This is a genomic window from Gorillibacterium sp. sgz306347, from assembly GCF_059735245.1.
In genome coordinates this window covers 1-111,621 of the sequence record NZ_JCAPET010000012.1, presented here as the reverse complement: position 1 = coordinate 111,621, position 111,621 = coordinate 1, and the positions used below count along the sequence as shown (strand labels likewise).

Below are 111,621 nucleotides of genomic sequence, written 5' to 3'. Positions count from 1 at the left end.
CTGCTTGCCGCGCACCGCTTCGATCTCCCTCAGCGAGCTTTTTCCTGCTTGCCATACAGCGGTTTGATCTCCTTGGGCGGCCGGTTGCGGTCGTCCTTTTTCCCGATGAACGGCAGCTTCACCGAAAACCGTTTGCAAGCAGCGCGCGACCGTCCTTCCCGGTCGAAGTGCAACGTGGCGTTGATCTCGCCGCCGAGCACAATAATCATGCTGCTCAGGTAAAGCCAGATCAGCAGGACGATGATCCCGCCGAGGCTCCCGTAGGTTTTGGTGTAATTGGCGAAATTGTTCACGTAAAACGAGAAGCCGACCGAGGTGATGATCCACCCGAACGTCGTAAACAGCGCGCCAGGCATTACCTCTTTGAATTTCAGCCGCTTGTTCGGAATATACTTGTACAACAGCGTAAAGACGGTCGCCATCACGGCGAGCGGAAGCACATATTTGGCGATGCTCCAGATGGTATCGAACCAGTCGGGCAGCATGAACAGCGCGAACAGCTGCTCCCCGATCCATTTTCCAAAAATCAGCATAAAAAAGGTCAGCAGAATGGAAACGGCCAACAGGAGCGTAGCCAGAACGGAAAGCCCTTTGACCATCCAGTACGGCCGGGTTTCCTCTTCGTCATAGGCTTTGTTCAGCGCCTTCATGATGGCGTCGACGCCTTTGGAAGCCGACCAGATCGTGGCCAGCATACCGACGGAAAGGAGCGCCTGGCTGCGCGACGCCTGGATTTCCTCCAGCACCGAGCGCAGCGAATCATGCGAGGATTGCGGGAGCACGGTCCCCAGGCTTTCGATAATCTGCTGCGGCGAAAGCGTAGTGAAGCTGACCATCGCGATCAGAAAAATCAGAAACGGGAAGATCGAAAGGATCAAGTAGTAGGTCAGCTGGGCGCCCATTGCGGGCACTTCGTCGTCCTGGTAGCGGCAGTACAGGTTTTCGGCAAAACGCTTCAGTTTTCCGCCCATTGACGGCCCCCCTCCCTTATTTGGGTCTCGCCCGGACCTCGGTCCGGGGTTCGGTACCACTACTTAACCGATGCCCAAAACCGTGAATCAAGGAAGAAGGCTCACAAAATGCGGCAAATCAGGAGAGTCTAGACTGCCGGCGGTACAAAAAAGGGGACGAATCGTATAAAATGAAGGGAGGAAAAAAGAGAGACAACCACGGACGGCAGCAAATTAGCGGAATGCGAGGGGTTATTATGGATTCCGGCAGAACGCCTACGATCTTGATCCTTTCCGGCGATCTCGGGGACGGGCACAACCAGGCTGCGGAAGCGATCGCGGAGGCCGCGCAGCTGCACGGCAACGGCACGCGAGCGGTCATCCGGAACTTTTCCGCGGTCGTTCACCCCCGGCTCCATCCTGTCGCGCGTTATGCGTATTCCAAATGGATCACGGCGTTTCCCTGGGTATACGGCTATCTGTTTCAAAAGACGCGCGGCGAAAACGCGTTTTCGCACTTGTTCAAGAAAACAAAATTCTATGCGCTGCACCGGCTGGAACGGCTGGTGCGCGACGTTCGGCCCTCCGTCGTCGTGACGACCTTTCCGGCCGCCGCCGCGGGCATTTCCATGCTGAAGGAGCACGGGCTCGCCGATCTCCCCGCCGTGACGGTGATCACCGATCACACCGATCACAGCTACTGGCTGCATCCGTACACGGACCGTTACATCGTCGCTTCCGAACAGGTCCGCGGGCACCTGCTTCACCATGGCGTTCCTGGCGCGCAGATCGACGTCACCGGCATCCCGATCCGTTCGCGTTTTGCGGAGCCGTTTGACCGGGCGAAGCTGCGGGAGAAGCTGGGGCTTGAGCGGGACCGCCCGGTCGTTCTTCTGATGGGCGGCGGACTTGGAATTATTGCAAAAGAATGTTCCGCAATGCTGTCGTCGAATGATATACTGGTAGCAGCACAGTTTGTGATGATTTGCGGCCGAAACCGCAAGCTGTACCGGCAGCTGAACCGGGAGGCTTCCGCGCAATCCGGCGGCGTCACCGTAACGGGCTTCGTGGACAATATTCACGAATGGATGGCGGCCGCCGATTTGCTGATTACCAAGCCCGGCGGGCTCACGACCTCGGAGGCGCTCGCCATGGAGCTGCCGATGCTGCTCTATAAGCCGCTGCCGGGCCAGGAACGGGACAATTCGGCCTTCCTCACGGAGACCGGAACCGCCCTTCAGGCCGACAGCGCGGAAGAGTTGACCGACCTGCTTCGTCTGATGCTCGGCAGTCCCGAGCTCCTTCGCTCCCTGCGCCGCAACGCGGCGGTCTGGCAGCGAAAAAACGCATCCCTCATGGCGCTCGACGCCATTTTGAAAACGGAGGACAGCCTTCCCCCGCATGAGCTGCAGGACGTTTTTTGCGTCCGGGCGTGAAACACTTTTTTACGTCAAGGAGGAACAGACCCACATGAAAGAAAAACTGGTTTGGGGAAGCCTGGTGTTTATCGCCATTTACATGCTGCTTCCCTGGATCTTGACGAGAATGCTCGGTTACGGCGTCATCCGGAGAGGCGGCAAGGGACAAATCGCGCTCACCTTCGACGACGGGCCCGATCCGGAATACACTCCGAAGCTTCTCGACTTGCTCCGGGAGCATGACATCCGGGCAACTTTTTTTGTTCTTGGCGCCAAAGCCGAAAAACACCCCGAGCTTATCAAGCGCATGCATGAGGAAGGGCATCAGCTCGGGATTCACAATTACAGCCATTTTTCCAACTGGCTAATGAGCCCGCGCCGGGTCCGCAACGGCCACGTCGACCGTTCGGCGGACATTGTGGAGCGGATCACCGGCGAGCGTCCGGCCTTTTACCGTCCCCCGTGGGGCATCATGAACATTTTCGATTTCCGGCTCAAAAAAAATTATCAGATCGTTCTGTGGTCGCTGATGGCCCATGACTGGAGCAGCCGGATCGGACGCACCGACCTGAAGCAGCGCCTTGCCACCCAGGTCAGCGACGGCTCTGTCATTCTGCTTCACGACAGCGGCGAAACGTTCGGCGCCGACCGGGACGCGCCCAATTACATGCTGCAAGCTTTGTCCGAGGTGCTGGGCGAGTACAAAGACAAACAGTATTCGTTTGTCCGGGTCGATCAGCTGATCCGCCAAACGCCCGCCGGCCGGTTCAAAGGACTGCTGACCCGCTTGTGGCTGCTGTACGAGAAGGGCTTCGTCAAGCTGTTCCATATCGTTCCCGTTGATCCCGACAACACCTTCCTGCAAATTCGCATCCGCGAATATACGGACAGCGAACCGCTTGCGCTCGCAGACGGGGAACGGTTTGTCAAAGGAGACCGGATCGTCGAGCTGCACCTGAACAACGACTCGTTGGTGCAGCTTGGCCGCACGAGCCGCAACTCCACCCATTTGGCCATTCAAATGATCCGGCAAATCCGGGAACTGCTTCCGCAAATATCCCGGCTGCTGAAAACCGATCCCGCTTACCGCAACGTAAAAGGGCTGTATGGCGTCACCTTGATTAACCGCGGACCGGAACAGCTCGGCTTTACGGTTTGCGACCTTCCGAAAGGGCCGTTCTCATTTTTCAGTAAGTACTACCTCCGTTTGCTGATGTATGTGATTCACCCGGAGGGCGGCAAGCGGCTGAAAACCAAAACGGACTTGCTGATCCCGAAAATCATCGCCATCTCGGCAAAAGAATTGGAAAACCGTTATGCAGCCTGAGTACGACATTCGCGGGCGGTGTTCATCCGCCTGTTTCTCTCCCCGCCCCTTCGCTTCCGCGAACGGGGCGGGTTTTTTGCGTTATCGGCTGCCGGCGGACCGGTGGATTTTTCGGCGCATTCGATCTATTCTTAAAGGAAATGCTGATGAAGAGAAAGGAAGGCAACCGATGTCCAAGGACATACAGACCGGCGGAAGCACCGCCCTTCTGTTGGGCGCGAGCGGACTGGTCGGCAGCCGGCTGGCGGCGCTTCTGGTTCGCGACGGGGCGTACCGTTCCGTTACGGCGCTCGTTCGCCGCCCTCTGTCGCCCGGCCTTCCCGGGCTGAGGGAAGTGGAAACGGATTTTAATGCGCTGGAGAAGGAGCGCCTGCATTTCGCTGCGCATGACGTGTTTTGCTGTTTGGGCACCACCATTAAGAAGGCCGGCACGCGGGAAGCCTTTTCCCGGGTCGATCTTGATTACCCCCTCACCGCAGCCCGACTTGCGGCGGAAGAAGGCGCCCGCTCGTTCCACGTGATCTCGTCTCTGGGGGCTTCCGTCCGTTCTCCCTTCTTCTACAGCCGGGTCAAAGGGCAAATGGAAGCGGGGACGGCGCAGGCCGGACCGGCCGAGGTTCACATTTACCGCCCGTCCCTCCTGCTCGGAGAGCGTGCCGATAGCCGCTTTGGCGAGGAAGCCGCGGCCAAGCTGGCCAAACGGCTGCCGTTTCTGTTTGCCGGCCCGTTTGCCAAGTACCGGGCGATTCCGGGCGAGCTGGTCGCCAAGGCAATGCTTGCGGGAGCCCTTGGGCTTGAGCTTGGGCGTGAAGGTTCGGCGGCGAGGCCGGCTGATCAAACGGGGTTGTCCACCCGGGACGTTTTGTTCGTTCACGAAGGCTTGGATTTGTTCCGTTTGGCGGAACGCTACGATGAAAACAGGAGAGAATTGACATGACTACGGAAGGCAAAGCTCCGTCCCGCGAAGGACGGATTGTGATTTTTACCGGCGGCGGACTGGGCGGCTGGGCGCTGGACCTGATCCGGCCGGATGACCGGCTGTTCGGCGCCGACCGGGGGGCCTGGTTTCTGGTCAAGCACGGCCTCGTTCCCGACCTGTCGATCGGCGACTTTGATTCGGTCGCCTCGGAGGAACGCGACCGCGTTATCGCGGCGAGCCGGCGCTACGAGGAATGCGATGCGGTGATGAAGGATTACACGGATACGGAAATGGCGGTGGAACGCGCGCTTTCGGAGAATCCGGCGGAAATTTTGCTGCTCGGGGCCCTCGGCAGCCGGTTCGATCATGCGCTGGCGAACGTTCATTTGCTCGCAAAGTGCCGGGAACGCGGCGTGCTCTGCCGCATTGCCGACAAGCAAAACGAGCTTCTTGCCATAACGGAGGGCCGCACCGCGCTTGACCGGCAGGAGCGGTTCACCCATGTTTCGCTGCTTCCGCTGACCTGGTCGGTAACGGGCATCACGCTGACCGGCTTCCGCTATCCGCTGCACGACGCCACGCTGACGATCGGCCAGTCGCTGGGCATCAGCAACGTGCTGGAGGAACCCACCGGCTTTATCGAGGTAGGCGGCGGCATGCTGCTGGTGGTGCAGAGCGCCGACTAAGGAGCCGACTTCGGAGGCTTTTTCACGCTTGGCCATGGAGGATGGCGGGAAATCGCGGGCTGCGGGTCTTCGCTTCCTTCTTCCGATCGCTGTTGTTTTCGGGGGCCTCATCAGAAAAAGACTCGGCGGATGGCCCCCGAAAACAAAGGCGAACGCTGGCGCTTCTCCAGAAGGAACCGGACCCTCCGCNGCGGGAAATCGCGGGCTGCGGGTCTTCGCTTCCTTCTTCCGATCGCTGTTGTTTTCGGGGGCCTCATCAGAAAAAGACTCGGCGGATGGCCCCGGAAAACAAAGGCGAACGCTGGCGCTTCTCCAGAAGGAACCGGACCCTCCGCCCGCTTTTCCCGCCGCTGCTGGGGCTCGGCCGCTTGACTCGCGGCCTCCTGGAAGCAAGGCGCCAATGCAAGGCCGGCGCTTCCGGGCAGAAAACACATGCGGGAAATCGCGGGCTGCGGGTCTTCGCTTCCTTCTTCCAAACTAAAAAGAACCCTCGCTCCCGCTCGGCGGCGGGCGAAGGTTCTTTTCGTTTGGGCGGCTGTCCCTGCGTTACGGTTACACCAGGTGGATGACCCGGGTGACGTTTTCGGGGTAGCTCAGCTTGATGACGTGTTTGGTTTCGTCGTAAGCAACGGCGCCTTCTCCCAGGCTGATCGAGCCTTCCGTGCCCAGCCCGTAAAAAAGATCGTCCGCCATCGTGCGGATGCATTCCGTTTGTTCCTCCGGAGCCAGCGCGTTCCATTCGTCTTCTTCCATATAGAAGAATTCGTAGCAGCCCCTTATTTCCCGGATCGCCGCCGTAAGATCGGCAATGATGTCGTTGTACTCCCGCGCGAATTTTACTCCCATGGCCATCCCTGCTTTCCTTGGCGGTATGCGTTATTCCCATTATAGCCGTTCCTCAAAGCAAAGGCGACAGCATCCGGGCAAAGACTTCCTTGGCGCGCTGGTACTTGGGGCGGCGGCTGAATTCCTCAAACAGGATTTCCGTGCTGTGGTCCAGATCCTCCAGAAAATCCTCGTCCAGCTTGCGGATGGTCTCTTTGTCAAACATAACGGCGTTCATCTCGAAATTGTCGAAAAAGCTCCGCATGTCCAGGTTCGCCGTCCCCACCGTAGCCATCGTCTGGTCCACGATAAGGATTTTGGCGTGAATGAAGCCCTTGTTGTACAAATAGAACCGGACCCCCGCCCTCATCAGCTCCTCAATATAAGCAAAAGACGCCCATTTGACCAGCGGATGATCGGAAATGCCCGGCAAAATGATACGGACCTCCACCCCCGACAGCGCCGCCGTCTTCAAGGCCATCAGAATGCTCATGTCGGGAATAAAGTACGGCGTCACGATATCGATGCGCTCCACCGCCGTGCTGATCGCCCCGAAGTACATTTCCAGGATGGTGTCCCACTCCGCGTCCGGGCCGCTCGCCAGAATCTGAATCCGTTCCTGGCCCGCGCACTTGTGCTCGGGAAAGTATACGCGGTCCGTCAGCCGCTCGCCGCTGACAAATTCCCAATCGTTCAGGAAGGTTTGCTGCAAAAAATACACCGAATCCCCGATCAGCCGCATGTGGGTGTCCCGCCAAAAGCCGAACCGGGGGTTTTTGCCCAAATACTCGTCCCCAATGTTGATGCCGCCCAGAAACCCGACGGTCCCGTCCACCACAACGATTTTGCGGTGATTGCGGAAATTGAGGTTTTTCGTAAAAAACGCCGCCCGGATCGGAAAAAAGCACCCGGTCTTCACCCCCGCCTCCTCCAGCGAGCGGATATAAGCCCGGCTGAGCTTGTAGCTGCCCAGCCCGTCGTACATCAGCCGCACTTCGACGCCCTCCCGGGCCTTTGCAATCAGAAGGTCGCGGATTGTCTCGCCGATCGCATCGTGGTGAATGATGTAATATTCCATGTGGATGTGATGCCGGGCCTTTTCCAGCGCTTCAATGATGGCATTGAAGGTGGAGATGCCTTCCGAGTAAATTTCCGTCTCATTGCATAAGGTAATCGGGGATTCCGGAATGTTCTTCAGAAGTCCAAAAAGCCGGCGCTGCTTGGCGAAATCGGGGTTGTTCAGCTCCCGCGCCTTCATGGCCACGTCGATGTGCTGGCGGGCCGCTTCGGGAAGCAGGTATTTGATTTTTCGCCCGTGCCGCCGGATAAACCGGCGGTTTTTGTAATCCTTGGCCATGAAGAAATAAAGAACAAACCCCAGGACCGGAAGCAAAAAAATGATCAGAAGCCATGCCGTCGTCTTCGAGGGGTTTTTGAACTCCAGAAACAGCACGACCCCCACCTGGATGGCAAACAAAAGCAATGCAATCAGCAAAATCCAAAGCAGCATAGGACATTCCTCCGGCAATCAGCATCGGGTTACCGCAAACAAACCGCTGGCAGTGGCAGTAGATGATATTTACCCGGTGCTATATTCGGTAAACATACCCAAAGGCATGCTTTGTTTCAACGGGTAACGTTGCGTTTAACATTATGGTATGAAAGGCATGCACGAGAAAGGAGGTGGTTGGCATGAGCCTCATGGGCTTGCTGATAAGTCTTATCATGGCCATCATTATCGGTTTTATCGGCGACGCGCTTGTCCGGGCGGATATGCCCGGCGGCATTATCGGTTCGATGATCGCAGGCTTTGCAGGCGCATGGCTCGGTCACTTCCTGTTCGGTAATTTCGGGCCGGAAATCGACCGCTTCTCGATTTTCCCCGCCATTATCGGCTCGGCAATCGTTGTTTTTCTTGTGGGCCTTCTTTTTCGGGGCATCCGAAGGGAAACCCGCTGATAAAGTGTCTCCCATACCCCATATAAAGGAGAGGATTCGAAATGGCTAAAAAAGGTACGATTCCCGGTTTGTTGATCGGCGGTGCCATCGGGGCGGTGTCGGCTCTCTTGCTCGCGCCGAAGTCGGGCAAAGACATGCGCGCTGACCTGAGCGACCGCTACGTAACGGTCAAGGACAAAACGACCGAAATGGCGGGTACGGTGAAAAACAAAGCCGTCGAAGTTGCTTCCAACGTGGGACAAATGGCGTCGGATCTCAAGAGCTCGATGATGACCAAATCCGATGTGGTGATGGAATCCGCAAAGGATACGATCGATTCCGCCCGCGAAACGGCTTCCCTGGCGAAAGAGGCTTCGCATGAAGCCGTCAATGAAACCAAGGAAAGCTACAAAAATCAGATGAATAACGGTAGCTCCACGCTGTAAGGGATTCGCTGCCATCCATCAAAAGCCGGTCCGGCCTGGACCGGCTTTTTGCTTGCGTGCGGCCGGTACGGAATTCATGGCGGCGCACCTCCTGCCGTTTTAATCCGTTCTCCGGACAGGAATTAACGTTCCCATCGAAAGGGAAGCAACCCCGGTTTTGTCGTCCTCTGTCCGGCTTTCTGCGGGCCTATTGCCTTTGTTCCCCTTCCTCTAAAGGGGGAGGGCGCATGAACGTTCCCCGGACTCCTCCCGCCCTGAAATCAGGCTCCTGAGATACCCGCCTTCCTCGTTCCGTCGTTCGGGTCGGAAGGCTTCCGTAAAGAGGGAGCGGCTGTCCCCCCGGACATGAAAAAACGGGCTTACGCCCGTTTCGGTAGCTTAATTGTCCAGCTGTCCCGCAAACTGTTCCGTTGTGATCTCGCCGGCCAGGAGAGCCGTCACGTCGATTTTTTCTTTATCCGGCTTGGTAAATGCCTTTTCTTTCAGATAGTATCCCTTTTCCCTTGCGATTGTATACAGCCGGCAAAAGCGTTCGGCTGCTTCCAGCGCCTCGTCTTCGGTTCCAAAGGAGGAAAGCGTGTTGCCAAGACCCAGCGGATTGGAGGACGATTGTATGGCCAAATCAAATGCGCCAGCTTGCTCATACACCAAAATTTCGCTGTCAAAACACTTGATGCGCTGTTTAATCATCGGATTCCACCGCCATTTCCTTCAAGATTTTGCGAGCACTTCCGTGATCGTAGTAGTAATTACCCGCTCCATATGAAGTGAATCAAACCGGAAATTTCCTTTTTTCCGGCCTGGGCCGCTGGCGGCGGCATGCAAAAAAGGCGCCATGCGGAATGGCGCCTTTACCCGGCCGACTGCCGGTCCGTCAAATGCTCCTTCAGCTTCTCGATCGCACGCTTCTGAATGCGGGACACGCTCATCTGGGAAATCCCCAGCGCCTGGGCGATCGTACGCTGGGACTGCCCTTCGCTGTACGCCATCATCAGGACTTTCTTTTCCTCTTCCTTCAGATAAACGAACGCTTTTTGCAGGTCCATGCGCATTTCGACGGAGTGGTAATCGTCCACGTCCCCGCCGATGAGATCCCCGATGGTGGCGCTCCCCTCGTCGTTGGAAAGCGGCGTATCCAAAGAGACATAGTTGTAGCATTCGCGGCCTGCCAGCACTTCGATGGTTTCCTCCTGGGAAAGATCAAGCGCGGCGGCAATTTCGTCAATGTTCGGCGAACGCTCGAGCCTCATCGTCAGCTCGTCGATGGTCTGCTGGATCAGCAGCCCTTTTTCCTTTATTCGTCTCGGCACCTGTATGTACCAGGATTTGTCCCTCAGGTAATTTTTCATGTGCCCGATAAGACTCTTCATGGCGTACGCCTCAAACTGAATACCCAGAGAGCTGTCGTAATGCTTGAACAGCCGCAGCAAAGACATCTGGCCGACCTGATACAGATCTTCATAGAGATCAGGCCGGTTTCGGGACATCTTGCCGGCGGCCATCTTGACCAGGGGCTCATATTCCAGCAGCAAAGCCGTCACGACTTCTTCGGAATTGGTGTCCTGGTATTCCTTGATCTTGCTGATCATTTCCTGATCGTGAGTGGCTTGGTTGGCCTTCATATCATCTCCTCATTCCTTTGAAGGAATTTGGTTAGAATGACCTCGGTCCCCGCGTCGGTTACGACCTTCACATCGTCCATCAGCGCCTGCATCATATAGATGCCCAACCCTCCGGCGCGGATTTCGTCCAGTTCCTTGTCGTGCAGCGCGTCGGGCTGGCCGCCCCGCTGGTTGTAGTCAAAGCTGGTGCCCCAGTCTTTAACCGAAATGGAGATGCCTTCGGCGGTGACGGTAAACGTTACGTCGATCGTCCCCGGCTCTTTGCCGCGATAAGCATGAAGCACCGCATTGTTGCAGGCTTCGGCCACCGCCACCTTCATGTCTTCGATTTCCTCATAGGAGAAACCCCATTTGGTGGCGATTCCGTATAATGTCAGCCGCACGATATCGACGTAGTTTGCATCGGCCGGCACCGTCAAACTGATCGTTTTATCCAGGGTTTGGGTTTGCATGTTCATACGATATCTTCTTTCCTTTCCTGTGGGACTGTGGATTCTTCAATGCTCAAGTGATGCGTGATGCCGGTGATATCGAACAGCTTCTTTACTTTTTGAGGAACCTTTACGATCTTAAGCTCGGCTCCGATCGCCGCCCTCTGCTTCAGGATCAGAATGATGATGCCGATTCCCGTGCTGTCGATGTAGGTCAAATGTTCCATATTTAAAACCAGCGGTGTTTCATTCTGGTTGACATACGGCTCCAGGTCCGCCCGCATTTCCGGCGCGGCCGAAAGATCCAATTCCCCGTGCAGGCTAACGATAATCGCATCAGCGGTGATTTCTTTGGTCGTGAAAAACTTGTTTTCGGTAGTCATTTCTTTCTCCTTCCCTTTCAGGCCCATTTGGTTTCCGGTCTACCAACAACTTACCCGCTTGCGCTTCCGCTGAACCATGACAGATTCTTCATACAGCAAAAGGCGGGCCCGAAGGCCCACCCGAAGGAAGAAATTTGTCACATGGTGGTGGTTTGGCGGTTTTTGTTCATCCGGTGCACCTTGATCCGCTGCCAGATGTCGTAAGCCGAGCTTACCGCATTGATCACCTTGTAAACCGGCTTCTCTTCCACCTTTTCGTTGCGCTGCACACGGTTCATGTTATGGTTGACGTTCGTCATAAAGCGGCTGGATGCCGTGCGCAGAGAAGCGGTTACGCCCTCCAGCGTGTCGCCCACATTCTCCACCGTTCCAAAAAGCGAATCAAGCGACTTCATCTTGGTGCGCAGATCCATCGTAATTTGATTGGAGTTGCGGATCAGTCCTTTGACTTCCGTGCTGACGTCGTTCAGATCCTGCTGAAGCTCGCGGACCGTGGTATTCACGTCCTTCAAGGATGTTTGAAGCGTATTCAGCGTCCGGATCAAAAAGACGACCAAAACGGCGAATGCGACGGCGATGACCGCTACACTGATTTCCCAAATCATGATGTTGTCCTCCCTTGTGGGGGGCGTTTTCCGCTGCCCCGTTATGTGTGTCCCCGCTTGGTTGTTAATGAGTTACCCGCTCCAATCGGGGGTGAATCAAAGAAAAATCTGTGAAGTAATGTTCATATTCATTGGACATAAATAAGGGTATAATATAACAGACTTCGCATAAGCAAACGAATAAGGAGGAGATCTGCATGGCAACGGCAAACAAAACAAAAACGGTTGTCGAGGTTCTCAACCAGCAAGTCGCGAACTGGACGGTCCTCTTCACCAAGCTTCACAAGTATCATTGGTATGTAACGGGCGAAAACTTTTTCGAACTCCATGCCAAACTGGAAGAATTGTACGATTATGCGGCCGAGCAGCTGGATGAGGTAGCCGAGCGCATTCTGGCGCTGGAAGGCAAACCGGTCGCAACCCTGAAGGAAAGCCTTTCGATCGCCACGATCGACGAAGCCAAGGGCGGCGAAACCACGCAGCAAATGGTTCAGCAGGTGCTGAAGGATTTTGAACAGCTGGTCGCCGAGCTGAAGGAATCCGTCAAAGTCGCGGAAGACGCCGAAGACGATCCTACGGCCGATATGTGCATTCAGGCGATCGCGAATCTGCAGAAGCATGCCTGGATGCTTCGCTCCTTCCTGCGATAAGCGAGCCGCCCTGCGGGGTGCAAAAACACGCTCTTTGGATCAACGGCCTCCCGGCCGTTCCAAGAGCGTGTTTTTTGGTGAGGTTAACCGACCGGATGAAGATACTTGGTCAGCACCAGGCGGGTTCCGTTGCTGCTTTCCACGTCGACGCGGTCCATCAAGGCCTGCATCAAGTATATGCCAAGGCCGCCGGCCGTGATGTCATCCAGCGATTTTCCATGGTGGGAGCCGATTTCTCCGGAAATTTGATCGTAGTTGAAGCTGGTTCCGTTATCGCTGACCGAAATCTGGAGTTCGGCTTCCCCCATTTCAAATCCGATTTCAATCGTCCCCTTCTCGCGCTCCTTATACGCATGCAGAACCACGTTGTTGCAGGCCTCCGCAATCGCCACCTTCATATCCTCGATATCTTCGTAGGAAAAGCCCATTTTGTTGGAAATGCCATATAAGGCCAGCCGGGCGATGTCGATGTAGTTGGCTTCCGCAGGCAAGGACAAAGCGATGTGTTTGTTTCCGTTCATACCCCGTCAGCCCTCGCCGTGTCTGTCGTCAAATGTACCGGAATAAATTTCGTAATGCCCGTCAAATCAAACAAACGCTGTACCTTGGGCGGTGTTTCTTCGATGGCAAACGCTTTGCCCGCTTCACTCCGGGCCTTCAGCAGAAAGATAAAGATGCCCATCCCCGTACTGTCAATATACGTCAGGTCGCGCAGGTTCAGAATCAGCTGCTTTTCCGACGGGATCAACGGCTCGACCACTGAGCGAAACTGGGTGGCAACCGCAAGATCAAGCTCACCGCTCAACCGGACGGAAATGCGGTCGGCTTCTTCCGCCACTTGCACGTCAAAATTTTTGCGTTCCATCAATCGTCACCCCATTATCTTTTATCGTCGAAATGTCAGGCTATGTCCCTTTTACTAGCATAACAAAAATGATGTCAAAATTCATCCGCTTACAGGTTCAAACCGCCGGGAATCGTGTAAGGAGTGGTAATCCAACAAAAAGGAGGGACGCCTCATGGATCGGCACCAGGATATCGATGTAACCCGTGAACAAAAAAACGTTGAGGAAAAGCATGATTCAAGTTTGGTCGCCTCCACCTTTATCAAGTATGCCGCTTATATCATCATTTTTTTCGGAGCGCTTTACTTTCTCGTTCGTTATGTATTTCCAATGTTTTAATAAAGGACCGGAAGCCTCCGGAGTCAGGCGCGTGAAAGCGTGCCGGCCCGGGGGCTTTTCCATCCGCCGAAACGGACAAAAAAGCCGGATGCTTCCGGCTTTTTCTTTATCCCGCGAATCACACGTTCGCCATGGAGTAATAGCGGATGGCGGCAATTTCGCGGGTTTCCATATTCAAATAAACCTTGAGGAGCGATTCTCCTCTCTGGTAGACCAGCCCGTCCTCGGCGACGAAATCCGGCTCTCCCAGCAGGCCGTGGAGCGCCTCCGGGGTTTGGATGATTTCCCGCCCGTCGATTGTGACCGTTCGGCCCGGCCCCGTCACGACGGAAAGGTTGTACACCATCTCTCCCCAAAACGAGATTTCGACATCCCCGTACCGGTAGATTTCGACATCCGGCAGGAATTCATCGTCGTAAATTTCAAGCGGCACTCCTTTGGTTTCCAGTACGTCCAGCCGGGTATCGAACAGGGAAACGCCGTTCACCGAAGCGAGGGCGGCCTGCTCCTCCTGGACCGGCACCGCGAGCGCGGTCACTGCTTCCGCCGCCGGAGCGGCAAACTCGGGTTCGGCCTTCTCGGATGCGGCCGGCCCTGCAATGCCCGGGACGGTGCCGCCGGATGGGGCGTAAACCCCGCTGCCCGTAAAAATTAATCCGAAAGCAAGAGCGCCAAGCGCCCAAATGCGATACATAAATCATCCCTCCTCACGGGTCTTTCCTTTGTTCAACCCCGCCAGGTCAGACCGGCCGGCTCGACGCGGTCCCCCTGTGACGGAGGAGTGCGTCTAGCCAAAAAGGCCTGCGTCTTGCACGTTGGTCCTACAAAGCTTGTTATTGTTTACTTACACGCAATCAGCCCCGGGTGAACCAGAAAAAGCCCGATTTATCCCGCTCCGGGAAAAGAACGGGCGCCCGTTTCACCAAATGGGCAAATGGGGTAAAAAGTGGATGAAACCGAGCATCTTACCGATAAAAGGAGGACACCTCATGGAGAAGCGCCTCGAAGGCAAAGCGGCCGTCATAACCGGCGGCGGTTCGGGCATCGGCAAAGCCTCCGCGCTCTTGCTGGCGCGGCACGGCGCCAAAGTATGTCTGTTGGACCGGGCGGCGGAAAACGCCCACCGGGTCCGGGAAGAAATTGAAGCCTTCGGAGGGGCAGCCTGCGTCGTGGAAACGGACATCTCCGACGAGGAGAACGTCCGGAGAGCCTTTGCGCATGCGTCCGGCCTGTACGGCGGGCTCGATATCGTATTCGCCAACGCGGGCATCAACGGCACCATCGGTCCGCTGGAATTAATGACGGCCGAAGATTATGACCAAACCATGAGCGTTAACCTGAAGGGGACGTTTCTTACACTAAAGCACGCTATTCCTCACCTCAAGGGCAAGGGCGGCAGCATCATCGTGACCAGCTCCGTCAACGGAAACCGGCTGTTCTCCAATGTCGGCTTCAGCGTGTACGGCGCAAGCAAAGCCGGACAGGTCGCCCTGGTCAAAATGGCGGCGCTTGAGCTTGCCCGCTACAAAATCCGGGTCAACGCCGTTTGTCCGGGAGCGATCGACACCAACATCGACAGCAACACCAACTACCAGCCGGAGCTGGAGGACATCCGCATTCCCGTGGAGTTCCCCGAAGGGGATCAACCCCTTCAGAAGGGACCGGGAAGCGCGGAGCATGTGGCCAATCTGGTGCTATTCCTGGCATCGGATGAATCGGCTCACATTACCGGCACGCCGATCTACATCGACGGAGCCGAATCCCTTTTGCGGGGCTAAAAGGCTGGGCTCCGGCAGGACAAGCGGAACGGACATTCGAAGCAAGCGGCGCTTCGGATGGTCCGTTTTTTTGCGTTTCAACCAGCCAAAAATGCGAAAAGGCCGTTCCGCCACGGACGGAACAGCCTTTTATTGCAAACGGCCTCAGCCGATTTTTTCGAGCAGGAAAGCGCTGCGCGGCGCAAAAATTTTCTGCAATTTTTCCGCTTCCTTGGCGACCACTTCTTTTTCGCCGACCACGGCGATTTCGGAGCCGTCAAATTCTCCGATAATGGCGCCGTCCCGGATCACCGTGCCTTCGCCGATAATCGCCTTGCGGATCACAACATTCTTCCCGATCTTGACGCCGGGCATAATCACGCTGTCCTTGATCAGGCTGTTCTCCCCGATCTCGACGTTGCAGAATACTACGGAATGGTCCACTTCGCCCGCGACGGTGCAGCCGTCGCTAATGACGGAGCTGGAAATCCGCGCGCTCGGGTAAATGTGCTGGGGAGACGGGCTTTCGCAAGCCGTGTAGAGCGGCCAGTCGCTTCGGTTCAGGTTCATTTCGCAGTTTTCGTCCAGCAGGTCCATGTGCGCTTCCCACAGGCTGTCGATGGTGCCGACATCCTTCCAGTAACCCTCGAACGGGTAAGCGTACAGGTTGGCGCCCCGGTCCAGCATGGCCGGAATGATATCTTTGCCGAAATCGTTGTTCGAGAGCGGATTTTTCTCATCCTGCTGGAGATAAATTTTCAAGACATCCCAGTTGAAAATGTAAATGCCCATGGATGCAAGGGTGCTTTGGGGCTGCGCCGGCTTCTCCGTAAAATCGACGATCCGGTGCGAGTCATCGGTGGTCATGATGCCGAAGCGGCTGGCCTCCTCGCGCTTCACCTCGATAACGGAAATGGTGGCCTCCGCGCCGGATTTTTTATGAAAATCAAGCATTTTGCGGTAGTCCATGTTGTAAATGTGATCGCCCGAAATCACCAGAACGTAGCTGGGCTTGTGCTGCTCAATATATTTCATATTCTGGTAAACGGCGTTGGCCGTTCCCCGATAGGCTTTGTTTTTATCCTTGCTTTCGCCGGACGGAAGCAGCGCGACTCCCCCGCGCGACTTGTTCAGGCTCCAGGAAGCGCCTGAACCGATATGACGATGCAGAACGGCCGGTTCGTACTGCGTCAGTACGCCCACGGTATCGATCCCCGAATTGACGCAATTGCTGAGCGTAAAGTCAATAATGCGGTATTTCCCGCCAAACGGAACCGCAGGTTTCGCATTGCGGGATGTCAGTGCTCCGAGTCTTTTGCCTTCTCCACCCGCCAGCAACATGGCCACGCATTCGGTTTGCTTCATAATAAATCACCTTTCGTCTATAAGATGGTTGATGCGGGCTGGTTGTTCGTGTCACAGCGAACAACATCGGACCCCAACGGACAAGTCCGATTGATTGTTAGTCTTCTTCCCGGAATGTTCGTAGTATTTAATTACACGAAGGAAGAAGGGGTGAATCAGGCAGATGATAAATATTAACATAAAAACTGTAAGTAATTTTCTGGAGAATTTAAACGAGCACGTCCGCTTGCCGGGTTGCTCCGTCTTTCACATGAGACCCGGCCCATGCGTTCTTAGTATGGCGTGCGTCGCGCCTTGCTATGCCGGGCGGAGCGTTCCCCCCGGTTATTCAGGAAGGCCGAAAACCCCAGGCGCGGAGCGCCTGGGGCGAAGGGTCCGGTATGCGGTTTTTCTTAGTTCATCAGGCCCGAGCCGCCTTTGTCAAGCCGGTTTGGATTGGTGTCCGCGCCATAGCTGTCGCCATAACGGCCCGCATTCAGCGAGTTGTAGCTGCGGAACGTGTCGTGTGCGACCCGGTCGCGGTCCGGATGCGAATTGACCAGCACCAGAATGCTCCCCTGCTCCACATAATCGTTATATTCCCGCGCCTCGTCCTCGCTGATGCCGAGTCCGACCAGACCGCCGACCAAACCGCCGGCTCCGGCACCTACCGCCGCCCCTGTAAGGGCTGCCACAATCGGACCTGCCGCGATAATAGGGCCTACGCCCGGAATGGCGAGAGCGCCCAGGCCGGCCAGAAGTCCCGTAACACCGCCCAGCACGCCGCCGGTCGCGGCACCGGTGGCCAGTCCTTCCGGCACCCGGGTGTCCGTTTCCTCGGAGATGCCGCGCACCTCCTCCCGGTCTTTCGCAATAACCGATATTTCATCCGATGTATATCCTTGTCGCTTCAGATCCTCAATGGCTTTGACTGCTTCGTCCTCCGAGTGGAATACGCCGACAATTTTCTTCTCCATGGTCCATTCCTCCCATCTGATACGATGCGTTTGCAGTATGTTCTTACCCTTCCGGTCCTTCCCTCAAACAAAAAACCCGGCGGTTCGCCGGGGGAATTCGGGTGCCTCGCAAGGCTGTTTTGCCACCTGCTGACGCGGTTCGACAGAAGAAGCAACCATCAGGCCGTCGTGCCTGAATGCGGCGCCATGGCGACCGAATGAAGCAGCTTGCGGATCGTTTCCACCTTCACCGGTTTGCCGACAAATTCCTTCATGCCGGCTTCCTGGCAGCGCTCCTTTTCTCCCTTCAGCACGTTGGCGGTCATGGCAAAGATTTGGGGGCGTTCCTCTTCCGGCTTGGCTTCCATAATTTTTTGGGCCGCTTCGATCCCGTTCATCTCCGGCATCTGCAGATCCATGAAGACGACCTCGTAAGGCTTCGCCAGCGCCATTTCAAGCGCCTTCCGTCCGTTTTCCGCCAGCTCGGTGCGGTGGCCCAGGCTCTCCAGAATGCGCTGCAGCAGTTTCTGATTGACCGCGTTGTCTTCGGCGATCAGGATGCGGAGGGGCTTGAACAAAGGCACCTCCAGCTTCCCCTGCACCTCATGCTTCGCCGGGGCCGCGTGCAGCAGCTGTTCCTCTTTCACGCACTCCAGGTTAACCGTGAACACAAAGGTGGCGCCTTGCTCGGCAGACTTGTCGTAACGGATTTTGCCGCCCATCAGCTCCACCAGGGTCTTGCAAATTGCGAGGCCGAGACCGGTGCCCCCGTATTTGCGGGTCATGGACGAGTCGAGCTGGGAGAACGGCTTGAACAGCCGTCCCGTTTTTTCGTCCGGTATGCCGATGCCCGTATCCTTGACGACAAACTCGATTTTTACCCGGTCCCCGGTTTGGCCGATCTTGTTTACCAGGACGTAGACGCCCCCTTTTTCGGTAAACTTGACCGCATTGCCCACCAGATTGACCAGTACCTGACGGAGCCGGGTGATATCCCCGACGACAAACGCCGGCAGCTTCTGATCCATGTAATATTCCATTTCGAGATTCCGCTTCCGGGATTCCGCCTTGAACAGATCAAACGTCTCGGCTACGCAATCGTTCAGGTTAAACGGATCGTGGGCCAGTTCCATTTTGCCCGACTCGATTTTGCTGAAGTCCAGGATGTCGTTGATGACGCTCAGCAGCGCGTCCCCGCTTTTGCGGATGACCTCCGCCAGCTCTCTCTGATCGGACGACAGCCCCGTCTCCAGGAGCAGGTCGGTCATGCCGATTACGCCGTTCATCGGGGTCCGGATCTCATGGCTCATCATCGCCAGAAACTCGGTTTTGACCCGGGAGGCGATCTCGGCTTCTTCCTTGGCCTGGATCAGCTCCTGCTCGGCTTTTTTGCGCTCCGTGATGTCGCTGACGGTAATGGCGAACAGAAGCTCGTCACCGACATAGGACTCCCCGATCTGGATTTCCGCCGGAAAAAAAGTGCCGTCCTTCCGCCGGGGCATCGCCTCGATCAGCTTGCCGCTGCGGTACCGGGACCCCGGGTTCTCATCCGTTGCCTCATTCTCCAGCTCGGCGATCGTCGGGATCAGCAGGTCGATTGTGGCCGTCAGCAGCTCCTGCTCCTTGTAGCCGAACATCGTTTCGGCGGCCGGATTCGCCGTCAGGATGGCGCCTTCGCTGTTGAAGGTGATCATCGTGTCGATGGAGGTTTCGCGGATGACGCGCGCCTGGGCCTCGGCCCGGGACAAGTTATGCGCCGTCAGTAGCAGCTCCCGGTTGGCCTTTTCCAGCTGGAGGGTCTGCTCGTGGAGCAGCTCCGTTTGCTGCTGAAGCATTTTGTTGGTGATGTAAATGCCGACGAAGCCCTCGATTTTGGATTTCAGCGTCTGCGGCACAAACGGTTTGACCATGTAATCGATCGCGCCAACCGAATAGCCGGTGAACACCTGCTCCGTGTCCTTGCTGGTGGCGGTGATAAAGATGATCGGGATATGCTTGGATTTTTCCCGCGCCTTGATGAAGCGCGCCGTTTCAAAGCCGTCCATGCCCGGCATCTGCACATCCAGCACGATGACCGCGAATTCATCCTTGAGCAGGCAGCGCAGCGCTTCCTCACCCGAAGATGCACGCACCAGGTTGTAGTTCTCCTCCGCAAGAACGGCTTCGATCGCGAGCAGATTTTCCGGGTGGTCGTCTACCAGCAGGATATTTATCGGGTTTTCGATCTCCACAGGGCATTCCTCGCTCTCACTTGATCTTGCGGTACAGCTTGTCGTTCTGACTCACCGTAATGTAACGATCCGCGTGATGGCTGAAGTTAATCGACTCCCGGTTGCCCAGAATCAGGTAACCGTCCCTGCACAGGCTGTCGTAAATCAGCCGGTGCACCTGGTCTTGCAGCGACTTGTTAAAGTAAATCAGCACATTCCGGCAAAAGATCACGTGAAACTCGTTGAACGACTGATCGGTGACCAGATTATGCTGAGCAAACACGACATTCTCCAAAAGCTCCGGGTGAAACACCGCGTACTCGTTTTTGACCGAATAATATTCGGAAAATTCACCCGTGCCGCCGGCCATCATGTAATTGCGCGTGTAATCCCGCATCTTGCGCAGCGGAATGAGCCCTTTGCGCGCCTGCTCCAGCGCTTCCTCGCTCATGTCCGTGGCGTAAATCCGGGTTTTGCCGGCCAGCCCCTCCTCCTGCAAAAGAATCGCCATCGAAAGCACTTCTTCCCCCGTCGAGCAGCCCGCGTGCCAGATGCGGATGGCCGGAAGCCGCTTGAGGACCGGAACGATTTCCTTGCGGACCGCCATAAACATCTCGGGATCGCGGAACATCTCCGTCACGCTTACGGACAGGCTGGAAAGCAAAAGCGCCATATTGGCCGGATCGTGCAAAATTTTTTCCTGCAGGGCCGACACGCTGCCGAGCCCGAAGGCATTGATCCGGTGCCAGATCCGCCGCCGCAAGGAAGAAGAGGCATAATTGCGAAAATCGTACCCGTACATCCGGTAGATGCCTTCCAGCAGCAGCTCAATCTCGATTCTCTCTCTCTCCTCCGCCCGCGATTCCGTCCCGGCCGGTTCGCTCTCCGAATCGGAGCCGCCGGGCGCCGTCCGGCGGACGCCTTCGTTCCCGTTTGCCGAGGGTACCCCCGCCGGGTGCAGCTTCCCGTCGACATCGGTTTTTCTTTTCGTGGTCATCATCCCCTCATGTAAGCAGCAAAGCCTTTAAAACATCCAGCAGCCTGGCGGTGTCAATCGGCTTCGTCAGATAGCCGGAGGCGCCCGCCTGAAGCGACCTCTCTTCATCCCCCTGCATCGACTTGGCCGTCACGATCACAATCGGCAGGGCTTCGAAGCCTTCCATCGTGCGGATTTCCCTTGTGGCATCCAGCCCGTCAATGCCCGGCATCATGATGTCCAACAGCACCAGATCGAACGTCCGCCCGGAGCGGAGCAGCTCCAGCGCTTCGCCTCCCGACTCCGCGAAGGCCACCTGCACGCCGTACTGCTCCAGCATGCTCGATACCGCAAAAATGTTGCGGATGTCGTCGTCGACGATCAGAATCCGTTTGTCCGCCAGCGCTTCATAGTCCCCCGAATGCTTTTCCAAAGAAGTGCCTTCGTTCCCTTCGGGACGGGACGACGCGTGTTTACGCTCCCGTATCGGGCCGACTCGTTCCCCCTCCCGGAGGGGCGTATCCGCATCCGGAACCCCGCCGTCTACCCCCGCGTTGGTTGTTCTGTCATCCGTTTGAGGGGGGCTCTTTTTCTCTTTCCCTATTCTTACCCCGATTTCATCCGTTTGCTCGGCATAATAAGGCAAAAATAATGTGAACACGCTTCCTTCGCCCGGTTCGCTTTTTACGGTGACGGTTCCGGCCAGCAGCTCCGCCAGCTCCCGGCTGATGGAAAGCCCGAGCCCCGTCCCCCCGTACTTGCGGCTCGTCGTGCCGTCGGCCTGCTGAAACGCCTCAAAGATCAGCCCCTGCTTGTCCTGCGGGATGCCGATGCCTGTATCCTGTACGGCAAAAGTGACGAATTTCCGCAAAAAACCTCCATCCGGCTGTTCGGTCAAGCCGATGCGAAGCTGGACACTGCCCGTTTCGGTAAATTTAAGGGCGTTCGCCAGCAGGTTTTTGACAATCTGCTGCAGCCGGTGCACATCGGTGCGGATCGCATCGGGCGTCCCCGGCTCCACTTCCACGGCAAAGGCCAGCCCCTTCTTGCGGGCGACCGGTTCGAAAATGCGGCGGAAGTAGTCGGCCAGATCGCCCACATAGGCGTTCGACATATGGACGGTCATCATGCCCGCTTCCATCTTGGAAAGGTCGAGAATATCGTCGATCATCTTCAGCAGGTCGGAGCCGGCCGCATGGATGGTGGCCGCGTACTCCTCCTGCTTCCGGGTAAGCGTTCCTTCCTTGTTGTCGGCAAGCAGCTCGGAGAGGATAAGCAGGCTGTTGAGCGGGGTCCTGAGTTCATGCGACATGTTGGCAAGGAACTCGCTTTTGTACTGGGCGGACAAGGCAAGTTCCTTCGCCTGCCGCTCGAGCTTTTCGTTTGTGGCCTTTAGCTCCTCCTGCTGCGAGCGAAGCTCTTCGGACTGGATTTGCAGCTCCTCCGTCAGCAGCTGGGAGACGCGCAGCAGCTCCTCGGTCCGCTTCCGCCCGGCAATCCGGTTGAGGGCGGCCGCAAGCACAGCGCACACCCGCTCCGCCAGCGAGCGTTCCGGATCGCTCATCTCGCGCATGGCGGCGAGCTCCAGAACGCCCAGCAGCTCGCCTTCATGCAGGATCGGCAATACCGAAAGGTCAACCGGCTCCGTCTGTCCGACGCCGGATACGAGTTTTACATAGCCGGGAGGGACCGGGTACAGCCGCGCGGGGCTCCGGTCAAGCGCGCACTGGCCTACGAGGCCTTCTCCGACGCGGAACGTCCTCCTGCGCTCTTCCTCCGCAAACGCGTAAGCCCCGCGAAGAACAAGACGGTCCTCTCCGCCGCGCGATTCTTTAATGTAAACCGCGCCGAAGCCGGCTCCGGCCAGCGGGACAAAGGCGCTGGCGAAGATTTGGGCCGCTTCCGCCATGCTGTCCGCATCCTGCAGCAGCGACATCATGCGGGCGACGCCCGCCTCCAGCCAGTTGCTTTCCTCGCGAGTCCGGGCGGTCTCCCGCTCCTGATCCGTCTTCCGCTCCAGCTCTCCGGCGACCGTTTGAAACGCGCGGGCCAGTTCCCCCAGCTCGTCGTGATAAGGCGTTTCCGGCAGCTTTTTGCGGCTCAGGGTTCCGTCACCGAAGGAATCGATCAAGCCCGACACCACGTTTAACCCGGCGGCTATGCTGCGGATTAGCCAGAACATAATACCGAGGCCGATCAAAACCCCGCATGCGGACAGAACGATGGTAAAGACCAGCATCCGGTTGTTGGTTTGCGTGACGTTCTCAAGGCTGCTCTGCATCCGTTCTTCGTGGTAGTTAGACAGCCGGGTCAGCGAGCCTTCCAGCGCTTCCTGATGCTGCAGGCCGATGGAAACCCGAAGCTTGACGGCGTCGTCCACCCGTCCCACAGCCATAAGCCGCAGCAGCTCGTCCTCGTAAGCGGTGAACTTCTGCCAATCCTCCTTCGCCTGATCGAGCAGCTCCTGTGAATTGTCGCTGCCCAGCCGGGCGAATTCCGTGAACTGCCCGTTAACGAGTTTCTCCCGCTCTTCCAGCGCCCGCAGCTCCTCGGACAGGTCTTCGCCGCTCGCCCCCCGGTTGAGGATGTTGGCGATGTGTTTGGCCATCTCGTTCATATTCAGCCGGGTGGAATGAGCGAGCGAAACCTTGGCGTACCGGTTTGAATAAATCTCTTCCAGACTTTGATTCAGCGTGGCCAGCCGGTTGATGCCGACCCCCGCCACCGTGAACATCAGGAGGATAAGCGCCCCGAAGCCGACGAACAGACGCGTTCTGATTTTCACTGAAACCGCCCCTCTTCCCCATGCGCTTACAGCGTGTTGGTGCTCACCATGACGATGCACATGTCATCGTGCTGATCCTTCCGTTCCTCCTCGGGAAGCAGCCGGTCGACGATTTCATCCAGGCTTCCGTCCGGTCGGGCCGTAAGCTCCGCCAGCAAATTGCGGTCGGTGGCTTCCACGGCTTCCGAAAGGCCGTCCGTAAACAGGAAAATACGCACGTCCGATTCGTACTCGATGCGGGCTTTGCGGATTTCGATCTGCTCGAAGAAGCCCACCGCGCAGGAGCCCTGGTCCAGAAGCACCGTCGAGCCGCCGTCCTTGACAACCAGACCGGGCGGGTGGCCGGCATTGACGTATTCAATGGTCTTCCGCTTGGTGTCGATGACCAAATAAATCGCCGTGAAATAATAGTGGATAAAATGCTCCAGGCTGTACAGCTGAATCATATACCGGTTCAGCTCGTTGATCACAAGCTCCGGGTCGGCGAGCCGGGTGATCGTGTCCTGCAGAACGGACGAGATGAACATGCAGACCAGCGATGACGAAATCCCGTGCCCCATCATATCGAGCAAAATCACCCCGTACCGGTTCTCGTCGATCCGGTACCAGGAATACATGTCTCCCGCCAGCTCAAAGGACGGATAGTAGTTGGCGTTAATGGCAATGGAGCCGCAGTTGATGGGCTCGCTGAGCACGCTGCGCTGCACCTGCTTGGCCAAATCGAGCTCGTTGCGGATTTTGCGGTCCCGCTCGATGTGCCAATCCATTTCCTTCTTCAACCGGAGGGCGACCCGGATGCGCGCCATCAGCTCGACCTTGTTGATCGGCTTCATGACATAATCCATCGCCCCCGCATCCAGCGCCTCGGCAAGCTTGTTCGAATCGCCAAGCGCCGTCACGATGATAATCGGCGTATCCTTCCAGTCTTCGTCCGCCTGAATCCGCCGGCAGGCTTCCAGGCCGTCGACCTCCGGCATCATCATGTCCATCAGAATAAGATCGACGGGGGCCTCCGGACGGTTCGCCGTGCCAAGCCCCAGGTAGTCAAAAAGCTCCAGGGCGGAGCCGAGGGCCACGCAGTCGAGGTACCCTTCGCTTTTTAAAATCTTCTCAATGATAATCAGGTTGACCGGGTTATCGTCTACAATCAAAATACTCATGCGAGTCTTGTCCTCCCCTTTCGGTTTCTATGCAAGCCCGCTTTCCCTTCCGTTCGCGCTTTCTCCAGCCGGCTTATTCCGGCTCCGGGCCGCCGGCCGAAGCCGTGTACTGCTGGATCAGCTCCATGAACAGCACCCCATAGCGGAGGAATTTCGCCTCCCCCACCCCTTTGACGGACAGCATGGCGCTCCGGTCGACCGGGAGGGTCTGGCTCATTTCCCGCAGCGTGCTGTCCGGGAAGACGACATAAGGCGGCACGCCCTCCCGTTCGGAGATTTCCTTGCGCAGGCTGCGAAGCTGCTCGAACAGCTCGCGGTCGCCTTCCTCCAGCCGCCGCACGACGATCCGTTTCTTTTGCAGAACCGGTTCCTCTCCCCTCAGCACGCGGCCGGCTTTCGCCTGCAGCTTGAGGACCGGAAATTTGCCTTCGGTCAGCCCCAGGTAGCCCTCCGCGCTGAGCGTATGGATCAGGTCGGTGATTTCCTTTTCGGTATAGGCGCTCATGATTCCGTAGGTCGGAAGGCGGTCGAAGCCGAACTGGCGCACCTTCTGGTTGCGCGAGCCTTTCAGCACCTGGCTGACCAAAGCGGCTCCGAACCGTTCCTTCATGCGGTAGATGCAGGAAAAGATCATCTGCGCTTCCCGGGTCAGATCGACCACCTGCACCTCGTCGCTGCAGTTGCCGCAGTTGCCGCAATCCTCCGGGGCGTCTTCGCCGAAATAGGTCAGGATCGCTTTGCGCAGGCAGCGGGTCGTGTGGCAGTAATCGACCATGGCCTGCAGCTTGCGGTATTCGTTTTTTTTGCGCTCGGGGTCGAGCAGCGTTTCTTCAATAAAAAACTTCTGGATGATCGTATCCTGGGGACTGTACAGCAGCACGCATTCGCCGGGCTCTCCGTCCCGGCCGGCGCGGCCGGCCTCCTGATAATACGCTTCCATATTTTTCGGCATATTATAATGAACCACATAACGGACGTTCGACTTGTCGATCCCCATGCCAAACGCGTTGCTCGCCACCATTACCCGGATGTCGTCGAACAGGAAGCGTTCCTGCGCTTCCTTGCGGGCGCCGTCGGATAGCCCGGCGTGGTAGCTGCCCGCGGAGATTCCTTTCTTGCGCAGAAACTCGCACAGCGAGTCGACGTCCTTGCGGGTGGCCGCGTACACGATGCCCGCCTGGTCCTTGCGTTCGCGGATAAAGTCAAGCAGGTAGTCCTGCTTATTCTCCCCTTTGACAACGGAGAACTTGAGGTTTGTCCGGTCAAAGCCGGTCAGAAACACATGGTCCCGGGGAATGCCCAGGTAATTGGTAATGTCGAGGGTAACCTCCGGCGTCGCCGTTGCGGTGAACGCCGTGACGCGCGGCCGCTCCGGCAGCTCGCTCAGCAGCTCCGAGATCCGCCGGTAGCTGGGGCGGAAATCGTGTCCCCATTGGGAAATACAGTGCGCTTCGTCAATCGCCACCATGGAAATCGGCAGCGAGCGCAGCAGCTCCCGAAAGCTTTCCAGCTCCAGCCGTTCGGGAGCGATGTAGATCATTTTATAGTCACCGCGCGCGGCTCCGCGAAGCCGTTTGCCGACTTCCGAGCCGGTGAGCGAGCTGTTGATGAATGTGGCGGCGATGCCCATGCCTTCCAGGGTATCGATCTGATCCTTCATTAAGGAAATCAGCGGGGAAACGACCAGCGTTACCCCCGGGAACAGCAGCGCCGGGATCTGGTAGCAGATCGATTTCCCGCCCCCCGTCGGCATAATGCCGAGTGCGTCTTGCCCGTCCAGAATGAAGCGGATGATGCGCTCCTGCCCCGGCCGGAACGAGCTGTAGCCGTAATACTTTTCCAACAATTGTTTTGCCTTGTCCAACACCCTGCAGGTCCCTCCCGTAAAAACTCTCTTCTACTACCATACCGCATATCCGGCCGGGAGAAAAGGCGCCTGGACCTGCGGCGGCGGGAGCGATGCGGGAGACGGCTTTCTCCCCGGCAAACCAAAAAAACTGCTCGAAAGAGAGCAGTTTTCGGGTTCGCACGGGCCGCTTACAGCTTGACTACGCCGTCCGCTTGCGGACCGCGGGCGCCTTGCACAATACTGAACTGCACACGCTGCCCTTGATCCAGCGTTTTGAAGCCTTCGCCAGTGATGGCGGAATAATGAACAAATACGTCATTGCCCTCTTCGAGGGAGATGAAGCCAAAGCCTTTTTCCGCGTTGAACCATTTCACTGTCCCTGTTTCCATGAAAACTGACCTCCGTTGGTGGCTTAAATTTAATATGTAAATGAAAAATTCACACATTATCGAGCGACCCCATAAGAAGGGTCTGGGCTGAGATCTCTGGATGAGGTGTGAATTCACCGGCCGGAGGGGGTTATGTAGAAGGCAAGGCCCGGTTTGGGGAAACCGGGCCCTGCGCCGTAAGGACCGGATCGGCTAGTTATAACGTCGTGTTGCGCATGGATGCCAGATTTCGGTTGAATGCGACATCTTCGTCGCCCGGGGCCTGAGCAAACTCGGGCGTTCCGCCCACCGCCATAACGGCGATATTCCCCCGGTCCAATTCTTCCTCCAGATGCTCCGCGTCCGCTTCGGTTACCCCGAGGGCCATCATTTTGGAGCGAAGCTGATCGCCGCGCGAGCGGAACAGATTGGCGACGGACTGGAAGATTCCTTCATCCGCCACGCCCGGCTCCCGGGCTCCCGTCGCTTCCGCGAGCTCGTCGGTTTCGTCCCGGTCGTGGGCCAAAACGTAAATGTCGTCCGGGCCGTAGCCCATTTTTACAAATTCGGTAACGGTTCCTTTGGCCTCTTGAAAGGTAGATGCGACTTTGACTTGTGTGGTCATTTGGCTTCCTCCTTCGCGAGAGTTTCCGACACCCGTTTTTACTTACCCCTCGCAAAGAAGCTTGAAACAAGCTCCCAAAACAAAAAAACGGAGGCGATAATCCTCGCTCCCGTCAACCGGCCCGGCGCACGGCAAGCAGCCGGAAAGCCGTTTGACTCCGGCTCGCCGGACGCTTGCTCGGCTTGCTTTGCTTGCTATGCTTGCTCTCTTCATACGGCGCCGTGGTTGCTCAGCCTAGACGGCGCCGGCCTTCGTCCTTGCACCGCCATTTCCGTCCGTCATGCCTAGCGCCCTGTCCACCAGTCCACCCGAGCCTGTTCTCCTCTCTCCCCGTCCCTCCACCTGTCTACCCGTCCCTGTCCACCTGTCTACCCGTCCCTGTCCACCTGTCTACCCGCCCCTGTTTTCTCGCCGCGCCCCGCCCGGCTTACCAGCCGATGGCAGCTCCGTCCGCCCGGGGATCGGCCCCTCCGAGCAGACGGCCGTTATCGTCGATTGCAATCGCACCGGCGTGGCCCATGATCCCGTCAAACGCCGCCATCTCGCGGACGATATGGCCTGCGTCGCGGAGCGCCTGCTTCACGTCCGCCGCGATCCGGCTTTCCACCCGCAGCTCCCGGGTCGGTTCTCCCCAGGTCCGCCCCCATACCCAGCGGGGCTCTTCGACCGCCTGCTGCGGGTCCATGCCGTGATCGACCATGCGGGTCAGGAGCGCCGCCTGCGTCTGCGGCTGGCCCTCGCCGCCCTGGGTCCCGTACAGGTAGGCCGGCCGCCCGCCGCGGAACGCCATCGCGGGCATCAGCGTGTGAAAGGTTCGCTTGCCGGGCTCCAGCCGGTTGATATGATCCGAGGCAAGCGAGAAAAAAGCGCCCCGGTTTTGCAGCAGAATGCCGGTGCTTCCGGCCGTGAAGGCGGAACCGAATTCGAAATAGAGGCTCTGGATGAAGGAAACCGCGTTGCCCTGGGCGTCGACCACCGCGGCGTAAGCGGTGTCCCCCTCAATGGGACCGCCTTGGCGGTCCGCCGCCCGGGCGGGGTCTATTTCCCGGGCCAGCCGGGCGGCGGAAGCGGGGCTCAGCAGCTCGGCCAGAGCGGGCCGGTAAAAACCGGGGTCCGTTAGCGCAGCGTCCCGTTCCCGGAAGGCGAGCTTCAGCGATTCGATCAGCAAATGATAATAGGCGAACGAACCGTGCGGGACCTCCGCAACGCCGGCGCTCTCCGCGATTTGCAGCGCCAGGATGCCGGCGAAGCCCTGCGAGTTCGGCGGGCATTGGTACAGCGTATACCCCCGGTACGACCCGGCGCACGGCTCGGTCCATTCGCCGCGGTGCGCCGCAAAATCCTCCAGCGTCAGCAGGCCCCCCGCCCGCCGGAGCGAACGGACGATTTCCCCGGCGAGCGCGCCTTTGTAGAAGGCGTCCCGGCCGCCGGACGCCACGGCCCGCAGGCTCGCCGCCAGCTCGCGCTGGACAAACCGCTCTCCGGCGGACGGCACGCGTCCCCCGGGCAAGTAGATGGCGGCCGTCCGTTCGTCGGCGGCAAGCGCCGGCAGCTGCTCGCGCGTCTGCCGGTGCTGGTCGGGCGACAAGGGAATGCCCGCGGCCGCATACCCGATCGCCGGCTCCAGCAGATCGGCAAACGGAAGCCGGCCGTACGCCTCATGCACGGCCGCCCAGCTGTCGGCCATGCCGGGAACGGTGATGGCGCTCTCCGCGCCCCGCAGCGGAATGGCCGCATAGCCGGCGAACCGCTCCCGGGTCGCAAGCACACCCGAGCGGCCGCTGCCGTTGTAGGCGCGGACTTTGCCGTCCTGGCTTGCGTAGGTGAGCCAAAACGAGTCTCCGCCCAGGCCGGTCATGTGCGGGTAGACGACTGCCAGCGCGGCGCTTACGGCTACAGCGGCGTCAAAGGCGCTGCCGCCGCGGCGCAGGATGCGGGCTCCCGCTTCCGTGGCGAGGGCATGGGGACTGACGATCATCGCTTGCGTTCCCGAAGCGGGCTGTCGTTTCATAGGCGCGGCTCCTTTCGTAGGCCCTTCAGCGCTTCAGCACCGCGTCAAACCAGCGGCCCGGTTGGGGCGGCGCAGGCCGGCCCCTCCGCCGCCGGCCTGCCCTGCGCCAGATCGGCGGCCAGCCGCAGCAGCTCGCGGTCGCGTCCCGGACCGGCGACGAGGGACAGGCCGACCGGGGCTCCTTCGGCCGTTCCCCAGGGAAGCGTCACCTGCGGCAGCCCGGCCAAGCCGGCGATGCAGGTCAGCTGCATGGTTCGGGCGCGCCAATCCTCCGTTACCTCGGAGGGCAGGCCGCGCAGCGGCGCCGGACCCGGGGCGGTTGGCAATACCAGAAGGGCGTCCTCGGCCAGCAGCTGCGTCAACCGGTCCCGGATCGTCCGGCGGAGACCGGTTTCGGCCGTCAGCGTCTCGGCATGGACCGTCTCCGCAAAGGCAAACCGGCTTCCGGTGGCGGGGCCGAACCGCGGACGTTCCCGCTTGATCCATTCGCCGTGCGCCTGCCAGGCATCCTTGCCCTGCAGCAGGCGGTAGACCCTCGCCCATTCCTTCAAGCCTTCCGGCGCTATGCTCGCCGCCTTCATGCAGGGAAGGATTCCCGCGAGGCGGCGGATCATCTCCCGCGTCACCCCGCCAGCTTCTCCTTCGGCGAGGGCGAGCGCCTCACGCGCCGCGTAAGCCCGGCGAAACGGACGCTCCGTTTCCCCGGCTCCAGGGCCGCCCCCCGCCGAACCGCCGCTGCCATCACCAAGCAGGACAAGGCCCGCCCGGTAAAGAAGCTCCGCATCCCGCGCCATCCAACCCACCGTATCGAACTGCGGGGCAAGCGGCACCACCCCGTCGAGCGGCACCGCGCCATGTGTGGGGCGGAAGCCGTAAAGGCCGCAGTAAGCGGACGGGATGCGGACGGAGCCGCCGGTGTCGGTTCCGAGTGCGAAATCCGCCAGTCCGGCGGCCGCCGCTGCGGCCGATCCGCTGGAGGAGCCGCCGGGAATGCGGTTCAGGGCCGCCGGATTCAGCGGCGTTCCGTAATGATAGTTCTCCCCGTTCAAGCTGAACATCAGCTCATCCGTATGCGTAATGCCCCGGAGGCTTGCCCCCTGCTCCAGCAGCCGCCGGACGGCTTCGGCCGTCCGTTCCGCCGGGCGGTGCGTCCGCTTCCAGTCCGGGCTGCCTGCGCCCGGCGTGTGGCCGGGCAAATTAAAAACGTCCTTGGCCGCAAAAACCAGGCCGGATAATGTCCCGCTGCCAAGCGGCTTCATTTCGAAGTGCTCGTCGCTGTATGCTCCCCATTCCCTTTTTTTCATAGAGCCTCCTAGCCGGCGTTATGTTGACCAGCTCCATTTTCTGGATCGCTATGTAAGTATAAATCACACCAATACCTTTTCGTCCGGAGAAAGAGCGGCAAACTTCCGTGATCTTTTCTCCGCCTCCACATTAAGAGTGTCATATGTAATATTCTATAACCGAAAACGGAAGCTGCCAAGTGAAACTCGTGTCGGCGTTATTTTGCACTTTCCGATCCGCCGAACGCCTCCCCGTAGGACCAGGAAGCAAGACTCATTTTTTTACATCCCGGCCTTTCGTTTCTCCAGCCCCTCTCTCTCCAAAATGCCGTAATCCCGGGGATTTGGAGGACCGGCGCTTTTCTTTTCTCCCACTTTTTCCACATTCACCCTTTTCTAAATTTTCTAACAAGTCAATATCTTCAGGGAAAAGTGTGTTACAATAAACGTACCGGTTTGATGAAGGCGGATTTGGTGTAATAGTTTCTAAGCATGCGGCACAATGTATAACCTAGAGAAACAGGAGTTTGACGCTTATTCATGGGAGGGAACCGTCATGGGGATAAAAACCGATGAAGTGAGACAAAGCCTGCTCGAGTTAGCCCGCATTTATCAACCCAAGGACGCACGCCGGTTCGTGAACGATTTTGTGCGCAAGTACCGCATTACGAAAGGATATGAGGATGAACTGACCCAGCTCGTGAAGGTCGAGCTCAGCAAAACTAAAATTCCGGTTTAACCGGCCTATTCTTCCAGGCTACATAACCGACCCCGGCCCAATCGGCCGGGGTCTTTGGCGATTCCTTCAATTGTCCGGCCGCCTGCGCTGTGGTACAATTTAAGGATGCTTTGATACATGAGGAGGATTCCCTTGCTTACCATCGGAATTGCCGGCGGAACCGGCTCCGGCAAATCGACCATCGCCCGTACCATCATCAGCCGGATCGGAGCGGACAACGTCGCCATCGTCACCCAGGACAATTATTACGCGGACGGCGCCCACCTTACGTTTGAGGAACGCGTTCGGATCAATTACGATCACCCCGATTCCTTCGACAACGACCTGCTGATCCGGCATCTGCTTGAATTGAAAGAAGGCCGGATGATCGAAATGCCGGTCTATGATTTTATTACCTTTACGCGTTCCGGCGAGACGGTGCCCGTCCCGCCCCGGCCCGTCGTGATTGTGGAGGGGCTCCACACGCTGTACGATCCCCGCCTGCGCGAGCTGCTCGACATCCGGATCTTCGTCGACACCGAGCCGGACATCCGTCTTCTGCGCCGGGTGGAGCGTGACATCCAGGAGCGCGGACGGACGCTGGAGTCTGTGCACGCCCAATACATCACTTCAGTCAAGCCCATGCATGAAGCGTTTATCGAACCCTCCAAGAAGTACGCCAACGTGATTATTCCGGAGGGCGGGGAAAACCAGATCGGCATTTCCCTGATCGCCGCCCGCATTCAAAGCTACCTGCAAGGAGAAGCCTGACCGGCCGTTTTCTGACGCCCGGCTTTCCCATTTGGCCGCCGCAGCGGCTGTCCGCTGACAGCGGCATCTCTCCAAAACCGAACGAGCAGCCTTTTCGTCTGTGGCGAAAAGGCTGCTCGTTGGCGTTTCAATGGCCTCCCCCGTTCAGGGCGGAGGGGAAATCAGCTTTGCAGGGGCGGGCGTTTGACGAGTCCGCCTTCTTCTTTTTTCTTCTCCTTGAATACCTCGCCGATGGCCCCCAGGCTGCCCAGCGCATCCATCGCGCCCGTCGGGACGAACACCTTGTTGGCCGGACCCTTTGCGATCTCGATCAGCGACTCGAACGATTTGTAGGCCAGCACGTTTTCGGTCAGGCCGGCCGACTGCAAAAGCTCGATCCGGTTTTTCTCGGCTTCGGCGACGGCCTTGATGGCTTCCGCTTCCCCGAGCGCTTCCAGCTCCTGCGCCTGCCGGAGCCCCTCCGCCTGGCGGATGCGCGCTTCCCGCTCGCCCTCGGCGCGGAGAATCTTGCTCTGCTTGTCGCCTTCGGCCCGCAGAATCATATCCTGCCGCGCCGCCTCGGCCTCCAGCACGATGGCGCGCTTGCTCCGCTCGGCTTTCATCTGTTTGTCCATCGCTTCCTGAATGTCGGCCGGCGGCTTGATGTCCACCACTTCGACCCGCTCGATGCGCACGCCCCATTTTTCGGTAGCCTCGTCCAGGGCCGTGCGGATTTCGCTCGAGATCTTTTCCCGTCCGGACAGCGTTTCGTCCAGCTCCATCTTGCCGATGATCTGCCGCAGAGTGGCGGTGGTGATGTTGCGCACCCCGGAGACGTAGTCGGAAATGCCGTACGTGGCCTGCTCGGGCCCGACCACCTGATAGAAGATGATGTTGTCGATCTGCACCTGCACGTTGTCTTTCGTAATTACGGTTTGCGGCGGCACATTCGCCTGCTGAATGCGCAGGTCATGGAACGTGCGGACCTGCTCGATAAGCGGGATCAAAATATTCAGTCCGGGCGTCAGCAGACGGTGAAACTTCCCGAGCCGCTCGACCACGCCGACCCGCTGCTGCGGAACAATCTTGATGGTCATCGCAATCAGAAGGATGACCAGCACCACCAGAACGATTACGGTGATTGTCGTTGCATTCATCGCTTTAAATCGCCTCCCATTTCTGTACTTCCAGAATCGCGTTGCCCCGGTTCAGTACAATTACGCGTTCTCCTTCGGCCAGCGGAGCGTCCGATTTGGCGCTCCATGTCTCGTTTCCGACCTTCACTATCCCCATGCCGTTCTGTCCAATCGGTTCGACGACGATCCCCTGCTTGCCGACGAGGTCGTCGATCGAGTCGCGGAAGCCGCGGGAGTTGTGCAGTCTCCTCGTCAGCGGCTTCGTGAAAAAGGTGAGCACCAGCGCCGTCAAGCAGGCCACCCCCACCTGAACGACGGTCGCTCCCGGCAGCAAAAGCGCCGTGGCGAACCCGGCGAGCGCGCCGATTCCCAGCCAAAGCATATAGAAGGTCAATGTGAACAGCTCCGCGATGATCAGTGCGACTCCGATCACAAGCCACCATACCCAAGGCACGGCCATCCCCCCCTTTGTAATGTGAAAGCTTAGAAAACTTATACGCGAAAGTCCCGGAAAAGTATTCAAAACTTGACGGAACCGATTCCGCTTCCGGCGCATAGGGTATCGTGCCTGCATGGCCGTCCGCCGTTTCGGGGCTTTGTCCGGCCGGACCGCCCAATTGCGCAAAAGAAAGGATATAAAAGCCATGGCTTACCGGATCATTGTCGATTTGTCCGACCGTCAGCTTTATCTCCTGAACGGAAACCGGGTCGAACGGGGATTTCCCGTCGGCATCGGCCGGATGGCGACCCAGACGCCCCAAGGGGAGTTCACGATTGTCAACAAGCATCCGAATCCCGGAGGCCCTTTTGGCGTCCTCTGGATGGGGCTTTCCAAGCCGCATTACGGCATTCACGGCACCAACGATCCCTCTTCCATCGGCCACTATGTTTCCCATGGCTGCGTCCGCATGTACAACAACGACGTGCTTACGCTTTCCCGTTATGCTCCGATCGGCACAAGGGTTACCATCCGAGCCTGAACCCGGTCCCGATCCATAGCCGGTCCTCGTCCTTCGACGCTTAGGCTTCCTCTTTCCATCCTTCGTATGTATAGAAATTACCCGTTTACCCATACTGTAGCTGTGGCCTTACAATTTGTTACAAAAGGAGGATGGCACCGTGAAAACGTTGAATGTCCTGGCGTTGACGCTGCTCATTATCGGCGGCTTGAACTGGCTGCTGGTCGGACTGTTCCAGTGGGATCTGGTGGGCGGCCTTACCGGCGGAATGGACAGCACCATTGCGCGGGTAATCTTCGTAATCGTTGGCCTTGCCGCGATATACAGCTTTGTTTTGTACGGCAAGGTAGCGGACGATGAAAATGCGCGCACCGGGGCTTAAGCTTCCGGTGAACGGCACGGATACCCGAAAAAACAGGCCGAACGAAAGCATCCGCTTTCCGTTCGGCCTGTTTGTTTGCGCCGGCGCAGGCCGGCTGCCTGATTAATCGAACACTTCCACGTACCCGTTGTTCCGGCGGATGAGGTCGACCACCTCGGTGTAATCCTCATCGCGCGCCGTTCCGGCCAGCACATAGCGGATCTCGGAGCGGTCGCCGTCGTAGAACGCGTCGGAGTCATCCTCGTGCATCCGGGTGCCGGGCGTTTCATCCGGCGGTCCGCTGGGCCGTCCCCGGTCCTGCTCGAGCGCGTACAGGGCGGCTCCTCCGGCCGGGGCAGGTCCGCCCGGGAGACCCGAGCCGTATCCGCTCGCCGCGCCGCCCACCGCAGGCCCTCCGGCGGTCGGGTACCCGGCGACAAACGGCACCAGCAGCCGGTTGCCGCGGCCGAGGCTCTCCGGCAGCTCGGACACCTCCAGGTTCTGGAGGCCGTAGCCCTGAAGCCGGGTGCTGACTTTCAAAGCGTCGTTTTCGGTATGAAAATAAGCTTGGATTTTCTTGGCCATGCTTGTCCTCTCCCTTCGCTTGATCGGATCGGTTGCTTACGATTACTTTACCCTCCGCCACCCGCAATAACGCAGCTTTTTCGTTTCCCCGGCGGGAATATTTCTCACCGCCGCCGCATTTTCGGCTTTGGTCCGTTCGCGGCGTACCGTTCCCTGTCGCTTGGCCGCTGGCCTTATTCCTCCGAAGCGGTCACTCGGTCCATCGTGGAAAAATCGCTGAACGGGTAAAACCGGCAGACCACTTTCCCCACCAGCTGATCCCGTTCCACAAACGGATTGTCCCACAGGTGCGAATCCAGGCTGACGTTGCGGTTGTCGCCCAGGAAGAAATAGCTGTTCTCCGGCACGGAGACCGGCCCATATTCGTAGGTCATCGGTTCCTTCAGGTAAGGCTCCCGGATTTTCTTGCCGTTGCGGATCAGCGTCCCGTCGCGGATCTCGATGGTGTCGCCCGGAAGACCGATCAGGCGCTTGATGTAGCGCTGGTTTTCCTTCCCTTCGATCGGCGGGTAAAAGACAACGATATCTCCAAACTCAAACCGGGTAAGCGGAACCATTTTCTCGATCAGAAAACGGTCGTTCAGCTGGATGGTCGGCAGCATAGAGCCGGTCGGCACCACAATCCCTTCGGCCACGTAATTTTTGACGAAGACCGCCAAAAAGCAGGCGGCCAAAAAGATCGGAAGCAGGCTCCTCAGCCGCTTCCTTTGCGGTTTCGCGCTTTCCGTTTCCATGAACGTCCCTCCCTGGTTCAAATTTGGAAGAAGTCCGGGCGCCTCTCGTTCCGTTCCTTGTTGTGGCGTCACTCACCAAATACCCGTTTTGCGCCGGGGTCAATCAGGCCGGGTTTCTTTCCCGAGCAGCAGAAGAACCGCCACCCCGACGGCCAGCGCGCCGGTAAAAATCGAGAAGATAAACAGGTAGGAATAGCCTCCTCCCGCCAAGGCCCCAACCAGATAAGGCGCGATGGCGCTGCCGATCCGGCCGAAGCCGGAAGCGAAGCCGGAGCCCGAAGCCCGCACCTCGTCCGGGTAATTCTCCGGCGTATAGGCGTAAAGCGCTCCCCAGGCGCCCAGATTGAAGAAAGACAGCAGCATGCCCCAGAGCAGCAGCAGCGGCGCCGTCTCGCTCGCGCCGAAGAAGGCCGCGCAGACCCCCGTCATCGCCAGAAAAAGGGCGAGCGTAGGCTTGCGTCCCCAGCGCTCGACCAGCCAGGCCGCGGCGAAGTACCCGGGCAGCTGGGCAAGGGTGATCCACAGCACGTATTTGAAGCTGTTGATCATCGTAAAGCCCTTGTCCACCAGCACCGAAGGCATCCACAAAAACATGCCGTAGTACGAAAAGGCCACCGCGAACCAGACGACCCACAAGACGGCGGTGCGCCTTCCGTGATGCCGGAAAATGGCCGAAAGCGGCACCTTGCGGCGGATTTCGGCCGGCCGCGTCTCGGGTATGCCCCGCCGGATCAGGATCGCGTAGACGAGCGGCAGCGCCCCGACCAGAATGGCGACCCGCCAGCCGTATTCCGGGATCACGAAGTAAGCGAGCGCTGCCGCAGCGATCCAGCCGACCGCCCAAAAGCTTTCCAGCAGGACGACCGTGCGGCCTTTTTTGTCGGGCGGCGCGAGCTCGTTGACCAGCGTGGAAGCGACCGGCAGCTCGGCCCCCAGACCGAGGCCCATGACTAGCCGCAGGGCGAGCATAACGGCCAGTCCCGGCGAAAAGGCGCTGGCCAGGCTGGCCGCGCCGAACACCATCAGCGTGGCCAGGAACAGCGGCCGCCTGCCCCAGCGGTCGGCGAGGTACCCGCCGAGCGGCGCGCCGATGGCCATGCCGGCCGTGGTGAAGGTGCCGAGCAGGCCTTTTTCGGTAGGCGTCAGTCCCCACTCGCTTGTTAGTTGGACGATGATAAATGAAAGCAGCCCTACGTCCAGGGCGTCAAACAGCCAGCCGAATCCGGCCGACCAAAAAACCTTGCGGTAGCTTGGAGCGGCTTCCCGCTTCATACGCCAGTCCCCTCTCTATCTGTTATCCAGGCAGGATGCCGTCAGTATTAACTATACCCATCTTGCGGCGCACAGCAAACGCATCCTCCGGGAAGGAAGCCTTCTATTCCGCCACGATCCATTTGTGAATTTTTGGACATAATCCCAAAATAACTGATATATTTACCATTCAGTATATTGACAGTAAATTATTTAGCAGTAAAATGAACTTGCAAATCCCATATTATGTAAAGGAGGGTTGAAAATGAAGGTTTATATGGCTCCTGAACTCATCACTTCTTTCCAGCAAACGGAAGTTTATAGTCCCTCTTCCTTCCTGGAGACTGTCATCAGCTCGGCCGTCGGCGGCGCCGTCAGCGGCGCGGTTGGCGGTGCCGTCAGCGGAATCATCAGCTCCGCCGGAGGCGGAGGCGCCGCAACCGCTGCGGTTGTCGTTGCCGACGCCGTTCCCGGACCCGCCGTACCGGGCTGATCCGGTCTCGCGCTTCAAGGCCAATGCCGCCTGCGGGCGGCATTGGTCCTTGAAACCGGAACGCGAAACGCATGATCGGGAGGGACCCATTAATGCATATTGAAGAAAACAGCATCGTTAAGCAGGAATGCAACAACTGGTACGTCCGCGAAGAGGACCAGCTCGTCCAAATTTGCAATCAGGACGGCGTGAAAGTAATTTTGACCGCCAAAGCATCTCTGGTATGGACGTCGATCAACTACGAAAGCTCCTACGAGCTCTTGTGGAGCAGGGTGCGGCACAGCCTGACGCAAGAGGAACTGACCGAGACCGTAAGCAAGCTGCGCGACTTCCAGCTTCTCAGCGTGGTAAGCGAGGAAAACGAGTTCGATTCCATTTTCAATTAGGCCCGCCAAAAGGAGACGCATTTATGGACCGTCTGGACGTCCTTCTTTTAAACCTGCCAACAACCAGTTGGTACAAGGATAAATTCGCCAAAGCGAACGGCATGCCCCCGCTGGGGCTTCTCTATATCGGCACCGTTCTTCAGGAACACGGTTATTCCGTCCAGGTGATCGATTTCTCGGTGGAGTCGTTCTCCAAGGAATCGGCGGCGGAAACCCTAAGGACGCTGAATCCGCGGGTCATCGGCATGAGCACCTACAACGAATCATGGAAAGCCCAACAGTTGTTGTGCCGGCTTGCCAAGCAATGCGTGCCCGATGCCTTCGTTTTTGCCGGCGGCGCCTTCGCCACCTTTTGCCACGAAGATATTTTAAAGCAGACGGAAACCGATTTTGTGATCCAGGGTGAAGGGGAGTATGCGGCGCTTGCGTTGTGCAACCGGCTGTTGCGCGGCGAAAGCAGCCCGCTGGAGGAGATCCCGGGCATCGTGCTCAGGCGGCTTGACGGCGGCATTCACGTCAACCGCTCCCATAACCGGATCACCGATCTGGATTCTCTGCCCATTCCCAACCGCGATCTTGTGAACCTGGACCGGTACCTGCTTCCGTTTACGATCAGTACGGCCCGGGGCTGCCCCGGGGAATGCATTTTTTGTTCCTCTCGCGCCTTCTGGGGCAAAAAGGTATACATGCGCTCCGCGCAAAACGTCTTCGACGAATTCATGCACATCTACCGCAAATACGGGAATGAGATCTTCTACTTAACGGACGACACTTTTACCTCCTCCGCCCGGCGGGCGCACGAGTTTTGCCGACTCGTCAAGGAAGCCAAAGTGAACTTCATTTGGGGCTGTGAATCGAGAGCCGACGTGCTGAACGACGAGCTGATGAAGGATTTGTCGGAGGCGGGGTGCCGAAAGATCCAGATTGGCTTGGAGAGCGCCGACAATGAAATTTTGCGCAAGCTCAAAAAGCGGGTCACCATCGAACAAATCGAAGCCGGAATCCAGCTGGCTGCCAAATACAAAATGCACGTCTCCGCCTCCTTCATCATCGGGCACGCTTTCGATACGGCGGAAACGGTGGAGAAAACCATCCGGTTCGCCGAGCATATCCAGAGGACTTACGGCACCTTTGTCATGGGAAGCGTCAACACCCCGTTTCCCGGCACGGAGCAATACGACCGAGCCGCCGAATTGGGCATCTCGATTCACACCGACAACTGGGATAATTTCAAGCTGAATATGCCGATTATCAGCACTGCGCACCTCAACCGGGATACGCTCCAGAAATATCACGGCGAAGTGACGGAGCTGATGAACCGGAACGATCTCGTCGGCCGGGAACTTGCCGATTTATGAGCGCAGGGGAGGATTTTATGTCCATTACCGATAAAAACCTGTATTTTGACCGGGAGGCCTACCGGGAGGAGGAAAAGGACGGCTACAGCGTCCTCATTTCCAACCGCCATTTCGTCTGGCTGAAGACGGGGCTGACCGGCAGGGACATTTTGTTCAAGCTGGACGGGACGCGTTCCCTTCGATCCGTTATTCAAGAAATCGCCCTGGAGTACGAGCTGCCCTTGCATGCGATCCGGCAAGACATTGAGGACTTCATCCGGGTTTGCATGGACCGGGGACTGGTCGCCGAAGCCGGAGACCCCTTCGAAACGGTGGAATATGATCAGCGCCTGAAATCGGTCCACCTGTCTATCACCAATGCCTGCTCCTTATCCTGCGAATACTGCAACAAATCCGTAACGGCCGAGCCGGAGCGGCAGGAGTTCTTGTCCTCCTCCGATTTGGCCGCATATTTCCGCCTCCTGTTTCCGGACGGAGACGGGTCCGCCGCTTTGGTTGTTTTAACCGGAGGAGAGCCGCTCATGCATCCCGGGCTGGAGGAGTTGTTCCGGACGATTCGAGCTTTTGGCTGCAAGGCCGCGCTGTTTACGAATGGGATTTTTTTAACCGAACAAAATGCGCCGCTCCTGAAAGAATATTGCGAATACCTCCTGCTGTCCATCGACGATGAAAATGAAGCACGCAATGACCGCATCCGGGGAACCGGGGCTTACCAAGGCGCGGTGCGGGCTGCGCAAATATGCCGGTCGTTCGGCATTCCTTTCTTTTTGGCCGCCACGCCGACGGTATCCAACATCGGCACGATCGACAAAATGCTGGCCTTTGCGCACGAAGCCGAAGCCATCGGCTTGCAGTGGAACGAACCGGTATGGGTGACGGAAGACGGAACCAGCCTTCAGGAGCATTTTGATTACGACAAAGAGACGTATACCAAGAAATTCGCTTACTTGTCCAAGCGCTCGACCATCGTCAATTCCTGGAAGAACACCAAGTTGAAGCTCGCGCAGGCCAACAAGCCGACGATCGTTTTCATGAACGACCGCACGGGCTGCATGAACCAAATCTTCGCTTTGGCTCCCAAACGGAACTGCGGGGCCGGCATCAACAAAATCAGTCTGGATTACCGGGGGGATGTTTTCCCCTGCCATAACCTGCATATAACCGAAACCCGGCTGGGAACGATCGAGGCATTCGCTTCCGGACGCTGCCGGGTTCCCCTGCCTGAAGATGTGGCGGAATGCGCCGATTGCGGGCACAAGCTGTTTTGCCTGGGCGGCTGCAAAGCGGAAACGTATTTTAAAACCGGCAGTCTGGAGGCGCAATATCCTTACTGCGCCGAAATCCGGGAGAATTACCGCGAAATTCTCTGGAGCCCCTTGCGGCCGGTCAAGAAGGGCTAGCCAATGGACGCGCTGTTCCCGTGCAAATCCCCCGCGGTATACGAGCTGATGAACGACCGGTACGGAGCGTATCTATGGGGCTTGCGCCTGGCCGCCCCGGAGGAAGCGTGGCTTTCGCTGCCGCACGAGGTGTTAAGCTCTCTTACGGTTGCGGTAATTGACTCGGGTATTGACGACACGCACGAGGACTTGGCCGGGTCGGTCGCGCCGGGCTTTAATTTTCTGGACGGCAGTTCCCGCACGGCCGATGAGCTGGGCCACGGCACCCGTGTCGCGGGGATTATCGCGGCGGAGCGAAACAACGGGCTCGGCATTGCGGGAATTGCGCACGGTGTCCGGCTTGTCCCGCTAAAGGTGATGGACAACAACGGAAAGGCGGAGATTCGGCACATCGTCCAAGCACTTCGCTGGTGCTTAGAGCATTCGGTTAGCGTGGTGAATCTCAGCATCGGCTATCCCGACCGCACCCACCTTCCCGGCGCAGCCCTTTCCTTTTATCACGACCAGGAGGAGCGTCTTATCCGCGAGCTGCTGAAACGCTCCATTCCCGTCGTCTGCGCGGTCGGCAATGACAGCGGCAGCCCGATGCAGTTTCCCGCCTGCTATCCGGGCGTCATTCCCGCCGCCTCTTGCGGCATCCGGGGCAGGCCATTCGCTCTGTACAAGGCGCCGCGGAACAACCGGACTACGTCAAGGACGCTGTTTGCCCCCGGCGAGCACATTTTGACCACGGATTTGCAAAACCGGTATGCCTACGATTTTGGAAGCTCCATGGCCGCCGCTTTTGTTTCGGGCTCCGTGGCATTAGTCAAAGCGGCCAACCCGGGCCTCTCTCCCGGCCGGATTCATCAATTGCTTCTGGAGACCGCCCGGACTGTTTTCTGCGACGGCGATCCGGTTCCGGTGAAGGTGCTTGACGCCGGGAATGCATTTGCCGAAGCAAGCCGATTAAGTGAGCCCCCATTCTCAACCCGTTTGAAGGAGTCGTTAGCCGATGGCCAAAGCTGATGTCTTGCTCATCAATATTCCCACCTACCGCAAGTACAAAAAGGACATGGCCACGGTCCTGTCCATGCCTCCGCTGGGACTGCTTTACCTTGCTTCCCATGCGAACAAAAGCGGCTACACGGTTCGTCTTGTTGACATGTCCGTCGAGTATTTCAACCAAGAAGCGTTTACCCGGCTTTTGCAGGAAACCTCGCCGCGGGCCGTCGGGCTCTCCACCTTTGTGGAATCCTGGTCGGCCATCAGAGTCTTGGCCAAGCAGATCAAGGCGGAGCTGCCCGATACGGCCCTGATCGCCGGCGGAGGCTGCGCCACTTTTTGCCACGAGGAAATGCTGTCACAGTTCGAGATTGATTACATCATCTTCGGCGAGGGCGAATATACTTTTGTTCATCTGCTCGACTTCCTCCTGCGCAAAGAAGGCTCGCTGGACGCGATCAGAGGAATCGCTTACCGGGACGCAAACCGCAGGATCGTCAAAACGGGTCCCGCCGACCGGATCCGAAACCTGGATGACCTGGAAGTACCTAACCGGGATCTGATCGATATGGACAAATACGTTTATCCGGTCACCATCTCCACGGCTCGGGGCTGTCCGGGGGATTGTATTTTTTGCTCCTCGCGGGCGTTTTGGGGAAGCCAGATCCGGTTTCGGTCCCCTCAAAACATTTTGGCGGAAATCATGGCGGCGGAAGAACGTTACCATCAGACCATGTTTTTTATCGTGGACGACACCTTTACCATGAATCCCAAGCGAACGCTGGAATTTTGCCGGCTGCTCCGGGAAACGGGGAAAAAGTTCATCTGGGGCTGCGAATCGCGCGCCGATGTGGTCAGCGAGGAGCTGCTGCGCGGCTTGTACGCAGCCGGGTGCCGGAAAATCCAGTTTGGCATGGAGAGCGGAAATAACGAGGTGCTTCGCCAAATCGGCAAAAAAGTCACGGTGGAGCAGATCGAGAATGCGGTCCGGCTGGCCTCCGATATCGGCTTCGATATCAACGTATCCTTTATCCTCGGCCATGCCTGCGACACCCACGAAACGGTTCGGGAATCCATCCGCATGGCGCTTCATCTGCGGGATGCTTACAAGGCGAACGTATTCGGAAGCATAAATACCCCTTATCCCGGAACCCCGCTTTTTGAGAAGCGCGGCGAGCTTGGCGTCGAAATACTGACCGCCAACTGGGACAAATACACGATGGACAACGCGATCATCAACACCGCTCATTTGAAAGCAGCGGATCTTCGGGAATATTACCAGAAATTTGTGGATGTGCTGCTGGGGAAAAGCAACAGCTTCGCCGGGCAGCGGCAGCCGCAATAAGGGGAACGCCATGGCGATTATCGAGCTTCATGAGGTAAGGAAGCAATACCCCGGGAACGATTACGACAGCGTGGATAACTTGACGTTTGCCTTCGAGGCCGGAAAAATTTCCGGATTGCTCGGCCATAACGGCGCCGGCAAATCCACCACCATGAAGCTTTTGTCCACGCTTTACAAGCCGACCTCCGGCTTCATTCGAATCAAGGACCGCGACTCCGTCAAGCAGGCCGCTCAAATCAAGCGGCATCTGGGCCTCGTTTACGAGCATCCGCGGCTCTATGAGCAGCTGACAGGAGAGGAAAACATCCTCTATTTCGCCGGTCTTTTCGGGATGAGCTCCGCCGCTGCGAAAAGCAGGGCCGACACGTTGTACAAGAGCCTTGGGGTGGACTTTTCCCAACAGACGGTGCGCACGTATTCCAAGGGCATGAAGCAGAAAATCGCCCTGATCCGCTGCCTGATCACGGACCCGGAGATCATCCTCATGGACGAGCCGACAAGCGGGCTCGACATCGTGGCCCGCAACGAAATCCGGGAATGGATCATCCGCCTGAAGGACCAGGGAAAAACGATCGTCATTACCTCTCATATCGCAGAGGATATCGAGAAGCTCTGCGACAAGACCGTCATTCTATATAAAGGACGCATGCTGGAGGATTGCCCGATTCCGTTGTTAAAAGAGAAATATGCGGCGGCCAGCTTTGAAGAAGCTTACATTGCCATTCAAAACCGCTATGAGATAAAGGGGCCGGACCTTCATGATCACTAGGATTGTGAAAAAGGAGCTGCGGGAAATCTTCCGGGACAAACGCGGCTTGTTCTTGACGATTTTGATGCCCGTCGTCTTCATCGGACTCGTCTCGGCGATCAGCGCCTTCTCCAGCATCTGGGCGGGCGGCGGCGGCAAGACGGTTCCTATTGCGGCGGACAGCGGCGGCGGCCGGCTGCTGGGAGAACTCGGCCCTCCGTTCACCTTATCGCTTGAGGACCCGAATCGGATCGAGTCCCTGGTCCGGTCCGAGGATGTAAAGCTCGGCGTCCTTTGGAACGCGCAGGAGAAGCAGCTGCGTTTTATCCAGAACGAGAACAGCAAGGATGATCCGGCGGTGGCCGCAGCCAGGGAAGCCATTTCCCTCAAATTCCGGCTTGCCTTGACCCCTTCCGCAAAGCTGCCGGAAATAAAGGTCCAAGTGGACGAAGTGGCAAAGGATTACCGGCCGGTCGTCCTGAAGCTGATTGCCGTCATCAGCGCTTACGTCATTTTTCTGCTGACCATCCGTCTGCACGGATCAATCTCTTATTTCCTGACTACCAAAGAGAAGTACTCGGGAACGCTGGAAATCCTGCTGATGTCTCCGGCCAGTCCGGGTCAAATCGTGCTGGCCAAGTGGATCACCTGTCTCATCACCAGCTTTGTCATGGCCGGCATCGTGGCGATCCCTTTGTATGCGGGGTTTCTTTTGGTGTTCCAGGGCGTGCTGCACGTCCCCCTTCATTTGGGCGTGCAAGTCCCCGTGCTCGCCGCAGAGCTGCTCAGCTTTTCGGCCGTTTTTTCAAGCGTCCAGCTGCTGCTCGGATTTTTGCCGCAAAACGCCAGGCAAACCCAGTTGATCGTGACGTACATTCCCTGGCTGTTCATTTTGGTGCTGTCCGTTGCGTTCGCGGCGGATTTGCGCACCCTTTCCCGCTATTCTCCCGGCCTCATGTGGCTCGATTATGTTCCGGTTGTGAATTTCTACAGCTTGATGCAGATGACGACTATGCAGGCTTTCCGCTGGAGCAAGACTGCGGTGATCCTGGCCGTCAACGGACTGGCGGCGCTGGCCTGCCTCGCTTATTTGATCCGTTTGTTTAAGAGCGAACGGGTTCTTTATTTCAAATTTTAAACGGGAAAGCCGGACGCCTTGCGGGCGCCGAATGATTTGTTTAAGCAAAGGGGATGAAGAAGATGACGGAACGCCTGATCTTTATCGGGATTGTTGCCTTGTGCACCGCGATTGGCATTCTCGGCGGAACCTACTACGGCCGCAAAGCCAGAAAAAGCCGAATGAAATAGCGGCGCTCATGGGGGCTATGATATGGGAAGCTATTTCGCCCGGTCCAAAGGGCGGCTGCTGGTTTGCGTTTTTTTCTCTCTTGTGAGCGGGGCTGCGGGGCTGGTGTATGCGCTCCTGATGAAGAACCTGATCGATCTTAGCCTCGCCGGAAATACAAACGATTACCGGTCGGTTTTATGGAAAACCGTTTTGTTTCTGGCCGTAATGGCGGCTGTCGGGTATGGGGCGAAAAGGCTCTGGGTTCATTTTTTGCGGGTGTGTCTTCTTTCAATTAAAAATGACTTGTTCTCCAGTCTGCTGAACCGGAAAGTAACCGATTTTAACAAGGAGAACAGTTCGAATTACGTGTCGGTGCTGACCACCGACGTGGGGATGCTGGAACAGGATTACTATTCCAGCGTAATCGGTTTGCTGGATAACGCGCTGACGTTTCTGCTGGCTACCGCTTATCTGATTTACCTCAACCCCTACATCGCGGCCGCAATTTTGCTGGTTGAGCTGCTGACCTTGGCGGTCCCCCAGCTTTTTCAGAAAAAGCTGAGCCTTCAGAAAGAAGCCTATTCCAACAGCCTTGCCGCCTTTATGGCAAGGAGCAAGGACTTTTTTAACGGCCATGCCGTCATTAAAAGCTTTCATGCCGAAGCGGAATTTGCCGATCGTTACCGGACGGCCAACCGAAAGGTGGAAGACCAAAAGCTGAAGCTGAGCGCAACCGCCCTGCTCGTCGAAACGCTTTGCGGGTTTACCGGCGGCATGATCTTTTTTGTCACGCTCGGCATCGGCACCTTTCTCGTGCTGCGCAGCCAAACCACCATTGGAAGCGTCATGGCCGCGACGCAGCTGATCAACAGCATCGCGGGCCCGATTGTCCAGGCTTCTTACCGGATCAACAAAATGAAGTCCGTTCGGCCTATCCGGCAAAAACTGGAGCGCATTTTACAAACTGCGGAGAGACCGGAGGCCGGATTTGAAGCCGCCGCGTTCCGTGAGAGCATTCGGCTGGAAGACGTCGGTTTCAGGTACGAAGCGGATAAAACAACGCTCCGGAACGTAACCTTGTCGTTCCAAAAAGGCCGAAAGTATGCGCTTGTGGGCGCAAACGGCAGCGGAAAATCCACGCTGGTCAAGCTGTTGCTCCGCCACTGCGAGCCGACCTCCGGTAAAATCCTCCTCGACGAAACCGACATCCGATATGTCGAGCCCTCCGATTATGGGCGTCTTCTTGCTCCGGTTCATCAAGATGTATTCCTTTTTGACGCGACCTTCAAGGACAACATAACGCTGTTTAAAGCTTACACCGATGAAGAGGTGAACCAGGCCATTCAGGCTGCCCGTCTGCACGCCGTCATGGAGGGGCTGGAGGAGAAAGAAAATACGCCGGTCGGCGAATCGGGGCATACGCTTTCGGGCGGGGAAAGACAGCGCGTCGCGCTCGCCAGAGCTTTTATCCGCAAGGCTCCGTTCCTGATTTTGGACGAGGCTTCCTCCTCCCTCGACAACCAAACGGCCCGGCAGCTGGAAGCCCGGTTGACCTCGGATGCCGAATTAACCCTTCTGACGGTCACGCACCGGTTAAACAGCAACCTGGAGCAGTACGACGAAATCATTTTTCTGGAAAAAGGGAAGGTGCTGGAGCAAGGCACTTTTGCGGAGCTAATGGAGAAAAAGGGCTCGTTCTTCCAGCTCTATGCGCAGGATCGCTTGGACGGAAAGGAGGACGCGCTGCCCTCGCTGCTTGAGACCATGTAACCCCCATTTTTACTGCATGACACAAAAAGACGGAGCCCCGGCTCCGTCTTTTCCAATGGTATCTCTTGCTTGTACTATCGCTTGCTTCCGGCTCCGCCTCCGCCGCCTTATTGCTTCGTCCGCAGAAAACCGTCCACCCCGATCAGCTTTGCCGCCAACGCGTCAACCCGCTCGACCTTCGGCTCGATCAGCGGCTGCGTCCAGCGCTTGACCGCCGGCTGCGCAAGCAGAATCGTGAGGAGCACGGCCGCCGCAATCAAGGGAAGGGCGGACCAGGGGCTGTCGATGACGCGGTAAACACCGGTCAGGCCGATCAGCCGGATCACAAAGCCGTGAATCAAAAACACGTACACCGTGCGCCCGCCCCAATCGGTCAGCCGGCTTTCGCGCAGCGGAACGAAGGCCAGAAATCCCGCCAGCCCGATAAACTCCAGCGCGTAGATGCCGAGGCGAAACGCGCCCGCATACCATTCCGTCCAGCCCAGCTCGCCAAACGTAAAGCTTCCGTACAGCCACCGGATATCCAGGTCGCCGGCGAAAACGTACAGCACCGCAAGCAGCGCCAGCGAGGAAAACCCGGCCAGCAGGCGGCGGGAGCGGGTAAACCGCTCGGCAAAGCGTTCAAACGAGAAGTAGTAGCCAATGATGAAAAACGGCAGATAAACCAGCGTGCGCGAGACGCTGAGCCAGGACCCGTCAACGCCCAGATAACCGGCCCCGATGCCGATGGCGAGCGCCAGAAGCACGGGGTGCTTGACATGAAACCGCAGCGCCAAAAGCAGCAGCAGCCGCCAAAACAGGTGGCTGAGCAGAAACCAGACCAGCAGGTACGGAAGAAAAAAGGAATGCCGGATGCCCGGAACCTGAAACACGAAGAAATCCGCCGCCGAGTACAGCGTCTGGAAAATGACATACTGGAGGGCGATCTGCTTCAGCACGCGCGTCCCCGGTTCGCCGGTAAGGCTGTATCGCGCGAAGTACCCGGTAACAAATACGAAAAGAGGCATATGAAATGTAAAAATCCAGAGAAACAGCGCCTTCATCGAAGGCAGCGCTGCGGCAAGCGGCTCGATGGCATTGCCGACGAACACCAGGGTGATCAGCAGAAAACGCAAATTGAGGCAGAACACATCGGCACGTGAACGAGTCGGATTCATCTCGGGCTCCCTCCACTGTCTGTCGCTCTCTCTTTTGGCTTTCAGCTTATGATAGCATCGCCGCACCCGCGAACCTTGTGACTCATTTCATACCGGCGGCAAAATGTTTGGCAAAATATCGAACGCTTGACTTTCCCGGCAAAATGTATATATTGACTATATACACTATATTCACTTGGCCAAGGAAGTGACCCATGAACATCATCCTGTCGCAAACGTCGGGCGAGCCGTTTTACGCCCAGATCGCCGCGCAGATTCGGCGCAGCATCCTTTCCGGCGAATCCCCGCCGGGGGAAAGCCTTCCCTCGATCCGCCAGCTGGCCAAGGATCTGCAAATCAGCGTGATCACATCGAAACGCGCCTACGAGGAATTGGAAAAAGAGGGGCTGATCGAATCCGTGGTCGGACGCGGCTCCTATGTTGCGGGGCTCGGAACAGAGACGATCCGCGAGCAGCGGCTGAAGAGCCTGGAGGAACGCGTGGCGGAGCAGATTCGCGAAGCGCGCAGCATCGGGCTCACGCGGGAGGAATTCATCACGCTCGTGCAAACCATTTTGGAGGAGGAATCTCCGTGAACCATTCCATCCGAATCACCTTGCCCTCTGCGGCCGATGCCCGGCCCGAACCCCAGACATGGGACAAAAGCGCTGTCCCGCTTTCCGGCGCTGCCGGCCTCCCGAACGCGGCCGAAGCCGCCGGTCTGCAGAAGCGGTACCGGACCTTCCAGCTGGACCGGGTGTCGTTCAATGTCCCCTCCGGCTACATCACCGGCTTAATCGGCCCGAACGGGGCCGGTAAAAGCACTGTCATCAAGCTCATGATGGGCATTTTGCTGCCGGACAGCGGCGGGCTTCGGCTGTTCGGCCAGCCTCTTCAGGGCAACGAGCAGGCCATTCGCCAGCGGATCGGGTTCGTTTCGGACGAAAGCCCCTATTACGATCACCTTACCGTGCGGGAGCTCGGCAAGATGCTCGCTCCGTTCTACGAGAAATGGAACGCGGCGCAATTTGAAGACTACCTGGACCGTTTCGAGCTTCCCCGCAAAAGCCGGTTCCGAACGCTCTCCAAAGGCATGCAGATGAAGTTCGGGCTGGCCGCCGCCCTGTCCCACGACGCCGATCTCCTGGTGATGGACGAGCCGACCGGCGGGCTCGACCCTGTTTTCCGCCGCGAGCTGCTGGATCTTCTCAGCGACTACATCCAGGATGAACGCAAGTCGGTGCTGTTCTCGACGCATATCACCACCGATCTGGACCGGGTGGCCGATTATATCGTCTGCCTGAACAAAGGGAAGCTGGTTTTCAGCGAAAGCAAGGAATCCCTGCTGGATCGGTATGTGCTGGTAAAAGGGGGACGCGAGCTGCTCGACCGGGACACGCGTGCGCTGTTTACGGGCCTCCGGGAAACGGAGCTCGGCTTTGAGGGCCTCGCGCCCCACCGGAAGCAGGCGGAGGAATGGTTCGGAAGGGATGCCGTTCTGGAGACGCCCGGCCTAGAGGACATCTTGTTTTATACGGTAAAAGGAGGCTCCGGCCATGTTTAATCTGGTGCGCAAGGACCTGTATATAAACCGCAAACTGATCCTCATGCTGCTCGTCTGGGCGGTCCTGCTCGCTTTGTTTCTGAACGGTCAGACGGCCGCGGCCGGCATGGGGTTCTATGTGTCGCTGTTTCTGACCTTCCTTACGCTTTCCATGGAATTCAAAAACCGCCACCTGACCCTGCTCGGCAGCCTCCCCGTCACACGCGGCCAAATCGTGACCGCCAAATATGCCCTGGCCGTTTTGTACAGCATCTTGGGGATGGGCGTCACCGCCGTGCTGCTTGGCCTGGGCCGGGCGGACGGAAGGACGGAACCGTCTCTTGCCATGCTCCCCGCTTCGGCGTCCGCTGCAGCCGCGCCGAGTCTGCTTGGCGCACTGCTTCTTCTGCTCGCCGTTTGCATCGCCGTGCAGGCCTTCTATCTGCCCTTTGCGTTTTGGCTCGGGGAGAAAACGCTGGCCGGGATGGCGCTTGTGACAATCGTCCTGTTCTCGGGCATGAGCGGAGCTTTGGGCTCGCTGACGGACGGGCTTGTCACAGCCGACCGGCTCGCGTGTCTGCTGGCATGGGCCATGTCCTTGCCGGGCGCGCTCGTCTTCCTGGCGGCCAGCCTGCTTGTGCTGGCCCTCTCCCGCCTGCTTTCAGGGGCCATTATGGTTCGGAAGGACCTCGTGAAGTAGGAATCTAGATTGCGCCCAAGCAGGGACGCCGCGGACGTTCGAGTCGGAACGGAGACCGGCAGCCTCCCCTTTCCAATTACATGCGCCTTTACGTTCTGCTTCCCATGAGTGGCGGAACGACAATCCTGCAAATGTGCATCATTTCTATGCGCCATAAAGACAATAAAGGGATAATGCTGCGATTTTGCAGGATTATTCTCCGCTTTCTTGCGAACTGACCGTCAAACGAAGAAAATCCTGCACAATCGCAGCAATTTCGCGAAAAGGGTTGTTTTGCTGCTGGGATTCCTGCACTTTTGCAGGAATCCGAGGCGGGGCTACAGCCTTCTCACCGTCGGCCCCGCTTGCTTCCGGAATTGCTGCACTTTTGCAGGAATCATTTCGGGGCCACAACCTTCAACTTGCCTGCGCCTCGGTTGCACAGCCAGCTGAACAACCAGCAACTTTATTCAAGTCCAAACGCGGGCCGGCTCCCCAACACGCTGTCCGCGCAGCACGCGTAAGATCGGTTGGTTTTTTTCCTTGAAGCTTGCCAGTATGCGCCGGCCCGGCTTGCCCCGGTCCAAGCCAGCCGCAAGACTTCGCGCGGTGTACGCGGAGCGGAAACATTTCCTTCAACCAATGCTACAGCGGCGGAAATCCGCCGGTATCCCAGGCTTGTCCTTTGGCTGCTCCCACCGTGCGGTGTTCGGCGTTACACGAGGCTGGTCAACCGTTTGTCAAAACCGCCCAGCAGACGAAAAAACCAGACCGGGCAAACGGCCTGTTCGCCCTGGTCTGGTTTGCTTTCTTCCTTACGACTCGGCCGGATCGGCGGGCAGCTGCCAGTCGATCGGCGCCTGGCCGTGCCCGGTCAAAAACTGATTGGTCCGCGAGAACGGCTTGCTGCCGAAAAAGCCCCGGTAAGCCGACAGCGGACTCGGATGCGGCGAGCGGATCACGCCGTGCTTTTTCGTGTCGATCATCGGCAGCTTGGCCTGCGCGGGACTTCCCCAAAGCAGGAACACGACCGGCCGGTCCAGCGCGTTCACCGTCCGGATCACTTCGTCGGTAAACGTCTCCCATCCTTTGCCGCGGTGGGAGTGGGCGGCGCCCGCCCGCACGGTCAGCACGGTGTTCAGCAGCAGCACGCCCTGCTTGGCCCAATGCACAAGAGAGCCGTGCTCCGGGATGGGGCACCCCAGGTCATCCTGCAGCTCCTTCAAAATATTTTGCAGCGAGGGCGGCTGCGGAACGCCGGGTTTAACGGAAAAGCTGAGCCCGTGCGCCTGCCCCGGTCCATGATAAGGGTCCTGCCCCAAAATCACCGCTTTGACCTTGCTTTTCGGCGTATGATGCAGCGCGTTAAAAATATCGTATTTGTCCGGATAGATGGTGCGGGTCCGGTATTCCTCCGCCAGAAAAGCACGCAATTCCTTGTAGTACGGTTTTTCGAACTCCCCGTTCAGGACCTCCGCCCAATCATTGGTCAAGTTCGCCGCCATTTCTCGTCCTCCTTTTCTAGCATCTGCTGCCATCCATTCTAGCATAGAATCCGCCGTCTGCCTTTTCGCCCGCAAGGTTCCAAACCAGACAAGAAATAGGGCTGGGCAGAACGCCTTGCGGTGGGCTATAATATTTTCATACATTTTCATAACAAAAAGTGCTCGTATAATAGCGGGAATAGGGCCCGCAAGTTTCTACCCGGCTGCCGGAAACGGCCGGACTACGGGCGCACAGCGGCAGCCTTTTCGGAGACTTCTCCGGGAGGACGCTCCGCTTGCGCGCCCGCCGACCGCCGTTTCCCCGGGAACGGCGGTTTTTGCCGTCCGCCGCTTTTCGCTGCCGTCGGCCCGTCCCCTCAACAGGAGGCTATCACGTGGAACTGCTCAAAACAAAAATTCTTCAGGAAGGCATCGTGCTTTCGGAAGAAGTGCTGAAGGTCGACGCTTTCCTGAATCACCAGGTCGACCCCGTTCTGATGATGGAGATCGGCAAGGAATTTGCCGCACGCTTTGCGGGAACACGGATCACCAAGGTGCTGACGCTGGAATCGTCGGGCATCGCGCCGGCCGTTATGGCCGCCCTTGTGCTCGGCGTACCGCTCATTTTCGCCCGCAAGCGCAAATCGCTCACCCTGAACGAAGACCTGCTCATTCAGGAGGTCCGCTCGTTCACCAAAAAGGAGACCAACGAGGTCGCCGTCTCCAAAAAGTATCTGCATGAAGGCGAAAGCGTCCTGGTCGTTGACGATTTTCTCGCGCACGGCGAAGCCGCGCTCGCGCTGGCCCGCCTCGTCGAACGCGCCGGCGCGGCGGTCGCCGGAATCGGCATCGTCATCGAAAAATCGTTCCAGGCGGGCGCAGGCAAGCTGGCCGGAGCCGGCTACCGGGTCGAGTCTCTGGCACGGGTCGCGTCGCTTTCCGGCCAAACGGTCACCTTTGCCGACGATACGCCCGGAGACGAACGCACCCTCGCCTGACCGCACGCCGCCCCCAAACGAGCGCATCTACGCCTAACCGTATGCCGCCCCCCAAACGAGCGCATCTACGCCTAACCGTATGCCGCCCGAAAACGAACGCATCTACGCCTAACCGTATGCCGCCGCCCAAACGAGCGCATCTACGCCTAACCGTATGCCGCCGCCCAACTCCCCCGCCCGCCCAGCAAAAAGACGCCGCTTTTTTCCAAAAGCAGCGTCTCTTTTTTCAAGCGGCCGATCCTACAGCTCGAACTTCTCGCCCGGCTGCAAAGCCAACCCGCGGATATCCCGCTCTTCCAGCATCGCTACGAATTCGGCCGGGTCCTGTTTGATCGGCGGAAACGTGTTGTAATGCACCGGAACGACCAGGCTTGGCTTCAGCCATTCGGCGGCCAGCACGGCATCCTCCGGCCCCATTGTAAAGTGGTCCCCGATCGGGATGAAGGCCACATCGATGCTGTGCCGGTCTCCGATCAGCTTCATGTCGCCGAACAGCGCGGTATCTCCGCAGTGGAGAAAAGTCCGGCCGCCCATTTCCACCAGGAAGCCGGCCGGCATGCCGAGGTATACTATCTGCCCGTCCGGGGTCGTGGCGCTGGAGCTGTGGAACGCCTGCACCATTTTGAACCGGGCGAACTCCGTCTTGTACGTGCCGCCGATGTTCATGCCGATCGTTTGCGCTCCGGTCCGCCCCATGTACTGCGCCAGTTCGACGATCGACACGATCGGCGCGCCGTTCCGCTTGGAAATGTCCGCCGCGTCGCCGGTGTGGTCCGAATGGCCGTGCGTCAGCAGCACATAATCAGCTTTGATGTCCTCCGGCCGGGTCTCCGTCTGCTCATTTCCCGTCAAGAACGGGTCAATGATCACGGAATGGCCCTCATGCGTGATCTGAACGCAGGAGTGGCCATGAAAAACGACTTCCATGATTGCAAGCTCCCTTCCTCATCGGATCCGTATTTTGATTCTCCCTGTATGATTACCCGGGCAGCCCCGGGTTGAACAGGCAATTTTCCGTTTGGCGGCCATGATCCGGCAGGTTAGCCCAGCAAGGTCCAAATCTGCCGAGCGACCAAAAGCACACATACGCTGACAAAAAGCGGACGCACAAACCGGGCGCCCTGGCGGATGGCCAATTGCGAGCCGAGCAGCGAGCCGACGATCATCGCGGCGCCCATGATCAGGCCCACCCGCACGTCGATGGAACGGTAAAACGCAAACGCAATCAGGCTTGTCACGTTGCTCCCAAAATTCAGCGCCTTGGCGTTTCCCGCCGCCTGTACGAAATCGAAGCCGAGCAGCAGGAACGCAAAGATCAGAAACGACCCGGTGCCCGGCCCGAAAAAGCCGTCGTAAAACCCGAGGGACAGCGCCGCGGCCGTCATCAGCACGCCGGTTTTGACGCTCAGGCTGGAGTACGTTCGAATATCGCCCCATTCCTTGCGAAGCAGGGTGTACAAGGTCACTCCGACCAGCATCACCACCACCAGGGGCCGCAAAAAATCCGACGGGATGTTCTGCACAAGCACCGTCCCGGCAGCCGCTCCCGCCACCGTAAAAGGCAAAAGCCGCCCGGCCAGCTTCACGTCCAGCTTCCCGGCCTTCCAGAAAGACAGCGTGCTGGTCAAGGACGACAGCGTGGACGCCATTTTGTTTGTCCCGAGCGCGATATGCGGCGGCAGCCCGGCCACCAGCAGCACCTGCAGCGAAATCAGTCCCCCTCCGCCCACTACCGAATCGACGAAGGAAGCCAGAAACCCGCCCCCAAGCACCAGCAAAACCAACCCTAGCGAAAGCTCATCCATTCCTTTTTTCAATCCTTCTTTCGCAAATCCTTCTTGCACTATCGCTTTCATCCGGTAAAAGACAACCGCCTATCATCATACCGCTTCGTCCTTTTTCCGACAACAGACTTTTCGCCCTACTCCCCTTCAAAGAAGCCCGCTGGCAAAATCCCCGCAGTATGGAAAAGGAAAGGAGCATGGTATACTGAACGAAAAGAAAGAGAAAAGGGGAGGTACCGTTCTTGTTTTCCGTCCGTTCCGAAACGAAACGCACCCGCATGATCCTGTTTGGGCTGATGGCCGCCGTCTTTTTGATCAGCGCCGGCATCTGCCTGGCCTACGGGGATTATTTTTTGCTGACCACGTATGAAAAACACGACAACGACGATGTAAAATACGTGCTCGCCGCCGAGCTTTTGCTGGAGAAAGGCGTTCTGGCCTACAACAGCGGCCAGCTGCCGTCCGCTTTTATCATGCCGGGCTTGCCCGTCATTTTATCCGGCTTGCTGCTCTTTCTCGACCGCGCGGATGCGGTGATGGGATTCCGGCTGCTTCAATGCCTGCTGCAGGCCGGCTCGGTTTACCTGGTGTTTCTGCTCGCCCGCCAGCTGTTCAAAAACCGCCGGATCGCTTTGACGGCGGCCGTTCTTTCGGCATTTTACATACCGGACTATTACGCTTCCGGCGTTGTGCTCACCGAGACGATTTTCAAATTTGTCCTGCTCCTACTCCTCCTGTTCTCCATTCGGGCGGTTGAGAGCCGCAGGGCTTTGGCCTACGTGGCTGTGGGCATCTGCTGGGCGGCGGCCACCTACTTCAAGCCGCAAAGCGCCCTCTTTCCGGCGGTGCTGTTTTTTCTCTGGCTGGCGGCCCGCTACTCCTGGAAGGAGATGCTCCGGAGCGCGGCCGTGCTGGCGGTCACCTTTTGCGTCCTGCTCTCGCCGTGGTGGATCCGCAACGCGGTGACGTTTGACGAGCCCATTCTGCTGACCAAGTCCGCGGGAAATCCGCTGCTTCTCGGCGCGCTGATGTATTACGGAGCTCCGTCGGCTAAATTTTATGAATTATACCCGGAATACAAAGAAGAAAACGGCGGGTTATTTAAAGGAAGCGACGCCGAGGATCTGAAGGCCGGCAAACGGATCATCCGGTACGGCTTCACCGAAGAACCGCTTCGCTATCTGTCCTGGTACACGTGGGAGAAGTTTTATCTGCTGTTCAACGAACCGTTCTATTGGAAGCCGATTTTGGGCATAGCCAAGGCGCCGCTGAAAATCTGGCAGCTAGTGCTGTTCTTCGGCGGACTGGCCGGCTTCGTGCTGTCCCTTTTCCGCAAGCGGTTCAAGGCTCTCCTGCCCCTGTTTCTCGTCTTCGGTTATTTCTCGGCGGTCTACCTGCCGTTTGTGACCTTCTCACGGTACGGGTATCCCTTGATGCCGATCCTAATCCTGTATGTGTCCTACCTGGCCGTGTCGCTTTTCGAACGCTGGCGCGGGCGCGGCCAAGCCGACGCGGCTGCCGCTTAAGCGCTCCGCCAGTAGGAAGCGGCTGCTGCTTAAGCGCCGGACTGACTGAAGCGACTGGCGTTTGAAGCGTCGCCAGAGTGAAGCGGCCGGGAGGGTTGCCTTGCGCGGACCGTCTCGAATCACGCACTGCCGTACGATCTGCCGCTTCAACAAAAAAACCGCCAACCGGAGCATCGTGCTCCGATTGGCGGTTTTATCGTTAAGGCTTGTCCGAACCGGCCGCGCCGCTGAATCGGCTGCCTGCGTGGTTCGGCTGAATTGCGCGTCTGCCCGAACATCGGGAAGCCATGAACCGGCATGGCTTCGGCTGTTCGGAGCGTTTGCGGGCCCGTTTCGAACGCGGCGGCTCAGCGGTGTGTGGCGCGGTTGCCCTCGAACGCGGCGGCGTTCACTTCCACCGACGGTTCGGCGGCTTCCTCGGCCGGTGCGGCTGCGGCTTCCGGCACGCGGACGCCCGCTCCCGCGGCAATCGCGGACGGCGCCTGCTTTCCGGCCTTGCCTTCCGCAATGCCCTGCTCGATCAGCCGGTTGGCTCGTTCCACTTCCTCATCCGTCGGCGAACGGAAGTCCGCCCCCGGGTAAGCCTTGCCCATTTGCTCCCACTTGTAAATGCCCATCGTATGATACGGCAGCAGTTCCAGCTTCTCCACATTGTTCAGCGACCCGATGAAGCGGCCGAGGTTCAGCAGATCCTCTTCGTCGTCGTTGATCCCCGGGATAAACACGTGACGAATCCAGACCTTTTTGCCGATATCCGACAAAAAGCGGGCGAACCGCAGCATGCGGTCGTTCGGCTGAGCCGTGAGGGCGATGTGCTTGTCGCGGTCGATGTGCTTGAGGTCCAGCAGCACCAGGTCGGTCACTTCCATCAAACCTTGGACATGATCCGGTTCGCAGAAGCCGTTGGAGTCCAAGGTCGTGTGAAGCCCCCAACGCTTTTTCGCTTCGCGGAACAAATCCTCGACAAAACGGGCCTGCAGGGTCGGCTCGCCGCCCGTGACGGTGAGGCCTCCCTTGGACCGGCGATAATATCCCAGATAGGGCTCAATCTCCCCTATCATTTCTTCCACGGTTACGGCCCTTCCGCCCTTCATTTCCCAGGTATCCGGGTTGTGGCAGTATTGGCACTGAAGCGCGCATCCCTGCATGAACAACACGAAGCGAATGCCGGGCCCGTCTACGGTGCCAAAGGTTTCTACAGAGTGAATGCGGCCTTGCATCGTCATCACGTCTCCTTCCGGGCGCTGTGCGCGAGAGAAAGGCCCCCGAAAGCCTCGGGGTAAAACCCGCCTTTACAGGGGCCCATTTTATTATTTAACCAGAACTTTCTTACATCGAACGGTGGAACGTACGGTTGATAACGTCCAGCTGTTGTTCGCGGGTCAGTTTGATGAAGTTAACCGCATAACCCGAAACGCGGATGGTCAGCTGCGGGTAGTTTTCCGGATGCTCCATGGCGTCCAGAAGCTGCTCGCGGTCGAACACGTTGACGTTCAAATGGTGCCCGTTGCTGGCCATGTAGCCGTCCAGCATGGAAGCCAGATTTTCTTTGCGGGAATCCAGGTCTTTGCCCAGCGCCTTCGGCACGATCGAGAAGGTGTTGGAGATGCCGTCCATGCTGTGCTCGTAAGGCAGCTTCGCAACGGATTCGAGGGAAGCCAGGGCGCCCTTCTTGTCGCGTCCGTGCATCGGGTTTGCGCCCGGTGCGAACGGTTCGCCGGCTTTGCGGCCGTCCGGCGTCGTGCCCGTTTTCTTGCCGTATACCACGTTGGAGGTAATGGTCAGAACGGACATCGTGTGAAGCGCATTCCGGTACGTCGGGTGCTTGCGGATCATGTTCATGAACGTTTCCACCAGCTCGACGGCGATTTCGTCAACGCGCGGGTCGTTGTTGCCGTATTGCGGGTATTCGCCTTCGATTTCGAAGTCGACGGCGATGCCTTTTTCATTCCGGATCGGGCGGACTTTGGCGTGCTTGATTGCGGACAGGGAGTCAGCCGCTACGGAAAGGCCGGCGATACCGGTCGCCATCGTACGCAGGATTTCCTTGTCGTGCAGCGCAAACTCGATCCGTTCGTAGCTGTACTTGTCATGCATATAGTGGATGATGTTCAGGGTGTTCACGTACAGGCCGGCCAGCCATTCCATCATCGCTTTGTATTTTTCCATCACTTCGTTGTAATCGAGCACTTCGGAAGTGATCGGCTGGAAGTTCGGTCCGACTTGCATTTGCAGCTTTTCGTCCACGCCGCCGTTGATCGCGTAAAGCAGCGTTTTGGCCAGGTTGGCGCGGGCGCCGAAGAATTGCATTTGCTTGCCGACCCGCATAGCGGATACGCAGCAGGCAATGGCGTAGTCGTCGCCGTAGAAGCCGCGCATCAGGTCGTCGTTCTCGTATTGGATCGAGGACGTCTCAATCGAAACCTTCGCGCAGTATTGCTTGAACGCTTCCGGCAGCTGGTTCGACCAGAGCACAGTCAGGTTCGGTTCCGGTGCCGGACCCAGGTTGTACAGGGTGTGCAGGAAACGGAACGAGTTTTTGGTTACGCGGGTTTCGCCGTTCAGGGACATGCCCCCGATGGATTCCGTTACCCACGTCGGGTCGCCGCTGAACAGCTCGTTGTATTCCGGCGTACGCAGGAATTTGACGATCCGCAGCTTCATCACGAAGTGGTCGGCGATTTCCTGCGCTTCGGACTCGGTGATCGTTCCTTCGTCCAGGTCGCGTTGAACGTAGATGTCAAGGAAGGACGACACGCGGCCAAGGCTCATCGCCGCGCCGTTTTGTTCTTTGATCGCGGCCAGGTAGCCGAAGTAAACGGCTTGGGTCGCTTCTTTCGCCGTTTTGGACGGCTGGGAAATGTCGTAGCCGTACAGCTTGCCCATTTGCTTCAGTTCGTTCAGGGCGCGGATTTGCTCGGAGATTTCCTCGCGTTGGCGGATGATGTCTTCCGACATCGAGCCGACTTCCAGCAGCTTGAGGTCTTTCTTTTTCTCGTTGATCAGGAAGTCCGTGCCGTACAGCGCAACGCGGCGGTAGTCGCCGATGATCCGGCCGCGGCCGTAAGCATCCGGGAGACCGGTGATGATGCCGGCTTTGCGGGCGGCTCTCATATCGTCGGTGTAAGCATCAAATACGCCTTGGTTGTGCGTTTTGCGGATATTCGTGAAAATGTCGACGATTTCTTGCGGAAGCTCGAAGCCGTATGCTTTGCAGGAATCGATGACCATCCGGATGCCGCCGAACGGCTGGATGGAACGCTTGAACGGCTCGTCGGTTTGCAGGCCGACGATTTGTTCTCTTTCTTTATCGATATAGCCCGGGCCGTGGGACAGAATGTTCGACGGATTCTTGACATCCACGTCAAGGACGCCGCCTGCTTCGCGTTCTTTTTTGTTCAGAACGGAAATTTCATCCCACAGGGCTTTTGTGTTCTCGGTCGGTCCGGCCAGGAACGATTCGTTGCCATGGTAAGGCGTGATGTTCATTTCGATGAAGTCCCGAACGTCGACGGCCTTCATCCATTTCCCCTTCAAGAAGCCGCGCCAGGCGCTCTTACCCGAAAGCATGACATCTTTTTCCTGAATAGACATGGTTCCTACACCTCCAAAAAATTTCCCTGTAGCAGGGTTGGAAAAGAAGAAGGAAGGCCGGCGGGGGATCCCTGCTTGCTCTTCCTCGCTTCTTCTTATCGGGTTACTTTATTCTTTCTTCACCAAATGCTGGCCGGTGAATCAGAATTTTCCGTAAAACGCGTTGCGGTAAATTTCCGCCAGCTCGGTGACGAGCGGCATTCTCGGATTGGCAGTGGTGCATTGATCTTCGAAAGCGCGGTCGGCCAGGTAGTCGACGCGGGCTTCAAACTCTTTGGCATTGATGCCGAGCGCTTGGAAGGACTCCTCGACACCCAGCTTCTTCGACAGCTCGCGAATCGCTTGGATCAGGCTGTTTACGCCTTCTTCCGTCGTCTTGGCCGGAAGGCCGAGGAAACGGGCGATTTCGGCATAACGCTTGTCGGCGATGAAGTGCGTGTATTTCGGGAACGACGCAAACTTCGTCGGCTTCTGCGCGTTGTACTTGATGACGTGCGGCATCAGGATCGCATTCGTGCGTCCGTGGGACGTGTGGAACTCGGCGCCCCATTTGTGCGCAAGGCTGTGGTTGATGCCGAGGAACGAGTTGGCGAACGCCATGCCGGCCATGGTGGAGGCGTTGTGCATGTGCTCGCGGGCGTCTTTATCGGCAGTCGCGTACGATTTCTCCAGGTTTTCGAAGACGAGCTGGATGGCTTTGAGAGCCAAACCGTCGGTATAGTCGTTGGCCATCGTCGAAACATAAGCTTCGATCGCGTGGGTCAAAACGTCCAGACCGGTGTCGGCAACCGCAACTTTGGGCAGCGAGTAGACGAATTCCGGATCGACAATCGCTACGTCCGGGGTCAGCTCGTAGTCAGCCAGCGGATACTTGGTGTTGCCCTGCGTCTTGTCGGTGATGACCGAGAAGGAGGTCACTTCCGAACCGGTGCCCGAAGTAGTCGGGATCGCGACAAATTTTGCTTTTTGTCCGAGGCGAGGGTATTTGTAGATCCGCTTGCGGATGTCCATGAATTTCTGTTTCAATCCGTTGAAGTCCGTGTCCGGGTATTCGTAGAACAGCCACATGGCTTTTGCGGCGTCCATCGGCGAACCGCCGCCGAGCGCGATGATGCAGTCCGGCTTGAAGTTTGCCATCATAGCGGTTCCGCGTTCCACGGTCGTGGTGGACGGATCGGGTTCGACATCCGAGAACACTTCAATGAAGCAAGGCGTTTGGCGTTTGCGCAGGTAATGCTCTACCTTCTCGACGTATCCGAGCTTCACCATAACCGGGTCGGTAACGATGAAAACGCGGCTGATGTCGGGCATTTTCGCCAGGTATTGGGTAGCGCCTTTTTCAAAGTAGATCTTGGAGGGAACCTTGAACCATTGCATGTTCACCGTCCGGAAAGCGACGCGTTTCACGTTGATCAGGTTGACCGCCGTGACGTTGGACGACGTGGCGTTGCGGCCGTAAGATCCGCAGCCCAGCGTGAGGGACGGCAGGTTCGTGTTGTAAATGTCGCCGATCGCGCCTTGCGTCGAAGGCGAGTTGACGATGATCCGGCCGGTTTGCAGGCGGTCGGAGAACGCTTGAATGACTTCGTCATTGTTGGAGTGGATGACCGAGGAGTGCCCCATGCCGCCGAAGGCGACGATTTGAGCGGCGCGGTCGATCCCTTCCTGCGCGTTCTTGACTTTGTAAGCCGCGAGAATCGGGCTGAGCTTTTCAGCGGACAGCGGGAACTTCGTTCCTACTCCGCCCAGCTCGGCAACCAGGATCTTCGTGTCTGCCGGAACCTTCAGGCCGGCCATTTCGGCGATTTTGACGGCCGATTGACCGACGATAACCGGGTTCACGGCGCATTTATCAACGTTCATGGCCATCTTCGTCAGTTGGGCGACTTCGTCCTTGTTCAGGAAGTAGCAGCCTTGCGAGCTCATGAGGCGTTTTACTTGCTCATAGACCGGTTCTTCAATAATGACGGATTGTTCCGAAGCGCAAATCATTCCGTTGTCAAAGGTCTTGGAAAGGATAAGGTCGTTCACGGCCTGCTCCAGCACCGCCGATTGCTCGATAAAGCAAGGAACGTTACCGGGGCCTACGCCGAGAGCCGGTTTGCCGCAGCTGTAAGCGGCCTTTACCATACCCGATCCGCCGGTCGCCAGAATCAGGGCGATGCCGGGGTGATTCATCAGGGCGTTGGTCGCGTCCATCGAAGGATGCTCGATCCATTGGATACAGCCTTCCGGAGCGCCGTGTTTCACAGCGGCTTCGTACAGGATGCGGGCAGCTTCCGAGCTGCACTTTTGAGCCGAAGGGTGGAAGCCGAAGATGATCGGGTTCCGCGTCTTAATGGAAATCAGCGCCTTGAACATGGTCGTAGACGTGGGGTTGGTAACCGGCGTGATCCCCATAACGACACCTACGGGCTCGGCAATCTTCTGATAGTTCTCATATGGATTTTCTTCGATGACGCCAACCGTCTTGTCGTACTTGATGCTGTGATAAATGTACTCCGTCGAGAAGATGTTCTTGGTGATTTTATCTTCGTAAACACCGCGACCCGTTTCTTCCACTGCAAGCTTGGCGAGGTACATGTGCTGGTCAAGTCCGGCAAGGGCCATTTCTTGGACAATCTTGTCGATCTGCTCCTGATTCATTGACATGAAGGCATCTTGCGCCTTCTTTGCTTTCTCAACCAAACGGTTGATTTCGTCTTGAACCGGATTTTTCTCTTTCAACACTTTCTGTTCGTCCACTGCCATATCCGAGTGCCTCCGTTCTGTGTTTGGCTTACAGCCTTATTATAAGACTTTGTGCAAATAATCACAAGTGACTTACATCACACTTTTCTGAAAATAATGAAAAGTTTATCGCGATGGGCCAAATACTTGCACAATTATAAGGTTTTTACCCAAAAAACACAGATTTACGAAGACCTCAAGTCAATAGTACATCATGATCCGGTAGATGTTAACAGCTAATTATGACAAATGTCGCAACAAACAAAAGAAAAGCTTCCCTTGCGGGAAGCGGGACAATTTTGAAAGGGTTTGTGAGCGATATCATACAATTCGCATGTGACCGCCGCCGGCATACTGCAAGGAGTAATTGAGCTGCATCGCCTGGTGATACGTTTCGGTGGTGTTGATGCTGGTTACAAAATGAGTCTCAAGCCCCTGATTTCGGAAAAAGGTCTCATCCGGCATGCCGAGCATCCACTCATTCAGCACATCGCCGAGATCGGAAACGCCTCTTTCAATGGCCCGCCCCACTTGCCGGACGCATTGCTTATGGTAAACGCCGTGGAGAGGATATCGTTCTTCGCCGAATCGGGGAATGATCGCGTCCGTCTCCGCCGTCAATAAGTCGTTCATCAATTTGGCCGCTTTTGCGGACAGAAACGGCATGTCGCCGCCGACCACCCACAGCCGTTCCGAGGTGCTGAGCGACAAGGCGGCATGCATCGCCCCCAGTTGCCCTTTTCCCGGATGGCGGTTCGTGATGATTCGCACGGTGTTGCCGAGAATTGGCAGATACGCTTTGGGCTCATTCGTGACGATGATGACTTCGCGGCAAATGCTCTTCATCATGCGCACCTGTCGCTGCACAAGAATTTCGCCGCAAAACGGAAGCAGCGCCCGAGCGCTTGTGCCTGTTGGCTTGAAGCCCTGTGCTTCGGTCAAAATAACCCCGGATAGCATCGGAGATTCCTCCTTTCTTTCCTTCATCCTTCCCTGAATTATCCTCATTATCCCTGATAAAGATTCTTTATTCTGTAAATTAAATCACAAGAAACTTCCCTCAAAAAATAGATAACGTCAATGATATTCGTCACACAAGAATAGGTTGCGAATGGGATATACTATTGGATAATGGCCTTATTAGGAGGAAAAATCCATTGACAGATATTCCGATGAGCCTTGAGCAGGTTCTGCCGGGTAATACCTCCGTGTTCTCGGAAGATAACCTTAATATCCTCAAGGAAATTATGTATGAACAGAAATTTCCGGCCGGCTCGCACCTGTACTGGGAAGGCGATGCCGCAGACAAACTTTTTTACTTGCGGAGCGGTCGGGTGAAGATAACCAAATCCACCGACGAAGGTAAAGAACTTATTCTGTATATGCATCAAGCCGGCGACATGCTCGGTCAGATCGACCCGTTCCACAACTCCCGCCAGGCATTCAGCGCGACGGCGCTGGAGGACTGCACGGTCGGAACCCTGCAGCAGAGCGACCTGGAAATCCTCATCTGGCAGCACGGGGAGCTTGCGATCGACTTCATGAAATGGATGGGCATGACCCACCGCGTCACCCAAACGAAATTCCGCGACATGGTCATGTACGGAAAACCGGGCGCGCTTTGCTCCACCCTGCTCCGGCTTTCGCACACCTACGGGCGGAGATTGGATGACAACACCGTGCTCATCACGAAAAAGATGACCCACTCGGAGCTGTCCGACATGATCGGCGCCACCCGAGAAAGCGTCAACCGCATGCTGAACGATTTGCGCAAGAAAAACGCCGTCGATTACGACAACGGTTATATTGTGATCAAAGACGAAGTGTTCCTCCAGGGCATTTGCCACTGCGAGTCTTGCCCCCACGACATCTGCCGGGTTTGACGAAAGCGCTCCCCATATTATTGGGTTGGGCAGCGCGTTCGCGTCCGGCATTTCAATCGGGGCCCCATGTGAAAACAGGTACAAAGAATGCGGACCGGGCAACAGGGCTGTGCCTCCAATTGTGGCTAACAATTGGGTACATCGCCCCGCTGTCCGGTCCGCTTTTTCGGCCGCTTGCACCGCCCGCAGAGCTGCGGCCCTGCCCATGCGCGGGAATCGGCCCAATCTGCGCATATGCGAACGCTTGAATGCACACTTAGTGCGAGCTTACATTCTCCCCTTGGCATATTTAACTTTATGGCCACTCTGTCGCGTGTTTGCTCTCCGTTCGCCTGCCGCATGTTGGCTTTCTGCTTGCTATGCCATACGTTTGCTCTTCGCTCGTTCTACTACGTTTGGTCCGCCTGCCGCATGTTGGCTTTCTGCTTGCTCTGCCATACGTTTGCTCTTCGCTCGTTCTACTACGTTTGGTCCGCTACGCATGCTATACTCTGCGCCCACCTTGCTTTCTGCTCGCTCTGCCACGTTTGGCTCTGTGTTTTGCTACGCGGTATATTTGAAGCCAATGTGCGCTCTGCTAGTTAGCTCCGTCGCTGTTTGTGCCTATGCCCAACCTGCCACGTTTGGCTCTATGTCCGCTCTACCGCGTGTTTGTGCTCTACCCGTCTATCGTTTGTTTAGCTCTGTCGCTATTTTTGCCCACTCTGCCACGTTTGGCTTTCTGTCCGCTCAGTCGCGCGTGTTTGTGCCTATGTCCTCTATTGCTTTAGCTTGTTTCAGACTGCTGGTCTTCAGGTTTGTGTCTAGGGAAAGAGCAAGCGTAGAAAAAGGACGGCGTTTGGTCGAAAGGCTCAACACCGATCAGACCTCTCTCTCCCTCCTTGCCAAGCACGACCGAGCCGGTGAAGGGAGGATTGCTGCAAATATGCATCATTTCGATGCCCACAAGGTGGAGTACGGCGGATAATGCTGCGTTTCTGCATCATTCTCAGCCTCTTGGAGGAATTCCGGCTTCAAACTTCGAAAAAATCATGCATATTCGCAGCATTTTCGTAAATATGAACGGATGCTCCAAATAATGCTGCATTTTTGCAGGATTATGCGGGTCGCTTCGAATGTGTACCTGCCCGGAGCGTGACCTCACTAATGGCCTAAACTGTTCTCCGTTTCGGAAACGCAGCCAAGAATCCTTTCTTAATCGTGACAGAAGCTGCGCCATTAAGGGGTGTGTTCGACTGGCGGAACCGCGCCGCCCCACCTTCTCTCGCGTTACTTCGGCGCTTTACGAACAGTCGTCGCGCTCCTCACTCGGCTCGTCCGCCCGCGCCCGCGCCTGCTCCGCCTGCCCGCTCGCTTGCCTGCTCGCTTACCTGCTCGCTTCACTCACTCGGCTCGTCCACCCGCGCCCGCGCCCGCTCCGCTTGCCCCGCTCGCTTGCCTGCTCGCTTCACTTGCTCGGCTCGCTTACCCGCTCGCTTCGCTACTTTGAACGCGGCCAAAGTGGTGCCTTCGGTCACCCGAACCAAGGGCCACTTCGGCAAAGAGATCCTTTGGGACGCATAGATGCCCGTGTGGCCGGAAAACAGGTAGCTGACCAGGCAAACAAGAAATAGGTATACCGCCCCGTCCGCCCCAAAAAGTTCAATGCCCATAATAAAACAAGCCAGCGGCGTATTGACCGCGCCGCAGAATACGGCGATGAACCCGAGCGCGGCCAAAAAGGCGACCGGAAGCCCGAGAAAGCCGGACAAGCCGCTGCCCAGCGTGGAGCCGATGGCGAAGAGAGGCGTCACCTCGCCTCCCTGAAAGCCCGTTCCAAGCGTCACCGAAGTGAACAGCAGCTTTCCCAAAAACGCAAACGGCGAAGCCTCCTCGCGAAAAGAATCCTGAATGAGCGAAATGCCGAGCCCGAGGTAATCCCGGCTGCCGATCAGATAGACCAGGGCGATGATCAGCAAGCCGCCCGCGGCGCTTTTGAGCATCGGGTTCGGAACCCGGCGTGCAAACCAGGCCTTGAGAAAATGCGTCAGCTCGCTGAACAGCCGGCTGACCAGCCCGAACAGCGCCGCGGCCAGCAAAACCTTGGCCAGCACCCCAAAGGCCATCGCGGGCACTTCGCCCATGTAATAATGGAGGTGATGCACCTTCCAGACCGAGCCCGTCACCACATGGCCGACAAAGGCGGCGACAAAGGCGGGGATCAGCGCCTCGTACGAAAGCAGGCCGATGGCGAGCACTTCGAGGCCGAACACCGTTCCGGCCAGCGGGGTGCCGAAGATCGAGCCGAAGCCCCCGCTGATGCCGCAAATGAGCAGGAGCCGTTTGTCTGCTTCATCCACCTTCAGCACGCGGCCAAGCCACTCGGACAGGCTGCCGCCCATCTGCACGGCTGTTCCCTCCCGGCCGGCCGAACCGCCGAACAAGTGGGTCACCAGCGTCCCGAACAGCACGAGCGGCGCCATAAGGAGAGGAACGCCCTCTTTTCGCTCATGAATCTGTTCCAGAATCAGATTGTTGCCTTTTGCACTGTTCCCGCCGATCTTCCAATACAAGAAGCTGACCAGCGCACCGCCGGCCGGCAGGAAAAACAGAAGCCAGGGGTTCCCCTCCCGAAGGCCCGTCACGTAATCGAGTCCAGTCAGGAACAAGGCCGACGCCGATCCGGCAAGAACCCCCGTTAAACCGCCCAATACGATCCATTTGCACAAAACCGCAACAATCCCAAACGGTGCCCAGCGTTCCGTATAATGCGTCACTGCCGCCCGAAGCCTGTCCATGCCATCACAAACCTTTCTTTCCCCGTTAGCTTCTCCAAAAAACAAACAGACCCCTACCAGTGAAAAGGTTCCCTGGTAGGAGTCATCAGCCGTTCGGCGGTTAAGGCGAACTCCATCGCCTGTTCAAGGTGAATCCATCATAGGGGAACACTCCCCGATTCGTCAAGACGGTTCTCTGAAAAACCGGAATTCCCGGGGCCAAGCCTCATTAAGCGTGTTTGACCGCCACATCGGCTTCCGGAGCGGCCGAAGCCGCGTTTTTGCTGCGCCGTTTGTTGGCGAGCGGCGAAATGAGCCAGTAAGCGGTCCCCACGAACAGCCCGCCGCCGACGATGTTGCCCAGCGTAACCGGGATCAGGTTGTGGAACATGCCCGCCAGCGTAATGTCGGCCGGGTGATCGAGCATGAGAGCGAGCGACAGCGTGGTCATGTTGGCAATGCTGTGTTCAAAGCCGGACGAGATGAAGGCGAACAGGCACCAGAAAATGAGAATCAGCTTGCCGCTTTCGCTTTTGGCGCGGTGCGACGTCCAGATGGCGAGGCAAACCAGCCAGTTGCAAAGGATGCCGCGGAAAAAGAGTTCGCTGTAAGGAAGCGACATTTTTTTGTGAGCCAGCACCATCAATTGGTGCTCCGCCGGGATGCCTTTGAAAATACCGGCACCGAACACCAGAGCGGCAAAAATAAACGCCCCGATAAAGTTTCCAATCCAGCACCAGGACCAGTTCTTCAATGTATCTTTAAGGGAAGTTGCGCCCGAATAGCTGCTGATGGCAAACGCCATGTTGTTGCCCGTAAACAGCTCCGCGCCCGCAAACACGACCAGGGTCAGGGCGATGCCGAAGGAAAGGCCCATGATCAGCGCCGTAAACGGGGAATGCACGGCATAAAGCGGTGCTGAAACGGAAAACATCAGCACCACGGCGATGCCGACATAGGCGCCCGCAAGCCCGGAGGATATCAAATAGCGAAACGGATGGGAGTCGAGAAGCTTTTTCTTTTTGAGCGCATACTCGACCATGTGTTCATTTGATTCGGTGAACATTTCTCTTCATCTCCATGTGTTCGTTTTGGCCTTCTCCAGTATAGAAAAAGAACCCCTCCTTCTGATGTGAATTAAATCACATATATGCGATTGATCCCTTTTCCCGCGCAAAAAAGAGAAGAGCCGCCGCTCTTCCCTTTTTAAAGACTTTTCATAAAAAGCCTTCTTTTCTATTCGGTTTTTGCCGCTATGAAAGGCATTTTGGAATGATTTTCTTCACAACTCCAGCGTAGTGGCGTTCAGGCTTTCCGCCGAAGTCGCCACCCGGTAAGAGGCCTGTCCGATCTCGTCAATGATGCCGACGAGCGTTTCCATGTCCCGCTTCACCCGGTCCGCCGAACGAAGGCTGTTTTCCATCGAGGCCACGATGTCGGCGAAAACTCCTTCCGCCCGGGAGGACTCCTCTTCGCCCGATTCCACCATTGTCCTCGTTCGGGTGATGGCCTCCACTACGCTGCCGGTGTACTTGGCCGTTTCCGACACGAGCCCGCTGATTTGGGCGACCGCCTGGCGGGTATCCCCGGCGAGCTTCTGGACTTCTCCGGCCACCACGGCGAAGCCGCGGCCGTGCTCGCCCGCCCGCGCCGCTTCAATGGAAGCGTTCAGGGCCAGCAGCTTGGTTTGCTCGGCAATGTCGCGGACGATCAGGATGATCGACTGGATCTGCCCGGACGACTTGTCGAGCTGCCGGACTGTGCCCTCCATATGGTCCGCGCTCTCGCGGATCGAGGCAACCCGCCCGCCAAGCGCACGCAGCCCTTCCTGTCCGTCTTCCGCCAGCCGGCGGGTATCCTTGGACTGGGAGACGCTGTCCGCCAGCGACCGGTTTACTTCCACGCTGGTGCTCACCAACTCCTGCACCGAAGCGCTCGTTTCTTCGGTCAAAGCCGCCAACTCGGTGCTGATGAGGGAAAGCTTGCTTTTCAGTTCTTCCTTGACTTTCTCGTACTGCTGCTCCCGCTCGCGGAGATGCTCAAGTTCGTAAGCATCCAACACAATCTGCTGCTCGAAGTTGAACATTTTGCCGATGGTCCGGCTTGCCCTCCTGCTGTCCTCCGGGTTCGCCAGTTCCGCGTTCAGGAGGTCGAGAAACGAATTTTGCAGCTTCTGAAAAGCGGCCATATACCATTTGGATTCCAGCCCGATGCGGTTGTGGACCATGGCGATGCGTAGCCGCTTTTGAATAAAGGCTTCGTCAATCCGGCCTTCCATAATTTCAAGCAGATGCTGGCGCATCGTTCCCTTCAGCCGGTCGACCGTACTGTGACGGTAAATGATTTCGTTCATTTTCGGGATGGAGGAAAGCGCATCGTAGTAATCGTCCACCAGTTCGTCCAAATGGGCTTCGAGGATCGGGCGTACGATCCGAAGCACCTCCATGTCCTCTTCCGTCAGGGTTATCAGTTGAAGGCGGGCTTTCATATCCGCGTCAAAGCCTTGGTGAATGCTGTCGGGAGCGCCGGAGCCGGAACCGTGAAAAAGGGAAGGCCGGGGGCGGTCGGTCTCCGTTTCGCTTATTTTTTTCAGCGCTTGCAGCCAGTTGGGTTTGCCATTCATCGCTGTTCTCCCCTATCCGCCCGTTCGGGCCTGCCGTTTGATGCGGCACTACCTAAGTATCGGACTTTTGGCCCTCTTTTTGAAGGGATTTGTCGAATTTTTGTCATAATATTTTCTGAAAAAGGAAAATAAACAATAATTGGTTATCTTATGATCCATCCGCCGACAAACCGGCTTCAAACCCCGGCGGAAGCGCGTAAGCACGGAACCCGAGGGTGAGGGAATACGCCGGGGCGCCGTTCCGCCACTGCGGCAGACGCTGGAGCAGGGCGGACGCATCGGCGGTTGCGGCTGTGTCCATCTCACGGAGGGAGACCGTATCCACGGCAAACAGCCGGTCCGTTCCGCTCATCGCATCCGTATAAGCAAGAAGCGACTCCAGATCTCCGTACAGCACGGCGCTGAACGTATAGGCTTGCAGCCCGGCCCCGCCGGCCGCGGGCACGGCATCGGCTGCAGTGTTGGACTGCCCTTCCCCTGGCGTACCGCCCGGGTCGCTCCCGTCCGCCGGAGCGGCAGGGGCGGCCCCGGCGCTCCCTCCGGCCGCGGCATCTGCCGGCGCCTGGCTAAGCTTGCCCAGCACCACGCCGGCTTCGTCGGCCGTCCGGCCGACCACGGACGCGATGTCCGCAAGCTCCGGCCGCACCGGCAGCGCAGCGAGCAAGCGGGCGACCTCGTCATCCTTTGCCTGCTCCACCAGCGGCAAAGCTTGCAGGGCCGCAAGCTCTGTGCGCCGGGCGGCTAGCTGATCCCCGGTTTCCCGCGCATCCTTCCAGGCCGGAAGCAGATAAAAGATGAAAACCAGCGCATTGGCCAGCACAACCGCCATGATGACGGAAGCGGTCAATACGGCGGCTTTATTATATTCCCGGCGGTAAATTCCTCTGCCTGTCGGCACGTTCATGACGGTTCCTCCGTTCCGGCGGCAGCCGTATCGGACGGCAGTCGAATCTCCAGCTGCAGCGTATAAATTTCCAGCCCGCCTTGTCCGAATGCGCCGCCGGCGGACAAAGCGTCCGCTTCGCTTTGCTCCCGCAGCACCTTATGCTCGGTTACCGTGAGGGTCATATCCCGAAAGGCCGGCACCTTTTCCAGCTCGGCAATGACGTCGGTCAGCTGGTCGCGTGTGCGGACAACGGCGTTCACGGTGAGCACCCGCCCGCCGGAAAGCTCCAGATCGCCCAATTGCCCACGCGCCGATAAGGCATCAAGCACCGTCCGGATGACCGGCACCCAATCGGGCCGTTCCTCTTTGATCCGCTCCAGCAGGGCGATACCTTGCTGGTAAAGGGAGGTCCGGTCGTCCATGGTTGTTTTCCGGGTCCAGTCCCGGACGTCCGCCATTGCGTGCTGCAGCTCGGCTTCCGCGGCGGCACGGTTTACCATCGCCAGATGAGAACCGAGGAACTGGCCTGCCAGCAGCAGCACGCCGAGCGCCGCCGCCAGCAGGAGCACAAAATCGCGGCGGCGGACCAGAAAAGGGACGCGCGGCAGCAGATTGATCGGCTTCATGCTTCATCCCCCCTGAGCGCAAGGCCAACCGGAACGGCAAAGGCCGCCAGGCCGCCGGGCAGCGCCGCGCCCGTCAATCCGTCCGATCCGGCGTTGACGGAAAGGACCTTTTGGCCGGTCTGCTCCGTCAAATACTCCGCCAGCCTGTCCATCCGGTCCAGGCTTCCCGCGAGGACAATGAGGGACAGCTCCGTGTTGCGATGCTCCAGCGAATACCGGTAGAAATTCGTCAGCCGCTCAAATTCGGAGACGATGTCCTGGCAGGCGGCTTCAAACGCCTGCTCCGGATTAAAGGCGCCCAGGGAATAGCTGGACGTTCCCGTAAAGGTCTCTTCTTCGGTCAATCCCGGCCCAAAGCGGACGTCAACGTTTCGGGTGATGCGAAAGACACCCCGGTCCACGATGGTAATATCGCAGTTTGTCTCGTTGACGTCGATCATTACCCAGGAAGACGCTTCGAGCGGCAGGCAGCGCTGCTGCAGCCGAAGCAGCGAGAACGCCTTGATCTCGAAGCTGACCGGACGAAGCTTCAGGTTTTGGAACAGGCGGACATACTCTTCCAGCATTTCCGCAGGGGCCGCGGCGACAAGCACCTCACCCAGCCCTTCGTCTCCCCCGTCGGCGGCGGCGGCCGCTTCCCGGGCGGCCTCCCGGCCCTCGGCCAACCCTCCCGCCGCACCGGCCGCCCTGCGGGCCGGAGCCGCGGAAGCAGGAGGAATCCGCGTATAAGAGTAATGAGGCCGTTCGAACGGCAGGCTCACCTGGTGGGTCAGCTCATAGCGGACCAGCTTGTCGAGCTGCTTGTCCGGAACGTCCGGAAGCTTGATGATTTTGACCAGCACGGTTTGGCTGGGGATTGCCAGATGCACCCGGCGGCTCGTCCATTTGTAAGCGGCAAGCAGATCCCGGAGCGCCGCCTCCAGCGCGGCCGGGTTTTCCACGCGCCCATCGTTTATCGTGCCGGGCGGCAGCGTCTCCGCCGCCGCCTGAACAACGCGGATCCGGTTTCCGGGCTCCGCCGCCAGCTCGCAAAGCTTGACCTGGGTATCGGTCAGCTCCATGCCAATGGCCGTTTTTGCGGGCTTTATTTTGCTCCATAACGACTCTTTCATCGCTGTTTCCTCCTGCCGCCTCATGGTGTGCCGTAATGGGCGCTTGAACTCCATTTGGTTCCGATCTTCGTCACCGTGATCACTTTCACGATCGTTTTGGTTGTGCTGGGCGGATTGTGATGGATCTTGAGGTACTTCGTTCCCGAGCTCCAGCTCTCACCGTACCAGTTGGCAAACGACGTCTGCCCGCCCGCGTAAAAACCGCCGAAGGTAATGCCGTCCTGGATGTTGTTGAGGATGGAGATGTCATTCAAGGCGGCGAACATGCCGTTTATCTTGATTCCGCTGCGCAGCTCCGCATTATCCGCCACCGCGATGCTTCCTCCGCTGATAACGTCTTTGCCCGTCTCCAGACGGTTGACGTAATTGTTGAAGCGAATGTCGCCGGCCGCCGCCATCGCTCCGCCGATCCGCAGGTCGTGGATGTCCATAAAGCTGATGCCGGACCGGGAGATCAGATCGCCGCGAATGATCACGTCCTGTTTGAAGGAGTTTGTAAATTCCACCGGCCCTTTGGAGAGAATGGAGCCGCCGACCTCAAGCTTTTTCTCGACCGTGTTCTCGTACCGGATGCCGCTCCCCGTGTAAATGCTGCCTCCGACGATCAGATATTGCGTCGTCCTCACCGCCAGCCGGCCTTCGGCGTAAAGGTCTCCTCCGATGGACCAATTGTCCAGCGTGTCGACAAAAGTGACGTCGCCTCCCGCCGTAAAATTGCCGCCGAGCGTAAACGCCTTGATCTGGTTGACGGAAAAGCTGCGGCAGCTGAAGCTCCCTGTCGCGCGAAGGCTATCCGCCGTGCTTGATTTGAAGCCGCCTGCAGCGATAATCGGGCTCCGTTCGCCGGCCGCCGGCTTTCCGTCCGCCGTCCACGCCCCGGCCGAGATGCTGCCCACGGTGGCAAAGCTCATGAAACCGCCGCTCGAAATCGCCCCGTCCGCCTGAAGCCGCGTTAAATTGCCGTTCACCTTGAGGTCTCCCCCGACGATAATGTCGCCATGAACAACCAGACTTCTTACCGAGCCGCCGAAGGTCAGATTTCCGTTGACGATCAAATCGCCGTCAATGATGACGTCCGCAGTATATTCGCTGTTGAAATTCGCATCTCCGCCCACTCGAAGATCGCCCGTAAAATGCAGCGGCTGAGCCGACCCGTTTGCCGTCAAGTCGTGTTTGACCGTCTGCGGTCCGTAGACAAGGGGATTCGACGGCCAAGCCGGAATCGTAAGAGACTCAACCACCGTCCCGCCCCCGCCCGCAGGCGGCCCCGGCACCGGAAGCGCCGGGAGCAGACCCGGATGCTGCGCATACCGTTCCTCGAAGTCGTCCATATACTTTGTATTCATATACTCGTTGAATTCGGCCGTGTATTTCGCTCTAGGGTACGCGTTGCTGATGAACTGCTCGTTCAGCGCCTGGCCGCCGGACTGCGTGTACAGGTAATTGTAATTGGGCTTGTTGATGACCACGCCGTGCTTGTTGTAAAAGGCGTCGCCCTCTGTCGTGGTGACCGTTTCCGTGGTGGTGGTCGTCGTTTTGCCGAAGCCGAGGTCAAGCGAACGCCCCCGCTTTTGCGGCCCCGTCCCGCTCAGCGACGTAAAGCGAATCGCCGACAGCTCTCCGGCTCCGGCCGCCCGGGCCGCCGCCTCCGGGGCTCCGTAAAGCGGCGTCACGGTTAAAGCGGGAAACAGACGGGCCCCATTCAGACTGGCGGCGAGTTGGGCGGCATCGGCATCGTCCAGGAAGCCGCCGGCCGCTTCCTGCGCGCGGGCCGCCTCGTCAAACAGCCGTTTGTACACCGCAGCGGCCGATTCCGCTTCCGAAAAAGCCGCTTCCGCATGCCCGTCGGCCGATGCCTGCAGCAGGCCCATATTCAGGTTCATTGCCAGCGGAGTGATCAGCAGCGCAAGTACCAGGACAAAGCCGAGCACAAGTACCAGCGTTCCGCCCCGGTTCGATTGCAGCTTTTTCAACGCCGTTTCCCCCTTTCCAAGCTTGCCGGAATCCACTATAGTAGGGCCATAAGACTATTTCCGGTAAAGCGGGTTTTCCTATGAAAAATAAAAGAGGCATCACCTTGATTGAAGTGCTCGCTTCCGTCACAATTCTTGCCGTGGCCGTTTTGGCGGCCGTTTACGTATTGCAGCAAACCTCCTGGTTTTCCAAGCAAAACAACGACAAGGAAGCCAATCTGCTGCTGGCAAGAACCGTCATGGAAGAGATCAAAGCCAATCTCAAAACGGAGGATACCGTTCAGCTGTTCGGGCAGACCGTTGCCATCCGCCCTTTGCGGGAGATTCCCCCGGCCGCGCTTCCGGCGTTTTACACCGCCTCCGACCAAAAGGTCAAAGTGGAGGTGCGCAGCCTGAATCCGCCCGCAACGGCGAACGAAAACGTAACGATCAAAGGCGTATCCTACAACATTAATCAATACTTCCGGCTGATCGAGGTCACCTGCACCCGGATGCAGACCGGCAAAAGCTATACCTTACAGGCTTACATCGAATACCGGTAGCCGGAAAGGAGGCGAAAGCATGCGGATGAGACGAAAAGAAAAACTGGACCCGACTGCCCCCGGTCCGGCTTCGGAATGCCCGGCGGCTGAAGGTGCGTCGGCCGTCAAGGCTCAGGTTTCGGACCTGACCCCTCCTCGCAACCTGCGGCCCCGGCAGCGCGGCATAACCGTTGTCGAAGCGCTGGCGGTGCTTGTGATCATGGGGCTTGTCGTCGGCGGAGTGTTCTATGTTCTCAACCAGACGCATACCGGCGTTTCCCGCATCACCGCGCGCGAGAATACAATGCGTGAATCGCGGGACATTCTGAACCATATGGTCAACGCGGTGCGACGTGCCAGCGCTTCCGCCTCGCAAAACGGCGCGGACAAGCTGGTGCTGGTTTACGGCGAGGGCGATTCGGCCACCTATACCTTCGCTTCCTCCGAGCACCGGCTTTCCGCTACCCGCGAGCGGGACGGAAGCGTGTCGACGCAGGTCCTTTCCGAAAAAGTGGACAACCTCGACGTCGTCCTTCTAGGCGATAAAATCACCATCACACTGACGATGCAAATCGGAGACGGCCGGACCGAAACGGTTTCCACCAGCGTATTTCTGCCGAGGCTATAGCAAAATCAGCTTCAGGTAAGCATCTGTCAGAGCGTCCCCCCAGCAGTACGCCAGCCAGGCGCCGGCTGCGATAAACGGCCCGAACGGCAGCGCCTCTCCTCTCCGCCCGGGGCGGGCAGCCTGCACCGGCAGCATCACCAGCAAGCCGATCACACTTGCCAGAAACAGGCTGAGCACCGTCAGCTTGAGGCCGAGCGCAAGGCCGATAAAGACATAGAGCTTGATGTCTCCCCCGCCCATCGCCTCTTTCCCCAACAGCTTCTCGAAACCGACACCCACCAGGAGCAAAAACCCGCTGCAAATAAAAGCCGCCACCGCGTAGTTCCACACCGGAAGCGGATGAACGAAAAGGCGGAGCAGCAGCATGGCCGCCGCTCCCCCAACTGCCAGTTCGTTTGGAATGATCATTTCCGCCAGATCGGTTTGCACGATCACGTAAAGCACGGCAGCCAGCAGGACGGCCGCCGCGAGCTCCGCGTTCCAGCCAATGGCGCGGAAGGTAAGCGGAAGCACGGCTGCGAGCGCAAGAGCGCCAAACAGGTAGCGGCGCGGATGCAGGTAAGCCGATGTCATCCGCACGCTCCGCTCTTTTTGGAGCGGCGGCTGGTCCAGAAACCGTTCGGACAGCTTGTTCAGCAACCCGGCTGAGAGAAAACCGATGAAAGCGGGGATCAGCCACGCCGCAACCGCCATGTTCGTGCCCGCCCTTCCGCAAGGTGAAATGGCGGCGGCCGGTCGGCCGCCCCCATTCATCGTGGATTGTTAGTCCGCTTGATTTAGCGTTTCGTTAGTCGGTTAAGTCGTTATCCGCCGATAACGCAGTTGCTCCTGCCGCATCGGAGCATAGAACAATAGCCACTACGCCATTCGTCACAGTAAAGCGAACGCTGTTCACTGCACGAGCGGCGTTATTCCACGTTGTCGGCGCGGTGGTCAAATAACCTGCCGCCACCAATTGTGCGGGTGTTCGAGTAGCGTTTGCGGCAAGTTCAGTTTCCACAGCAAAGCGGGTGGCCGCTTCCTTGATCAAAACCTGATTCGACCGGTCGGCGTTTGTTCTCGCGTTGGCGATTGAGTTGCTTACCGCGGGAATGGCGATGGCGGCGATGATTCCGATGATGACGATGACCGCGATGAGTTCAATCAGCGTAAGTCCTTTTTTGCTGCGCAGTTTTCCCATGGTTTGTTCCATAATTCTTCCCCCTGTGATGGTTTTTTGGGTTGGCCTCCGAGCGGCCGGGAACGATAGCGGCGGGTCAGTAGTTCAGGTTCTGCATTATTTTAAACGTCGGGGTCATGACCGCAAGAACGATGACGCCGACGACAGCAGCGATAATCAGAATCATAAGCGGCTCCAGGAGCGATTTCAGGCGGTCCGCCATCGCATCCACATCCGCTTCGTAAAAGTCGGCCACCTTTTCCAGCATGCCGTCCAGCGAGCCGGTCTGCTCGCCGACGGCGATCATCCGCACCACCATCGGCGGAAAAAGCTTGCTGCGCGCGAGCGGCGCCGACATGGACTCGCCCCGCAAAATGTCCTCGCGAAGCCCGCGGATCACCTTTCCGATCGCTTCGTTCGCCACGACCTCGGAAACGAGCGTCAGCGCCTCCATCAGCGGAATGGCCGCCGCAAACAGCGAAGCGAACGTGCGGCTGAAGCGGGCCATCGCCTGCTTGTGCCACAGCTTGCCGAAGACCGGCATCCGCAGCTTCAGCCCGTCCAGGGCTTCCCGCCCGGCGGCCGACCGCCTGAGCAAAGCCGCGAGCAGCCGAGGGACGAACAGCGCCGCGATCACCAGGTACCAGTAGCGCTGCATAAACGCGCTCACGTTCATGACGATCCGGGTGGCAAGCGGCAGCTCGATGTTCATGGAAGCAAAGCTCTCCACAAACTTCGGAATGACAAAGATCATCATGAAGGTAACGGCCGCAACCGTCAGCACGGCCATGATCGCCGGATACACCATCGCCGACTGGACCTTTCGCCTTGTGTTGTGCTCCTTCTCGTAAAAGACCGCCAGCCGCTCCAGCATGCCGTCGAGGTTGCCGCCCGCTTCGCCCGCCCGGACCATGTTGACGAAGATCGGTCCGAACACCTTCGGGTGCGCGGCTGCCGCCGACGAAAGCTGGGCGCCGTCGCGCATCTCGGCGGTGACGCCGGCCAGCACTTCGCGGAACGCTTTGGTCGGCGCCAGCTCGGCCAGCATGCCGACGGCATCCACAATGGAAATGCCCGATTTGTACATGGTCGCCAGCTGCCGGCAAAACACCGTAAAGTGCTCCAGCTTCACTTTGCTTCCGCCGACCGACAGGTCAAAGTCCCGGGTCAAAAGGCTGTCGTTACGGTCGGCCAGGCGGATGATCCAGAGCCCGCGCGCTTTCAATTCCTCTGCGGCCTGCTCCAGGGTTGCTTTTTCCAGTACGCCGGAAAACGATTTGCCCGCCGCGTTGACTGCCTTGTAGCTGTATTTGGGCATCGCCGTGCGTCCTCCTTACCAGTCCTGTTCCGTCATGCCAAACCCGTATTCCCGCGCCGTCTCCGCTCTTACGGCTCCGGCCTGAACCAGCTCGCGGAGCGCGTTCTCCATCGTGCGCATGCCGCTCGCCTTCCCGGTCTGCATCACGGACCGGATCTGATGCACCTTCTCGGTCCGGATCAGGTTCGCCACCGCCGGCGTGTTGACGAGCACCTCCACCGCCGCCGTTTTGCCGCGCCCGTCCGCGCGGGGGAGCAGCCGCTGGGCGGCGACTCCGAGCAGCACGGACGCCAGCTGGAAGCGGATCTGCTGCTGCTGCCCGGGCGGGAACACGTCGATGATCCGGTCGATCGTCTGCGGGGCATCCGCCGTGTGCAGCGTCCCGAACACCAGATGGCCGGTTTCCGCCGCCGTGATCGCCGTGGCGATCGTCTCCAGGTCGCGCATTTCCCCGACCAGGATGACGTCGGGGTCCTGCCGGAGCGCGGCCCGGAGGCCTGCGCCGAACGATTCCACATCCGTTCCGATTTCCCTCTGGTTCACGATCGAGCGCCGGTGCTCATGCACGAATTCCACCGGGTCCTCCAGGGTGAGAATGTGCTCGCTCCGCGTCCGGTTGATGTAATCAAGGAGCGCTGCGAGCGTCGTCGATTTCCCGCTGCCAGTCGGACCGGTGACCAGCGCCAGTCCCTGGGGCTTGTCCGCAAAGGCGCGGACCGCCGCCGGCAGCCCCAGCTCCTCCAGGGCGGGAACACGGGCCGGCACAAGCCGGATGCTGACGCCGGCCGCCGACCGCTGCCGGTAGGCGTTGATCCGGTAGCGGGAAACGCCCGGGAGGCTGTAGGCGAAATCGAAGTCGCCCCGGACGCAAAACTGCCCGTACTGCTCCGCCGTCATCAGGTCCCGGATGATTTGTTCGATCTCCTCCGGTCCGAGGGGGGCTCCGTCCGCCGCCGGCCGCAGCTCTCCGTGAATCCGCAGCATCACGGGCGCCCGGACCGTCAGGTGAATGTCCGATGCGCCCTGTTCATGCGCATGGATCAAAATGGCGTTGGCATCCATTCTCTGTCTCGCTCCTCTTTATCTCTAGTCAATCCTCCTTGCCGGCGACGCGGAACACCTCGGTGATCGTCGTCAGCCCGGCCGCCGCTTTCCGCAGGCCGTCCACGATCAGCGGCACCATCCCCCTCGTTTCGGCGTAATCGAAATACTCGTTGTCGGAGCGTTTCTGAAGGATCATCGCCCGCAGGCCGTCGTCGACCGCCAGCACCTCGTGGATCGCGATCCGCCCCTGGTAGCCGGTCCGGGCGCATTCGCTGCACCCTTTTCCGACATACAGCCGGGCCGGATCGATTCCGTACCGGACAAGCTGCGCCGCCTCCTCTTCCGGCGGTACGTAGGCCGAGGCGCAGTGCGGGCAGATTTTGCGGACCAGCCGCTGCGCTACCACGGCGTTTACCGCCGAAGAGATCAGGAAAGGCTCCACGCCCATGTCGATCAGCCGGGTGATCGCGTTCACAGCGTTGTTGGTGTGAAGGGTGCTGAGCACGAGATGCCCCGTCATGGCGGCCCGGACGGCGATTTCGGCTGTCTCCGGGTCGCGAATTTCGCCGACCATGATGACGTTCGGGTCCTGCCGCAAAATCGAGCGCAGGCCCTTGGCGAAGGTGAGGCCGGCGACCGGGTTTACCTGCACCTGGTTGATGCCGGGCAGCTGGTACTCCACCGGGTCCTCGACGGTGATGACGTTCACCTCGTCCCGGTTCAGCCGGGCGAGGGCCGAGTACAGCGTGGTGGTCTTGCCGCTTCCGGTCGGACCGGTCAGCAGCACGACACCATATGCCTTGCGGATCCCGCCGAGAAACAGCTCCCGGTTCCGGTCGGAGAACCCCAGCTTCTCGATTTCCGTCAGCGCCCCGCTCATATCCAGCACGCGCATGACGATCTTCTCCCCGTGGATGGTGGGCAGCGTCGCCACGCGGATGTCGATCTTGCGGAACTCGATGTCCAGCTCGACGCGCCCGTCCTGCGGAACGCGGCGTTCCGCCACGTTGAGGTTCGCCATGATTTTGATCCGGGCGACGATAACCGGCACCATGCCGGCCGGGAGCGTCCGTTCCGTCCGGAGGACGCCGTCCACCCGGTACCGGATGCGCAGACCGTCCTCCTGCGGATCAAAATGAATGTCGCTGGCGCTCATCTGCACCGCCTGCAGGATAATCTGGTTTACCGTCTTGACGACGGGAGAATCGTTGTCCTGCGCGGTTTGCAAGACTTCTTCCTCGCGCGCCTGCATGCTCTGCGAGATTTGCTCGATGCTGCCCTGCAGGCCGTAGTAGCGGGTAATGGCGCGAAGCAGTTCCTCTTTGGAGGCAATGACCGGTTCGACCCGCAAGCCTGTCAGAATGCGGATTTCGTCGATCGCAAAATAATCCAGCGGGTCGGCCATCGCCAAAACCAGCTTGTTCCCGTCGACCCGGATCGGCAAAACGCTGTGCTGTTCGGCAACTTTCTGCGGGATCAGCTGGATGACTCTGGTTTCGATTTTCTGGCGGTAGAGTTGAATGTGGGGAATGCCGAGCTGAAACTCCAGCACTTCGATGAATTGCTGCTGGGAGATATAGCCTTGCGTAATAAGCACGTCTCCGAGGCGCATCCGGAGCTCCTGCTGCTGGGCGAGCGCTTGCGAAAGCTGCTCCTCCGTAATTACGCCGGCCTCGACCAGCAAGTCGCCGATTCTTTTGCGGGTGTACGCCATTTCTGATCCATCCTCTTGGATAAACTTGACTCTGGGTGCAGGTGCGGAATCCGATTGCAGAAAAGCGAAAAAAAGCGAAAACGGCGCGGCGGAATCTATCGTTCACTATCTATCAAGTATATTCATTAAAACATAGGCCAAAGCGCCCGGTCAACGGGTGTTTTCCATATTTTGCCTTGATTTTTGGTTCTTTTTTACCACTTTTCCGGTCGAATTTTCCTCTCTCTTTTTTTGGTCCGGATAATAGTTTCGATTCACCTGTCGAAGAACGTCGAATTCAGGGGAAATCGTAAAAAAATTGATTTTTCTCCTATTATTTTGTTTTTTCTTCCTTCCCTGCTAGGCGGTGAGGTAGGGGTTTGTTACAATAATAGGAAGAGTCTTCCCCGCAGCAGGTGATGCCGTGTCCAAGAAAGTATCCATTTTGATTCAGCTGATCAGCGGCTTTTCGCTTATTATTTTGACGATTGTGGCCGCCACGATCTTTTTGGCTTACCGGTCTTCCTCCCAGGCCATGCAGCAGCGCTCCAATCAATACATCCTGGAGTCGGTCAAGCAGCTCCTCGGCAAAATCGACGTCATTTTACAGGATCATGACAAGATGTCTTCGATGGTCATGTTCAATCCGACCATTCAGGACGCGCTCAAGAATATAGCGGAATCCCGCACGCCGAGCGCCGGCCCGGACGAGATCGGGCGTTATCTGGACGAGCAGACCCGGTCAATCAGCTATGACGTATTCCTGCAGCTGTTCGGGCTTTCCGATACGTCCACCTTCTCGAACAACAGCTCGGTGCGGGTCAACTGGACCAGCGAGAAGGAGATCCGCACGGCCTACTGGTATCCGGCCATTATGGAAAAGGCGGGCCGAATCGTATGGTTTTCAACCGACGGCTGGCAGAACGGCAACGTTCCCGTCGTAATGGGCGCCCGGCAAATCAATGACTGGAACCGCTTAGATCGGATCGGGACCCTTTTTCTGGTACTGCCGATCGAGGTGTTGGAGAATGCCGTCAGCCAGTTTCATTTGAATCCCAATGAAAAAATCGTCATCTGCGACCAGTTCAATACCATTGTGTACTCGACCGATCCGAACGAAATCGGCAATTACATGGACACCCGCCTGCTGGAGAAATTTTCGTCTTCGCGCGCGGAGGTCAGTCCGCTGAAGCTGGGCGATTCCGCCATGTACGTCTCCTACGCGTACTCCAACTACAGCCAATGGAAGATTTTCGCCTATATCGACGCCAAGGAAGCTGTAAAGGACTTGAACGCTATTCGCCGCAACATCCTGCTGATCGGCATCCTGGGGATGGCCGCCGCGTTTCTGATCACCTTTTTCTTCTCCTGGACGCTGTCGAAGCCGATCCGGAACCTGGCGACCAAGCTGAGCAACGTCGAGCGGGGCACTACGCTGCCCTTTGTCAAGACGACCATGAACAAGGAAATGGCGATCCTGTATTCCAGCTACAATTCCATGCTGCATAATCTGGACCGGACCATCGCGGATTTGTCCAGCAAGCAGATCAGCGAGAAGCAGGCGCAAATCGTGGCGCTGAAGGCGCAGTTCCGGCCTCATTTTCTGTATAACACGCTGAACACCATCTACTGGTCGCTCGCCAACAAACGGTTGAAGGAAGAGTCGCAAATGGTGCTGACGTTAAGCGATCTTTTGCGGTACAGCATCGACCGCGGCTCGGAGTTTGTTACCCTCGAAGAGGACATCCGGCAGCTGGAACGGTTTGTTTACCTCCAGAAGCTGCGCTACGAGGACAAGCTTCAGGTGGACATTCAGCTGGACCCTGATGTACGGGCCTGCAAGATCATGAAGCTCACGCTGCAGCCGCTTGTCGAAAATGCCATTACCCACGGCCTCGAGCCGGTGGTTCGGGACGTGTGGCTGATCCGCATCCGGGTTCGCGCCGAAGGCCGGTCGTCCCTCGTGCTGACTGTGGAGGACAACGGCAAAGGAATGACGGAGGAAGCGATGCGAAGGGCCGTGGCGGAGGCGGAGGTCACCACGGACAACCTGCTCCACACCGGGCTCGGCTTGTCCAACCTGAACACCCGCATCGGCCTCGTGTACGGGCAAAACTACGGCCTTACCCTGCGCACAAGCGAGCTGGGCGGCCTGCTGATCGAAGTGACGCTTCCCCTGCTTTACGATTAATACCGCTGGAGGTCCGCGTATGAACATCCTGATTGTGGATGACGAAAGCTTTGTGCGCCGCTCCCTGTCCGATATGCTGGACGGAGCGGACGCCGACTGGAATGTGGTGGGCTCGGCCGAGAACGGACTCGAAGCCTTGCAGATCCTGAAAGAGACCCGGGTGGACCTGGTGATTTCCGATATCCGCATGCCCGGCATGGACGGGCTTGAACTGGCCCGCCACGTTCAGGAAAATTACCCCGAGACGGAAACCGTGCTCCTGACGGGGCATCAGGATTTCAGCTACGCCCGCCAGGCCATCCGCCACGGCGTGCGGGAATACCTGGTCAAGCCGACGCCGGTCGACAGCCTGCTCGAGATTGCGGCCAAAACAAGCAAACGGCTGGAGCAAAAAAAGCAGCAGGAACGCCTCTCCCACCTCCGGGAGAAAAACCTGCTGGAGAAACGGCTCTATGATTTGCTGTACGGCATCCCTCTGCCCTATTTCGATCAAGCGCTGGTCCCTTCTTTTTCTTCTTATATGGTGCTGACCGTCGCGCTCAAAGGAGACGCGCTGCCGCCGGGCTGGACCGAGCAAAGCTTTTATTCCGCCGTGCTGAACATTCTGGAGGAATGGTTTGCCCCTTACGGGCACCCGGTGGGCATCCAGGAGGAGCAGGAAGCGATCCTTCTGCTTTTCGATCCCGATCCCGCGGCGCTGAAGGAAAGCGAAGCCGGCAAAGCCGAATTTCTGGACAAGCTGGGCGGCCTCCTGAAATGCCCGTTCTGCGCCGGAGTTTCGCTCGCCCGCAGCGAGCTGGGCGCGCTTCCGGAAGCCTTCCGGGAAAGTCTCGTCGCCCTGCGAACGGCCAAGAAGCGGTGCAACCAGCCGATGGTGCACTTCCGGGAAAACGAGCTGTTTCCCGCCTCGCCGCAGCTGGCCGAGCAGCTTCAGGTCAAGGCCAAGCGGAGAATCATCGCGCTGATGGTGGAAGCGATGGAGAAGCGGCTGGACGAAAACCTGTCGCTCAAGATGATCGCCGACGAGCTATACATGAACTCTACCTATTTGGGGCGGATATTCAAGGAGGACATCGGAGAATCGTTCTCGACCTTCCTGACCAAGCTTCGGGTGAAGCAGGCCATGGAGCTTCTGCATGATGTTACCCTGAAGGTATACGAGGTGAGCGAGCGGGTCGGCTTCAAGGACCCGGCCTACTTCAGTCTCATCTTCAAAAAATACACGGGCATGACGCCGCAGGATTACCAAAAACAAAACTAGCCGAAGGGAGTTGGCTTCCTTGGCCGTCAAACGAAAGGCGCTGCCGCTCCTGATTGCGCTGACCCTTCTCGCCTCGGGCACCGGCTGCGGCACGATGTCCGGTCAGGCGGAGATCATCGATGCCGAGCCGCCGATCGAGCTGAACGTCTGGCTGTTTCCCGGCTCCGGGCTGGAGCGCCTAATCGAGCGCTACCAGAAGGAGCATCCCGAGCTCGCCATTCATATCCAGACCTCGGAGTTTTCCCAGCTTCCGACCAAATTCCAGACCGCATTGGCCGCGGGAAACGATACGCCGGATGTCGCCCTGGTGGAAATCAGCTACCTGGAACGGTTCAAGCAGTTTCCGTCTTATTTTCACAACCTCAAGGATTTGGGCGGCGAAGCGCTGGCCGGCCGTTTTCTCGACTGGAAGTGGGAGCAGGCGCTTGACACGGATCACCAGTTTATCTACGGCCTTCCGGCCGACATTACACCCTACGCCATGGTGTACCGGACGGAGCTGTTCACCAAAGCGGGACTTCCCACAGACCCCGAAGAGGTCGCCAAGCTGACGGACACCTGGGACAAATTTCTGGATGTGGGCAAGCAGGTGCGCGAGAAAACCGGCAAAGCGTTTATCAACGACCTGGAAAACCTGTATCCGGTCATTCTCGGCCAGGCGCCGGTCCAGTATTACGACCCCGAAACCGGAAAGCTGATCATCGACACCAACCCGTCTGTCCAAAAAGCCTGGACGTACGCCATGAAGGCGCACAAGCTCGGACTGTCGGCCAACATTTCAAACAAAACACAGCAGTGGGCGACCGGCATGATGACGGGCGATTTCGCGGTTACCTTGTGCCCGCCTTCCATGATCGGAAGCATCAAGAAAAACGTCCCTACAGCGAGCGTGCTGTGGAACATCACCAAAATCCCGGGAGACAGCGCCAACAGCGGCGGCTCGTTTCTTACGCTTCCGGCTACGGGGAACCACCCCAAGGAAGCGTTCGAGCTGATCCAGTGGCTGACCGCCCCGGAGCAGCAGCTGGCGGCCTACCACGAGCAGGGCTCGTTCCCCTCCGTCCCGGAAGCTTATAAGAGCCCGGACATCGATGTTCAGGACCCTTACTTCCGCAACGCGTCCGTGGGCCGGATTTATGCGGAAGCCGCCAAGAGAGTCGTGCCCGCTTATTACGGTCCTTACCACGCCGATGTGGAAAGCCAGATTCTAAAATACTTGGGCTTGGTCGAAAACGGCAGGCTGGACCCCGATGAATCCTGGAACGTCATCGTGCAGCATGCCAAGGACATCGACGCTTCCTTCCGCAAGTAACCGGGCTCCCTGCCCGGCAAAAACACCCCCGGTCCGAATGGACCGGGGGTGTTTGCTTGTCGTACTAGCTTCTTATTTCTTGCTGGCCAGGAAGGCGTCGAGCTGTTCTTGCTTGGCGGCCAGGATCTTCTCAAGGCCCGCTTTCTTCAGCTTGTCGGCGTATTTGGTCAGCGTCGTGTCGGGATCGACGGAGCCGGTGTCCAGGCTGGCGTCAAATTCGTCCATGACGGCTTTGCAAGCGGCGACTTCCGTGTTGAAGTTCGTTGCGTCGAACGTGAAGCCGAGCGCCGGAGACGCTTTGCCGCTGGCGTTGAATTGCTTGAATTGTTCCCATTTGTCCGGAGCTTCCGTTTCCCAAACCGGGTTCAGGAACTGGCTGCCCAGCATCCAGGCGGCGCCGGTCGTGTAGTTGGCCGAGTTAGCGGTTGCTTTGATGATGTCGTCTTTTACAACTTCATAGTGGTCGCCTTTGATACCGAAGACGAGCAGGTTGTTGATTTCCTTGTCGGTGTGCAGCAGATCGATGACCATCATCGCACGTTCCGGATCTTCCGAGGTGGAGGAGATCGCCAGCATGGAGCCGGCCGTGTCGCTCGTGGAGATCGTCGGCTCGTTAAAGGCGATTTGCTTGAGCTTGCCGCTCATGCCGATGGCGTTCGCCATTTCGTCGTCTTTGCCGGGCTTCAGCGATTGCGGCGTCATGAACACGTTGCCCGCTTTCATGGCGTCCTGCGTGGAAACCGTAGCAACGGCGGCGTCTTTGTTGATGTAGCCTTTTTTCATAAAGTCGCGGGTCAGCTTGATCGTTTCTTTGTAACGGTCCAGCTCCAGCATGGAAACCACTTTCGTGTCCGCTTGGTCCTTCAGCAGCACGCCCGGAATGGCGGCATCGCCGAGCGTATCATATTGCGCGATGTATTGGGAGTTGAAGGTTTCGCCTTGCTTGAAGTAGAGCGGCGTCATTTCCGGTTTCTTTTCCTTGACGACTTTCAGGACAGCGTCCAGATCCTGGATCGTTTTGACGTTCGACATGTCGATGCCGAGCTCTTCGGCGATATCGGACCGGTAAACTACGCCGCCTTGGGCAGCCAGCTCTTTGTTCGTCGGCACGCCATAGTTCTTGCCGTTGATTTGCGAACCCGTCAGGAAGTTCGGATCAAGCGTTTCCAGAATGCCTTTTCCTTGCTTTTCCAACAGGTTGCCGTATTTCTCCAGGCCCGGATCGTTCAGCGGGAGGAAAGCGCCTTTGGCAACGTTGGTGGCATAGTAGCGCCATTGAGCGGTAAAGATGATGTCGAATTTCTCACGGCTCGCGATCATCAGGTTCGTTTGGTTGTCCCACGGACCCCAGTCGATCGGAGCGATGTCCAGCTTGGCGTTGATTTTCGGCTCAAGCAGCGCGTTGATGGCGTCTTCCACTTTTTTCTCGTCTTTTTGAGGAGCGCCGATGTAGACCAGTTTGACTGTATACGGTTTCAATTCGCTTGCCGGATCGGCCGACGGAGCGGTTGACGCCTCCGTGGTTGCCGCTGCCCCGCCGCTGGGGGATGCGGACGGCGAATCCTTGCTTTCTTCTTTGCTGCAGCCGGCGAGGCTGAGGCTGAAGATCAGCATGAGCATCAGAAGCAGAGATGCGCTTTTCTTTACTGCTTTCATGGAAAACAAAACCTCCCTAATTAATCTTATATGCTATACCGGCCGAAGCCGAGTGCGGCTTCGGGACCGGATAAAGCCGAAGGAACGGATCAGCCCTTGACGGCGCCGACGGTGAGGCCTTTGACAAAGTACTTCTGGAAGAACGGGTAAGCGAACACGATCGGCCCGATCCCGATAACCGCCATCGCCATCCGCACCGTTTCGGTCGGCAGCTGTACGTTGACGCCGGAGCCGGCGAGCGCTGCGATGATTTGCGGGTTGGAGGTAATGGTTTGAATGTTGAGCATGGTCTTGTACATCAGGTATTGCAGGTTAACCTGGCCGTCCTGGGAAATAAAGATCAGGCTCAGGTACCAGTCGTTCCAATACGCCAGCGTCTGGAACAGGGCGACGGTCGCGAGCACCGGCAGCGACAGCGGCAGGATGATCTGGAGAAAAATCCGGAATTCCTTCGCGCCGTCGATCTTCGCCGATTCGATCAATGCGGGCGGGATCGTGTTGCTGAAAAACGTCCGCAGGATCATGACGAAGAAGGCGGAGACAAGCAGCGGCATGATCAGCACCCACAGGGTATCCTTCATGTGAAGCATCCGGGTGTAGACCAGATACCAGGGGACGAGACCGCCGTTAAACAGCATCGTGAAGAACATGAAGAACGAGAAGAAGTTGCGGTGCGGAAAGTCCCGCCGGGAAATCGGATACGCATACAGGGCCATAATCAGAAGGCTGAGGAGGGTACCCACCACTGTACAGAACAGGGAAACCCCGGCCGCCTCCAGAATACTCTTGTAATCCTTGAACAGGAACTCGTACGCATAGGTGCTGAATTTCTCCGGAATGAAGTTATACCCGCTGGTCAGAATGGATTTTTCGTCCGTAAACGAAACCATAATGACGAGAAGCAAAGGCAGAACGCAGGCTGCGGTATATATCCAGAAGAAGATGTTAATCAGAAGATTGGCAACGCCCGAGATCTGATTCGGGTCTTTCCGTTTACGCTTCTTCAGGGCGGAGCGAACCGCCCCGGATGGTTGGCTGACTTCCACGCTCATGGTTCGACTCTCCTTTTTAGAATAGTGCGTCGTCTCGGCTGATTTTGCGGACCACCAGGTTCGCGAAGAAGATCAGCAGGAATCCGACAACGGATTGAATCATCCCGGCGGCGGCCGACATTCCGATGTTGCCCATCGACAGGAAGGTTTGGTACACGTACGTGTCGATAACCTGCGTGGTGGAGTACAGCGCCCCGGCGTTACGCGTGACCTGGAAGAACAAGCCGAAATCGGCGTTGAAGATCCGCCCGATCTGCAGGAGCGTCATGACGATGATGACCGGCATGATCAGCGGAATCGTGATTTTGCGGATTTGCTGCCATTTGGAGGCTCCGTCGATCAGCGCCGCCTCGTAGTATTCGTGGTCGATGCCGATGATGCTGGCCATGTAAATGACGGTGGTATAGCCAATTTCCTTCCAGATTTTTACGAGTACCAGAATGATGGGCCAATACTTGGCGTCCGAATACCATTCAATCGGCTCCAGGCCCAGCAGCGGCATGATCTTGGCGTTGACGAAGCCGTTCTCCGGGCTCAAGAAGCCGAAGACCAGATAGCTGACGACGACCCAGGACAGAAAATACGGAAGGAACATCGTGCTTTGATGGAATTTGGACAAAAAGCGGTTGCGCATTTCATTGAACATGACGGCAAAAGCGACCGAGAACACCAGCGTCAGAACAATGAACACCGCGTTGTACGCCAGTGTGTTGCGGGTCATGATCCAGGCCTGTTCCGTAGCGAACAGATACCGGAAGTTGGTCAGCCCCGACCAGTCGCTGCCCAGAATGCCCTTCGTGTAGTTGACGTCCTTAAACGCGATCAACACGCCGAGCATGGGGATGTAGTTGTTGAAGATCAGCACGACAATGGCCGGCAGCATCATCACATAAAACACCCAGTATTTGCGCAGCACCCTCAGGAAGGATCGGAATCGTCCCCTCGAGATTTCGTTTGTCAAGCTGACGGAAGGATTCGTCGCGCTCATGTTTTTATTACTCCTCCGTTCCCTTATGTAGTGGTTTGAGTTGTGCAGGCTTTCGTCTCTCTCGCTTCCTCCGTAATCAAATTAAAACACAAGTTCCTTTTTGGGAGTATATGGGATAAATTAGATTTCTATAAAAAATTAGAGGATTCTTTCCTGCGCTTCTCGCTTTTCGTCATCCTTCCGCAAAACCCTTGCCGCTCCGCCAAGAAAACCGCCCGTCCCCTCTCAAAAACGGCGAAAAAGAAAAGAAACCTTTCGCGTAGAAAGGTTTCTCGTGTTTTTTGGGGGGACCCCCGGTTTAGGCTGCCGCCTGCGGCAGTCCGGTTGCTAGAGAAGGTGCGTCAGTTGGAGCGGCGCGGTGACTGGTGCAGGCGCGCCGGTTGGAGCGGCGCGGTGACTGGTGCAGGCGCGCCGCTTGGAGCGGATGCTTTAGCTGAGGCCGGCGTGTCAGTTGAAGCGGAAAGCTAGCGGTCTCATTATTCCAATGTCCTCTTTATTTTACATTCACCTCATTATTTGCTTACCTCATGTCCTAAGTATCTCGTTATCTTAAATACCCTTGTTATCCTAAATGCCCTCATTATCCTGAATGCCCCTTTTTCCGATGCAGCCCCCTATTAATCGTGACGCGCGGTCGGGCTTAGAAGGCTAACGGTTGCCACAGGGCTTATTTGCGTCAAAATCGCTCTTTTTTTGCGCTAACGGTTGCCACGGAGCCTATTTCGGGAAAAACGGGTGATTCCAAGCAAAATTACGAGAATAAGCTCTGTGGCAACCGTTACATTTTTAGACTCCGCTTTTTTGGGCAAATAGCCGCTGTGGCAACCGTTAGAGCAGCCATGGGCGATTCAAGCTTAACTGTGCTTAGTCGAGACAACATAATCTGAGATGCATTGGCGAGGCTATTACGAATTTTTATCCGTTAGGGGATTCTGAAGCATACGAACCTGTTCGAGACACCTGCATCCGTAAGGCGATCCCGAGGCACAACAAGCTGATCCAGACACCTGCATCCGTAAGGCGATCCCGAAGCGGTCAGCTCGGTGGGGCCTTGACTATCTCGAAGTGCGGGAACGACTGCGTTGAAAAAAGAGACCGAATGGCGGAGCCGCGAGAGGCGGAACGGAGCATGGCAGTGGCAGGCCAGGCGCCAGCTCCCTTTCCTAGTCTAGCCTGCGCCGAGGCAGGAACAGGGCGCAAAACACTGCCAAGGCAAGCGACAAACCGGCGAGCAGCCATTTGTCGGGATCCCATTTGCCCCCGAGCAGGCCAAACAGATAGAACTGTCCGGTAAGCTTGCCCTTGGTGGTGAAGTCCAGCAGGTACCAGGCGAATCCCATGATGTAGCCCGCCGTTACATGCCGGAACAGGAGCGCGGCCGTCATGCCGCTTGTCCCGATCGTCACCGCCGTGACGGCAACTCCGCCCACCGTCGGCCCGTAAGAAAAATCGGCTCCCAGCAGCTTCAGGTAAGCGAACAGAGCGGCAATCGCCGCATAGGCAAACGCGGTCGTCAACAGCCAGCGATAGAGAAACAGCGGAGCGTGGCGCACTCGCTTGGCGTACAGCACCTCTCCGATCCCCCCCTCTTCCAGCAGTGCGAGATGGGGGAATAGGATCAGTCCGATCAGGCTGACGAACAGCTCGCCCATGCTGGCCGCCAGACGCGCATCCGTCAGCTGCGGGTCGATAAAGAACGGGAAGGCGGCCAGCAAAACCGCTGTCAGAAGCCAGGAATAATGAGCGGTGAGCTTCAGGTTGTACCAGCCAAGGGGGCGGATTGACTGCGTGTTCCTCATCGTGCGGCCTCCACAGCCGGAGCGGCACTCCGTTTTTTAACGCCTTTGCCGCGGGCGCGGCCGGCGTCGGCGCGGCTGCGGTTCCGTTCCCAAAGCAAGGCGGCGGCAGCCGGGAGCAGCGCGGCCAGTAAAAGATAGAAGCTCCGGTTCCAGGCGATTTCATCCGCCCATCCGCGATATAACAGGTAGTCATCCGCGCTGTTAAACCGGATGATCAGCTTATAGAAGCCGTAGGAGCCCATCAGCGGCAGAACCGAAAGGAACCACCAGACGAGTTGCAGGGCGACGGGAACAATGCCCCGGCGGAACAGCATGGAGCCGAACAAGCCGAAAGCAATGGAGACCAGCACCGTGGGCAGCAGCCACCAGGCCGCATAGCCCAGGAAGAGGGCCAAGGCTTCGCCGAATTGGTCCGGTACCCCCAAGGCGTCTACCGTTTGGAAAGCGCCCACTGCGGCAAGCGCAAGGTAGATCAGCGAAAGCAGGATTCCTTGAGCGAGGAACTTTGATCCCACATAGGACCAGGCGGAAATTCTTCTGCTGTAGACCAGCTCGCTCATGCCGCTGGAGCGGTCCCGAAGCAGGAGAAAGGCGGACAGGAAAACGGGGAAAATCCCGGCCGGGAGCGACAGGTAGTCGCAGAAGAGACGGGCGGCCCCGGGGAGGAGCTCGCCTTGCTTCACTTTTTCCCGATACGCTTCCAGGTTCTGTTTCTGGGCTTTTACGGCGTCTTCCGGCGTTTCGATAGGAACGGAATAATCGTGATCCCGGGTATAGACCGTGCTTCCTCCCAGCGCTTTATTCAACTCGTCGGTCACCTGATAGGCCTGGTCCATGGTGTAGTTCGCCGGCTCTTTCACGATTTCGTCGAGCTTGGCGATGGCGGCCTGCAAAGCCTCCTTCTGCTTCTCGCTCATACGGGTATCGATCGAAAAGCCCAGCCGGATTTTGGCAACCGTGCCGTCGTCCAAATCCCAGCCGATCTCCGTCTTCATCCGCTCGGCCAGTTCGCCGGCATCGACCGGCGGCCGAAACCCATAGAACGGGTGATCCGGGGGACCCATGTTTTGCGGCGCGGTGATAGCAGGCTCGCCGATTTCTCCCCAGCTCTCGGCGGTGGCAAATTGCGTAAAGTAGAAAAAGCAGGAAACCACGAGAAACAAGTAAAAGGTCAAACTGCGCAGGGTCATGCGCATTTCTTTGCCGACAAGCGAAATCATACGGCCGCCTCCCCGCGCATCAAACAAAGATAGGCGTCCTCAATGGACGGGACGGCCCGTTCGGCGTCCGGGTAAGGCCGTTCGTCTGCCAGCACGCGGATGCGCATGCCGTCGCCTTCCGGGACGGCTGAAAGCACCGGATGCCGGTCGCGTTCACGCTCCCAGACAGACCGGTCCAGGCGCGCCGTCCAGACGCGTCCTTCGGCGGCTTTGGTCAGATCGCCGATCCGGCCGTGGTAGCGCAGGCTTCCCTGATGGAGCACCGTCATATGCTCGCAGGTGGACTCCACGTCCTCCACCACATGGGTGGAAAGCAGAACGATCCGCCCCTCGGCAAACCGGCTGAGCAGACGGCGGAACCGGATGCGCTCTTCGGGGTCGAGGCCGGCCGTCGGTTCATCGACGATAAGCAGCTTGGGCTCATGCACCATCGCCTGCGCCACGCCGAGCCGCCGCTTCATGCCGCCGGACAGTGCCTTTACCTTCGTCCGCCACTGGTCGGACAGATTGACCTGCTCCAACAGAGAGGCGATCCGCCGCCTTCGTTCAAGCCGGCCGCCGACGCCCGAAAGAAGGGCCAGGTAGTCCATCGCCTCCTGCACGGTCATGCCCGGGTAAAAAGCAAATTCCTGCGGAAGGTATCCGACCAGCCGGCGGATTTCCCGTTTGTCCGCCAGGGAAACGCCCCCGATCGACGCTCCTCCCGAAGACGGGGTTAGCAGGGTGGCCAACAGCCGCATGAACGTGGTTTTGCCCGCCCCGTTGGGACCCAGCAGGCCGTGAATGCCCTCCCCGATCCGAAAGCTGACGTTTTTCAGCGCTTGCTTGGACCCGTACGTTTTTGACAACCGATCAATCACTAATTCCATTTCCGTTCTCTCCTTTTTCCCCATCCCAGCTTGATTACCGCCGGATTACCGGCTTCTGCCGGCGTTCCAGTGCAGTTCCGCTTTCTCGAACCAGACGCCCGCGCCGATCAGAAAGACCGACAGCACCGTAAGCGTAGCTTCGTCCAGCCCGACATGCCGCTTAATCAGGAAGAGAACCGCGGTGACGCCGGCGAGCACCGCAAGCTTCCCGTATCGCTTCCGGGCAAGCTTTTTGCCGTTCGCCCGCACCTTCTCCGCTTCGCGTTTGTCGTACTCCAGCAGCCGCGCCTTCCGGTACACCTCATCGAGAAAAGCTTGCTCTTCCGGGTTCTGCGTCACCGCGCCACTCCTCCTTTTCATAAATCTGCTTCAGCTTCTTTCGGGCCCGGTGCAGCGCCACCTTGAAGGCGACCGGGTTTTTGCCCATGACGGCCGCCGCTTCGGCATACGTCAGCTGTGCCCAATCCACCAGATAGACCGCCAACCGGTCGTTCGGCTTTAGCGCGTCAAGCCGCTCCCGCCATTCCGCCTCTTCCTCGCGAAGAACCGCCGCCCGTTCCGGATTGTCCGGCGCGTCGGCTTGGACCGGAGCCGCAGCGGCACCTTCCCGCCGTTCGCCCCAAGCGCGGTCATCCGAAGCGAAGCTTCCGCTGCCCGGTGCGCTCCGGTTCAACCGTCCGGCCAGTCTCGCGTCTCCCGGCAGGGCGGTCCGCCGCGACTTTCGCAAATAATCCACGCTTTTGTTCCGGAGCAGGGTGAACAAATAGGTTTTGAGGGAGGCCCGGCCGTTGTACTTCTCCGGGTAAACCAGCAGGTAGGCAAAGCATTCCTGCGCCAAATCCTCGGCCGCGTGATAGTCCCCGGTTAGATGAAAGGCAAACTGTACGGCCGGCTGCCGATAGAGCAGGACAAGCCGCTCGAAAGAGCTGCGGTCTCCCTGCCGAAAGCGGTGCAGCAGCGTTTCCGCGTCGGGGGGGGCCATCCGGCTTTGCGCAGAAGAGAACGCTTTTCCGTTTTCCTTGCTTTCTCCGTTCGTCCTCGCCGCCCCCTCTCCATGTTGTTCGTTCTATTTCTTATTCGTCCAAGCCCGTTAAAAAGTTACAGGTCCGCTCCAAAAAAAGGCACAACATGCAAAAAAACCGCCCCGTCGGCCGTTCTCGGCTTTGGTTCGGCTTTGGTTCGGCTTTGGTTCTCTTTTGCATCGGGTTGGCCCGGGATGGGCGGGCTTCGTTTCCTGCCTGCATCCACAGCCGGAAGGTTCGGCCCCGGCCCGCGCATTAAGCCTGCTTAACCGCGCATCGGTCTGCTTAACCGCGCATCGGTCTATCTAACGTGCACCGGGGTCTGCCGACAGCAGCCGTTGTGTTGTCGGACGGCAAGCTCGATGCACGACACTATTACACAGCCGCCTTACGTATGGCGACCGCCTTACGTGTGCGCAGCCGCTTCTTCCCAGGCCAACCGGGCAAGCGGAAACGGTGAAACGGCCCGTTCCAGTATTCCCTGCACATAGGCGATGGCGACCCCGTAATTGACGATCGGCACGCCGGCTTCCACGGCCTGATCGATGCGCCAGAGCATCTGCCTGCGGTTCAGCATGCAGCCCCCGCAGTGGACGATCAGGGCGTAGTCCTTGACGTTCTCGGGAAACTTCATGCCGTTCGCAAACTCGAATTCGAGCTGCTTGCCGGTCGCCTGGCGAATCCAGCGGGGGATTTTCACTTTGCCGATGTCGTCCGGCTGCTGATGGTGCGTGCATGCTTCCGCGATCAGCACTTTGTCGCCGTCCTGCAGCCGGTCGATGGCGAGCGCTCCGCGCACCATTTCCTCCAGGTCCCCTTTGTGGCGGGCGAACAAAATGGAGAAAGAGGTGAGCGGAATGTCCTTCGGCGTGTCCGCGGCAACCTTCAGAAACACCTGGGAGTCGGTGATGACCAGCTTTGGTTTTTTGCCGAGGTTCTCCAGCGTTTCTTTGAGCTCGTATTCCTTCGTTACGACCGATACGGCGTCGCTCTCCAGAATGTCCCGGATCGTCTGCTGCTGGGGCAGGATCAGCCTTCCTTTCGGCGCGGCCTTGTCGATCGGAACTACCAGCACCACAAAATCGCCCGGCGCCAGCAAATCCCCGACGATGCGGAACTTGTCCTCTTCGTTCGGCACCGCTTCGATCAGCGCCTTTTTGAGCTCGGCGATGCCGGCCTGCCGGGCCGCCGAAACAGCGGCGGTCGGAACGCCCAGCGCCTCCCGGGCGGCGGCGGTCCGGACGGAGAGCGCCTTCGGCTGCTGCTCCTGCGGGTCCAGAAGATCGATTTTGTTCAGCACGCCCAGGGACGGAATCCCCTTCTCCCGCAGCGTATCCGCCAGCTTACGCTCGAACTCCGTCAGTCCGGCGGACGCGTCGGCGACAATAAGCGCCAGGTCCGTTTTGTTCAGCACTTCCAGCGTCTTTTTCTTGCGGAGCTCCCCAAGCTCCCCCTCGTCGTCCAGCCCGGCGGTATCGATCCAGACCACCGGCCCAAGCGGCAGCAGCTCCATCGCTTTGTAGACGGGATCGGTGGTCGTGCCCGGCACCTCCGAAACCACCGCGATGTCCTGTTTGACGACGGCGTTGATCAGGCTCGACTTGCCCGCGTTGCGCCGTCCGAATATGGCAATGTGCAGCCGCGCCGAGCGCGGAGTGTCGTTCAAGCCCATCCGGTTTCCCTCCCTGTTGTCCGCTCTATTTGCCGGGAATGCCCGGCTTGGTCACCTGGTACGGGTTCAGAATCCGGTCCGCTTCCTCTGCGGACAGCAGGTTTTCCTCCAGAAGCGCCTGCCGGATGCTTTTCCCTTCGCGCCTTGCCCGTTCCGCCACCTCGGCGCTCCGCTCGTAGCCGATGTGATCCACCAGCGCGGCGGCCAGCGCCGACGAGCGCTCCACCTGCTCCCGGCAGCGGTCCTCCCGGATGCGGAGGCCGCGAATGCACCGCTCCTCCAGCAGCCGCACCGCGTTCGTCAAAATCTCCAGCGATTCGAGCAGGGAATCGGCGATCAGCGGCAGGAACGCGTTCAGCTCCAGCTGGCCGGAAGCGGCGGCGTACGTCACGGCGGTGTCGTTCGCGATGACCTTCATCGCCGCGACGCCGGCCATCTCCGGAATGACCGGGTTCACTTTGCCCGGCATAATCGAGGAGCCGGCCTGGCCCGGCGGCAGCTCCAGCTCCCCGAAGCCGCCCGCCGGACCGCTGGCCAGCAGGCGCAGGTCGCCCGACAGCTTCAGCAGGTTGACCGCGGCGGCCTTCAACAGCCCCGATACCTCCGCAAACACGTCCATGTTCTGCGTCGGGTCCATCGGAAACTCGCTGCGCGCCAGCCCGAAGCCGGTCAGCTCCTGAAGCAGGTCCGTCACGTAAAACGTATATTTGACCGGTGCGTTAAGCCCCGTCCCGATCGCCGTTCCGCCGATGTTGATTTCCCTCAGCCGCTCTTCCGCCTTGTACAGCCGCCAGCGGTCGCGGGCGGCTGCTTTGGCGTACGCGCCGAAGCCTTGGCCGGCCATCATCGGAAGGGCGTCCATCAGCTCGGTCCGCCCGAGCTTCAGCACGTCGGCAAACGCATGCTCCTTCTCCTGGAGCGCTTCCTGGAGCGAAGCGAACGCTTGGGCAAGCGGCCGCAGCAGCGTGATCGCGGCGATCTTGAGCGCGGTCGGATACACGTCGTTGGTCGACTGGCAGCGGTTGACGTGATCAAGCGGATGCACCAGGCGGTAATCGCCCCGCGCTCCGCCGAGCCGCTCGATCGCCCGGTTCGCTACCACTTCGTTGACGTTCATATTGGTCGAGGTGCCCGCCCCGCCCTGCAGCGCGTCCACGGCAAACGGCTCCATGCCGCCGTCTGCAAGCAGATCGTCGCAAGCGCCGGCGATGGCCCGGGCAATATCGGCCGGGTAGGTGTTCAGCCGCAAATGGGCGAGCGCCGCCGCCTTCTTTACGGTCAGCAGCGCCCGGATCAAATGCCGGTTGACCGGCCGGCCGCTGACGGCGAAGTTGCCGAGCGCCCGGGCCGTGTGAATGCCGTAATACGCATCCGCCGGAACGTCCAGCTCCCCGAGCGCGTCCCGTTCCCGGCGGACAGCGCCCCGATCCTCCTCACGCGAATGCTGCTGCCCCATGACTCCAGGAAGTTCCCCCATGGCTGTTCGTTCCTCCTCCCGCGGCACCGGACCGTCAGGCCCGGCCGCCCTGCAGCATGCCGGTCACGCGCGGCAAAATATCGTGGAAACGGGCAAAGGAAATCCCGTAGTTGGTAATGGGCACGCCCTGCTCATCCGACTGCACCAGCCGGTTCATCAGCTGCTTGCGGTTGAAGATACAGCCGCCGCAGTGAACGATCAGCTTGTATTCGTGGATGTTCGCGGGAAAATCCGGTCCCACCGACGTATGAATGTCCAGCTCGCCTCCGGCGGCTTCGCGCAGCTTCGCCTGCACGAGCTGGCGGTCGATTTCGCCGTTGTGCGGGTGATGGATGCACGCTTCCGACAGCAGCACCTTGTCACCCGGCTTTAAAGCGGCGATCGCGTCTGCCCCTTCGATAAACCGGTCGAGGTCGCCCTTGAACCGGGCCATCAGAATGGCATAGGTGGTCAAAGGAACCTCCGGCGGAAGAATCTCGCTGACCTTCCCGAACACCTGGGAATCGGTGATCACCAGGTCGGGCGGGCCGCTGAGCCGGCCCAGGAGAGCGGGAAGCTCCGCTTCCGTCACGGTCAGCGCCATGGCATGGTGGTCCAGAAGATCGCGCAGAATGTGCTGCTGCGAAGCGACCAGCCGGTATTTGGGAGCGGGGATCGTCTGCGGCATCACCAGAATAACCGTATCCCCCGCTTTGACCAGATCGCCCAAAATGCTGTCGCGTTCAAACTCCGCCGGCGCGAATTCGCGGATGGCGTCCCGCAAGCTGCCGAGATTGAAATTTTTCTTCGAGCTGATTTTGACGAAGGGGATATTCAGCTCCATTTCGAGCGGGTCGATGTCAACATACCGTTCGTCGACTCTCGTGATGACGCCGATCACGGGAATGTTGCGGTTCACCAGCTCGCGGTGCCATTCCTTCTCCAGCCGATAGTTGTCTTCCTCTTCCGAAAAAATAACAAGGCCCAGGTCCGTCTGGTCCATCACTTCCCGCGTCTTCTGCGTGCGGAAACGGCCGAGGTCGCTTTCGTCGTCAAAGCCGGCGGTGTCGATGATGACCACAGGCCCCATGGGTTTGAGCTCCACCGAATGGAACACGGGCTCCGTGGTCGTTCCCGGCTCGCTGCCCGTCAAAGCGGCGGCCTCCCAGGTCAGCGCGTTGATCAAGCTTGATTTGCCGGCGTTCCTCCGGCCGAAAACCGCGATGTGCAGCCGGTTCGATTGAGGTGTCGTATGCATTGTCTTCCCCTCCTCTTTAGGTTAAAACCGCAAATCCCGTTCGCCCGCCTCGATCCGCCGCAGGCGGTCGACCGTAGCCTTGCGGGCGGATTCCTTCGGGATGTCCTCCAGGCCTTTGCGGATGATGGCTTCGCCCAGCGTGCGCGTCTCTTCGTCCGCGTAATCCAGCAAATATTCCTTGAACGTCAAAAGCGAATTCGGTTGGCAGATGTTGTGAATCTGGCCCGTCTTGGCCAGGCGCATGAACCGGTCGCCGGTCCGCCCTTCCCGGTAACAGGCGGTGCAGTAGCTCGGCACATAGCCGTCGGCGCATAACCCCCGGATGATCTCCTCGGGGGAGCGGTGGTCGCTCACCTCAAACTGCGGCTTCTCCTTGTGGTCCGGGGCGCCGCCCTGCTTGGCTTCCATGTACCCTCCGACGCCCGTGCTGGAGCCGGCGCTGATCTGGGAAACGCCCAGCTTGATGACCTCGTCGCGGAAGCCGGGCTCTTCCCGGGTCGATAAAATGAGGCCCGCGTAAGGAACCGCGAGCCGGAGCACGGCGACGATTTTCTTGAAATCGGCGTCCCGGACGAGATGCGGGTAAGTCTGCAAATCGACGCCGACAGCTTCGCGCATGCGCGGAACGGAAACGGTGTGGGGGCCGACGCCGAAGCGCTCCTCCAGATGCTCCGCATGCATCAGCATGGCGACCGTGTCGTATTTGTAATCGTAAAGGCCGTACAGCACGCCCAGACCGACATCGTCCAGACCGCCCAGCTGCGCGCGGTCCATCGCGGTCGTATGCCAATCGTAATCATGCTTGGGCCCCTGCTTGTGAAGAGCGGTGTACGTAGGCCGGTGGTACGTTTCCTGGAACAAAATATAGGTACCGACTTCCGCTTCCTTCAGCTTCGCGTAGTCTTCCACCGACGTGGCGGCGATGTTGATGTTGACGCGCCGGATGCTTCCGTTGTCCACCTTGACGGAATAGATCGTGCGGATCGCGTCCACCACGTAATCGATTCCGCAATGCAGCGGATCTTCGCCCGCTTCGACGACAAGCCGTTTATGGCCGAGCTCCTGAAGAACACGCACCTCATCGGCGAGCTCGTTCATCTCCAGCCTCCGCCGGCGGAAATCCTGGTTGGAATGCTTGTAACCGCAATATTCGCAGTTATTGACACAGTAATTGCTTATATACAACGGCGCGAACAAAACAATCCGGTTGCCGTATATTTTCTCCTTGATGGCTTTGGCGGTCTTGAAAATGTCAGTTAAAACGTCTTCGTCGGAAACCTCTAGCAGAACGGCGGCTTCCCGGTGGGTCAATCCTTTGCATTCGCTTGCTTTGGCCAGAAGAGCCCGCAAATAGGCGGCGTCTCCCGCTTTGCGCTTCGCTTCCTTCAAGCTGTCTTCAATTTCGCGGTCATCGATAAAATCGGCCGGTTCCCAATCCTTCCTCATCTCTTGAACCTCCCAACAAGGTAGCCGGAGGGCGCCGAAGCGCCCCGGCTATATGTGACTGACCAATCGCAAGCGGGCCGTTCAAAATGGCGGCGGCTTATATGCGCTGTGCGCGGCAAAGTCCGCCGTGCGGCCTAAAATTTGGTGCGCTTGATGTAATGGGTATGCAGCAGCTCGTGGGACAGATGCCCGTTCGGCTCGCCCAGGTATTCCTTGTAAAGCGCCTGAATAAACGGATTTTTGTGCGACTTGCGGATTGTTTGCGCCTCGTCTTCGCTGTAGATCGCTTTGGCGCGCTCCGCTTTGACGTTGATCTTCTCGGTGGTCTGCGCATCGACGAACGGCTGCCCGCCGCCCGTGATGCAGCCGCCGGGGCAAGCCATTACTTCGACGAAGTCGTAGGCCTTCTCGCCTTTTTCCATCGCGTCCATCAGCTTGCGGGCGTTGCCCAGGCCGTGCACGATGGCGGTGCGGACGCGTTTGCCGTTCGGCAGCTCGATCACGTTTTCCTTGATGCCGTCCATGCCGCGCACGGCCGTGTATTCGATCGTATCCAGCTCTTTGCCGGAGGTGATTTCAAATACGGTGCGCAGGGCCGCTTCCGCCACGCCGCCGGTCGCGCCGAAGATGACGCCGGCGCCGGTGCCGACGCCAACCGGACTGTCAAACGCTTCGCCCTTCAGGTTGACAAAGTCGATGCCGGCTTCCTTGATCATGCCCGCCAGCTCGCGCGTCGTGAGGACGAGATCGACGTCCTGCATGCCCTCGTGGGACAGCTCGTCGCGGGCGCCCTCGTATTTCTTCGCCGTACAAGGCATGATGGAAACCACGACGATGTTCTTCGGGTCGATCCCCATCTTCTTGGCGAAATACGATTTGACGATCGCGCCTTCCATTTCATGCGGCGATTTGCAGGTGGACAGATGATTCAGCTGTTCCGGGAAATTGTGCTCGACGAACTTGACCCAGCCCGGGCAGCAGGAGGTCATCAGCGGCAGGTTTTCGCCGCTGGACAGCCGCGAAAGCAGCTCCGTGCCTTCCTCCATGATCGTCAGGTCTGCGCCGAAGTTCGTATCGAACACCTTGTCGAAGCCGAGCTTCTTGAGGGCGGCGACCATCTTGCCGGTTACGCGGGTGCCGACCGGAAGGCCGAACTCTTCGCCGAGGGCCACGCGCACCGCGGGGGCGGTTTGCACGACCACGTATTTGTTGGCGTCCGACAGAACGTTCCAGACGTCGTTGATGTTTTCATGCTCGCTGAGCGCGCCGACCGGGCAGGCCATAATGCACTGGCCGCAGTTGACGCAGGTCGATTCGTCCAGCGGACGGCCGAAGGCCGTGGAAATCACCGTGTCGAAGCCGCGCTTCGCGAAGCCGATGGCGTTCACCGTCTGCATCGTGCCGCAGGCGCCGACGCAGCGGCCGCACAAAATACATTTGGACGCGTCGCGGGCGATCGCCGGGGACGTATAGTCCTTTTCCTGGCTCGACTTTTCGCCGACGTACCGGACGCTGCGGATGTTCAGGTCGTTCGACACCGTCTGCAGCTCGCAGCTGCCGCTGCGGGTGCAGCTCAGGCATTCGCGGTCGTGGTCCGACAGCAGAAGCTCGACCGTCGCCTTGCGGGCTTCGCGCACCTTCCGCGTGTTGGTCTGGATTCGCATCCCTTCCTCCGCTTTCAGCGTGCAGGAAGCGATCAGCCTCGGGCCTACCTCCACCACGCAAACGCGGCAGCTGGAAGAATGGTTGACGCCCTTCATGTAGCACAGGGAAGGAATATGGATGTCGAGCTCGCGGGCCGCTTCAAGAACGGTCGTGCCTTTGGGCACCTGCGTCTCGATGCCGTCAATCGTGATTTTAATCGTCTCCAACTTGATCACTCCTATTGTCAGACTATCGCTACGGCTTTGAACTTGCAGACATCGAAGCAAACGCCGCATTTGATGCAGGCGACCGCGTCGATGACATACGGTTCCTTCACCTTGCCCGTAATCGCGTTATTCGGGCACTTCCGGGCGCAAAGGCTGCAGCCGCGGCAGAGATCGGCGTCGATCTCATAGGAAATGAGCGATTTGCAGACGCCCGCCGGGCATTTTTTGTCGGCGATATGGGCCATGTATTCTTCGCGGAAATGCTTGATGGTCGACAGAACCGGGTTCGGAGCGGTTTGGCCGAGCGCGCAGAGAGACGCATTCCGGATCTGGTTGGAGAGGTTCTCCAGGTTATCCAGGTCCTCGATCGTTCCTTTGCCTTCCGTGATCTTGTCGAGAATTTCCAGCAGCCGTTTGGTGCCGATCCGGCACGGGGTACATTTGCCGCAGGATTCGTCGCGCGTGAAGTCCAGGTAGAAGCGGGCGACGTCCACCATGCAGGTGTCCTCGTCCATGACGATCATGCCGCCGGAGCCCATCATCGAGCCGAGGCTCGTGAGCGTATCGAAGTCGATGGTGCAGTCCAGATGCTCCTCCGTCAGACAGCCGCCGGACGGGCCGCCGGTTTGCACGGCTTTGAACTTTTTGCCGTTCGGGATGCCGCCGCCGATTTCAAAAATAACCTCGCGCAGCGTAATGCCCATCGGCACTTCCACCAGGCCGGTGTTGACGACTTTGCCGCCGAGCGCGAAAACCTTCGTGCCCTTCGACTTCTCGGTCCCGATGCCCGCGTACCACTCCGAGCCCTTCAAAATGATTTGCGGCACGTTTGCAAGCGTTTCCACGTTATTGATAATGGTCGGCTGGCCCCACAGCCCTTCCACGGCCGGGAACGGCGGTTTCGGATTCGGCATCCCGCGGCGGCCTTCGATCGAGTTCATCAGCGCCGTTTCCTCGCCGCAGACAAACGCTCCCGCGCCAAGCCGCACGTCGATGTCGAACTTGAATCCGGTGCCAAGCACGTTATCGCCAAGCAAGCCGTAATCGCGAGCCTGTTTCAACGCTTTGACAAAACGTTGTACGGCAATCGGATATTCCGCACGCACGTAGATGAAGCCTTGGTTCGAGCCGATGGCGTAGCCGGCGATCGCCATTGCCTCGATGACGGCATGCGGATCGCCCTCCAGGATCGACCGGTCCATAAACGCGCCCGGGTCGCCTTCGTCGGCGTTGCAGATGACGAATTTCTGGTTCTTCTCCTGCTTGGCGGCAAACTCCCATTTCAGGCCGGTCGTAAACCCGCCGCCGCCGCGTCCGCGCAGGCCGGATTGCTTCATCGTTTCGATAACCTGCTGGCGGCTCATGGTCATCAGCACTTTGCCAAGCGCCTTGTAGCCGTCGCGGGCGATGTATTCGTCGATCACTTCCGGGTCGATGATGCCGCAGTTGCGCAGGGCGATCCGGACTTGCTTTTTATAGAAATCCGTTTCTTCGAAATTCAGAATTTCGCCGTCCACTTTCGTTTTTTCATAAACGATCTTTTCATACGGCTTGCCGTTCAGCAAATGCTGCTCCACCAGATCGGGAATATCCGCGACCTCTACCCGGCTGTAAAAGACGCCTTCGGGATACACGATCACGACCGGTCCCAGCTCGCACAGCCCGAAGCAGCCGGTCCGCACCACTTCCACCTTTTCTTCGATGCCGTGATTGCCGATTTCCTTTTCCAGCGCCGCGATGATCTTGTTCGAGTCCGAGGACGTACATCCCGTCCCGCCGCACACCATGACCGACCGGAACTGGATGGAATCCGTTCCGGCACCGGTGATTTGCCGGTTGTCCAGCTTCCCCTGGGTCAGGGTTCGGATTGCTTCGAGATCTGTCAAAAGCTTCATGCCACTACCTCCCGTTTAAAATGCGCCGAGCGCACGCCTCGTCAATTGTACTCTTTCAGGATTTTCGGAACGTCGTTGGGAACCAGGCGGCCGTATACCTTCTCGCCGATGGTCATGACCGGGGCCAAACCGCAGGCGCCCAGGCAGCGGGTCGCTTCCAGCGTAAATTTGTTGTCTTCCGTCGTTCCCTGCACCGGCACGTTCAGCTCCGTGCTCAGCCGGTCCAGCAGCGCCTGCGCGCCTTTGATATAACACGCGGTGCCCATGCACACGCGGATGATGTTTTCGCCTTTGGGGGTAAGGGAAAAGAAATGATAGAACGAGGCGACGCCGTAGATTTCGCTCATCGGGATATCCAGCTCGGCGGATACCACCTTCAGCACGTCCTCCGGCAGGTAGCCGTAAATATCCTGAACCTCGTGAAGCACCGGAATCAGAGCGCCTTTCACCGATTTGAAGCTCTCGATGGCGGCCTGAACCTTTTCCAGCTTCTCGTCGGCCTGGGCGACTCCCTCGCATTGGCAGGCTTGTTGCTGTTCCATGTACGTATTCTCCTTCCTTTCTGACCAGCTGAAAGATTGCGAAAAAAATCACATAAATCCTCGCCAATAGAAGAAAAACGAGGTATACTAGACTGAGAACGTTTATCAATGGGCATACTTGAGGCCGGCAGCCGCTAACTGCCGGCCTCGGGGACCCATCCTTGCTTTTCTTTCTTTTTTGCGATGACCGTGACTTATTTTACAGATCCGGGTTTTCGTGCTTCGCCTTCAGCCGGTTCCAGCGGCGCTCGACCTCCGCCTCGAAATCGGCCAGCATCGCTTCGTCCTTCAGCAAGTGCTTCGTTTTGCCCATGCCCTTCAGCCATTCCACCACCGGAACGCGTTTGCCCTTTTCTTCCGGGTTGTACGTGATGTTCGTAACCCCTTGCTCGATTTCATAGAGCGGGAAGAAGCAGGAATCGACCGCCGCTTTGACCAGGCCGGTGCCCTTCGGGTCTTCCGTTTTCCAGTTCAGCGGGCAGGCGCACAGGATTTTGCCGTAAGCCGTGCCGACATTGTTGGCGTACCACTGGGCTTTGGCCGCTTTTTGCAGCAGGTCCTGGGCGTTGCTTTCCGCCGCCGTAAAGACATACGGAATGTTGCAGGCCGCGAGAATTTGCGCGGTGTCTTTGTGATGGCCTTTTTTGCCCTTTTGGGCTTTGCCGACGCCCGACGTGGAGGTCATGTGGCCCATCGGGGTGGAATACGACAGCTGGGAACCGGTGTTCATGTAGCCTTCGTTGTCGTATTCGAGAATGATCATTTTATGATTGCGCAGCGCGGCCCCGACCGTCGCGCCCATGCCGATGTCCATGCCGCCGTCGCCGGATACCATGATGAAGGTGACGTCGTCGGAAACCTGGATTTCGCCGCGGCGCTTCATTTCGTAGAATGCATCCACCGCGCCTGCCACCGTAGCGGCCCCGTTCTGGAACAGGTTGTGCACGAAGGTTTGTTTGTGGGACGAATACGGATAGCTTGCCGTTACGACATAAGCGCAGCCCGTTTGGAACAGGACGACGATGTCGCCTTCGATGCCTTTGAAGAACAGCTCCAGCGCGGAGAGGGCGCCGCAGCCGGGACATGCGCCGTGTCCGGGCGCCAGTCGGTGCGGTTTCACCGTCAGCTGGCGCAGCGGGGGCAGCTTGACCTTCAGCCGTCCGGTTTCTTCGTCCTGCGTTACGTTGATCAGGCCGGTTTTGTAAGATTCGCCGTGCAGCGGTTCGATGACTTCCTTGATCGCGTCCTTCGCTTCGCCCGGATAGTGGCCGTGGTAGTCAAACGGCTTCTCGGCGTAGCCTTTGGCGGCGGCGTCGATGGCGGCGTCCAGGAACGCTTCGGCATCGTCGGCATAGAAGTCCTTGCCGCCCAGACCGAAGATGCGGGACAGCACGACGGTTTTGTTCTCGGGGTCGATTTGCAGCGCGGAGCGGATTTCGTGCGTCAGGTTGCTGCCTTGGGCGCCGTAGGAATCGGCGCGTTCGCCCACGAGCAGGGCTTTGACGTTCTTCAGCGCCTTGCGGAGCTGCTCGGCCGGGAACGGGCGGATGATGTTCGGACGGATCAGGCCGGCCTTGATACCGCGCGCCCGGTAAGCGTCCACCGTGTCTTTGGCCGATTCGCCGGCGCTGTTCAGAAGGAACAGGGCCACTTCGGCGTCTTCCATGCGGTACAGGTCGAGCGTCGGGTATTCGCGGCCGGAGAGCTTCGCGTATTCGCGAGCCACTTCCTCGAACACTTCGCCGGCTTTGTCCAGCGCAACCGACAGCTGATAGTGGTTGTTCAGCAGGTCGTCGCCGCCCATGTGCGCGCCGATGGTAACCGGACGGGACGGATCGGCCACGTTCGGGTAGTTGCCGTTCGGGTTCGGGCCGACAAAATCCTGAACCGTCTTGTTGTCTTTGAAGTACTGCACCTTCCGTTTCTGGTGGGAGGTGAAGAAGCCGTCGTAAGCGACGATGACCGGCAGGCGGACATCGGAATGCTCCGCAACCTTCAGCGCCATGATGTTCATGTCATACACGGCTTGCGGCGTGCTCGCCGTCAGAATGACCCAGCCGAGGTTCAGGCCGTAGTACAGATCCGAGTGGTCGCCGCGGATGTCGAGCGGACCGCTGATCGCCCGGGTGACCAGGTTCAGCACCATCGGGAACCGGGTGCCGGACTGCGTCGGCAGCTGCTCCAGCATGTACAGGAAGCCTTGGGAGCTGGTGGCGTTGACGACGCGGGCGCCCGCGAGCGCCGCGCCGTAGCAAATCCCGGCGGAGCCGTGCTCGCCGTCGGCGGCGATCAGCTGGATGTCATGCAGACCGCGGGTTTTCATTTGGTCCAGGTATTGCGCCACTTCCGTGGAAGGGGTGATCGGAAAATACCCCATGATGTGATAGTTGATTTGGGCGGCAGCCGTAGCGGCCATTTCATTGCCGGATTCGAAGTACGTGACCTGTTCGGCCGGCACGATTTCAGTCAGCTTGTTTTCAACAACGGCCATGTTCGTGTCCTCCCTTTCAAGGTTTGCTTAAAACACTTGCGCAACGCGGTTTTGCTCGGCGTAGCCCACTTCTTCGCGGCGGGTGGCCAGGGCATCAGTCGGGCATACCTCGACGCATTTGAGGCAGCCTTTGCAGTATTGGTAATCGATGCCGCGCAGGAACTGCTGCTGCCGGCCGCGTTTGTCTTCGGCGGATTCCCACACGAAGCAGTAATCGGGGCACACGTTGTCGCAGTTGGCGCAGTGGATGCACTTCTCGGCGTTGTATTCCGGCAGGAAGCCCGCACGCGAGCCGCTCAGGTCCTTCAGGATGCTGTTCGCCTGGGCGAGGATGACGCCGCCGGGCACTTGGGTTTCGTAGCCGAGCGGGGAGAGCGCGCGTTTGAACGCTTTGGCTGCCGCACCGGCGGGAACTTCATAGGTTTTGAACTTCACTTCGTTGTAACCCCGGTCGAAGGTGCGGATGTTCGGCTCGACCAGATGCGGGTATTTCTTCTCGAACGTCCGGCGGATGACGGTGCGCATCGCTTCGGGATCGAGGAAATCGCAAATCCGGAACAGCGCGCCGAGCATGGAGGTGTTGACCTTCGTTTTCTCGTCGACGGCGATGCCCATCGCGTCCACAATCGCCAGTGTGCCGTATTCCAGCCCCAGGTCCTTGCGGACTTCGTCAAAGTCGCGCGTCGTGTTGACGAGCACGACGCCGTCCGCGGGCAGGCCGCTGATCACGTTGACGTTCTTATAGAGCGCTTCGTGGAACACGCCCACGACGTGCGGCTGCTCGATCGGGCTGTGGTCGCGGATTTCGACGTTCGGCTCGCAAAAGCGCACGAACGCTTTGACCGGCGTCCCTTTTTTCTCGGACCCGTAGGACGAGAAATTCGCTGCGTTGAACCCGAGTTCGATGGCTCCGGTTTCGGCCAGCATTTTGCCGGCCAGGTTGGCCCCGAGTCCGCCGATCGATTCCAGGCGAATTTCAAAAAAGCCCAGCGAGTTCTTCTTCGGTAAAGTAGACATCTGGTTTCCTCCTTTGTATTAATGAAGCTTAAGTCCGGCCGCGGGAACGGGCTCCTCCGGCAGGCACCCCCGCGCCTCCGGCGTCTTCCCTCCCGCGCGCAAAAGTCACGGCATGCACAGGAAGTACAGAACTTAAGCAATCATACGTGAATGTTTTCACTTTCTTTGCTGCCCATTGATGCAGCGGCAAGCGCCGGGTCCACTTTCCGGAAGTTGAAGTTATCCCCTCTGCCCAGCTCCACCTGATACCCCGATGCAACAATCCGCATCTCGATGCAGCCGCGGCAGTGAGCCGCTTCGTCGCCCGTGCAGATCTTGTTCTCGTACAGGGCATACTTCTCGCGCACCGGAGTCGGCGACAAAATCGGCATGACCACGTTGGCCCCGGCCCGGAGCGCTTTCTCCCGTCCGGTCGGATCAAGCGTGCCCATCGCCGTCGTGGCGGGCATGAGGGCGTCGGGCACGAACAGCCGCGCCAAAGCGATCATCACCAGCGTGTCCTCCACCGTTCCGCCCGCCGCATCCTTCAGCGGCGTCGCGCTGTGCGGGATGAACGGGCCGATGCCGATCATTTCCGGCCGGAGCTCCTTCAGGAAAAGCAGGTCTTCGGCCAGATGCCCGGCCGTTTGGCCCGGCAGGCCGACCATAAAGCCCGCGCCGATCTGGTAGCCGATCTCCCTCAGCACGTGCAGGCAGCGGATCCGGTTGTCGAACGACATGCCCGGATGAAGCGATTCGTACAGCTCCCGCGACGCCGTCTCATGGCGAAGCAGGTAGCGGTCGGTGCCCGCTTCAAACAGCGTCCGGTAAAATGCGTCGCTGCGCTCGCCCACCGAAAGCGTCACCGCAGAGTCGGGGTAGCGGCTTTTGATCGCCCGGACGATCTCCGCAAGCGCCGTATCGGTGAAGCGAAAGTCTTCGCCGCTCTGGAGAACGAACGAGCGGTAGCCGAGGCCGTAGCCTTCCTCCACGCAAGCGAGGATTTTGTCTTCGGTCAGCCGGTAGCGGTCCGCCCCCGGATTCGACCGGCGGATGCCGCAGTACAGGCAGTCCTGCTTGCAGATATTGGAGAATTCGATAAGCCCCCGCATGTAGACGCTTTTGCCGTAGTACCGCTGCCGGGCCTCGTCGGCGTACCCGAACAACCGCTTTTTGCCGCCGGCATCGAGATTCCCGAGCAGATAAACGATCTCTTCCCTGGTTAATTCGTTCCGCTCCCGGAGTTTGTCTAGCAAATGCTCCATCGGTGCTCCTCCTTCCGGCGGACTTTCCAAACCGGTTGCGGGACAAGCGTAAAAACGCTTTCCTTCGTCCCCATTGTACTGCAAAAGCAACCGCCCCAAAGTGAACTAGTTCACAACATTTGGCTTTTTTTAAAAGCTTTTTCTATTGCTTCCTCTTAAACATCTTTATAACGGACAAGAAAAGGAGCAGAAAACGGCAAATATGAAACAGCCGCGGCCGCCGGTTCCGTTCTATGCCGCAAAGGACGGCGAAGGGCTATTTTTCTTCGCAAGCGCTTTCTCTTCCGGGCGGAAAGCGGGCGGCGGACGCCTGTTCATCGCCGTTTCCCGCAGGAAAGCACTGTTTCGTTTTAAATGAGACGTACTATAACAGGATAGAGCATAATATGAAACAGGCGTGAAGATGCGAGATTTTTCTTTTTATTTCGATAATTGCGCCAAAGCCAGAACCCGCCCCGGTTTCCGTAATAGATCACAGCCTTGAAGCCCTTCCAAGTGATGAATATCATTCTCAATTAGCCCCCGCTGTTTCAGCTTCTCCCCGGGGCTTGCTCTATTGCGGCGAGCGTTTACGGGGGCAAGAACGGGTGTTATTGGGGCACGTGGGCCTCTGCTTGAGCAGCACTTCAACAGGCCGCTGTGCGGTCGTGCCGTTGCCAAAGCATTTTCGAGCTTGGCGGAGGTCTATTCTTGCACGAAGTTTTGCGGGCGGTTTTGCGGGCGGTCGGCGGGTGCGTTAAACTGGAGGAAAGGAAAAGGAGGATGCAGCATGAAAACCGCCTATGTTACCGGCGCGGACCGGGGCCTGGGGCTCGCTCTTGTCAAAGGGCTGCTGGACCGCGGCTGGTTTGTTTTTGCGGGGCGTTATCTGCCGGACTGGCCGGAGCTTTCCGTTCTGGCGGGGGAGTACCCCGACCGGCTGATAACGGTGAATCTGGACGTTGCGGACGAGGAGTCCGTCCGGGCGGCGGCCGAAGCCATCGCGGGGCGGACCGCTTCGCTCGATCTGCTGATCAACAACGCGGGCATTCATCCCAAAACCGAGCCTACTGTGCTGGACCCGCTTGATTTTGAGGAAATGCTGCGCCTGTACAATACAAATTCGCTCGGGCCGCTTCGGGTCACGCATTCCGTGATGGGCCTTCTGCTCAAAAGCGAAACCAAAAAGCTGGTTAATATCAGCTCCGAGGCGGGCAGCATTTCGGCCAATACCCGCATAGGGAACTTCGGCTACACCATGTCCAAGGCGGCGCTAAACATGCAGTCGGCCATTTTGCAGAAGCATTTGAAGGAATACGGCGTCAAGGTGTTCAACCTGCACCCCGGCTGGCTTCGCTCTTATATGTTCGATGTAAAAAATGAAGAAGCCGATCTGGAGCCATGGGAATCGGCCGAGGGCATCCTCCGGCTGATCGAAACGCAGAGCGATCCGGAAGGCCCGCTTTATCAGGATTACACCGGCCGTCCGATGAGCTGGTAACGGGGAGGGACGGACCATGCCGTTTTCCCGCAAAAAGCAGCGCCCCGCCGCCAGCCGTCCGCCCGAGGAGCGCCCGATCATTCCGCTTCCCGCCGAGGTTCTGGAGGACCGGGCGGTAGCGGACCATGCGGAGCGGCAAAGGCAGCACTGGTTGGACGAAGCGGTTGAAGATTTCCGCCAGCGCGGCGGATTCGACAACCTGCCCGGCCTGGGCAAACCGCTTAAAGTGCCCCAGGGCAGCGTCATGGACGCCATCCTGCAAAACGCCAAGGTGCCGCACCCGTGGGTCCTTTTGCGGACGGAGATCAAACAGGCCATCGAAGCGCTCATCCGGCTGCTCGACACGCGTCCCGACAGCCCGGAGGCGGACGCGAAGCTGGCGGAGATCAACGAGCGGATCGCCCAGATGAACCTGCAGGCGCCATCGGTCACCCTGCACCGGCGCAAGCTGACCAGGGCCAACCTCCGCGAGCAGTACCAGCGCTGGTTGTAGGAGCGATCGCCGGGCTCAGCCACCACGACAGCGGAGAAAAGGCGCCGCGTCTCCGGGATGAATTGCCGGCGGTGCCGCACGTGACCGGTCGCGGTATTTATGCGGCATTCGGGCGGGTTGAGGCATCATGCGGTATTCGGGCGGGGTGCGGTATGTTGCGGTATTCAGACTGGTTGCGGTAGGTTGCGGCACTCAGGCTGGTTGCGGTAGGTTGCGGCACTCGGGCGGGGTGCGGTATGTTGCGGCACTCGGGCGGGGTGCGGTAGGTTGCGGCACTCGGGCGGGGTGAGGCATCATGCGGCATTCGGGCGGGGTGCGATATGTTGCGGCACTCAGGCGGGTTGCGGTAGGTTGCGGCACTCAGGCGGGTTGCGGTATGTTGCGGCATTCGGGCGGGTTGAGGCATCATGCGGCATTCGGGCGGGGTGCGGTAGGTTGCGCCTTTTCGGTTAGCTGAGACACCGGCCTTTTGGGGCAGCCGCGTCATCATGCAGCACTTGGGCGAGACGGAGCATCGTGCGTTCTCGGGAAGCCGCGACTCTACGCACCTCGGACGAAACGAGCCATCACGTCTCCGGTAAGCCGCGCCATCACACTGCAAAAAGACCCCTGGCCGATGGACCAAAGTCTTCTCACACTCAACGCCGTTTCGTCGCCGATATTTCTACCCTGAAAATAACGCAACTTCATAGTCTGTGGTGCCCGCCAGGGCATGG

The 111,621-nt window shown here is 58.3% G+C and carries 101 protein-coding genes and 2 riboswitches; of the genes, 36 read left to right on the top strand and 65 right to left on the bottom strand.

The window, feature by feature from the left end; translation table 11 throughout:
- Positions 1-29 precede the first annotated feature (29 nt).
- Positions 30-971: a YihY/virulence factor BrkB family protein gene (locus AC6I6H_RS09100; protein ID WP_497953435.1), complete on the bottom strand. Its 942-nt coding sequence runs from the start codon at positions 969-971 to the stop codon at positions 30-32.
- Positions 972-1,207: 236 nt separating this feature from the next.
- Between AC6I6H_RS09100 and AC6I6H_RS09095 the strand changes: the two genes are divergently transcribed.
- The 4 genes from AC6I6H_RS09095 to AC6I6H_RS09080 all read left to right on the top strand — a co-directional run bounded on the left by AC6I6H_RS09095 (position 1,208) and on the right by AC6I6H_RS09080 (position 5,300).
- A complete protein-coding gene (locus AC6I6H_RS09095; RefSeq protein WP_497953434.1) occupies positions 1,208-2,386 on the top strand; it encodes an MGDG synthase family glycosyltransferase in 1,179 nt (392 codons plus the stop codon).
- A gap of 34 nt (positions 2,387-2,420) precedes the next feature.
- On the top strand, positions 2,421-3,695 hold the full coding sequence (locus AC6I6H_RS09090; RefSeq protein ID WP_497953433.1) for a polysaccharide deacetylase family protein: 1,275 nt from the start codon (positions 2,421-2,423) through the stop codon (positions 3,693-3,695).
- A gap of 169 nt (positions 3,696-3,864) precedes the next feature.
- Positions 3,865-4,632 (top strand): NAD-dependent epimerase/dehydratase family protein, encoded by a 768-nt coding sequence (locus AC6I6H_RS09085; protein WP_497953432.1) that lies wholly within the window; start codon positions 3,865-3,867, stop codon positions 4,630-4,632.
- Positions 4,629-5,300, top strand: a complete 672-nt coding sequence (locus AC6I6H_RS09080; protein WP_497953431.1) for a thiamine diphosphokinase — start codon at positions 4,629-4,631, stop codon at positions 5,298-5,300. The genes AC6I6H_RS09085 and AC6I6H_RS09080 overlap by 4 nt, the downstream gene beginning before the upstream one ends.
- A gap of 552 nt (positions 5,301-5,852) precedes the next feature.
- Here the strand turns inward: AC6I6H_RS09080 and AC6I6H_RS09075 are convergent.
- Both AC6I6H_RS09075 and cls read right to left on the bottom strand, forming a co-directional pair.
- Positions 5,853-6,146, bottom strand: a complete 294-nt coding sequence (locus AC6I6H_RS09075; protein ID WP_497953430.1) for a hypothetical protein — start codon at positions 6,144-6,146, stop codon at positions 5,853-5,855.
- Positions 6,147-6,198: 52 nt separating this feature from the next.
- Positions 6,199-7,632 (bottom strand): cardiolipin synthase, encoded by a 1,434-nt coding sequence (cls, locus tag AC6I6H_RS09070; RefSeq protein ID WP_497953439.1) that lies wholly within the window; start codon positions 7,630-7,632, stop codon positions 6,199-6,201.
- Between the two features lie 185 nt (positions 7,633-7,817).
- Here cls and AC6I6H_RS09065 point away from each other — a divergent pair, with 185 nt between their 5' ends.
- Positions 7,818-8,084, top strand: coding sequence for a GlsB/YeaQ/YmgE family stress response membrane protein (locus AC6I6H_RS09065; protein ID WP_497953429.1), 267 nt, complete (start codon positions 7,818-7,820; stop codon positions 8,082-8,084).
- Between the two features lie 41 nt (positions 8,085-8,125).
- A complete protein-coding gene (locus AC6I6H_RS09060) occupies positions 8,126-8,509 on the top strand; it encodes a YtxH domain-containing protein (RefSeq protein ID WP_497953428.1) in 384 nt (127 codons plus the stop codon).
- 378 nt (positions 8,510-8,887) lie between these two features.
- Here the strand turns inward: AC6I6H_RS09060 and AC6I6H_RS09055 are convergent, their stop codons facing one another.
- The 5 genes from AC6I6H_RS09055 to AC6I6H_RS09035 all read right to left on the bottom strand — a co-directional run bounded on the left by AC6I6H_RS09055 (position 8,888) and on the right by AC6I6H_RS09035 (position 11,550).
- Positions 8,888-9,199: a hypothetical protein gene (locus AC6I6H_RS09055; protein WP_497953427.1), complete on the bottom strand. Its 312-nt coding sequence runs from the start codon at positions 9,197-9,199 to the stop codon at positions 8,888-8,890.
- Between the two features lie 161 nt (positions 9,200-9,360).
- Positions 9,361-10,131: a sigma-70 family RNA polymerase sigma factor gene (locus AC6I6H_RS09050; RefSeq protein WP_497953426.1), complete on the bottom strand. Its 771-nt coding sequence runs from the start codon at positions 10,129-10,131 to the stop codon at positions 9,361-9,363.
- Entirely contained in the window at positions 10,128-10,589 is a 462-nt protein-coding gene (rsbW, locus tag AC6I6H_RS09045; protein ID WP_497953425.1) for an anti-sigma B factor RsbW, read from the bottom strand. Before rsbW (AC6I6H_RS09045) ends, AC6I6H_RS09050 begins: the two co-directional genes overlap by 4 nt.
- Positions 10,586-10,945, bottom strand: a complete 360-nt coding sequence (locus tag AC6I6H_RS09040) for an STAS domain-containing protein (RefSeq protein ID WP_497953424.1) — start codon at positions 10,943-10,945, stop codon at positions 10,586-10,588. Before AC6I6H_RS09040 ends, rsbW (AC6I6H_RS09045) begins: the two co-directional genes overlap by 4 nt.
- 137 nt (positions 10,946-11,082) lie before the next feature.
- Complete coding sequence (locus AC6I6H_RS09035; RefSeq protein ID WP_497953423.1) at positions 11,083-11,550, bottom strand: DUF948 domain-containing protein; 468 nt, start codon at positions 11,548-11,550, stop codon at positions 11,083-11,085.
- Between the two features lie 197 nt (positions 11,551-11,747).
- Between AC6I6H_RS09035 and AC6I6H_RS09030 the strand changes: the two genes are divergently transcribed.
- A complete protein-coding gene (locus AC6I6H_RS09030) occupies positions 11,748-12,200 on the top strand; it encodes a Dps family protein (RefSeq protein WP_497953422.1) in 453 nt (150 codons plus the stop codon).
- An 83-nt stretch (positions 12,201-12,283) separates the two neighbouring features.
- Here AC6I6H_RS09030 and rsbW (AC6I6H_RS09025) read toward each other — a convergent pair whose 3' ends face one another.
- Both rsbW (AC6I6H_RS09025) and AC6I6H_RS09020 read right to left on the bottom strand, forming a co-directional pair.
- Positions 12,284-12,721, bottom strand: a complete 438-nt coding sequence (gene rsbW, locus AC6I6H_RS09025) for an anti-sigma B factor RsbW (RefSeq protein WP_497953421.1) — start codon at positions 12,719-12,721, stop codon at positions 12,284-12,286.
- Entirely contained in the window at positions 12,718-13,065 is a 348-nt protein-coding gene (locus AC6I6H_RS09020; protein WP_497953420.1) for an STAS domain-containing protein, read from the bottom strand. The genes rsbW (AC6I6H_RS09025) and AC6I6H_RS09020 overlap by 4 nt, the downstream gene beginning before the upstream one ends.
- 154 nt (positions 13,066-13,219) lie before the next feature.
- On the opposite strand from AC6I6H_RS09020, the gene AC6I6H_RS09015 reads away from it, so the two are divergent.
- Positions 13,220-13,384: a hypothetical protein gene (locus tag AC6I6H_RS09015; protein ID WP_497953419.1), complete on the top strand. Its 165-nt coding sequence runs from the start codon at positions 13,220-13,222 to the stop codon at positions 13,382-13,384.
- 118 nt (positions 13,385-13,502) lie between these two features.
- Here AC6I6H_RS09015 and AC6I6H_RS09010 read toward each other — a convergent pair whose 3' ends face one another.
- The gene (locus AC6I6H_RS09010; RefSeq protein WP_497953418.1) at positions 13,503-14,078 is read right to left on the bottom strand and encodes a hypothetical protein; all 576 of its coding nucleotides are present in this window, start codon (positions 14,076-14,078) and stop codon (positions 13,503-13,505) included.
- Between the two features lie 295 nt (positions 14,079-14,373).
- Here AC6I6H_RS09010 and AC6I6H_RS09005 point away from each other — a divergent pair, with 295 nt between their 5' ends.
- On the top strand, positions 14,374-15,162 hold the full coding sequence (locus tag AC6I6H_RS09005) for an SDR family oxidoreductase (protein WP_497953417.1): 789 nt from the start codon (positions 14,374-14,376) through the stop codon (positions 15,160-15,162).
- 144 nt (positions 15,163-15,306) lie between these two features.
- On the opposite strand, the gene AC6I6H_RS09000 is transcribed toward AC6I6H_RS09005, so the two are convergent.
- From AC6I6H_RS09000 to AC6I6H_RS08950, 11 genes are all read right to left on the bottom strand, one after another.
- On the bottom strand, positions 15,307-16,506 hold the full coding sequence (locus AC6I6H_RS09000; RefSeq protein WP_497953416.1) for a glucose-1-phosphate adenylyltransferase: 1,200 nt from the start codon (positions 16,504-16,506) through the stop codon (positions 15,307-15,309).
- A 392-nt stretch (positions 16,507-16,898) separates the two neighbouring features.
- Positions 16,899-17,462 carry a general stress protein gene (locus AC6I6H_RS08995; protein WP_497953415.1) on the bottom strand — a complete coding sequence of 188 codons (564 nt, stop codon included), beginning with the start codon at positions 17,460-17,462 and terminating at the stop codon, positions 16,899-16,901.
- 158 nt (positions 17,463-17,620) lie between these two features.
- Positions 17,621-19,672 carry a response regulator gene (locus AC6I6H_RS08990; RefSeq protein ID WP_497953414.1) on the bottom strand — a complete coding sequence of 684 codons (2,052 nt, stop codon included), beginning with the start codon at positions 19,670-19,672 and terminating at the stop codon, positions 17,621-17,623.
- A gap of 16 nt (positions 19,673-19,688) precedes the next feature.
- Positions 19,689-20,648: a CheR family methyltransferase gene (locus AC6I6H_RS08985; protein ID WP_497953413.1), complete on the bottom strand. Its 960-nt coding sequence runs from the start codon at positions 20,646-20,648 to the stop codon at positions 19,689-19,691.
- 7 nt (positions 20,649-20,655) lie between these two features.
- Positions 20,656-23,412 (bottom strand): ATP-binding protein, encoded by a 2,757-nt coding sequence (locus AC6I6H_RS08980; protein ID WP_497953412.1) that lies wholly within the window; start codon positions 23,410-23,412, stop codon positions 20,656-20,658.
- Between the two features lie 26 nt (positions 23,413-23,438).
- Positions 23,439-24,572, bottom strand: a complete 1,134-nt coding sequence (locus AC6I6H_RS08975; RefSeq protein WP_497953411.1) for a PP2C family protein-serine/threonine phosphatase — start codon at positions 24,570-24,572, stop codon at positions 23,439-23,441.
- 73 nt (positions 24,573-24,645) lie between these two features.
- A complete protein-coding gene (gene recQ, locus AC6I6H_RS08970; protein WP_497953410.1) occupies positions 24,646-26,439 on the bottom strand; it encodes a DNA helicase RecQ in 1,794 nt (597 codons plus the stop codon).
- Between the two features lie 170 nt (positions 26,440-26,609).
- Positions 26,610-26,810 carry a cold-shock protein gene (locus tag AC6I6H_RS08965; protein ID WP_497953409.1) on the bottom strand — a complete coding sequence of 67 codons (201 nt, stop codon included), beginning with the start codon at positions 26,808-26,810 and terminating at the stop codon, positions 26,610-26,612.
- Between the two features lie 196 nt (positions 26,811-27,006).
- Positions 27,007-27,414, bottom strand: a complete 408-nt coding sequence (locus AC6I6H_RS08960) for a YflT domain-containing protein (protein WP_497953408.1) — start codon at positions 27,412-27,414, stop codon at positions 27,007-27,009.
- A gap of 427 nt (positions 27,415-27,841) precedes the next feature.
- The gene (gene ggt / locus AC6I6H_RS08955) at positions 27,842-29,425 is read right to left on the bottom strand and encodes a gamma-glutamyltransferase (protein WP_497953407.1); all 1,584 of its coding nucleotides are present in this window, start codon (positions 29,423-29,425) and stop codon (positions 27,842-27,844) included.
- Between the two features lie 44 nt (positions 29,426-29,469).
- Positions 29,470-30,729, bottom strand: coding sequence for an amidase (locus AC6I6H_RS08950; RefSeq protein WP_497953406.1), 1,260 nt, complete (start codon positions 30,727-30,729; stop codon positions 29,470-29,472).
- 535 nt (positions 30,730-31,264) lie between these two features.
- Here AC6I6H_RS08950 and AC6I6H_RS08945 point away from each other — a divergent pair.
- Both AC6I6H_RS08945 and udk read left to right on the top strand, forming a co-directional pair.
- Complete coding sequence (locus AC6I6H_RS08945) at positions 31,265-31,447, top strand: hypothetical protein (protein ID WP_497953405.1); 183 nt, start codon at positions 31,265-31,267, stop codon at positions 31,445-31,447.
- 132 nt (positions 31,448-31,579) lie between these two features.
- The gene (udk, locus tag AC6I6H_RS08940; RefSeq protein WP_497953404.1) at positions 31,580-32,197 is read left to right on the top strand and encodes a uridine kinase; all 618 of its coding nucleotides are present in this window, start codon (positions 31,580-31,582) and stop codon (positions 32,195-32,197) included.
- A gap of 161 nt (positions 32,198-32,358) precedes the next feature.
- Here the strand turns inward: udk and AC6I6H_RS08935 are convergent, their stop codons facing one another.
- Both AC6I6H_RS08935 and AC6I6H_RS08930 read right to left on the bottom strand, forming a co-directional pair.
- A complete protein-coding gene (locus AC6I6H_RS08935; RefSeq protein ID WP_497953403.1) occupies positions 32,359-33,333 on the bottom strand; it encodes an SPFH domain-containing protein in 975 nt (324 codons plus the stop codon).
- 4 nt (positions 33,334-33,337) lie between these two features.
- On the bottom strand, positions 33,338-33,766 hold the full coding sequence (locus tag AC6I6H_RS08930) for an NfeD family protein (protein ID WP_497953402.1): 429 nt from the start codon (positions 33,764-33,766) through the stop codon (positions 33,338-33,340).
- Between the two features lie 190 nt (positions 33,767-33,956).
- Here AC6I6H_RS08930 and AC6I6H_RS08925 point away from each other — a divergent pair, with 190 nt between their 5' ends.
- Together AC6I6H_RS08925 and AC6I6H_RS08920 are read left to right on the top strand one after the other, a co-directional pair.
- Positions 33,957-34,292: a L,D-transpeptidase gene (locus AC6I6H_RS08925; protein ID WP_497953401.1), complete on the top strand. Its 336-nt coding sequence runs from the start codon at positions 33,957-33,959 to the stop codon at positions 34,290-34,292.
- 139 nt (positions 34,293-34,431) lie between these two features.
- Positions 34,432-34,653 carry a DUF378 domain-containing protein gene (locus AC6I6H_RS08920; protein ID WP_497953400.1) on the top strand — a complete coding sequence of 74 codons (222 nt, stop codon included), beginning with the start codon at positions 34,432-34,434 and terminating at the stop codon, positions 34,651-34,653.
- Between the two features lie 102 nt (positions 34,654-34,755).
- Here AC6I6H_RS08920 and AC6I6H_RS08915 read toward each other — a convergent pair whose 3' ends face one another.
- The 3 genes from AC6I6H_RS08915 to AC6I6H_RS08905 all read right to left on the bottom strand — a co-directional run bounded on the left by AC6I6H_RS08915 (position 34,756) and on the right by AC6I6H_RS08905 (position 37,223).
- Complete coding sequence (locus AC6I6H_RS08915) at positions 34,756-35,217, bottom strand: hypothetical protein (protein WP_497953399.1); 462 nt, start codon at positions 35,215-35,217, stop codon at positions 34,756-34,758.
- Positions 35,218-35,390: 173 nt separating this feature from the next.
- The gene (lepB, locus tag AC6I6H_RS08910; RefSeq protein WP_497953398.1) at positions 35,391-35,951 is read right to left on the bottom strand and encodes a signal peptidase I; all 561 of its coding nucleotides are present in this window, start codon (positions 35,949-35,951) and stop codon (positions 35,391-35,393) included.
- A gap of 99 nt (positions 35,952-36,050) precedes the next feature.
- Positions 36,051-37,223, bottom strand: coding sequence for an MFS transporter (locus AC6I6H_RS08905; protein WP_497953397.1), 1,173 nt, complete (start codon positions 37,221-37,223; stop codon positions 36,051-36,053).
- 244 nt (positions 37,224-37,467) lie between these two features.
- On the opposite strand from AC6I6H_RS08905, the gene AC6I6H_RS08900 reads away from it, so the two are divergent.
- The 9 genes from AC6I6H_RS08900 to AC6I6H_RS08860 all read left to right on the top strand — a co-directional run bounded on the left by AC6I6H_RS08900 (position 37,468) and on the right by AC6I6H_RS08860 (position 46,974).
- The gene (locus tag AC6I6H_RS08900; RefSeq protein ID WP_497953396.1) at positions 37,468-37,695 is read left to right on the top strand and encodes a hypothetical protein; all 228 of its coding nucleotides are present in this window, start codon (positions 37,468-37,470) and stop codon (positions 37,693-37,695) included.
- 92 nt (positions 37,696-37,787) lie between these two features.
- A complete protein-coding gene (locus tag AC6I6H_RS08895) occupies positions 37,788-38,081 on the top strand; it encodes a hypothetical protein (protein WP_497953395.1) in 294 nt (97 codons plus the stop codon).
- Positions 38,082-38,104: 23 nt separating this feature from the next.
- Entirely contained in the window at positions 38,105-39,439 is a 1,335-nt protein-coding gene (locus AC6I6H_RS08890) for a B12-binding domain-containing radical SAM protein (protein ID WP_497953394.1), read from the top strand.
- A gap of 17 nt (positions 39,440-39,456) precedes the next feature.
- Positions 39,457-40,839, top strand: coding sequence for a PqqD family peptide modification chaperone (locus AC6I6H_RS08885; RefSeq protein ID WP_497953393.1), 1,383 nt, complete (start codon positions 39,457-39,459; stop codon positions 40,837-40,839).
- Between the two features lie 3 nt (positions 40,840-40,842).
- Positions 40,843-41,847, top strand: a complete 1,005-nt coding sequence (locus AC6I6H_RS08880; RefSeq protein ID WP_497953392.1) for a S8 family peptidase — start codon at positions 40,843-40,845, stop codon at positions 41,845-41,847.
- A complete protein-coding gene (locus AC6I6H_RS08875; protein WP_497953391.1) occupies positions 41,834-43,168 on the top strand; it encodes a B12-binding domain-containing radical SAM protein in 1,335 nt (444 codons plus the stop codon). The genes AC6I6H_RS08880 and AC6I6H_RS08875 overlap by 14 nt, the downstream gene beginning before the upstream one ends.
- Before the next feature lie 10 nt (positions 43,169-43,178).
- On the top strand, positions 43,179-43,937 hold the full coding sequence (locus AC6I6H_RS08870; RefSeq protein WP_497953390.1) for an ABC transporter ATP-binding protein: 759 nt from the start codon (positions 43,179-43,181) through the stop codon (positions 43,935-43,937).
- The gene (locus AC6I6H_RS08865) at positions 43,927-45,054 is read left to right on the top strand and encodes an ABC transporter permease (protein ID WP_497953389.1); all 1,128 of its coding nucleotides are present in this window, start codon (positions 43,927-43,929) and stop codon (positions 45,052-45,054) included. Before AC6I6H_RS08870 ends, AC6I6H_RS08865 begins: the two co-directional genes overlap by 11 nt.
- A gap of 192 nt (positions 45,055-45,246) precedes the next feature.
- On the top strand, positions 45,247-46,974 hold the full coding sequence (locus tag AC6I6H_RS08860) for an ABC transporter ATP-binding protein (protein WP_497953388.1): 1,728 nt from the start codon (positions 45,247-45,249) through the stop codon (positions 46,972-46,974).
- Positions 46,975-47,081: 107 nt separating this feature from the next.
- Here AC6I6H_RS08860 and AC6I6H_RS08855 read toward each other — a convergent pair whose 3' ends face one another.
- The gene (locus tag AC6I6H_RS08855) at positions 47,082-48,131 is read right to left on the bottom strand and encodes an acyltransferase family protein (RefSeq protein ID WP_497953387.1); all 1,050 of its coding nucleotides are present in this window, start codon (positions 48,129-48,131) and stop codon (positions 47,082-47,084) included.
- Positions 48,132-48,325: 194 nt separating this feature from the next.
- On the opposite strand from AC6I6H_RS08855, the gene AC6I6H_RS08850 reads away from it, so the two are divergent.
- The 3 genes from AC6I6H_RS08850 to AC6I6H_RS08840 are packed head-to-tail and all read left to right on the top strand — an operon-like array spanning position 48,326 to position 50,353.
- The gene (locus tag AC6I6H_RS08850; protein ID WP_497953386.1) at positions 48,326-48,706 is read left to right on the top strand and encodes a GntR family transcriptional regulator; all 381 of its coding nucleotides are present in this window, start codon (positions 48,326-48,328) and stop codon (positions 48,704-48,706) included.
- Positions 48,703-49,674 carry an ABC transporter ATP-binding protein gene (locus AC6I6H_RS08845; RefSeq protein WP_497953385.1) on the top strand — a complete coding sequence of 324 codons (972 nt, stop codon included), beginning with the start codon at positions 48,703-48,705 and terminating at the stop codon, positions 49,672-49,674. Before AC6I6H_RS08850 ends, AC6I6H_RS08845 begins: the two co-directional genes overlap by 4 nt.
- On the top strand, positions 49,667-50,353 hold the full coding sequence (locus AC6I6H_RS08840; protein ID WP_497953384.1) for an ABC-2 transporter permease: 687 nt from the start codon (positions 49,667-49,669) through the stop codon (positions 50,351-50,353). The genes AC6I6H_RS08845 and AC6I6H_RS08840 overlap by 8 nt, the downstream gene beginning before the upstream one ends.
- Positions 50,354-51,147: 794 nt before the next feature.
- On the opposite strand, the gene AC6I6H_RS08835 is transcribed toward AC6I6H_RS08840, so the two are convergent.
- The gene (locus tag AC6I6H_RS08835; RefSeq protein ID WP_497953383.1) at positions 51,148-51,837 is read right to left on the bottom strand and encodes a uracil-DNA glycosylase; all 690 of its coding nucleotides are present in this window, start codon (positions 51,835-51,837) and stop codon (positions 51,148-51,150) included.
- Positions 51,838-51,979: 142 nt separating this feature from the next.
- A riboswitch (purine riboswitch) is annotated at positions 51,980-52,081 on the top strand.
- 130 nt (positions 52,082-52,211) lie between these two features.
- Between AC6I6H_RS08835 and AC6I6H_RS08830 the strand changes: the two genes are divergently transcribed.
- On the top strand, positions 52,212-52,814 hold the full coding sequence (locus tag AC6I6H_RS08830; RefSeq protein ID WP_497953382.1) for a xanthine phosphoribosyltransferase: 603 nt from the start codon (positions 52,212-52,214) through the stop codon (positions 52,812-52,814).
- 240 nt (positions 52,815-53,054) lie between these two features.
- Here the strand turns inward: AC6I6H_RS08830 and AC6I6H_RS08825 are convergent, their stop codons facing one another.
- Both AC6I6H_RS08825 and AC6I6H_RS08820 read right to left on the bottom strand, forming a co-directional pair.
- Positions 53,055-53,741 (bottom strand): metal-dependent hydrolase, encoded by a 687-nt coding sequence (locus AC6I6H_RS08825; RefSeq protein ID WP_497953381.1) that lies wholly within the window; start codon positions 53,739-53,741, stop codon positions 53,055-53,057.
- A gap of 113 nt (positions 53,742-53,854) precedes the next feature.
- Entirely contained in the window at positions 53,855-54,619 is a 765-nt protein-coding gene (locus tag AC6I6H_RS08820) for a sulfite exporter TauE/SafE family protein (RefSeq protein WP_497953438.1), read from the bottom strand.
- Positions 54,620-54,840: 221 nt separating this feature from the next.
- On the opposite strand from AC6I6H_RS08820, the gene AC6I6H_RS08815 reads away from it, so the two are divergent.
- Positions 54,841-56,124: an ArnT family glycosyltransferase gene (locus AC6I6H_RS08815; protein WP_497953380.1), complete on the top strand. Its 1,284-nt coding sequence runs from the start codon at positions 54,841-54,843 to the stop codon at positions 56,122-56,124.
- A 347-nt stretch (positions 56,125-56,471) separates the two neighbouring features.
- On the opposite strand, the gene pflA is transcribed toward AC6I6H_RS08815, so the two are convergent.
- The 4 genes from pflA to mobA all read right to left on the bottom strand — a co-directional run bounded on the left by pflA (position 56,472) and on the right by mobA (position 63,408).
- On the bottom strand, positions 56,472-57,350 hold the full coding sequence (pflA, locus tag AC6I6H_RS08810) for a pyruvate formate-lyase-activating protein (RefSeq protein ID WP_497953379.1): 879 nt from the start codon (positions 57,348-57,350) through the stop codon (positions 56,472-56,474).
- A gap of 103 nt (positions 57,351-57,453) precedes the next feature.
- Entirely contained in the window at positions 57,454-59,718 is a 2,265-nt protein-coding gene (gene pflB / locus AC6I6H_RS08805; RefSeq protein WP_497953378.1) for a formate C-acetyltransferase, read from the bottom strand.
- A 141-nt stretch (positions 59,719-59,859) separates the two neighbouring features.
- Positions 59,860-62,469: a bifunctional acetaldehyde-CoA/alcohol dehydrogenase gene (gene adhE, locus AC6I6H_RS08800; protein WP_497953377.1), complete on the bottom strand. Its 2,610-nt coding sequence runs from the start codon at positions 62,467-62,469 to the stop codon at positions 59,860-59,862.
- Between the two features lie 300 nt (positions 62,470-62,769).
- Positions 62,770-63,408 carry a molybdenum cofactor guanylyltransferase gene (mobA, locus tag AC6I6H_RS08795; RefSeq protein ID WP_497953376.1) on the bottom strand — a complete coding sequence of 213 codons (639 nt, stop codon included), beginning with the start codon at positions 63,406-63,408 and terminating at the stop codon, positions 62,770-62,772.
- A 212-nt stretch (positions 63,409-63,620) separates the two neighbouring features.
- Here mobA and AC6I6H_RS08790 point away from each other — a divergent pair, with 212 nt between their 5' ends.
- A complete protein-coding gene (locus tag AC6I6H_RS08790; protein ID WP_497953437.1) occupies positions 63,621-64,331 on the top strand; it encodes a Crp/Fnr family transcriptional regulator in 711 nt (236 codons plus the stop codon).
- A 1,379-nt stretch (positions 64,332-65,710) separates the two neighbouring features.
- Here the strand turns inward: AC6I6H_RS08790 and AC6I6H_RS08785 are convergent.
- The 7 genes from AC6I6H_RS08785 to AC6I6H_RS08755 all read right to left on the bottom strand — a co-directional run bounded on the left by AC6I6H_RS08785 (position 65,711) and on the right by AC6I6H_RS08755 (position 74,307).
- Positions 65,711-67,108 carry a voltage-gated chloride channel family protein gene (locus AC6I6H_RS08785; RefSeq protein ID WP_497953375.1) on the bottom strand — a complete coding sequence of 466 codons (1,398 nt, stop codon included), beginning with the start codon at positions 67,106-67,108 and terminating at the stop codon, positions 65,711-65,713.
- 69 nt (positions 67,109-67,177) lie between these two features.
- Positions 67,178-67,237, bottom strand: a riboswitch (Fluoride riboswitch).
- 79 nt (positions 67,238-67,316) lie between these two features.
- Positions 67,317-68,153 carry a formate/nitrite transporter family protein gene (locus AC6I6H_RS08780; protein WP_497953374.1) on the bottom strand — a complete coding sequence of 279 codons (837 nt, stop codon included), beginning with the start codon at positions 68,151-68,153 and terminating at the stop codon, positions 67,317-67,319.
- Positions 68,154-68,369: 216 nt separating this feature from the next.
- A complete protein-coding gene (locus tag AC6I6H_RS08775; RefSeq protein ID WP_497953373.1) occupies positions 68,370-69,710 on the bottom strand; it encodes a protoglobin domain-containing protein in 1,341 nt (446 codons plus the stop codon).
- 148 nt (positions 69,711-69,858) lie between these two features.
- On the bottom strand, positions 69,859-70,614 hold the full coding sequence (locus AC6I6H_RS08770; protein WP_497953372.1) for a hypothetical protein: 756 nt from the start codon (positions 70,612-70,614) through the stop codon (positions 69,859-69,861).
- Positions 70,611-71,222, bottom strand: a complete 612-nt coding sequence (locus AC6I6H_RS08765) for a hypothetical protein (RefSeq protein WP_497953371.1) — start codon at positions 71,220-71,222, stop codon at positions 70,611-70,613. The genes AC6I6H_RS08770 and AC6I6H_RS08765 overlap by 4 nt, the downstream gene beginning before the upstream one ends.
- Positions 71,219-72,334, bottom strand: a complete 1,116-nt coding sequence (gene pilM, locus AC6I6H_RS08760) for a type IV pilus biogenesis protein PilM (protein WP_497953370.1) — start codon at positions 72,332-72,334, stop codon at positions 71,219-71,221. The genes AC6I6H_RS08765 and pilM overlap by 4 nt, the downstream gene beginning before the upstream one ends.
- 20 nt (positions 72,335-72,354) lie before the next feature.
- A complete protein-coding gene (locus AC6I6H_RS08755; RefSeq protein ID WP_497953369.1) occupies positions 72,355-74,307 on the bottom strand; it encodes a hypothetical protein in 1,953 nt (650 codons plus the stop codon).
- Positions 74,308-74,387: 80 nt separating this feature from the next.
- On the opposite strand from AC6I6H_RS08755, the gene AC6I6H_RS08750 reads away from it, so the two are divergent.
- Together AC6I6H_RS08750 and AC6I6H_RS08745 are read left to right on the top strand one after the other, a co-directional pair.
- Positions 74,388-74,849 (top strand): prepilin-type N-terminal cleavage/methylation domain-containing protein, encoded by a 462-nt coding sequence (locus AC6I6H_RS08750; RefSeq protein WP_497953368.1) that lies wholly within the window; start codon positions 74,388-74,390, stop codon positions 74,847-74,849.
- Between the two features lie 19 nt (positions 74,850-74,868).
- Entirely contained in the window at positions 74,869-75,456 is a 588-nt protein-coding gene (locus AC6I6H_RS08745; protein ID WP_497953367.1) for a type II secretion system protein, read from the top strand.
- On the opposite strand, the gene AC6I6H_RS08740 is transcribed toward AC6I6H_RS08745, so the two are convergent.
- The 5 genes from AC6I6H_RS08740 to AC6I6H_RS08720 all read right to left on the bottom strand — a co-directional run bounded on the left by AC6I6H_RS08740 (position 75,451) and on the right by AC6I6H_RS08720 (position 80,691).
- Positions 75,451-76,149, bottom strand: a complete 699-nt coding sequence (locus AC6I6H_RS08740; protein WP_497953366.1) for a prepilin peptidase — start codon at positions 76,147-76,149, stop codon at positions 75,451-75,453. The genes AC6I6H_RS08745 and AC6I6H_RS08740 overlap by 6 nt on opposite strands.
- A gap of 94 nt (positions 76,150-76,243) precedes the next feature.
- Complete coding sequence (locus tag AC6I6H_RS08735) at positions 76,244-76,648, bottom strand: prepilin-type N-terminal cleavage/methylation domain-containing protein (RefSeq protein ID WP_497953365.1); 405 nt, start codon at positions 76,646-76,648, stop codon at positions 76,244-76,246.
- 64 nt (positions 76,649-76,712) lie between these two features.
- Positions 76,713-77,933 carry a type II secretion system F family protein gene (locus AC6I6H_RS08730; protein WP_497953364.1) on the bottom strand — a complete coding sequence of 407 codons (1,221 nt, stop codon included), beginning with the start codon at positions 77,931-77,933 and terminating at the stop codon, positions 76,713-76,715.
- 15 nt (positions 77,934-77,948) lie between these two features.
- Positions 77,949-78,995 carry a type IV pilus twitching motility protein PilT gene (locus AC6I6H_RS08725; RefSeq protein WP_497953363.1) on the bottom strand — a complete coding sequence of 349 codons (1,047 nt, stop codon included), beginning with the start codon at positions 78,993-78,995 and terminating at the stop codon, positions 77,949-77,951.
- A 28-nt stretch (positions 78,996-79,023) separates the two neighbouring features.
- A complete protein-coding gene (locus AC6I6H_RS08720; protein WP_497953362.1) occupies positions 79,024-80,691 on the bottom strand; it encodes a GspE/PulE family protein in 1,668 nt (555 codons plus the stop codon).
- Positions 80,692-81,094: 403 nt separating this feature from the next.
- Here AC6I6H_RS08720 and AC6I6H_RS08715 point away from each other — a divergent pair, with 403 nt between their 5' ends.
- From AC6I6H_RS08715 to AC6I6H_RS08705, 3 genes are read left to right on the top strand one after another with little or no spacing between them, the layout of a single operon-like run.
- Positions 81,095-82,861, top strand: a complete 1,767-nt coding sequence (locus AC6I6H_RS08715; RefSeq protein ID WP_497953361.1) for a sensor histidine kinase — start codon at positions 81,095-81,097, stop codon at positions 82,859-82,861.
- 19 nt (positions 82,862-82,880) lie between these two features.
- Positions 82,881-84,122, top strand: coding sequence for a response regulator (locus tag AC6I6H_RS08710; protein ID WP_497953360.1), 1,242 nt, complete (start codon positions 82,881-82,883; stop codon positions 84,120-84,122).
- A gap of 19 nt (positions 84,123-84,141) precedes the next feature.
- Positions 84,142-85,434, top strand: coding sequence for an ABC transporter substrate-binding protein (locus AC6I6H_RS08705; RefSeq protein WP_497953359.1), 1,293 nt, complete (start codon positions 84,142-84,144; stop codon positions 85,432-85,434).
- Positions 85,435-85,506: 72 nt separating this feature from the next.
- Here the strand turns inward: AC6I6H_RS08705 and AC6I6H_RS08700 are convergent, their stop codons facing one another.
- The 3 genes from AC6I6H_RS08700 to AC6I6H_RS08690 form a co-directional block, all read right to left on the bottom strand.
- Positions 85,507-87,090 (bottom strand): ABC transporter substrate-binding protein, encoded by a 1,584-nt coding sequence (locus AC6I6H_RS08700; protein WP_497953358.1) that lies wholly within the window; start codon positions 87,088-87,090, stop codon positions 85,507-85,509.
- Positions 87,091-87,179: 89 nt separating this feature from the next.
- The gene (locus AC6I6H_RS08695) at positions 87,180-88,142 is read right to left on the bottom strand and encodes a carbohydrate ABC transporter permease (protein ID WP_497953357.1); all 963 of its coding nucleotides are present in this window, start codon (positions 88,140-88,142) and stop codon (positions 87,180-87,182) included.
- Positions 88,143-88,158: 16 nt separating this feature from the next.
- On the bottom strand, positions 88,159-89,130 hold the full coding sequence (locus AC6I6H_RS08690; RefSeq protein WP_497953356.1) for an ABC transporter permease: 972 nt from the start codon (positions 89,128-89,130) through the stop codon (positions 88,159-88,161).
- Positions 89,131-89,172: 42 nt separating this feature from the next.
- Between AC6I6H_RS08690 and AC6I6H_RS08685 the strand changes: the two genes are divergently transcribed.
- A complete protein-coding gene (locus AC6I6H_RS08685) occupies positions 89,173-89,598 on the top strand; it encodes a hypothetical protein (protein ID WP_497953355.1) in 426 nt (141 codons plus the stop codon).
- Between the two features lie 695 nt (positions 89,599-90,293).
- Here the strand turns inward: AC6I6H_RS08685 and AC6I6H_RS08680 are convergent.
- From AC6I6H_RS08680 to hydE, 15 genes are all read right to left on the bottom strand, one after another.
- A complete protein-coding gene (locus tag AC6I6H_RS08680; protein ID WP_497953354.1) occupies positions 90,294-90,929 on the bottom strand; it encodes a hypothetical protein in 636 nt (211 codons plus the stop codon).
- On the bottom strand, positions 90,926-92,149 hold the full coding sequence (locus AC6I6H_RS08675; RefSeq protein ID WP_497953353.1) for an ABC transporter permease: 1,224 nt from the start codon (positions 92,147-92,149) through the stop codon (positions 90,926-90,928). Before AC6I6H_RS08675 ends, AC6I6H_RS08680 begins: the two co-directional genes overlap by 4 nt.
- Positions 92,146-93,018: an ABC transporter ATP-binding protein gene (locus tag AC6I6H_RS08670; RefSeq protein WP_497953352.1), complete on the bottom strand. Its 873-nt coding sequence runs from the start codon at positions 93,016-93,018 to the stop codon at positions 92,146-92,148. The genes AC6I6H_RS08675 and AC6I6H_RS08670 overlap by 4 nt, the downstream gene beginning before the upstream one ends.
- Positions 93,019-93,063: 45 nt before the next feature.
- A complete protein-coding gene (locus AC6I6H_RS08665; protein WP_497953351.1) occupies positions 93,064-93,357 on the bottom strand; it encodes a hypothetical protein in 294 nt (97 codons plus the stop codon).
- Complete coding sequence (locus tag AC6I6H_RS08660) at positions 93,320-94,000, bottom strand: RNA polymerase sigma factor (protein ID WP_497953350.1); 681 nt, start codon at positions 93,998-94,000, stop codon at positions 93,320-93,322. The genes AC6I6H_RS08665 and AC6I6H_RS08660 overlap by 38 nt, the downstream gene beginning before the upstream one ends.
- Positions 94,001-94,446: 446 nt before the next feature.
- Positions 94,447-95,712 carry a [FeFe] hydrogenase H-cluster maturation GTPase HydF gene (gene hydF, locus AC6I6H_RS08655; RefSeq protein WP_497953349.1) on the bottom strand — a complete coding sequence of 422 codons (1,266 nt, stop codon included), beginning with the start codon at positions 95,710-95,712 and terminating at the stop codon, positions 94,447-94,449.
- A gap of 25 nt (positions 95,713-95,737) precedes the next feature.
- Positions 95,738-97,168, bottom strand: coding sequence for an aspartate ammonia-lyase (locus AC6I6H_RS08650; RefSeq protein WP_497953436.1), 1,431 nt, complete (start codon positions 97,166-97,168; stop codon positions 95,738-95,740).
- Positions 97,169-97,223: 55 nt separating this feature from the next.
- Positions 97,224-98,426, bottom strand: coding sequence for a [FeFe] hydrogenase H-cluster maturation GTPase HydF (gene hydF / locus AC6I6H_RS08645; protein WP_497953348.1), 1,203 nt, complete (start codon positions 98,424-98,426; stop codon positions 97,224-97,226).
- Between the two features lie 21 nt (positions 98,427-98,447).
- Positions 98,448-99,872, bottom strand: coding sequence for a [FeFe] hydrogenase H-cluster radical SAM maturase HydG (hydG, locus tag AC6I6H_RS08640; protein ID WP_497953347.1), 1,425 nt, complete (start codon positions 99,870-99,872; stop codon positions 98,448-98,450).
- Positions 99,873-100,006: 134 nt separating this feature from the next.
- Positions 100,007-101,752, bottom strand: a complete 1,746-nt coding sequence (locus AC6I6H_RS08635) for an NADH-dependent [FeFe] hydrogenase, group A6 (RefSeq protein ID WP_497953346.1) — start codon at positions 101,750-101,752, stop codon at positions 100,007-100,009.
- Between the two features lie 8 nt (positions 101,753-101,760).
- Entirely contained in the window at positions 101,761-103,638 is a 1,878-nt protein-coding gene (nuoF, locus tag AC6I6H_RS08630; RefSeq protein ID WP_497953345.1) for an NADH-quinone oxidoreductase subunit NuoF, read from the bottom strand.
- Positions 103,639-103,679: 41 nt separating this feature from the next.
- Positions 103,680-104,180 (bottom strand): NADH-quinone oxidoreductase subunit NuoE, encoded by a 501-nt coding sequence (gene nuoE / locus AC6I6H_RS08625; protein ID WP_497953344.1) that lies wholly within the window; start codon positions 104,178-104,180, stop codon positions 103,680-103,682.
- Between the two features lie 199 nt (positions 104,181-104,379).
- Positions 104,380-106,671 carry a thiamine pyrophosphate-dependent enzyme gene (locus tag AC6I6H_RS08620; protein ID WP_497953343.1) on the bottom strand — a complete coding sequence of 764 codons (2,292 nt, stop codon included), beginning with the start codon at positions 106,669-106,671 and terminating at the stop codon, positions 104,380-104,382.
- A gap of 27 nt (positions 106,672-106,698) precedes the next feature.
- A complete protein-coding gene (locus tag AC6I6H_RS08615; RefSeq protein ID WP_497953342.1) occupies positions 106,699-107,688 on the bottom strand; it encodes a 2-oxoacid:acceptor oxidoreductase family protein in 990 nt (329 codons plus the stop codon).
- Between the two features lie 140 nt (positions 107,689-107,828).
- Entirely contained in the window at positions 107,829-108,932 is a 1,104-nt protein-coding gene (gene hydE, locus AC6I6H_RS08610) for a [FeFe] hydrogenase H-cluster radical SAM maturase HydE (protein WP_497953341.1), read from the bottom strand.
- 769 nt (positions 108,933-109,701) lie between these two features.
- Between hydE and AC6I6H_RS08605 the strand changes: the two genes are divergently transcribed.
- Positions 109,702-110,412, top strand: a complete 711-nt coding sequence (locus AC6I6H_RS08605) for an SDR family oxidoreductase (protein ID WP_497953340.1) — start codon at positions 109,702-109,704, stop codon at positions 110,410-110,412.
- A 16-nt stretch (positions 110,413-110,428) separates the two neighbouring features.
- Positions 110,429-110,905, top strand: a complete 477-nt coding sequence (locus AC6I6H_RS08600; RefSeq protein ID WP_497953339.1) for a DnaJ family domain-containing protein — start codon at positions 110,429-110,431, stop codon at positions 110,903-110,905.
- The last annotated feature ends 716 nt before the right edge of the window (positions 110,906-111,621 follow it).

Excerpts from the sequence above, each read along its gene's own strand:
- AC6I6H_RS09100 (WP_497953435.1), bottom strand. The coding sequence starts at position 971 with ATGGGCGGAAAACTGAAGCGTTTTGCCGAAAACCTGTACTGCCGCTAC.
- AC6I6H_RS09095 (WP_497953434.1), top strand. The coding sequence starts at position 1,208 with ATGGATTCCGGCAGAACGCCTACGATCTTGATCCTTTCCGGCGATCTC.
- AC6I6H_RS09090 (WP_497953433.1), top strand. The coding sequence starts at position 2,421 with ATGAAAGAAAAACTGGTTTGGGGAAGCCTGGTGTTTATCGCCATTTAC.
- AC6I6H_RS09085 (WP_497953432.1), top strand. The coding sequence starts at position 3,865 with ATGTCCAAGGACATACAGACCGGCGGAAGCACCGCCCTTCTGTTGGGC.
- AC6I6H_RS09080 (WP_497953431.1), top strand. The coding sequence starts at position 4,629 with ATGACTACGGAAGGCAAAGCTCCGTCCCGCGAAGGACGGATTGTGATT.
- AC6I6H_RS09075 (WP_497953430.1), bottom strand. The coding sequence starts at position 6,146 with ATGGGAGTAAAATTCGCGCGGGAGTACAACGACATCATTGCCGATCTT.
- AC6I6H_RS09065 (WP_497953429.1), top strand. The coding sequence starts at position 7,818 with ATGAGCCTCATGGGCTTGCTGATAAGTCTTATCATGGCCATCATTATC.
- AC6I6H_RS09060 (WP_497953428.1), top strand. The coding sequence starts at position 8,126 with ATGGCTAAAAAAGGTACGATTCCCGGTTTGTTGATCGGCGGTGCCATC.
- AC6I6H_RS09055 (WP_497953427.1), bottom strand. The coding sequence starts at position 9,199 with ATGATTAAACAGCGCATCAAGTGTTTTGACAGCGAAATTTTGGTGTAT.
- AC6I6H_RS09050 (WP_497953426.1), bottom strand. The coding sequence starts at position 10,131 with ATGAAGGCCAACCAAGCCACTCACGATCAGGAAATGATCAGCAAGATC.
- rsbW (WP_497953425.1), bottom strand. The coding sequence starts at position 10,589 with ATGAACATGCAAACCCAAACCCTGGATAAAACGATCAGTTTGACGGTG.
- AC6I6H_RS09040 (WP_497953424.1), bottom strand. The coding sequence starts at position 10,945 with ATGACTACCGAAAACAAGTTTTTCACGACCAAAGAAATCACCGCTGAT.
- AC6I6H_RS09035 (WP_497953423.1), bottom strand. The coding sequence starts at position 11,550 with ATGATTTGGGAAATCAGTGTAGCGGTCATCGCCGTCGCATTCGCCGTT.
- AC6I6H_RS09030 (WP_497953422.1), top strand. The coding sequence starts at position 11,748 with ATGGCAACGGCAAACAAAACAAAAACGGTTGTCGAGGTTCTCAACCAG.
- rsbW (WP_497953421.1), bottom strand. The coding sequence starts at position 12,721 with ATGAACGGAAACAAACACATCGCTTTGTCCTTGCCTGCGGAAGCCAAC.
- AC6I6H_RS09020 (WP_497953420.1), bottom strand. The coding sequence starts at position 13,065 with ATGGAACGCAAAAATTTTGACGTGCAAGTGGCGGAAGAAGCCGACCGC.
- AC6I6H_RS09015 (WP_497953419.1), top strand. The coding sequence starts at position 13,220 with ATGGATCGGCACCAGGATATCGATGTAACCCGTGAACAAAAAAACGTT.
- AC6I6H_RS09010 (WP_497953418.1), bottom strand. The coding sequence starts at position 14,078 with ATGTATCGCATTTGGGCGCTTGGCGCTCTTGCTTTCGGATTAATTTTT.
- AC6I6H_RS09005 (WP_497953417.1), top strand. The coding sequence starts at position 14,374 with ATGGAGAAGCGCCTCGAAGGCAAAGCGGCCGTCATAACCGGCGGCGGT.
- AC6I6H_RS09000 (WP_497953416.1), bottom strand. The coding sequence starts at position 16,506 with ATGAAGCAAACCGAATGCGTGGCCATGTTGCTGGCGGGTGGAGAAGGC.
- AC6I6H_RS08995 (WP_497953415.1), bottom strand. The coding sequence starts at position 17,462 with ATGGAGAAGAAAATTGTCGGCGTATTCCACTCGGAGGACGAAGCAGTC.
- AC6I6H_RS08985 (WP_497953413.1), bottom strand. The coding sequence starts at position 20,648 with ATGACCACGAAAAGAAAAACCGATGTCGACGGGAAGCTGCACCCGGCG.
- AC6I6H_RS08975 (WP_497953411.1), bottom strand. The coding sequence starts at position 24,572 with ATGAGTATTTTGATTGTAGACGATAACCCGGTCAACCTGATTATCATT.
- AC6I6H_RS08965 (WP_497953409.1), bottom strand. The coding sequence starts at position 26,810 with ATGGAAACAGGGACAGTGAAATGGTTCAACGCGGAAAAAGGCTTTGGC.
- AC6I6H_RS08960 (WP_497953408.1), bottom strand. The coding sequence starts at position 27,414 with ATGACCACACAAGTCAAAGTCGCATCTACCTTTCAAGAGGCCAAAGGA.
- ggt (WP_497953407.1), bottom strand. The coding sequence starts at position 29,425 with ATGAAACGACAGCCCGCTTCGGGAACGCAAGCGATGATCGTCAGTCCC.
- AC6I6H_RS08950 (WP_497953406.1), bottom strand. The coding sequence starts at position 30,729 with ATGAAAAAAAGGGAATGGGGAGCATACAGCGACGAGCACTTCGAAATG.
- AC6I6H_RS08945 (WP_497953405.1), top strand. The coding sequence starts at position 31,265 with ATGGGGATAAAAACCGATGAAGTGAGACAAAGCCTGCTCGAGTTAGCC.
- AC6I6H_RS08935 (WP_497953403.1), bottom strand. The coding sequence starts at position 33,333 with ATGAATGCAACGACAATCACCGTAATCGTTCTGGTGGTGCTGGTCATC.
- AC6I6H_RS08925 (WP_497953401.1), top strand. The coding sequence starts at position 33,957 with ATGGCTTACCGGATCATTGTCGATTTGTCCGACCGTCAGCTTTATCTC.
- AC6I6H_RS08915 (WP_497953399.1), bottom strand. The coding sequence starts at position 35,217 with ATGGCCAAGAAAATCCAAGCTTATTTTCATACCGAAAACGACGCTTTG.
- lepB (WP_497953398.1), bottom strand. The coding sequence starts at position 35,951 with ATGGAAACGGAAAGCGCGAAACCGCAAAGGAAGCGGCTGAGGAGCCTG.
- AC6I6H_RS08905 (WP_497953397.1), bottom strand. The coding sequence starts at position 37,223 with ATGAAGCGGGAAGCCGCTCCAAGCTACCGCAAGGTTTTTTGGTCGGCC.
- AC6I6H_RS08900 (WP_497953396.1), top strand. The coding sequence starts at position 37,468 with ATGAAGGTTTATATGGCTCCTGAACTCATCACTTCTTTCCAGCAAACG.
- AC6I6H_RS08895 (WP_497953395.1), top strand. The coding sequence starts at position 37,788 with ATGCATATTGAAGAAAACAGCATCGTTAAGCAGGAATGCAACAACTGG.
- AC6I6H_RS08890 (WP_497953394.1), top strand. The coding sequence starts at position 38,105 with ATGGACCGTCTGGACGTCCTTCTTTTAAACCTGCCAACAACCAGTTGG.
- AC6I6H_RS08885 (WP_497953393.1), top strand. The coding sequence starts at position 39,457 with ATGTCCATTACCGATAAAAACCTGTATTTTGACCGGGAGGCCTACCGG.
- AC6I6H_RS08880 (WP_497953392.1), top strand. The coding sequence starts at position 40,843 with ATGGACGCGCTGTTCCCGTGCAAATCCCCCGCGGTATACGAGCTGATG.
- AC6I6H_RS08875 (WP_497953391.1), top strand. The coding sequence starts at position 41,834 with ATGGCCAAAGCTGATGTCTTGCTCATCAATATTCCCACCTACCGCAAG.
- AC6I6H_RS08870 (WP_497953390.1), top strand. The coding sequence starts at position 43,179 with ATGGCGATTATCGAGCTTCATGAGGTAAGGAAGCAATACCCCGGGAAC.
- AC6I6H_RS08865 (WP_497953389.1), top strand. The coding sequence starts at position 43,927 with ATGATCACTAGGATTGTGAAAAAGGAGCTGCGGGAAATCTTCCGGGAC.
- AC6I6H_RS08860 (WP_497953388.1), top strand. The coding sequence starts at position 45,247 with ATGGGAAGCTATTTCGCCCGGTCCAAAGGGCGGCTGCTGGTTTGCGTT.
- AC6I6H_RS08855 (WP_497953387.1), bottom strand. The coding sequence starts at position 48,131 with ATGAATCCGACTCGTTCACGTGCCGATGTGTTCTGCCTCAATTTGCGT.
- AC6I6H_RS08850 (WP_497953386.1), top strand. The coding sequence starts at position 48,326 with ATGAACATCATCCTGTCGCAAACGTCGGGCGAGCCGTTTTACGCCCAG.
- AC6I6H_RS08840 (WP_497953384.1), top strand. The coding sequence starts at position 49,667 with ATGTTTAATCTGGTGCGCAAGGACCTGTATATAAACCGCAAACTGATC.
- AC6I6H_RS08835 (WP_497953383.1), bottom strand. The coding sequence starts at position 51,837 with ATGGCGGCGAACTTGACCAATGATTGGGCGGAGGTCCTGAACGGGGAG.
- AC6I6H_RS08825 (WP_497953381.1), bottom strand. The coding sequence starts at position 53,741 with ATGGAAGTCGTTTTTCATGGCCACTCCTGCGTTCAGATCACGCATGAG.
- AC6I6H_RS08820 (WP_497953438.1), bottom strand. The coding sequence starts at position 54,619 with ATGGATGAGCTTTCGCTAGGGTTGGTTTTGCTGGTGCTTGGGGGCGGG.
- pflA (WP_497953379.1), bottom strand. The coding sequence starts at position 57,350 with ATGACGATGCAAGGCCGCATTCACTCTGTAGAAACCTTTGGCACCGTA.
- pflB (WP_497953378.1), bottom strand. The coding sequence starts at position 59,718 with ATGTCTATTCAGGAAAAAGATGTCATGCTTTCGGGTAAGAGCGCCTGG.
- adhE (WP_497953377.1), bottom strand. The coding sequence starts at position 62,469 with ATGGCAGTGGACGAACAGAAAGTGTTGAAAGAGAAAAATCCGGTTCAA.
- mobA (WP_497953376.1), bottom strand. The coding sequence starts at position 63,408 with ATGCTATCCGGGGTTATTTTGACCGAAGCACAGGGCTTCAAGCCAACA.
- AC6I6H_RS08790 (WP_497953437.1), top strand. The coding sequence starts at position 63,621 with ATGAGCCTTGAGCAGGTTCTGCCGGGTAATACCTCCGTGTTCTCGGAA.
- AC6I6H_RS08785 (WP_497953375.1), bottom strand. The coding sequence starts at position 67,108 with ATGGACAGGCTTCGGGCGGCAGTGACGCATTATACGGAACGCTGGGCA.
- AC6I6H_RS08780 (WP_497953374.1), bottom strand. The coding sequence starts at position 68,153 with ATGTTCACCGAATCAAATGAACACATGGTCGAGTATGCGCTCAAAAAG.
- AC6I6H_RS08775 (WP_497953373.1), bottom strand. The coding sequence starts at position 69,710 with ATGAATGGCAAACCCAACTGGCTGCAAGCGCTGAAAAAAATAAGCGAA.
- AC6I6H_RS08770 (WP_497953372.1), bottom strand. The coding sequence starts at position 70,614 with ATGAACGTGCCGACAGGCAGAGGAATTTACCGCCGGGAATATAATAAA.
- AC6I6H_RS08765 (WP_497953371.1), bottom strand. The coding sequence starts at position 71,222 with ATGAAGCCGATCAATCTGCTGCCGCGCGTCCCTTTTCTGGTCCGCCGC.
- pilM (WP_497953370.1), bottom strand. The coding sequence starts at position 72,334 with ATGAAAGAGTCGTTATGGAGCAAAATAAAGCCCGCAAAAACGGCCATT.
- AC6I6H_RS08750 (WP_497953368.1), top strand. The coding sequence starts at position 74,388 with ATGAAAAATAAAAGAGGCATCACCTTGATTGAAGTGCTCGCTTCCGTC.
- AC6I6H_RS08745 (WP_497953367.1), top strand. The coding sequence starts at position 74,869 with ATGCGGATGAGACGAAAAGAAAAACTGGACCCGACTGCCCCCGGTCCG.
- AC6I6H_RS08740 (WP_497953366.1), bottom strand. The coding sequence starts at position 76,149 with ATGGCGGTTGCGGCGTGGCTGATCCCCGCTTTCATCGGTTTTCTCTCA.
- AC6I6H_RS08735 (WP_497953365.1), bottom strand. The coding sequence starts at position 76,648 with ATGGAACAAACCATGGGAAAACTGCGCAGCAAAAAAGGACTTACGCTG.
- AC6I6H_RS08730 (WP_497953364.1), bottom strand. The coding sequence starts at position 77,933 with ATGCCCAAATACAGCTACAAGGCAGTCAACGCGGCGGGCAAATCGTTT.
- AC6I6H_RS08725 (WP_497953363.1), bottom strand. The coding sequence starts at position 78,995 with ATGGATGCCAACGCCATTTTGATCCATGCGCATGAACAGGGCGCATCG.
- AC6I6H_RS08720 (WP_497953362.1), bottom strand. The coding sequence starts at position 80,691 with ATGGCGTACACCCGCAAAAGAATCGGCGACTTGCTGGTCGAGGCCGGC.
- AC6I6H_RS08710 (WP_497953360.1), top strand. The coding sequence starts at position 82,881 with ATGAACATCCTGATTGTGGATGACGAAAGCTTTGTGCGCCGCTCCCTG.
- AC6I6H_RS08700 (WP_497953358.1), bottom strand. The coding sequence starts at position 87,090 with ATGAAAGCAGTAAAGAAAAGCGCATCTCTGCTTCTGATGCTCATGCTG.
- AC6I6H_RS08695 (WP_497953357.1), bottom strand. The coding sequence starts at position 88,142 with ATGAGCGTGGAAGTCAGCCAACCATCCGGGGCGGTTCGCTCCGCCCTG.
- AC6I6H_RS08690 (WP_497953356.1), bottom strand. The coding sequence starts at position 89,130 with ATGAGCGCGACGAATCCTTCCGTCAGCTTGACAAACGAAATCTCGAGG.
- AC6I6H_RS08680 (WP_497953354.1), bottom strand. The coding sequence starts at position 90,929 with ATGAGGAACACGCAGTCAATCCGCCCCCTTGGCTGGTACAACCTGAAG.
- AC6I6H_RS08675 (WP_497953353.1), bottom strand. The coding sequence starts at position 92,149 with ATGATTTCGCTTGTCGGCAAAGAAATGCGCATGACCCTGCGCAGTTTG.
- AC6I6H_RS08670 (WP_497953352.1), bottom strand. The coding sequence starts at position 93,018 with ATGGAATTAGTGATTGATCGGTTGTCAAAAACGTACGGGTCCAAGCAA.
- AC6I6H_RS08660 (WP_497953350.1), bottom strand. The coding sequence starts at position 94,000 with ATGGCCCCCCCCGACGCGGAAACGCTGCTGCACCGCTTTCGGCAGGGA.
- hydF (WP_497953349.1), bottom strand. The coding sequence starts at position 95,712 with ATGGGCTTGAACGACACTCCGCGCTCGGCGCGGCTGCACATTGCCATA.
- AC6I6H_RS08650 (WP_497953436.1), bottom strand. The coding sequence starts at position 97,168 with ATGGGGCAGCAGCATTCGCGTGAGGAGGATCGGGGCGCTGTCCGCCGG.
- hydF (WP_497953348.1), bottom strand. The coding sequence starts at position 98,426 with ATGCATACGACACCTCAATCGAACCGGCTGCACATCGCGGTTTTCGGC.
- hydG (WP_497953347.1), bottom strand. The coding sequence starts at position 99,872 with ATGAGGAAGGATTGGGAACCGGCCGATTTTATCGATGACCGCGAAATT.
- nuoF (WP_497953345.1), bottom strand. The coding sequence starts at position 103,638 with ATGAAGCTTTTGACAGATCTCGAAGCAATCCGAACCCTGACCCAGGGG.
- nuoE (WP_497953344.1), bottom strand. The coding sequence starts at position 104,180 with ATGGAACAGCAACAAGCCTGCCAATGCGAGGGAGTCGCCCAGGCCGAC.
- AC6I6H_RS08620 (WP_497953343.1), bottom strand. The coding sequence starts at position 106,671 with ATGGCCGTTGTTGAAAACAAGCTGACTGAAATCGTGCCGGCCGAACAG.
- AC6I6H_RS08615 (WP_497953342.1), bottom strand. The coding sequence starts at position 107,688 with ATGTCTACTTTACCGAAGAAGAACTCGCTGGGCTTTTTTGAAATTCGC.
- hydE (WP_497953341.1), bottom strand. The coding sequence starts at position 108,932 with ATGGAGCATTTGCTAGACAAACTCCGGGAGCGGAACGAATTAACCAGG.
- AC6I6H_RS08605 (WP_497953340.1), top strand. The coding sequence starts at position 109,702 with ATGAAAACCGCCTATGTTACCGGCGCGGACCGGGGCCTGGGGCTCGCT.
- AC6I6H_RS08600 (WP_497953339.1), top strand. The coding sequence starts at position 110,429 with ATGCCGTTTTCCCGCAAAAAGCAGCGCCCCGCCGCCAGCCGTCCGCCC.